The sequence below is a fragment of the Geodermatophilus sabuli genome (genome assembly GCF_900215145.1).
GTDB classification, from domain to species: domain Bacteria; phylum Actinomycetota; class Actinomycetes; order Mycobacteriales; family Geodermatophilaceae; genus Geodermatophilus; species Geodermatophilus sabuli.
Map to the genome: position 1 here is coordinate 57,023 of NZ_OBDO01000005.1, position 111,768 is coordinate 168,790.

The 111,768-nt window shown below is 75.6% G+C and carries 110 protein-coding genes, 1 tRNA gene and 2 riboswitches (1 of these 113 running past the window's edge); of the genes, 51 read left to right on the forward strand and 60 right to left on the reverse strand.

The window, feature by feature from the left end:
- Window positions 1–2,195, forward strand: the 3' portion of a protein-coding gene (locus CRP39_RS12540; protein ID WP_097206732.1) for a DNA polymerase III subunit gamma and tau. Its footprint begins 184 nt before the window's first position; 2,195 of the gene's 2,379 nt are visible here — the last part of the coding sequence; its start codon lies beyond the left edge, outside the window; it ends in the stop codon at window positions 2,193–2,195.
- 80 nt (window positions 2,196–2,275) lie between these two features.
- Here CRP39_RS12540 and CRP39_RS12545 read toward each other — a convergent pair whose 3' ends face one another.
- Window positions 2,276–2,761 carry an SRPBCC family protein gene (locus CRP39_RS12545; protein WP_097206733.1) on the reverse strand — a complete coding sequence of 162 codons (486 nt, stop codon included), beginning with the start codon at window positions 2,759–2,761 and terminating at the stop codon, window positions 2,276–2,278.
- The gene (locus tag CRP39_RS12550) at window positions 2,758–3,126 is read right to left on the reverse strand and encodes an ArsR/SmtB family transcription factor (RefSeq protein ID WP_097206734.1); all 369 of its coding nucleotides are present in this window, start codon (window positions 3,124–3,126) and stop codon (window positions 2,758–2,760) included. Before CRP39_RS12550 ends, CRP39_RS12545 begins: the two co-directional genes overlap by 4 nt.
- Window positions 3,127–3,265: 139 nt before the next feature.
- Between CRP39_RS12550 and CRP39_RS12555 the strand changes: the two genes are divergently transcribed.
- From CRP39_RS12555 to CRP39_RS12580, 6 genes are all read left to right on the forward strand, one after another.
- Window positions 3,266–3,604, forward strand: coding sequence for a YbaB/EbfC family nucleoid-associated protein (locus CRP39_RS12555; RefSeq protein ID WP_097206735.1), 339 nt, complete (start codon window positions 3,266–3,268; stop codon window positions 3,602–3,604).
- 34 nt (window positions 3,605–3,638) lie between these two features.
- Entirely contained in the window at window positions 3,639–4,238 is a 600-nt protein-coding gene (recR, locus tag CRP39_RS12560) for a recombination mediator RecR (RefSeq protein ID WP_097206736.1), read from the forward strand.
- 519 nt (window positions 4,239–4,757) lie between these two features.
- On the forward strand, window positions 4,758–6,398 hold the full coding sequence (locus CRP39_RS12565; protein ID WP_097206737.1) for an ABC transporter substrate-binding protein: 1,641 nt from the start codon (window positions 4,758–4,760) through the stop codon (window positions 6,396–6,398).
- 105 nt (window positions 6,399–6,503) lie between these two features.
- Complete coding sequence (locus CRP39_RS12570; protein ID WP_097206738.1) at window positions 6,504–7,601, forward strand: ABC transporter permease; 1,098 nt, start codon at window positions 6,504–6,506, stop codon at window positions 7,599–7,601.
- Window positions 7,601–8,665: an ABC transporter permease gene (locus CRP39_RS12575; protein WP_097206739.1), complete on the forward strand. Its 1,065-nt coding sequence runs from the start codon at window positions 7,601–7,603 to the stop codon at window positions 8,663–8,665. Before CRP39_RS12570 ends, CRP39_RS12575 begins: the two co-directional genes overlap by 1 nt.
- A complete protein-coding gene (locus CRP39_RS12580; RefSeq protein ID WP_097206740.1) occupies window positions 8,662–10,362 on the forward strand; it encodes a dipeptide ABC transporter ATP-binding protein in 1,701 nt (566 codons plus the stop codon). Before CRP39_RS12575 ends, CRP39_RS12580 begins: the two co-directional genes overlap by 4 nt.
- A 55-nt stretch (window positions 10,363–10,417) precedes the next feature.
- Here CRP39_RS12580 and CRP39_RS12585 read toward each other — a convergent pair whose 3' ends face one another.
- Window positions 10,418–10,774 carry a Rieske (2Fe-2S) protein gene (locus CRP39_RS12585; RefSeq protein WP_097206741.1) on the reverse strand — a complete coding sequence of 119 codons (357 nt, stop codon included), beginning with the start codon at window positions 10,772–10,774 and terminating at the stop codon, window positions 10,418–10,420.
- A gap of 114 nt (window positions 10,775–10,888) precedes the next feature.
- Between CRP39_RS12585 and CRP39_RS12590 the strand changes: the two genes are divergently transcribed.
- The 3 genes from CRP39_RS12590 to CRP39_RS12600 all read left to right on the forward strand — a co-directional run bounded on the left by CRP39_RS12590 (window position 10,889) and on the right by CRP39_RS12600 (window position 15,933).
- Entirely contained in the window at window positions 10,889–12,916 is a 2,028-nt protein-coding gene (locus CRP39_RS12590; RefSeq protein ID WP_216359718.1) for a TPM domain-containing protein, read from the forward strand.
- A gap of 126 nt (window positions 12,917–13,042) precedes the next feature.
- Window positions 13,043–15,091, forward strand: a complete 2,049-nt coding sequence (locus CRP39_RS12595) for a TPM domain-containing protein (RefSeq protein WP_097206742.1) — start codon at window positions 13,043–13,045, stop codon at window positions 15,089–15,091.
- Between the two features lie 74 nt (window positions 15,092–15,165).
- A complete protein-coding gene (locus tag CRP39_RS12600) occupies window positions 15,166–15,933 on the forward strand; it encodes a VOC family protein (protein WP_097206743.1) in 768 nt (255 codons plus the stop codon).
- 112 nt (window positions 15,934–16,045) lie between these two features.
- Here CRP39_RS12600 and CRP39_RS12605 read toward each other — a convergent pair whose 3' ends face one another.
- The 4 genes from CRP39_RS12605 to CRP39_RS12620 all read right to left on the reverse strand — a co-directional run bounded on the left by CRP39_RS12605 (window position 16,046) and on the right by CRP39_RS12620 (window position 19,546).
- The gene (locus tag CRP39_RS12605) at window positions 16,046–16,480 is read right to left on the reverse strand and encodes a PPOX class F420-dependent oxidoreductase (protein ID WP_097206744.1); all 435 of its coding nucleotides are present in this window, start codon (window positions 16,478–16,480) and stop codon (window positions 16,046–16,048) included.
- 80 nt (window positions 16,481–16,560) lie between these two features.
- Window positions 16,561–17,529, reverse strand: coding sequence for a pirin family protein (locus tag CRP39_RS12610; RefSeq protein WP_097206745.1), 969 nt, complete (start codon window positions 17,527–17,529; stop codon window positions 16,561–16,563).
- A 34-nt stretch (window positions 17,530–17,563) separates the two neighbouring features.
- On the reverse strand, window positions 17,564–18,475 hold the full coding sequence (locus CRP39_RS12615; RefSeq protein ID WP_097206746.1) for a DUF5996 family protein: 912 nt from the start codon (window positions 18,473–18,475) through the stop codon (window positions 17,564–17,566).
- A gap of 81 nt (window positions 18,476–18,556) precedes the next feature.
- Window positions 18,557–19,546: a pirin family protein gene (locus tag CRP39_RS12620; RefSeq protein ID WP_097206747.1), complete on the reverse strand. Its 990-nt coding sequence runs from the start codon at window positions 19,544–19,546 to the stop codon at window positions 18,557–18,559.
- Window positions 19,547–19,743: 197 nt separating this feature from the next.
- On the opposite strand from CRP39_RS12620, the gene CRP39_RS12625 reads away from it, so the two are divergent.
- The 4 genes from CRP39_RS12625 to CRP39_RS12640 are packed head-to-tail and all read left to right on the forward strand — an operon-like array spanning window position 19,744 to window position 23,749.
- Window positions 19,744–20,763 (forward strand): methylenetetrahydrofolate reductase C-terminal domain-containing protein, encoded by a 1,020-nt coding sequence (locus CRP39_RS12625; RefSeq protein WP_245853816.1) that lies wholly within the window; start codon window positions 19,744–19,746, stop codon window positions 20,761–20,763.
- The gene (locus CRP39_RS12630; protein WP_245853817.1) at window positions 20,760–21,560 is read left to right on the forward strand and encodes a class I SAM-dependent methyltransferase; all 801 of its coding nucleotides are present in this window, start codon (window positions 20,760–20,762) and stop codon (window positions 21,558–21,560) included. The genes CRP39_RS12625 and CRP39_RS12630 overlap by 4 nt, the downstream gene beginning before the upstream one ends.
- A gap of 16 nt (window positions 21,561–21,576) precedes the next feature.
- Complete coding sequence (locus tag CRP39_RS27555) at window positions 21,577–22,020, forward strand: transglutaminase-like domain-containing protein (protein WP_260180032.1); 444 nt, start codon at window positions 21,577–21,579, stop codon at window positions 22,018–22,020.
- Window positions 21,920–23,749: an ABC-F family ATP-binding cassette domain-containing protein gene (locus tag CRP39_RS12640; RefSeq protein WP_097206748.1), complete on the forward strand. Its 1,830-nt coding sequence runs from the start codon at window positions 21,920–21,922 to the stop codon at window positions 23,747–23,749. Before CRP39_RS27555 ends, CRP39_RS12640 begins: the two co-directional genes overlap by 101 nt.
- Before the next feature lie 85 nt (window positions 23,750–23,834).
- On the opposite strand, the gene CRP39_RS12645 is transcribed toward CRP39_RS12640, so the two are convergent.
- A complete protein-coding gene (locus CRP39_RS12645; protein WP_097206749.1) occupies window positions 23,835–24,464 on the reverse strand; it encodes a hypothetical protein in 630 nt (209 codons plus the stop codon).
- Window positions 24,465–24,520: 56 nt separating this feature from the next.
- Here CRP39_RS12645 and CRP39_RS12650 point away from each other — a divergent pair, with 56 nt between their 5' ends.
- From CRP39_RS12650 to mnhG, 7 genes are all read left to right on the forward strand, one after another.
- Window positions 24,521–25,030, forward strand: coding sequence for a LuxR C-terminal-related transcriptional regulator (locus CRP39_RS12650; RefSeq protein ID WP_260180031.1), 510 nt, complete (start codon window positions 24,521–24,523; stop codon window positions 25,028–25,030).
- A gap of 157 nt (window positions 25,031–25,187) precedes the next feature.
- Complete coding sequence (locus tag CRP39_RS12655) at window positions 25,188–28,064, forward strand: Na+/H+ antiporter subunit A (RefSeq protein ID WP_097206751.1); 2,877 nt, start codon at window positions 25,188–25,190, stop codon at window positions 28,062–28,064.
- On the forward strand, window positions 28,061–28,558 hold the full coding sequence (locus tag CRP39_RS12660; RefSeq protein ID WP_097206752.1) for a Na(+)/H(+) antiporter subunit C: 498 nt from the start codon (window positions 28,061–28,063) through the stop codon (window positions 28,556–28,558). Before CRP39_RS12655 ends, CRP39_RS12660 begins: the two co-directional genes overlap by 4 nt.
- On the forward strand, window positions 28,555–30,261 hold the full coding sequence (locus CRP39_RS12665) for a Na+/H+ antiporter subunit D (RefSeq protein ID WP_097206753.1): 1,707 nt from the start codon (window positions 28,555–28,557) through the stop codon (window positions 30,259–30,261). Before CRP39_RS12660 ends, CRP39_RS12665 begins: the two co-directional genes overlap by 4 nt.
- Window positions 30,258–30,803, forward strand: a complete 546-nt coding sequence (locus CRP39_RS12670; protein WP_097206754.1) for a Na+/H+ antiporter subunit E — start codon at window positions 30,258–30,260, stop codon at window positions 30,801–30,803. The genes CRP39_RS12665 and CRP39_RS12670 overlap by 4 nt, the downstream gene beginning before the upstream one ends.
- The gene (locus tag CRP39_RS12675) at window positions 30,800–31,129 is read left to right on the forward strand and encodes a monovalent cation/H+ antiporter complex subunit F (RefSeq protein WP_097206755.1); all 330 of its coding nucleotides are present in this window, start codon (window positions 30,800–30,802) and stop codon (window positions 31,127–31,129) included. The genes CRP39_RS12670 and CRP39_RS12675 overlap by 4 nt, the downstream gene beginning before the upstream one ends.
- Complete coding sequence (gene mnhG / locus CRP39_RS12680) at window positions 31,126–31,536, forward strand: monovalent cation/H(+) antiporter subunit G (RefSeq protein ID WP_097206756.1); 411 nt, start codon at window positions 31,126–31,128, stop codon at window positions 31,534–31,536. Before CRP39_RS12675 ends, mnhG begins: the two co-directional genes overlap by 4 nt.
- A gap of 45 nt (window positions 31,537–31,581) precedes the next feature.
- Here the strand turns inward: mnhG and CRP39_RS12685 are convergent, their stop codons facing one another.
- From CRP39_RS12685 to CRP39_RS12700, 4 genes are all read right to left on the reverse strand, one after another.
- Window positions 31,582–32,490 carry a VOC family protein gene (locus CRP39_RS12685; protein WP_097206757.1) on the reverse strand — a complete coding sequence of 303 codons (909 nt, stop codon included), beginning with the start codon at window positions 32,488–32,490 and terminating at the stop codon, window positions 31,582–31,584.
- Window positions 32,487–33,014 carry an RNA polymerase sigma factor gene (locus tag CRP39_RS12690; RefSeq protein WP_216359719.1) on the reverse strand — a complete coding sequence of 176 codons (528 nt, stop codon included), beginning with the start codon at window positions 33,012–33,014 and terminating at the stop codon, window positions 32,487–32,489. Before CRP39_RS12690 ends, CRP39_RS12685 begins: the two co-directional genes overlap by 4 nt.
- A 54-nt stretch (window positions 33,015–33,068) precedes the next feature.
- Complete coding sequence (gene leuA, locus CRP39_RS12695) at window positions 33,069–34,814, reverse strand: 2-isopropylmalate synthase (protein WP_245853820.1); 1,746 nt, start codon at window positions 34,812–34,814, stop codon at window positions 33,069–33,071.
- Between the two features lie 459 nt (window positions 34,815–35,273).
- The gene (locus CRP39_RS12700) at window positions 35,274–36,866 is read right to left on the reverse strand and encodes a phospholipase D family protein (protein ID WP_097206759.1); all 1,593 of its coding nucleotides are present in this window, start codon (window positions 36,864–36,866) and stop codon (window positions 35,274–35,276) included.
- 71 nt (window positions 36,867–36,937) lie between these two features.
- Here CRP39_RS12700 and CRP39_RS12705 point away from each other — a divergent pair, with 71 nt between their 5' ends.
- On the forward strand, window positions 36,938–38,206 hold the full coding sequence (locus tag CRP39_RS12705) for an aspartate kinase (protein WP_097206760.1): 1,269 nt from the start codon (window positions 36,938–36,940) through the stop codon (window positions 38,204–38,206).
- Complete coding sequence (locus CRP39_RS12710) at window positions 38,203–39,267, forward strand: aspartate-semialdehyde dehydrogenase (protein ID WP_097206761.1); 1,065 nt, start codon at window positions 38,203–38,205, stop codon at window positions 39,265–39,267. The genes CRP39_RS12705 and CRP39_RS12710 overlap by 4 nt, the downstream gene beginning before the upstream one ends.
- A 42-nt stretch (window positions 39,268–39,309) precedes the next feature.
- Here CRP39_RS12710 and CRP39_RS12715 read toward each other — a convergent pair whose 3' ends face one another.
- The 5 genes from CRP39_RS12715 to CRP39_RS12735 all read right to left on the reverse strand — a co-directional run bounded on the left by CRP39_RS12715 (window position 39,310) and on the right by CRP39_RS12735 (window position 44,735).
- The gene (locus CRP39_RS12715) at window positions 39,310–41,145 is read right to left on the reverse strand and encodes a S9 family peptidase (protein WP_245853821.1); all 1,836 of its coding nucleotides are present in this window, start codon (window positions 41,143–41,145) and stop codon (window positions 39,310–39,312) included.
- A gap of 79 nt (window positions 41,146–41,224) precedes the next feature.
- Window positions 41,225–42,304 (reverse strand): hemolysin family protein, encoded by a 1,080-nt coding sequence (locus CRP39_RS12720; RefSeq protein WP_097206762.1) that lies wholly within the window; start codon window positions 42,302–42,304, stop codon window positions 41,225–41,227.
- Complete coding sequence (locus tag CRP39_RS12725; protein ID WP_097206763.1) at window positions 42,301–43,614, reverse strand: hemolysin family protein; 1,314 nt, start codon at window positions 43,612–43,614, stop codon at window positions 42,301–42,303. Before CRP39_RS12725 ends, CRP39_RS12720 begins: the two co-directional genes overlap by 4 nt.
- A 101-nt stretch (window positions 43,615–43,715) precedes the next feature.
- Window positions 43,716–43,792, reverse strand: a tRNA-Pro gene (locus tag CRP39_RS12730).
- Between the two features lie 31 nt (window positions 43,793–43,823).
- Window positions 43,824–44,735, reverse strand: coding sequence for a metallophosphoesterase (locus CRP39_RS12735; RefSeq protein ID WP_097206764.1), 912 nt, complete (start codon window positions 44,733–44,735; stop codon window positions 43,824–43,826).
- Window positions 44,736–44,868: 133 nt separating this feature from the next.
- Here CRP39_RS12735 and CRP39_RS12740 point away from each other — a divergent pair, with 133 nt between their 5' ends.
- Window positions 44,869–45,321 (forward strand): GatB/YqeY domain-containing protein, encoded by a 453-nt coding sequence (locus CRP39_RS12740; RefSeq protein WP_097206765.1) that lies wholly within the window; start codon window positions 44,869–44,871, stop codon window positions 45,319–45,321.
- A 129-nt stretch (window positions 45,322–45,450) separates the two neighbouring features.
- On the opposite strand, the gene CRP39_RS12745 is transcribed toward CRP39_RS12740, so the two are convergent.
- From CRP39_RS12745 to bagA, 3 genes are read right to left on the reverse strand one after another with little or no spacing between them, the layout of a single operon-like run.
- Complete coding sequence (locus tag CRP39_RS12745) at window positions 45,451–47,814, reverse strand: penicillin-binding protein (RefSeq protein WP_097206766.1); 2,364 nt, start codon at window positions 47,812–47,814, stop codon at window positions 45,451–45,453.
- 41 nt (window positions 47,815–47,855) lie between these two features.
- Window positions 47,856–49,115, reverse strand: coding sequence for an ATPase BagB (gene bagB / locus CRP39_RS12750; protein WP_097206767.1), 1,260 nt, complete (start codon window positions 49,113–49,115; stop codon window positions 47,856–47,858).
- Entirely contained in the window at window positions 49,112–50,104 is a 993-nt protein-coding gene (gene bagA / locus CRP39_RS12755) for an ATPase BagA (protein WP_097206768.1), read from the reverse strand. Before bagA ends, bagB begins: the two co-directional genes overlap by 4 nt.
- 128 nt (window positions 50,105–50,232) lie before the next feature.
- On the opposite strand from bagA, the gene sp36 reads away from it, so the two are divergent.
- The 3 genes from sp36 (at window position 50,233) to CRP39_RS12770 (ending at window position 51,758) form a co-directional block, all read left to right on the forward strand.
- On the forward strand, window positions 50,233–50,406 hold the full coding sequence (gene sp36, locus CRP39_RS12760; protein ID WP_097206769.1) for a Sp36 family protein: 174 nt from the start codon (window positions 50,233–50,235) through the stop codon (window positions 50,404–50,406).
- A gap of 7 nt (window positions 50,407–50,413) precedes the next feature.
- Window positions 50,414–50,887, forward strand: a complete 474-nt coding sequence (locus CRP39_RS12765; protein ID WP_097206770.1) for a RidA family protein — start codon at window positions 50,414–50,416, stop codon at window positions 50,885–50,887.
- 79 nt (window positions 50,888–50,966) lie between these two features.
- Window positions 50,967–51,758 carry an NUDIX hydrolase gene (locus tag CRP39_RS12770; RefSeq protein ID WP_245853822.1) on the forward strand — a complete coding sequence of 264 codons (792 nt, stop codon included), beginning with the start codon at window positions 50,967–50,969 and terminating at the stop codon, window positions 51,756–51,758.
- A gap of 59 nt (window positions 51,759–51,817) precedes the next feature.
- Here CRP39_RS12770 and CRP39_RS12775 read toward each other — a convergent pair whose 3' ends face one another.
- Together CRP39_RS12775 and CRP39_RS12780 are read right to left on the reverse strand one after the other, a co-directional pair.
- Entirely contained in the window at window positions 51,818–52,492 is a 675-nt protein-coding gene (locus tag CRP39_RS12775) for a Crp/Fnr family transcriptional regulator (protein ID WP_097206772.1), read from the reverse strand.
- Window positions 52,493–52,990: 498 nt separating this feature from the next.
- A complete protein-coding gene (locus CRP39_RS12780; RefSeq protein WP_097207006.1) occupies window positions 52,991–53,233 on the reverse strand; it encodes a hypothetical protein in 243 nt (80 codons plus the stop codon).
- A gap of 159 nt (window positions 53,234–53,392) precedes the next feature.
- On the opposite strand from CRP39_RS12780, the gene nth reads away from it, so the two are divergent.
- The 5 genes from nth to CRP39_RS12805 all read left to right on the forward strand — a co-directional run bounded on the left by nth (window position 53,393) and on the right by CRP39_RS12805 (window position 57,192).
- The gene (gene nth / locus CRP39_RS12785; protein ID WP_216359720.1) at window positions 53,393–54,178 is read left to right on the forward strand and encodes an endonuclease III; all 786 of its coding nucleotides are present in this window, start codon (window positions 53,393–53,395) and stop codon (window positions 54,176–54,178) included.
- Window positions 54,175–54,756: a TlpA family protein disulfide reductase gene (locus CRP39_RS12790; protein ID WP_097206773.1), complete on the forward strand. Its 582-nt coding sequence runs from the start codon at window positions 54,175–54,177 to the stop codon at window positions 54,754–54,756. Before nth ends, CRP39_RS12790 begins: the two co-directional genes overlap by 4 nt.
- Window positions 54,753–55,526 (forward strand): NUDIX hydrolase, encoded by a 774-nt coding sequence (locus CRP39_RS12795; protein ID WP_097206774.1) that lies wholly within the window; start codon window positions 54,753–54,755, stop codon window positions 55,524–55,526. Before CRP39_RS12790 ends, CRP39_RS12795 begins: the two co-directional genes overlap by 4 nt.
- A 68-nt stretch (window positions 55,527–55,594) precedes the next feature.
- Entirely contained in the window at window positions 55,595–56,005 is a 411-nt protein-coding gene (locus CRP39_RS12800; RefSeq protein ID WP_245853823.1) for a plastocyanin/azurin family copper-binding protein, read from the forward strand.
- Between the two features lie 14 nt (window positions 56,006–56,019).
- Window positions 56,020–57,192: a MarP family serine protease gene (locus tag CRP39_RS12805; protein WP_245853824.1), complete on the forward strand. Its 1,173-nt coding sequence runs from the start codon at window positions 56,020–56,022 to the stop codon at window positions 57,190–57,192.
- A gap of 24 nt (window positions 57,193–57,216) precedes the next feature.
- Here CRP39_RS12805 and CRP39_RS12810 read toward each other — a convergent pair whose 3' ends face one another.
- The 3 genes from CRP39_RS12810 to acs form a co-directional block, all read right to left on the reverse strand.
- Window positions 57,217–58,146 (reverse strand): alpha/beta fold hydrolase, encoded by a 930-nt coding sequence (locus tag CRP39_RS12810; protein ID WP_097206777.1) that lies wholly within the window; start codon window positions 58,144–58,146, stop codon window positions 57,217–57,219.
- A 26-nt stretch (window positions 58,147–58,172) separates the two neighbouring features.
- Entirely contained in the window at window positions 58,173–58,676 is a 504-nt protein-coding gene (locus tag CRP39_RS12815) for a phage holin family protein (RefSeq protein WP_097206778.1), read from the reverse strand.
- Window positions 58,677–58,821: 145 nt separating this feature from the next.
- Window positions 58,822–60,774 carry an acetate--CoA ligase gene (gene acs / locus CRP39_RS12820; RefSeq protein ID WP_097206779.1) on the reverse strand — a complete coding sequence of 651 codons (1,953 nt, stop codon included), beginning with the start codon at window positions 60,772–60,774 and terminating at the stop codon, window positions 58,822–58,824.
- 122 nt (window positions 60,775–60,896) lie between these two features.
- Here acs and CRP39_RS28040 point away from each other — a divergent pair, with 122 nt between their 5' ends.
- Entirely contained in the window at window positions 60,897–61,604 is a 708-nt protein-coding gene (locus tag CRP39_RS28040) for a (2Fe-2S)-binding protein (protein ID WP_281253771.1), read from the forward strand.
- A 22-nt stretch (window positions 61,605–61,626) separates the two neighbouring features.
- Here the strand turns inward: CRP39_RS28040 and CRP39_RS12830 are convergent, their stop codons facing one another.
- Both CRP39_RS12830 and CRP39_RS12835 read right to left on the reverse strand, forming a co-directional pair.
- Complete coding sequence (locus tag CRP39_RS12830; protein ID WP_216359721.1) at window positions 61,627–62,646, reverse strand: S-adenosylmethionine:tRNA ribosyltransferase-isomerase; 1,020 nt, start codon at window positions 62,644–62,646, stop codon at window positions 61,627–61,629.
- On the reverse strand, window positions 62,643–63,365 hold the full coding sequence (locus CRP39_RS12835) for an SDR family NAD(P)-dependent oxidoreductase (protein ID WP_097206781.1): 723 nt from the start codon (window positions 63,363–63,365) through the stop codon (window positions 62,643–62,645). The genes CRP39_RS12830 and CRP39_RS12835 overlap by 4 nt, the downstream gene beginning before the upstream one ends.
- Before the next feature lie 82 nt (window positions 63,366–63,447).
- Here CRP39_RS12835 and soxR point away from each other — a divergent pair, with 82 nt between their 5' ends.
- Entirely contained in the window at window positions 63,448–63,918 is a 471-nt protein-coding gene (soxR, locus tag CRP39_RS12840) for a redox-sensitive transcriptional activator SoxR (RefSeq protein WP_097206782.1), read from the forward strand.
- A gap of 66 nt (window positions 63,919–63,984) precedes the next feature.
- Window positions 63,985–64,836: a 4,5-DOPA-extradiol-dioxygenase gene (gene ygiD / locus CRP39_RS12845; protein WP_216359722.1), complete on the forward strand. Its 852-nt coding sequence runs from the start codon at window positions 63,985–63,987 to the stop codon at window positions 64,834–64,836.
- Between the two features lie 13 nt (window positions 64,837–64,849).
- Here ygiD and CRP39_RS12850 read toward each other — a convergent pair whose 3' ends face one another.
- Complete coding sequence (locus CRP39_RS12850; protein WP_245853825.1) at window positions 64,850–65,143, reverse strand: helix-turn-helix transcriptional regulator; 294 nt, start codon at window positions 65,141–65,143, stop codon at window positions 64,850–64,852.
- 147 nt (window positions 65,144–65,290) lie between these two features.
- Between CRP39_RS12850 and CRP39_RS12855 the strand changes: the two genes are divergently transcribed.
- Window positions 65,291–66,826: an HNH endonuclease signature motif containing protein gene (locus CRP39_RS12855; RefSeq protein ID WP_097206783.1), complete on the forward strand. Its 1,536-nt coding sequence runs from the start codon at window positions 65,291–65,293 to the stop codon at window positions 66,824–66,826.
- Between the two features lie 37 nt (window positions 66,827–66,863).
- Here CRP39_RS12855 and cobA read toward each other — a convergent pair whose 3' ends face one another.
- The 11 genes from cobA to CRP39_RS12910 form a co-directional block, all read right to left on the reverse strand.
- Window positions 66,864–68,147, reverse strand: coding sequence for a uroporphyrinogen-III C-methyltransferase (gene cobA / locus CRP39_RS12860; RefSeq protein ID WP_097206784.1), 1,284 nt, complete (start codon window positions 68,145–68,147; stop codon window positions 66,864–66,866).
- A complete protein-coding gene (cobT, locus tag CRP39_RS12865; RefSeq protein WP_245853865.1) occupies window positions 68,144–69,244 on the reverse strand; it encodes a nicotinate-nucleotide--dimethylbenzimidazole phosphoribosyltransferase in 1,101 nt (366 codons plus the stop codon). Before cobT ends, cobA begins: the two co-directional genes overlap by 4 nt.
- Window positions 69,241–70,320, reverse strand: a complete 1,080-nt coding sequence (cobC, locus tag CRP39_RS12870) for an Rv2231c family histidinol phosphate aminotransferase CobC (RefSeq protein WP_097206785.1) — start codon at window positions 70,318–70,320, stop codon at window positions 69,241–69,243. The genes cobT and cobC overlap by 4 nt, the downstream gene beginning before the upstream one ends.
- Window positions 70,317–70,670, reverse strand: a complete 354-nt coding sequence (locus CRP39_RS12875; protein WP_097206786.1) for a cobalamin biosynthesis protein — start codon at window positions 70,668–70,670, stop codon at window positions 70,317–70,319. The genes cobC and CRP39_RS12875 overlap by 4 nt, the downstream gene beginning before the upstream one ends.
- Window positions 70,667–71,506, reverse strand: coding sequence for an energy-coupling factor ABC transporter ATP-binding protein (locus CRP39_RS12880; RefSeq protein ID WP_097206787.1), 840 nt, complete (start codon window positions 71,504–71,506; stop codon window positions 70,667–70,669). Before CRP39_RS12880 ends, CRP39_RS12875 begins: the two co-directional genes overlap by 4 nt.
- Window positions 71,503–72,237, reverse strand: a complete 735-nt coding sequence (gene cbiQ, locus CRP39_RS12885; protein WP_097206788.1) for a cobalt ECF transporter T component CbiQ — start codon at window positions 72,235–72,237, stop codon at window positions 71,503–71,505. Before cbiQ ends, CRP39_RS12880 begins: the two co-directional genes overlap by 4 nt.
- Window positions 72,234–72,542, reverse strand: a complete 309-nt coding sequence (locus tag CRP39_RS12890; RefSeq protein WP_097206789.1) for an energy-coupling factor ABC transporter substrate-binding protein — start codon at window positions 72,540–72,542, stop codon at window positions 72,234–72,236. Before CRP39_RS12890 ends, cbiQ begins: the two co-directional genes overlap by 4 nt.
- Window positions 72,539–73,225, reverse strand: a complete 687-nt coding sequence (locus tag CRP39_RS12895; protein ID WP_097206790.1) for an energy-coupling factor ABC transporter permease — start codon at window positions 73,223–73,225, stop codon at window positions 72,539–72,541. Before CRP39_RS12895 ends, CRP39_RS12890 begins: the two co-directional genes overlap by 4 nt.
- On the reverse strand, window positions 73,212–74,606 hold the full coding sequence (locus CRP39_RS12900) for a cobyrinic acid a,c-diamide synthase CobB (RefSeq protein ID WP_097206791.1): 1,395 nt from the start codon (window positions 74,604–74,606) through the stop codon (window positions 73,212–73,214). Before CRP39_RS12900 ends, CRP39_RS12895 begins: the two co-directional genes overlap by 14 nt.
- 94 nt (window positions 74,607–74,700) lie before the next feature.
- The gene (cobO, locus tag CRP39_RS12905; protein WP_097206792.1) at window positions 74,701–75,315 is read right to left on the reverse strand and encodes a cob(I)yrinic acid a,c-diamide adenosyltransferase; all 615 of its coding nucleotides are present in this window, start codon (window positions 75,313–75,315) and stop codon (window positions 74,701–74,703) included.
- Complete coding sequence (locus tag CRP39_RS12910; protein ID WP_097206793.1) at window positions 75,315–77,342, reverse strand: putative cobaltochelatase; 2,028 nt, start codon at window positions 77,340–77,342, stop codon at window positions 75,315–75,317. The genes cobO and CRP39_RS12910 overlap by 1 nt, the downstream gene beginning before the upstream one ends.
- Window positions 77,343–77,415: 73 nt before the next feature.
- A riboswitch (cobalamin riboswitch) is annotated at window positions 77,416–77,542 on the reverse strand.
- A 181-nt stretch (window positions 77,543–77,723) separates the two neighbouring features.
- Here CRP39_RS12910 and CRP39_RS12915 point away from each other — a divergent pair.
- The 3 genes from CRP39_RS12915 (at window position 77,724) to CRP39_RS12925 (ending at window position 80,226) form a co-directional block, all read left to right on the forward strand.
- Entirely contained in the window at window positions 77,724–78,800 is a 1,077-nt protein-coding gene (locus tag CRP39_RS12915) for an AbrB family transcriptional regulator (RefSeq protein ID WP_097206794.1), read from the forward strand.
- A 57-nt stretch (window positions 78,801–78,857) separates the two neighbouring features.
- On the forward strand, window positions 78,858–79,910 hold the full coding sequence (locus CRP39_RS12920) for an LLM class flavin-dependent oxidoreductase (RefSeq protein ID WP_245853826.1): 1,053 nt from the start codon (window positions 78,858–78,860) through the stop codon (window positions 79,908–79,910).
- Window positions 79,911–79,974: 64 nt separating this feature from the next.
- Window positions 79,975–80,226, forward strand: coding sequence for a hypothetical protein (locus tag CRP39_RS12925; RefSeq protein WP_216359723.1), 252 nt, complete (start codon window positions 79,975–79,977; stop codon window positions 80,224–80,226).
- A gap of 1 nt (window position 80,227) precedes the next feature.
- Here CRP39_RS12925 and CRP39_RS12930 read toward each other — a convergent pair whose 3' ends face one another.
- Together CRP39_RS12930 and CRP39_RS12935 are read right to left on the reverse strand one after the other, a co-directional pair.
- A complete protein-coding gene (locus tag CRP39_RS12930) occupies window positions 80,228–80,959 on the reverse strand; it encodes a class I SAM-dependent methyltransferase (protein WP_097206796.1) in 732 nt (243 codons plus the stop codon).
- Between the two features lie 49 nt (window positions 80,960–81,008).
- On the reverse strand, window positions 81,009–81,596 hold the full coding sequence (locus tag CRP39_RS12935; protein ID WP_216359724.1) for a type II toxin-antitoxin system PemK/MazF family toxin: 588 nt from the start codon (window positions 81,594–81,596) through the stop codon (window positions 81,009–81,011).
- Between the two features lie 188 nt (window positions 81,597–81,784).
- On the opposite strand from CRP39_RS12935, the gene CRP39_RS12940 reads away from it, so the two are divergent.
- Window positions 81,785–81,982: a hypothetical protein gene (locus CRP39_RS12940; RefSeq protein ID WP_097206797.1), complete on the forward strand. Its 198-nt coding sequence runs from the start codon at window positions 81,785–81,787 to the stop codon at window positions 81,980–81,982.
- On the opposite strand, the gene CRP39_RS12945 is transcribed toward CRP39_RS12940, so the two are convergent.
- Together CRP39_RS12945 and CRP39_RS12950 are read right to left on the reverse strand one after the other, a co-directional pair.
- Window positions 81,979–82,404, reverse strand: coding sequence for a VOC family protein (locus CRP39_RS12945; protein WP_097206798.1), 426 nt, complete (start codon window positions 82,402–82,404; stop codon window positions 81,979–81,981). The two genes, CRP39_RS12940 and CRP39_RS12945, sit on opposite strands and share 4 nt — an antisense overlap.
- Window positions 82,405–82,434: 30 nt before the next feature.
- Window positions 82,435–83,025 carry an MSMEG_1061 family FMN-dependent PPOX-type flavoprotein gene (locus CRP39_RS12950; RefSeq protein ID WP_097206799.1) on the reverse strand — a complete coding sequence of 197 codons (591 nt, stop codon included), beginning with the start codon at window positions 83,023–83,025 and terminating at the stop codon, window positions 82,435–82,437.
- A 33-nt stretch (window positions 83,026–83,058) separates the two neighbouring features.
- On the opposite strand from CRP39_RS12950, the gene CRP39_RS12955 reads away from it, so the two are divergent.
- A complete protein-coding gene (locus tag CRP39_RS12955; protein WP_097206800.1) occupies window positions 83,059–83,460 on the forward strand; it encodes an acyl-CoA thioesterase in 402 nt (133 codons plus the stop codon).
- 8 nt (window positions 83,461–83,468) lie between these two features.
- Here CRP39_RS12955 and CRP39_RS12960 read toward each other — a convergent pair whose 3' ends face one another.
- From CRP39_RS12960 to CRP39_RS12980, 5 genes are all read right to left on the reverse strand, one after another.
- Window positions 83,469–84,965, reverse strand: a complete 1,497-nt coding sequence (locus CRP39_RS12960) for a cobyric acid synthase (RefSeq protein WP_097206801.1) — start codon at window positions 84,963–84,965, stop codon at window positions 83,469–83,471.
- Window positions 84,962–85,627, reverse strand: coding sequence for a lysophospholipid acyltransferase family protein (locus CRP39_RS12965; RefSeq protein WP_097207013.1), 666 nt, complete (start codon window positions 85,625–85,627; stop codon window positions 84,962–84,964). Before CRP39_RS12965 ends, CRP39_RS12960 begins: the two co-directional genes overlap by 4 nt.
- A 98-nt stretch (window positions 85,628–85,725) precedes the next feature.
- Window positions 85,726–86,490: a PAS and ANTAR domain-containing protein gene (locus CRP39_RS12970; protein ID WP_097206802.1), complete on the reverse strand. Its 765-nt coding sequence runs from the start codon at window positions 86,488–86,490 to the stop codon at window positions 85,726–85,728.
- Window positions 86,491–86,702: 212 nt separating this feature from the next.
- A complete protein-coding gene (gene yczR / locus CRP39_RS12975; protein ID WP_097207014.1) occupies window positions 86,703–88,151 on the reverse strand; it encodes a MocR-like transcription factor YczR in 1,449 nt (482 codons plus the stop codon).
- A 249-nt stretch (window positions 88,152–88,400) separates the two neighbouring features.
- Complete coding sequence (locus CRP39_RS12980) at window positions 88,401–89,381, reverse strand: cobalamin biosynthesis protein (RefSeq protein ID WP_216359725.1); 981 nt, start codon at window positions 89,379–89,381, stop codon at window positions 88,401–88,403.
- 45 nt (window positions 89,382–89,426) lie between these two features.
- On the opposite strand from CRP39_RS12980, the gene def reads away from it, so the two are divergent.
- From def to cobM, 3 genes are read left to right on the forward strand one after another with little or no spacing between them, the layout of a single operon-like run.
- A complete protein-coding gene (def, locus tag CRP39_RS12985) occupies window positions 89,427–89,984 on the forward strand; it encodes a peptide deformylase (protein ID WP_097206803.1) in 558 nt (185 codons plus the stop codon).
- Complete coding sequence (gene cbiE / locus CRP39_RS12990) at window positions 89,981–91,207, forward strand: precorrin-6y C5,15-methyltransferase (decarboxylating) subunit CbiE (RefSeq protein WP_097206804.1); 1,227 nt, start codon at window positions 89,981–89,983, stop codon at window positions 91,205–91,207. The genes def and cbiE overlap by 4 nt, the downstream gene beginning before the upstream one ends.
- Window positions 91,204–91,944 carry a precorrin-4 C(11)-methyltransferase gene (cobM, locus tag CRP39_RS12995; protein ID WP_097206805.1) on the forward strand — a complete coding sequence of 247 codons (741 nt, stop codon included), beginning with the start codon at window positions 91,204–91,206 and terminating at the stop codon, window positions 91,942–91,944. The genes cbiE and cobM overlap by 4 nt, the downstream gene beginning before the upstream one ends.
- Window positions 91,945–91,987: 43 nt before the next feature.
- Here cobM and CRP39_RS13000 read toward each other — a convergent pair whose 3' ends face one another.
- Window positions 91,988–93,079, reverse strand: a complete 1,092-nt coding sequence (locus CRP39_RS13000) for a cobalt-precorrin-5B (C(1))-methyltransferase (RefSeq protein WP_097206806.1) — start codon at window positions 93,077–93,079, stop codon at window positions 91,988–91,990.
- A gap of 103 nt (window positions 93,080–93,182) precedes the next feature.
- Here CRP39_RS13000 and CRP39_RS13005 point away from each other — a divergent pair, with 103 nt between their 5' ends.
- Window positions 93,183–93,908 (forward strand): cobalt-precorrin-6A reductase, encoded by a 726-nt coding sequence (locus CRP39_RS13005; RefSeq protein WP_172442428.1) that lies wholly within the window; start codon window positions 93,183–93,185, stop codon window positions 93,906–93,908.
- A 3-nt stretch (window positions 93,909–93,911) separates the two neighbouring features.
- Here CRP39_RS13005 and CRP39_RS13010 read toward each other — a convergent pair whose 3' ends face one another.
- Window positions 93,912–94,304, reverse strand: coding sequence for a hypothetical protein (locus CRP39_RS13010; RefSeq protein ID WP_097206807.1), 393 nt, complete (start codon window positions 94,302–94,304; stop codon window positions 93,912–93,914).
- A 96-nt stretch (window positions 94,305–94,400) separates the two neighbouring features.
- On the opposite strand from CRP39_RS13010, the gene CRP39_RS13015 reads away from it, so the two are divergent.
- A complete protein-coding gene (locus tag CRP39_RS13015; RefSeq protein ID WP_097206808.1) occupies window positions 94,401–95,051 on the forward strand; it encodes an HAD hydrolase-like protein in 651 nt (216 codons plus the stop codon).
- 61 nt (window positions 95,052–95,112) lie between these two features.
- Window positions 95,113–95,604, forward strand: coding sequence for an FBP domain-containing protein (locus tag CRP39_RS13020; RefSeq protein WP_097206809.1), 492 nt, complete (start codon window positions 95,113–95,115; stop codon window positions 95,602–95,604).
- Between the two features lie 27 nt (window positions 95,605–95,631).
- Here the strand turns inward: CRP39_RS13020 and CRP39_RS13025 are convergent, their stop codons facing one another.
- The 6 genes from CRP39_RS13025 to CRP39_RS13050 form a co-directional block, all read right to left on the reverse strand.
- Window positions 95,632–96,858: an MFS transporter gene (locus CRP39_RS13025; RefSeq protein WP_245853827.1), complete on the reverse strand. Its 1,227-nt coding sequence runs from the start codon at window positions 96,856–96,858 to the stop codon at window positions 95,632–95,634.
- A gap of 59 nt (window positions 96,859–96,917) precedes the next feature.
- Window positions 96,918–98,087, reverse strand: coding sequence for a pre-mycofactocin synthase MftD (gene mftD, locus CRP39_RS13030; protein ID WP_097206811.1), 1,170 nt, complete (start codon window positions 98,085–98,087; stop codon window positions 96,918–96,920).
- Window positions 98,088–98,216: 129 nt separating this feature from the next.
- Window positions 98,217–99,737, reverse strand: coding sequence for a precorrin-2 C(20)-methyltransferase (locus CRP39_RS13035; protein ID WP_097206812.1), 1,521 nt, complete (start codon window positions 99,735–99,737; stop codon window positions 98,217–98,219).
- On the reverse strand, window positions 99,734–100,354 hold the full coding sequence (locus CRP39_RS13040; protein WP_097206813.1) for a precorrin-8X methylmutase: 621 nt from the start codon (window positions 100,352–100,354) through the stop codon (window positions 99,734–99,736). Before CRP39_RS13040 ends, CRP39_RS13035 begins: the two co-directional genes overlap by 4 nt.
- The gene (cobG, locus tag CRP39_RS13045) at window positions 100,354–101,535 is read right to left on the reverse strand and encodes a precorrin-3B synthase (RefSeq protein WP_097206814.1); all 1,182 of its coding nucleotides are present in this window, start codon (window positions 101,533–101,535) and stop codon (window positions 100,354–100,356) included. Before cobG ends, CRP39_RS13040 begins: the two co-directional genes overlap by 1 nt.
- Before the next feature lie 38 nt (window positions 101,536–101,573).
- Entirely contained in the window at window positions 101,574–102,284 is a 711-nt protein-coding gene (locus CRP39_RS13050; protein WP_097206815.1) for a DUF4383 domain-containing protein, read from the reverse strand.
- Window positions 102,285–102,440: 156 nt separating this feature from the next.
- Here CRP39_RS13050 and CRP39_RS13055 point away from each other — a divergent pair, with 156 nt between their 5' ends.
- Together CRP39_RS13055 and cobN are read left to right on the forward strand one after the other, a co-directional pair.
- The gene (locus tag CRP39_RS13055) at window positions 102,441–102,770 is read left to right on the forward strand and encodes a tetratricopeptide repeat protein (protein WP_097206816.1); all 330 of its coding nucleotides are present in this window, start codon (window positions 102,441–102,443) and stop codon (window positions 102,768–102,770) included.
- Between the two features lie 127 nt (window positions 102,771–102,897).
- Window positions 102,898–103,026, forward strand: a riboswitch (cobalamin riboswitch).
- A 36-nt stretch (window positions 103,027–103,062) separates the two neighbouring features.
- The gene (cobN, locus tag CRP39_RS13060) at window positions 103,063–106,668 is read left to right on the forward strand and encodes a cobaltochelatase subunit CobN (RefSeq protein ID WP_097206817.1); all 3,606 of its coding nucleotides are present in this window, start codon (window positions 103,063–103,065) and stop codon (window positions 106,666–106,668) included.
- Window positions 106,669–106,962: 294 nt separating this feature from the next.
- Here cobN and CRP39_RS13070 read toward each other — a convergent pair whose 3' ends face one another.
- Genes CRP39_RS13070 through CRP39_RS13080 form a run of 3 tightly spaced genes read right to left on the reverse strand, consistent with a single transcriptional unit; the run spans window position 106,963 to window position 108,861 of the window.
- On the reverse strand, window positions 106,963–107,703 hold the full coding sequence (locus CRP39_RS13070) for an adenosylcobinamide-GDP ribazoletransferase (RefSeq protein ID WP_245853829.1): 741 nt from the start codon (window positions 107,701–107,703) through the stop codon (window positions 106,963–106,965).
- A 53-nt stretch (window positions 107,704–107,756) separates the two neighbouring features.
- Entirely contained in the window at window positions 107,757–108,278 is a 522-nt protein-coding gene (gene cobU, locus CRP39_RS13075) for a bifunctional adenosylcobinamide kinase/adenosylcobinamide-phosphate guanylyltransferase (RefSeq protein WP_097206818.1), read from the reverse strand.
- Between the two features lie 31 nt (window positions 108,279–108,309).
- Window positions 108,310–108,861 carry a histidine phosphatase family protein gene (locus tag CRP39_RS13080; protein ID WP_097206819.1) on the reverse strand — a complete coding sequence of 184 codons (552 nt, stop codon included), beginning with the start codon at window positions 108,859–108,861 and terminating at the stop codon, window positions 108,310–108,312.
- 141 nt (window positions 108,862–109,002) lie between these two features.
- Here CRP39_RS13080 and CRP39_RS13085 point away from each other — a divergent pair, with 141 nt between their 5' ends.
- Together CRP39_RS13085 and CRP39_RS13090 are read left to right on the forward strand one after the other, a co-directional pair.
- Entirely contained in the window at window positions 109,003–109,791 is a 789-nt protein-coding gene (locus CRP39_RS13085) for a Fic family protein (protein ID WP_097206820.1), read from the forward strand.
- Between the two features lie 90 nt (window positions 109,792–109,881).
- Complete coding sequence (locus CRP39_RS13090) at window positions 109,882–110,850, forward strand: aldo/keto reductase (RefSeq protein WP_097207019.1); 969 nt, start codon at window positions 109,882–109,884, stop codon at window positions 110,848–110,850.
- Between the two features lie 15 nt (window positions 110,851–110,865).
- On the opposite strand, the gene CRP39_RS13095 is transcribed toward CRP39_RS13090, so the two are convergent.
- A complete protein-coding gene (locus CRP39_RS13095; protein ID WP_097206821.1) occupies window positions 110,866–111,714 on the reverse strand; it encodes an HAD family hydrolase in 849 nt (282 codons plus the stop codon).
- Window positions 111,715–111,768 lie beyond the last annotated feature (54 nt).

Below are 111,768 nucleotides of genomic sequence, written 5' to 3' on the forward strand. Positions count from 1 at the left end.
ACTGCGAGCAGGGGCCGACGTCGACCCCGTGCGGCGTCTGCGGCTCGTGCGTGGCCCTGGCGCCCGACGGCCCCGGCTCGCTCGACGTCATCGAGATCGACGCGGCCAGCCACGGCGGTGTCGACGACGCCCGCGACCTGCGCGAGCGGGCCTTCTTCGCACCGGTGAACAGCCGCTACAAGGTCTACATCGTCGACGAGGCGCACATGGTGACCACGCAGGGCTTCAACGCCCTGCTCAAGGTCGTCGAGGAGCCGCCGGAGTTCCTCGTCTTCGTGTTCGCCACCACCGAGCCGGACAAGGTGCTGCCCACCATCCGCTCGCGGACCCACCACTACCCGTTCCGGCTGGTGCCGCCGACGACGCTGCGCGGCCTGCTGGAGAAGACCTGCGCGGCCGAGGGCGTGACCGTCGAGCCGACCGTCTTCCCGCTGGTGGTCCGGGCCGGCGGCGGCTCGGTGCGCGACTCGCTGTCGATCCTCGACCAGCTGCTGGCCGGGGCCGGGCCCGAGGGTGTCACCTACAAGAGCGCCGTCGGGCTGCTCGGCGTCACCGACGACGCCCTCCTCGACGAGGCGATCGACGCCCTCGCCGCGCACGACGCGCCGGGGGTCTTCCGCGCCGTCGACCGGGTGGTCGAGGCCGGGCACGACCCCCGCCGCTTCGCCACCGACCTGCTCGACCGGCTGCGTGACCTCATCGTGCTCGACGCCGTCCCCGACGCCGGCGGCAACGGGCTGCTCGACTGCCCGCCCGACCGGCTGGACCTCATGAGCTCCCAGGCCCGGGCGCTCGGCTCGGCCACGCTGTCGCGGATGGCCGACACCGTCCACGAGGGCCTGACCGAGATGCGCGGGACGACGGCGCCGCGGCTGCTGCTCGAGCTGGTGTGCGCCCGGATGCTGCTGCCCGGCACCGACGACTCCGCGGCGGCCACCCTGCAGCGGCTGGAGCGCCTCGAGCGGCGGATGTCGATCGCCGGTGAGCACGCCGGCCGGGCGGGTGGGGGAGCGATCGCCGAGGCCCCCGCCGCCCCGGAGGCGGAGGTCCGCCGCCCGCCGGTGGACGACACCCCGCCCGCGCCGCCGGCCGGCCCGCGGCGGGAGTTCGTGCGCAGGTCGCAGGCCGGGGAGACCGCTGCCCCGGCCGCGCCCGCCCAGCGCCCGGCGACCCCGCCGGCTGCCGAGCGCCCCGTGACCCCGCCGGCTGCCGAGCGCCCGGCGGCCGCGCCGCCCACCGAGCGCCCGGCGGCCGCGCCGCCCACAGGGCGCCCCGCGGTCCCGGTAGCCGAGTCGCCGGCAGCGGCGCCCGCGGCGGCCGCCGACGACTGGCCCGCGACCACGCCACCCGGTTCCGGCGCGCCGGACGCGCGCCCGGCGCCGGCGACCGACGACGGCTGGCCCGCGACGACCCCGCCCGGCTCCGGCGGGGCGGCGCGCCCCGCCGCCCCCGCGACCCCCGCCGCGCCGGCCACGCCCGATGCGGAACGGCCGCGGCCCCGGGTCGCCGACGCCGAGCCGGACATCCCCCTGCCGCCGGAGCCGACCGACGACGAGGACTGGCCGCACCAGCCGCGTCCCGCCGCCGCTGCCGCGGCGGCCGCCCGCCTCGACCAGCCCCGGCCGGCCGCCGACGACGCGCCCCGGGCCGCGGCGGAGTCCGCGCCGGCGCCGCGCGGCGGGGAGCCGACGCCGGTGGTGTCGGCGCAGCCCGAGCAGCCCGCCGGCGACGGCGAACTCACCACCGCCGACGTCCGGCGCACGTGGCCGGAGCTGCTCAAGGTCGTCCGCGGTCACAAGCGCACGACCGAGGCGCTGCTGAAGAGCGCCCAGGTGCACGACCTGGGCAACGGCACGCTCACCCTGGCGGCCACCTCGCCGGCGCTGGCCAAGATGCTCGGGGACGACCTGAACAAGGACGTCGTCCGGCAGTCGCTGCAGGAGCTGCTCGGCGTGCGCTGGAAGGTGCAGGTCGTCGTCGAGGGCGCCGCCGCCCGCAGCGGTGGGCCGGCAGTGGCCCCGGAGGCCGCCCGCGAGGCGGCGCGGGCGGCGGAGGTCGCCGAGGCCCGCGAGCTCATGGCCGAGCGGGCCGCGGAGGGGTCCGGTGGCCGGGAACCCGCGCCGGTCGTCGACCCGGAGCAGGCGGCGCTGTCCCTGCTGCGCGCCCAGCTCGGCGCCCGCCCCATCGAGGACTGAGGAAGGACCCCCTGCCCCCCACCGTTCGCAAGCTCGCGGCGGGACCCTGCAGGGGGGCCATGAGGCAGGCGCGCCTGCTCTCAGCCCTGCGCGAGGACCTCGTCGAGGCGCTCGTAGCCCTCGCGGACCCCGACCTCCATGCCGCTGGCGACGAAGGCGTCGCGGTCGGCGAACGAGTCGACCAGGGACGTCGCGGTCAGCCGGGTGCGGCCGTCGCCGAGGTCCTCGAGCACGAGCTTCTCCAGCGCGACGCCGTCGGGCATGCCCTCGAAGGTGAACGTCTGCACGATGAGCTCGTCCGGCCGGACCTCGTGAAAGCAGCCGTGGAAGCCGTACTCCTCCCCGCCCTGGCGGTGCACGTACCGGTAGGAGCCACCGGTGCGGCAGTCGAAGTGGTCGATCGACATCTCCAGGCCGCGTGGCCCCATCCACCGGACGACCAGCTCGGGGTCGGTGTGCGCGCGGAACACCTTGGCCGGCGGGGCGTCGAACTCCCGGGTGATCCGGATCAGCGGGACCTCGGGGTCGGCGGCGATCTGCGTCTCGTGGTGCTCGGTGGTGGTCATGACGGTGTTCCTCCCTCGGGTGGTGCAGCGGTGGGTGGGCTGTCGTCCGGCATCGACCGGAGGACGTCGTCCAGGCGGCGGTAACGCTCCTCGGCCTGGCGGCGGTAGCGCTCGATCCACTTCGTCATGAGGTCGAAGACCTCCGCTTCCAGGTGCACCGGGCGGCGCTGGGCGTCACGGCTGCGGCTGACCAGGCCGGCGTCCTCCAGCACCCGCAGGTGCTTGGAGACGGCCTGGACGCTCACGTCGTAGGGCTCGGCGAGCTCGCCGACGGTGGCGTCGGCCACCGTCAGCCGGGCGACCATGTCGCGCCGGGTGGGATCGGCCAGGGCCGCGAAGACCCGGGACAGCGGATCGGCGGCCATCAGGGGGACCTCCTCTCGTCAACCAACCGGTTGAAAAAGAGGGTGCGCCTGAGGGTGGCGTGTTGTCAACCTCCTGGTTGAAGAAGGTGGTCGGCCCGTCGTCCCGCCGCGCGTCGTACCCGCGGCCTACGCTCGGGTCATGTTCCCCGGTGGTCAGCCCGACATGGCACAGCTGCTCAAGCAGGCGCAGCAGATGCAGCAGCAGCTGGCTGCCGCGCAGGAGCAGCTGGCGCAGGAGACCGTCACCGGCTCGGCCGGAGGTGGCCTGGTGACGGCGACGATGACCGGTCAGGGCGAGCTGTCCGCGGTGACCATCGCCCCCGAGGCGGTCGACCCGGCCGACGTCGAGACCCTGCAGGACCTCGTCGTCGCCGCCGTCCGTGACGCCTCGCGCCAGGTCAACGAACTCACCGCCAGTCGGATGGGGCCGCTCGCCGGCGGCCTCGGCGGCGGCGGCCTGGGGTTGCCGGGCCTCTGAGTCCCGGCGTCCCCTCCACGACGAGAGGAACACCGTGTACGAGGGGGCCGTCCAGGACCTCATCGACGAGCTCGGCCGCCTGCCCGGGGTCGGGCCGAAGAGCGCCCAGCGCATCGCGTTCCACCTGCTGGCGTCGGAGTCCGCCGACGTCGGCAGGCTGGTGGCGGCGTTGCAGCGCGTCCAGGCCGAGGTCCGCTTCTGCGTGACCTGCTACAACGTCGCCGAGGCCGAGCAGTGCCGCATCTGCCGGGACCCGCGGCGCACCGACGACGTCATCTGCGTCGTCGAGGAACCCAAGGACGTCGTCGCCATCGAGCGCACCCGCGAGTTCCGCGGCCGCTACCACGTGCTCGGCGGCGCCATCAGCCCGATCGAGGGCGTCGGCCCCGACGACCTGCGGGTCAAGGAGCTGATGACCCGGCTGATGAACGGCACGGTCACCGAACTGATCATCGCCACCGACCCCAACCTCGAGGGCGAGGCGACGGCCGCCTACCTGGCGCGGCTGGTCGGGCCGATGGGGGTGGCCGTGTCGCGGCTGGCCAGCGGACTGCCGGTGGGCGGTGACCTGGAGTACGCCGACGAGGTGACGCTGGGCCGGGCGTTCGAGGGCCGCCGCCGGATCGACGCCTGACGCCGTCGGGAGCATCGCAGGGAGCGCCAGCGACCGAGGAGCGGACCGGGGGCGGAAGGCGTCCATGGGCATCGACGCCTGAGGAAGGACCCCGTCCTCCCCACCCCTCGCCGGCTCGGGGCGGTGCCCTGGACGGGGCCGGGGCGGAAGGCGTCCATGGGCATCGACGCCTGAGGAAGGACCCCGTCCTCCCCACTCCTCGCCGGCTCGGGGCGGTGCCCTGGACGGGGCCGGGGCGGAAGGCGTCCATGGGCACCGCCTGACGCGGTCGGGAGCATCGGAGGGAGCGCCGGCGACCGAGGAGCGGACCGGGGGCGGAAGGCGTCCATGGGCACCGCCTGACGCCGGGTCCCACCCGCTCGGGGGGAGCCCAGTCACGAGGCGATAACAGTCATCCAGCGGATCCCGGCGACGGAACCGCCCTGTGCTACGCATGGGTAACCAACACCCACACCCCGCCGCGGCGCGGACGATGTCCGGCGCCCGCGGGGGATCTCAGGAAGAAACGAAGGTAGGCGGATGAGTTCCGTTCTGACCGGCCGGCGCATGCGCGCGGCCACGGCGGGTCTCGCGGTGACCGCGCTCGCGCTCACGGCGTGCGGTGGGAGCGACGGCGACGAGGGTGGTTCGGGCGGCGGCAGCGGCGACGCGCTGACGATCGGCACCACCGACAAGATCACGACGCTGGACCCCGCGGGTTCGTACGACAACGGCTCCTTCGCCGTCATGAACCAGGTGTTCCCGTTCCTGATGAACACCGGCTTCGGCAGCCCGGACGTCGAGCCGGACATCGCCGAGTCGGCCGAGTTCACCTCGCCCACCGAGTACACGGTCACCCTGAAGCAGGGCCTGAAGTGGGCCAACGGCAACGACCTGACCGCCTCGGACGTGAAGTTCTCCTTCGACCGCCAGGTCGCCATCGCCGACCCCAACGGGCCGTCGTCGCTGCTGGCCAACCTGGAGAGCGTCGAGGCCGTCGACGACACCACCGTCGTCTTCCGGCTCACGCAGCCCAACGACCAGACCTTCCCGCAGGTGCTGTCCAGCCCGGTCGGGCCGATCGTCGACGAGGACGTCTTCTCGGCGACCGAGCTGACCACCGACCAGGAGATCGTCGACGGCGAGGCCTTCCACGGGCCGTACACGATCACCAACTACGACCAGAACAACCTCATCTCCTACGAGGCCTACCCCGACTACGAGGGCCTCCTGGGCGCGCCCAAGACCGACCGGGTCAACGTCCGCTACTACGCCGACGCCTCGAACCTCAAGCTGGACATCGAGGAGGGCAACATCGACGTCGCCTTCCGCAGCCTGAGCGCGACCGACATCGACGACCTGCGCGGCAACGACGAGGTCGAGGTCGTGGACGGCCCCGGCGGGGAGATCCGCTACATCGTCTTCAACTTCAACACCCAGCCCTTCGGCGCCACCCAGCCCGACGCCGACCCGGCCAAGGCGCTCGCCGTCCGCCAGGCGGTGGCCAACCTGATCGACCGTCAGGAGATCGCCGAGCAGGTCTACCGGGGCACCTACACGCCGCTGTACTCCTACGTCGCCGACGGCCTGACCGGCGCGACGGAGTCCCTGAGCGAGCTCTACGGCGACGGCAACGGTGGCCCGGACGCCGACAAGGCGGCGCAGGTGCTCCAGGCGGCCGGCGTGCAGACCCCGGTGCAGCTGAGCCTGCAGTACTCCAACGACCACTACGGGCCGTCCTCGGGTGACGAGTACGCCCTGATCAAGGACCAGCTGGAGTCCACCGGCCTGTTCCAGGTCGACCTGCAGACCACCGAGTGGGTGCAGTACTCCGAGGACCGCGTCGCGGACGTCTACCCGGCGTACCAGCTCGGCTGGTTCCCGGACTACTCCGACGCCGACAACTACCTGTCGCCGTTCTTCAAGCTGGACAACTTCCTCTCGAACCACTACGAGAACCAGCTGGTCAACGACCTGATCCTGCAGCAGCTGGCCACGCCGGACCCGGCGCAGCGCCAGGCCCTGATCGAGCAGATCCAGGACCTCGTCGCCGCGGACCTGTCCACCGTGCCCTACCTGCAGGGTTCGCAGGTCGCCGTCGTCCGGACGGGCGTGGAGGGCGCGGCCGACACGCTCGACGCGTCCTTCAAGTTCCGCTACGGCGCCCTGAGCCGGGGCTGACGACCGGCCTGAGAGGGTAGCGACACCGGCCCCGGGTGACCCCGCCGCACGGCGGAGTCACCCGGGGCCACCCATGTGCGGACCACGCACGCACGGAGGAAGGCCATGACCACAGCAGCGACCGAGCTCGCGGCCGGCGAGCCGGCCCAGGAGGACGCGCCGGCGCGCAGTCGTCGCGGCGGCGGAGGCCTGGGCGCCTACATCCTGATCCGCTTCCTGCTGATCTTCCCGACCGTCTTCATCCTGGTGACGACGGTCTTCTTCCTGATGCGCTCGACCGGTGACCCGATCACCGCCGCGCTCGGGGGCCGGCTGACCGGCGCGGAGCTGGCGCAGCGGGTGCAGGAGGCCGGGTACGACCGGCCGATCATCGTGCAGTACCTCGAGTACCTGGGCAACGTCTTCACCGGCGACTTCGGGACGACGCTGTCCGACCGCCGCCCGGTCACCGAGGTGCTCGCCACCTTCGGGACGGCGACCCTCGAGCTGGCCTGCTACGCGCTGCTCGTCGCCTTCGTCCTGGGCATCCCGTTCGGCCGGCTGGCCGCCTACGCCCGCGACAGGTGGCCCGACGCGGTGCTGCGGGTCTTCGCGATCCTCTGCTACGCGACCCCGGTCTTCTTCACGGGCCTGGTGCTCAAGCTGGTGTTCGCCAGCGGGCTGGGCTGGCTGCCGGTGGCCGGCCGGGCCTCGACCCGGGCCGAGATCGAGTTGCAGTTCCTCGAGGACCCGACCGGCATCTACCTGATCGACGCGATCCGGCTGGGCGATCCCGAGGTGATCGCCGACGTCCTGGAGCACGCGGTGCTCCCGGCGATCGCGCTCGGCCTGCTCACCGCCGGGGTGTTCCTGCGGCTGGTGCGCACCAACGTCATCGGCACCCTGGGCATGGGGTACGTCGAGGCCGCCCGCTCCCGCGGCGTCGCCGAGCGGCGGCTGCTGCGCAAGCACGCCTACCGGCCCGCGCTCATCCCCATCATCACCGTCATCGGCCTGCAGGTCGCGCTGCTCATGGGCGGCGCGGTGCTGACCGAGACGACCTTCGAGTGGAAGGGCCTCGGCTTCCAGCTCGCCGAGTACCTGCAGGCGCGTGACTTCGTCGCCGTCCAGGGCATCGTCGCCATGCTCGCCGTCATCGTCGCGGTGACCAACTTCGTCGTCGACATCATCGCCGCGCTCATCGACCCCCGGGTGAGGTACTGATGGCCACCGTCGCTCCCGCCGCCGAGGAGACCCCCCGCACCGCCCCCGCCCGCCGCGGGTGGCGCCGGCTCCCCGTCGTCCACCAGCTGCGGCAGAGCGTCGGCCTGCAGCGCGGCATGCTCGTCGCCGGCCTGGTCCTGACCGCGGTCTTCCTGCTCACCGCGCTGCTGGCCCCGGTGCTCGCGCCCTACGGCTACGACCAGCTCCGGGATGCCGACGGCGCCTTCGGCGCCCAGCAGCCACCGTCGGCCGAGCACTGGCTGGGCACCACGGTCGGCGGCTACGACGTCCTCAGCCGCGTCATCTACGGATCGCGCACCGCGCTCATGGTGATCGTGGTCGCCATCGTGCTGTCGCTGTTCGCCGGCGTGCTGCTCGGACTGGTCTCCGGCTACTTCGGCGGCTGGCTGGACCGCGTGCTCGTCGTCGTCTGCGACGCGGTGTACGCCTTCCCGTCGCTGCTGCTGGCGATCGTCATGGCGATCGTGATCAGCGGCGGGCAGTCGAGCATGTGGGGCGGCATCCTGGCCGCGGCCATCTCGATCACCGTCGTGTTCATCCCGCAGTACTTCCGGGTGATCCGCGCCGAGACGGTGCGGATCAAGGGCGAGGCCTACGTCGAGTCCGCCCGGGTCGTCGGCGCCGGGCACTGGCGGATCATGACCCGGCACGTGCTGCGCAACGCCACCCGCACGCTGCCGCTGATCCTCACCCTCAACGCCTCCGAGGCGATCCTCACCCTCGCCGGGCTGGGTTTCCTCGGATTCGGCATCGAGCCGACCGCGGCCGCCGAGTGGGGCTTCGACCTCAACAAGTCGCTGTCCGACGTCACCAGCGGCATCTGGTGGACGTCGATCTTCCCCGGCTCGGCGATCGTGCTCGTCGTCCTCGGGCTGACCCTGGTCGGCGAGAGCCTCAACGACCTCGCCGACCCGCGGCTGCGCAGCCGCCGGTCGGCCGACACCGGTGACGTCGGCGAGACCTCGGTCGTGCCGGGCGGTTCGCTGGGCGCCGGTCCGGCGGGGCTGGCCGGTATCGAGGGCACGGGAGGGAACGCACTGTGACCACCGCACGCGACGGCGTCGTCGACATCGAGAACCTGTCGGTCTCCTTCGCCACCGACGCCGGGACCATCGCCGCCGTCCGGGACGTGAGCCTGTCCGTGGCCGCCGGCGAGGTCCTGGCCGTGGTGGGCGAGAGCGGCAGCGGCAAGACGGTGACCGCGCGCAGCATCCTCGGGCTGCTGCCGGAGACCGCGGTCACCCGCGGCGCGGTGGTGCTGCGCAGCAAGGACGGGACGGCGCAGCACGACGTCGTCACGCTGTCCCGGCGGCAGCTCGGCGACGTGCGGGGCCGGGACGCCGCGATGGTCTTCCAGGAGCCGTCGACCGCGCTCAACCCGGTCTACCCGGTCGGCTGGCAGATCGCCGAGGGGCTGCGCGCGCACGGGCAGTACAGCCGCAAGGAGGCCCGCGCCAAGGCGATCGACGTCCTGCGGCGGGTCGGCATCCCCGACCCCGAGGAGCGGGTCGACCACTACCCGCACCAGTTCTCCGGCGGGCAGAAGCAGCGGATCGTCATCGCCCAGGCCCTGGTGCTCGACCCCGGCGTGATCATCGCCGACGAGCCGACCACCGCCCTCGACGTGACCGTGCAGGCCGAGATCCTCGACCTGCTGCGCCGGTGCCGCGACGAGTTCGGCGCCGCGATCGTGCTGATCACCCACAACATGGGTGTCGTCGCCGACCTCGCCGACCGGGTGGCGGTCATGTACCAGGGGCGCATCGTCGAGCAGGCCGACGTCCGGACGCTGTTCTCCGCCCCGCGGGACGAGTACACCCGCCAGCTGCTCGGTTCGGTGCCACGACTGGGCGAGGGCCGGGCCCGCGCCCGGGAGCGGGCGTCGATCCGGCGCCCGGACTGGGCGGCGTCGGCGCCGGTGGTCGAGGCCCGCGACCTGCGGATCGTCTACCCGGGGCGGTTGCGCAAGCCGGACTTCGTCGCCGTGGACGGCGTCAGCTTCGCCATCCGGCCCGGCGAGGTGCTCGGGCTGGTCGGGGAGAGCGGCAGCGGCAAGACGACGATCGGGCGCGCCATCGCCGGGCTGACCCGGGTCACCGACGGCTCCCTGTCGGTGCTCGGCACCGAGATGCGCGGGGTCAAGGAGAAGGCGTTCCGGCCGGTGCGCAGCCGCATCGGGTTCGTCTTCCAGGACCCGGCGTCCAGCTTCAACCCGCTGCTGACCATCGCCGAGGCGGTCGCCGAGCCGCTGGTCGTCAACGGCCGGGCCGACGACCCCCGAGCCGCCCGCGGCCGGGTCGACGAGCTCCTGGAGGCGGTGCAACTGCCGAAGGCCTTCGGTGACCGCTTCCCGCACGAGCTCTCCGGCGGGCAGCGGCAGCGGGCCAGCCTGGCGCGGGCCCTGGCGCTGGACCCGGAGCTGCTCATCGCCGACGAGCCGACCTCGGCCCTCGACGTCTCGGTGCAGGCCCGGGTGCTGGAGCTGTTCGCCGAGCTGCAGCGGGAACTGGGCTTCGCGTGCCTGTTCATCAGCCACGACCTCGCCGTCGTCGACCTGCTCGCCGACCGGATCGCGGTGCTCTACCGCGGCCGGCTGGTCGAGGAGGGCACCGGCGCGGAGGTCCTGGGCGCTCCACAGCACGCGTACACCCAGCGGCTGCTGGCCTCGCTGCCGGTGCCCGACCCGGACGAGCAGGCCCGCCGCCGGGCGCTCTGGCAGCAGCTCCGCGACGAGGCATAGGAAGCTCTTCCCACGTCCCGGCCACGGAGACGTGGGAAGAGCTCCCGTGCCGCAGTCACTCCACGACGACGTCCTCGCCGCGGCGGACCGCCCGGCGCACGCGCAGCCGCAGCACGCGGGCGTAGGTGCGGACGAACTGCGTGTAGCCGGGCGTCGGGCCGTGGTAGCCGAGGAAGCCGCGCGGCCCCGCCACCATCTCCCCGGTCCGGACGTCGTAGCGGCTCTGGTGCCACGGGCAGACCAGGCACCCGTCGGCGTCGATGCTGCCCTCGGCGAGATCGGCCAACTGGTGCCGGCAGCGGCGGGAGACGGCGAAGTGCTCCCCGTCGCGGTTGCCGACCGCCCAGTCCCCGACGCGGCGGACCGCTCCGGGCGGCAGGTCGGCGGCGGGGATGCGGTCGGGCTCGGACACGGGGCCTCCTCGGGGACGACGTCGTGGGCCCGTACCCCGTGCGGCGCCCGCGGACCCCTCCGGCGTCGGTAGGGTCGCGGACGCTGCGATCGTCGTCCCACCTCGGAGGTGCCCGTGCGGCGGCTGGTCGTCGTCCTGGGGATGTTGACCGTGCTGCTGGTCGCGGGTGGGCCGGCGCTGGCCGAGTCACCCGCCCGGCTCGACGAGCAGCTGGAGGACCGGGTCGGTGCGCTGTCCGGCGAGGGGCCCCGCGTCGAGGAGGCGCTGGACGCGCTGCGCGTCGAGGACGGCACCCAGCTGTGGGTCACCTTCGTCTCGAGTTTCGACGGCGCCACGGGTCAGCAGTGGGCCGACCAGGCCGCCGCGGCGTCGCAGCTGGGCCGCACCGACGTGCTCTTCGCCGTCGCCGTCGACGACCGTGCCTACGGCATCTCGGTCGACGAGGGCTTCCGGCTCTCCGACGACGAGCTCGACACGCTGCTGGCCGAGGACGTCGAGCCGGCGCTGTCCGACGGGGACTGGGCCGGGGCCGTCGTCGCGCTGGCCGACGGCCTGCGCGGCGGCTCACGGGGCGGGGACGGAGGCGGGTCCATCGCGCTGCTCGTCATCGGCGGGGTGGCCGTCGTCGGTGGCGGCGCGTGGCTGGTCGCCCGCTCCCGCCGGCGCAGCCGTCCGGCGGCGCGGCCGGGTGCCGGTCCGGCGGATCCGCACGCCGGGGTCCCCACCCAGGAGCTGCAGAACCACGCGAGCTCGGCGCTCCTGGAGCTCGACGAGCAGGTGCAGACCTCGCAGATCGACCTCGACTTCGCCCGCGCCCAGTACGGCCCCGAGGCGGTGACCGGGTTCGACGCCGCCCTCGCGCAGTCCGAGGCCGAGCTCGGGCGGGCCTTCGCGCTGCGTCAGCAGCTCGACGACGAGGTGCCCGAGGACGACGCGGCGACGCGGCGGCTGCTGACCGAGCTCCTGACGCTTGTCGAGACCGCCGACGCCCGGCTCGACGACCAGGCCGAGGCGTTCGCGCAGCTCCGGGACCTCGAGCGCACCGCGCCGCAGGTCCTCGACGCCCTCGAACCGCGGATCGCCGAGCTGCGCGCCCGCGTCCCGGCGGAGGAGCAGCGGCTGCAGGAGCTGCGCGCCCGCTTCGCCGAGGCGGCCCTCGCGCCGGTCGCGGACAACGTGGCCGAGGCGCGCGCCCGTCTTGCCGCCGCAAACCAGGAGGTCGTCGAGGCCCGGGGCGACCTCGCCGCCGGGCAGCCGGGTGCTGCGGTGAGCGACGTCCGGGCCGCGGAGGACGCCGTCGCCCAGACCGGCACCCTGCTCGACGCCGTCGGCCGGCTGGCCGCGGACCTCGCCGCGGCCGCCGAGCGGGTGGCCGCGGTCCGGACCGAGACCGAGGCGGACCTGGCCGAGGCGCGGGCCCTCGTCGCCGCCGGGGACCGCACCGGCCTGGCGCCGCAGATCGCCCGGGCGGAGTCCGCACTGGCCGCTGCCGACGCGGCGCTCGCTCCCGCGGACGGCCGGCCGGACCCGCTGGCGGCGCTGCGCCGGCTGGAGGAGGCCGACGCCGCCCTCGAGCAGGCCCTCGGCGGCGCCCGCGACGCCCAGGCGCAGGTGCAGCGGGCCGCGGCCGGCCTGGATCCCGCGCTGCTCGCAGCGCGGTCGGCGATCACGGCGGCGAGTGACTTCATCGGCACCCGCCGGGGCGCCGTCGGCGCCGAGGCCCGCACCCGGCTCGCCGAGGCGCAGCGCCACCTGGACACGGCCGTGGGGCTGGGGCAGCGCGACCCGGTGAGCGCGGTGCGCGAGGCCCAGCAGGCCGACGCCCTGGCGCGGCGGGCGCTCGACGCCGCCCGGTCCGACGTCGGGTCGTGGTCCGGCGGCTACGGGCCGGGCGGGTACGGGCCCGGCGGCTTCGCCGGCGGGTCCCCGGGTCGCGGCGGCGTGGACCTCGGCAGCCTGGTGCTCGGTGGCATCCTCTTCGGCGACGGCGGGGGCTCGCGCGGTGGCTACCGCAGCAGCGGCTTCGGTGGCGGGGGTCGCCGGTCCGGCGGGGGGCGGCGGCCGTCGGGGGGCGTCCGCCGGTCCAGCGGCGGGCGGCGCTCCTCCGGCGGGGGACGGCGCGGCGGCGGCGGCCGCTTCTGATCGGAGCACGGGTCCTGACGGAGCACCGGCGAGAGGCTGCCCACGGCCGGGAACTGCACGGGACCGCCGCGCGTGCCTACAGTCCGGGCGACTCAGCGATCGCCCTCGTTCGACGGAGGTCCCCCCGTGCGCCGGCTGACCATCGTGGCGCCCCTCGCGGCCGCCCTGCTCCTGGGCGCTGCCGCCCCGGCTCTCGCCGTGCCGCCCTCGGGCGTGACCGAGCAGGTCAGCGACCAGGCAGACGTCATGGACGCCGGTGAGGAGGTCGAGGTCCAGGCGGCGCTGGACGACCTGAGCTCCGAGACCGGCACCGAGTTGTACGTCGTCTACGTGGACAGCTTCGACGGCACCGACCGGACCGAGTGGGCGCGGTCCAGCGCCCAGCAGACCGGGCTGGACGCCGACGACGTGCTCATGGCCGTCGCCGTCGAGGACCGCGTCTACGGCGTCCACTACGGCGATGAGGTCGACCCCTCGGACCTGCAGGACGTGCTGGCCGGCGACGTCGAGGCGCAGCTGTCCCAGGGCGACTGGGCCGGGGCCTCGGTGGCGCTGGCCGAGGGCCTCTCCGCCGGTGGTGGCGAGTCCGCCGCGGCGGGGGGCTCGTCGGCGGGCGGTGGCGGAGGAGCGGTGCTGGCCGTCGTCGTCCTGCTCTTCCTGCTCGCCGGCGGCGGGTACCTGTTCAGCCGCCGCCGCAAGCGGGCCGCGCAGCGTGAGCTGGCCGCCGCCCCCGCCCAGCGCCGCGAGGCCGACCCGCACGCCGGCACCCCCACCGAGCAGCTCAACTACCGGGGCAGCACCGCGCTGCTGGAGCTGGACGAGCAGGTCCGCGGCGCCCAGCTGAACCTCGACTACGCCCGCTCGTACTTCGGCGACGAGGCGGTCCCGGGGCTGCCCGAGGCGCTGGACCGGTCGCGGGCCGAGCTCGCCCGCGCCTTCACCATCCGGCAGGAGCTCGACGACGAGATCCCCGAGGACGAGCCGACCCGGCGCCGGATGCTCACCGAGCTGCTGGCGCTGACCGACGCCGCGGGGAAGCGGCTGGAGGCGCAGGCCGCCGCGCTCGAGGAGCTGCGCGAGCGGGAGCGCACCGCCGGCCAGGCCGCCGAGGAGCTGGAGCGGCGGATCGGGCAGCTGCAGCGGCGGCTGCCCGACGAGGAGCGCCGGCTCGCCGACCTGCAGGCCCGGTACGCCGCGACGGTCGTGACGCCGGTCGCCGAGAACGTCGCCGAGGCGGGTCTGCGGCTGGCGGCGGCCACGCGGGAGATGGAGCTGGCCCGCGAGGACCAGGCCGCCGGCCGGGGTGGCCGCTCGGTGGGCCGGTTGCGCGGCGCGGAGAACGCGGTGGGGCAGAGCGCCACGCTGCTCGACGCGATCGCCCGCCTGGGCGCGGACCTCGCGGCCGCCGAGCAGCGGGTGCCGACGGCGCGGGCCGACATCCAGGAGGACCTCGCCGAGGCCCGCGCGGTCATGGCAGCGGGCAGCCACAGCGACCTGCGCCCGCAGATCGCCCGGGCGGAGTCCGCCCTGGCCTCAGCCGACGCCGCGCTCGCCGGCGGGGACGCCGGGCGCCCCGACCCGCTGGCGGCGCTGCGCCGGTTGGAGGAGGCCGACGCCGCGCTGGAGCAGGCGCTGCAGACCGAGCGTGACGAGCAGACCCGGACCCGCCGCGCCGCGGAGGCGCTGGACCAGGCACTGCTGACCGCCCGTGCGGCGGTCGCCGCGGGCGGCGACTTCATCAGCACCCGCCGCGGTGCGGTGGGCAGCACGGCGCGCACCCGGCTGGCCGAGGCCGAGCGGCACCTGGCGGCGGCCGAGCGGCAGGGCGGGTCCGACCCCGCGGCCGCGCTGCGGGCGGCGCAGACCGCCGACCGGCTCGCGCAGCAGGCGCTCGCGGAGGCCGAGGCCGACGTCCAGCGGTGGTCACAGCAGAACGGGTACGGCGGCTATGGGGGGTACGGCGGTGGCTACGGCGGTGGGTTCGGCGGTGGCTACGGCTACGGCGCCCCACGGCGCGGCGGCATCGGGCCACTCGGTGCCGGCCTCGGGGGCCTGCTGCTCGGCGGGCTGATCTTCGGCGACCACGACGGCGGGGACCTCGGGGGCGGCGACTGGGGCGCCTCGGACTTCGGCGGCGGCGACTTCGGCGGGGACTTCGGCGGCGGCGAGTTCTGACCCCGCTCACCGACCCCTGGGAACTGTCGGAGGCGGCTGGCACGGTGACCCTCCCCACATCCTGAGGAGGAGCAATGCCCACTCGGAACACCCCATGGCCGGCCGGCAGCCCGTGCTGGATCGACTACGGCGCCTCGGACCTCGACGCCGCGAAGGAGTTCTACGCCCGGCTGTTCGGCTGGGAGTACACCGGCGGCGACGCGGAGTACGGCGGCTACCTGAACGCGACGAGGAACGGTGAGCCGGCCGCCGGGCTCGGCCCGCTGATGAACCCGGGGGACTCCCCGGGCTGGACGACGTACTTCGCCACCGACGACTCCCGGGCGACGGTCGACCGGATCCGGGAGGCCGGTGGCACCGTCGTCGTCGAACCGATGGAGGTCGGGCCGATGGGCACGATGACCATCGCGGTCGACCCGCAGGGCAACGCCTTCGGGCTGTGGCAGTCCGGCACGCACACCGGGGCCCGCATCTTCAACGAGCCCGGCGCCCTGGTGTGGAACGAGGCCGCCGTCACCGACCCCGCGGCCGCGCGGGAGTTCTACGCGGCGGTCTTCGGCTTCGCCTTCGAGGCCATCCCCATGGACGGCGGGATGGAGTACTCGACCTTCGCCACGGGCGGCAACCCGCTCGGCGGGCTCGGCGGCCACGAGCCCGGGTCGCCGAAGGGTTGGTCGGTCTGCTTCGCCGTGCTCTCGGCCGACGACGCCGTCGCCACCGTGGAGGCCGGCGGCGGCAAGGTGACCATGGCCCCCACGGACACCGAGTACGGCCGGTTCGCCGTGGTCACCGACCCGTGGGGCGCCCCGTTCTCCGTCATGCAGGTGCCGGCCGGGAGCTGAAGAAGGACCCCGGAAGAACCCCGTCCTCCCCACCGCTCGCACGCTCGCGGCGGTGCCCTGGACGGGGCCGGTGGCGGGCCCGTAGGGCGCCCGCCACCGGGACGCGGGGCCGTCAGCGGCGGAGCTGGCCGTAGGAGTGCTCGGGCCGGAACCGGACGACCAGCCGGCGGTCGGCGACCATCGCCGCGCGGTAGTCGTCCCAGTTCTCGTGCTCGCCGGAGATGCCGCGGTAGTAGGTGATGAGCTCCTCGACCGTGGCGTCGTGCGGATCGGCCGCGACCGGCGTCAGCTCCGCGGTGCCCTCGACGGCGACCCAGGTCCAGAAGTCCGCCGAGGAGACGTGCAGGGTCACCCGGGGGTCCCCCTGCAGGTTGCGGGTCTTGGCCCGGTCGGCGGTCACCGAGACCCGGATCAGCTGTGACTCCGGGTCGAAGGCATAGCCGACGTTGGACAGCTGGGGGCGGCCGTCGCGCTTGACGGTCGCGAGCACCCCCCAGCGGTTCTCGGCGACGAAGGCGAGCATGCGGGGGTCGAGGGGAGCAGCCATGTCGGCGGGAACGCCGTCCCGCCGCCGGTTGTGCCCGTTGGTCCGCAGCCGGCGCGGCCGGACGGCAGCGTTCCCGCCGTTCAGCGGACCCGACCGCGGGCCTTCAGGGAGACCGGCGGCAGCGGCGGTGCCGGGAGCCGTTCGCCGTCGTAGCCGACGACCGCGCCGAAGCGCTCGTCCTCGGCGTTCCAGCGCTCGGCGAACTCGGCGATCTCCTCGCCGGTGCGGCCGACGAAGTTCCACCACATTACGATCCGCTCCTCGAACGGTGCACCGCCGAGCAGGAGCAGCCGGACGGCCTCGGTGGCCCGCAGCCGCACCGTCCGCCGTCCGGTGCCGAGGTAGAGCATCGCACCCCGGTCGAGCGGCGCGTCCTCGACCGAGGCCTCGCCCGACGAGGCCAGCAGGGCGTACTCGAAGTCCGGCTCCAGGGGCAGCACGACGTCCGCGCCGGCGGCGAGGTCGAGGTCGGCGCCGACGAGCGGGGTGTGCGCGGTGCCGGGGGACGTCGCCCCGCCGAGCGACCCCATGAGCACGGTCGCCGTCAGGCCGTCGGAGGAGAACCCGGGCAGGTCGCGGTGGTGGGCGAACGCCGGGGTGGCCTCGCGGGCGGCGTCGGGCAGGGCCACCCACAGCTGGGCGCCGTGCAGGAACCGTGGGTGCACCGCCGGGGACTGCTCGGAGTGCGCGATGCCGTGGCCGGCGGTCATGAGCGCCAGCTCCCCGGGCCTGATGACGGCGTCGCTGCCGAGGGAGTCCAGGTGGTGGATCTCGCCCTCGAGCAGCCAGGAGACGGTCTGCAGGCCGGTGTGCGGGTGCGGCGCCACCTGCATGCCGGAGGTGGCGGCGATGTCGTCGGGGCCGTAGTGGTCGACGAACGCCCACGCGCCGACCAGCCGGCGGCCCAGCGTCGGCAGCAGCCGGCGGACGCGGGTGCTCTCGCCGAGCAGCACCTCCTTGCCGGGCAGCAGGTCGAGCACCGGGCCGGCCGCGGTGCCCTCGAGACCGCCCAGCTCCCGGGCGGACGGGCGACGGTCGAGGTTGCTCATGGCACGGGCCTCCGGAGGTCGGGTCGGGTCGGGGTCATCGGGCCTCGGGCGCGGACGGGCAGCGCAGCGCCGCGAGGTCCCAGCCGGCCCGGCGGGCACCGGCCACGTAGGCGCTCTCCAGGAAGTCCAGGACCACGGCTCGCGGGTCCGCCGCGGTCCGCACCTCCTCGTAGGGCAGCAGAGCCAGGTGGGCGCCGCGGCTGTCGATCCACCGGGCAGCGGCGGGCCGCAGCGGCTCCTCGGTCAGCCCCGGCGGCTCGGGGGCCGTGTAGGAGTAGAACGCCGGCTCGGGCACCTGCGCGTCGCCGAACCAGAAGCCGGCGCTGATGACCTCGTGGGAGTAGGCCTCACGGGTGACCGGGTCGACCTGCGCCGGCTGGTCCACCCGCCGGTCGGAGAAGCGGGTCACGGCCAGGTCGAGGGTGTGCCAGAAGTGGTGCACCGGGCTGGTCTTCGCGTAGCTGCGGCCGGCGAACTCCTCGAGGACCTGCGCCACCTGGCCCAGGACCAGCCAGTAGCGGGTCACCTGGTGGCGGTCGTAGGACGTGTGCTGCTCGTCCTCGGCGAACGGGGTGCGGTCGGCGAGGTCGAACGGGACGGGGACGTCGACGGTGGCCGGCAGGCCGAGCGCCGCGAGGGTGTCGAGCAGTTGCCGGTAGAAGGCCGCCACGCTCAGCCCGGGCAGCGGGAACGACGCCCGCCGTCCGTCCGAGACGGAGATCTCCAGGCGGTGGTCGACCAGGTCGAGGTCGACGGCGAACACCGGGTCGAAGCCCATCGGCCGGGTGGTCAGGCCACGGCCGGTCAGGTGGAACGGGATGTGCCACCAGTGGTTGCGTCGTGGGGCGTTGGCCAGCCGGAGCTTGCCGACGATCTGCAGGAACCGGTGCACGGTCTCCTTGGTGTCGGCCCACTCGGCGAGCGGCATGGGGGGGAAGACGGGCACGGGGATCCCTCCGTCGGGTACCGGTCGTGGCCAGCATGCAGCTCCCGGTGGCGGCGCGGTAGCCGCCACCGGGAGCCACGGTCACTGGCCGCTCTCGCCCCGGACCGCGGCGTGCGGGACGTGCTGCGCCGGGATGCTCCCGAGCCGCCCGGCCTGGAAGTCGGTGAACGCGTCCATGACCTCCTGGCGGGTGTTCATGACGAACGGCCCGTACATCGCGATCGGCTCGCGGATCGGCGCCCCACCCAGGACGACGACGTCCAGCGCCGGGGTCCGGGACTCCTGGGCGACCGCCCCTGAGACCGTGATCGTGTCGCCCGGGCCGAAGACGGCGAGCTGGCCGGTGCGCACCGGGTGCGCGTCGATGCCGACCGACCCCGCGCCGGAGAGCACGTAGACCAGCGCGTTGAAGTCCGACCGCCACGGCAGGTCGAGGGTGGCGCCGGGGGCGATCGTCGCGTGCACCATCGCCATCGGGGTGTAGGTGGAACCCGGGCCGCGGTGGCCCGCCACGTCGCCGGCGATGACCCGGAGGAAGGCGCCGGCGTCCGGGCTGGCCAGCAGCACGGACTCGTCGGCCCGCAGGTCCTGGTAGCGCGGCTCGACCCACTTCTGTGCCTTCGGCAGGTTCACCCAGAGCTGCAGGCCGTGGAACAGCCCGCCGCTGACCACGAGGTGCTCCGGCGGCCGCTCGATGTGCAGGACCCCGCCGCCGGCGGTCATCCACTGGGTGTCCCCGTTGCTGATGGTGCCCCCGCCGCCGTGGGAGTCGGCGTGCTCGAAGGTGCCGTCGAGGATGTAGGTGACGGTCTCGAAGCCGCGGTGCGGGTGCCAGGAGGTGCCCTTGGGCTCACCCGGCGCGTACTCGACCTCACCCATCTGGTCCATGTGGATGAACGGGTCCAGGTCGCGCAGGTCCACCCCGGCGAAGGCGCGACGGACGGGGAAGCCCTCGCCCTCGAACCCGGACGGCGCGGTGGTCACCGAGCGGACCCGGCGGCGCACCGTTCCCGGGGCGGGCACGGGGACGCGGGGGAGAGCGGTGGTGTCCTCGACGGTCACGGCAGGCATGCCGGCCTCCTTGATTGAGGGCTCAACTAGCGGTGACTGTAGCGCCGCCCGGGCCCGATGTCTTCCCTTCGTCCGCCGTACCCGCCGAGATCGCCGATCTCGGCGGCTCCGGCGCCTGCTCCCGCCGAGATCGGCGATCTCGGCGGGAGCACGGGCGGGCGGGTTTGGCGGACGGTCGGCGCGGTCAGGCTGCCCGGGTGGACGACGTCGCCCGCCGGCCGGGCTGCCCCAAGCACATGGTCTTCGGGCCCTGCGGCGGGGTGCGGGCCGACGAGCGCTGCGAGGTGGCCGAGCACCGCTGCGTGTTCCTCGACGAGCCCGCGCCGCCCTGGCCCGGCTCCCGGCCGGCACCCGGACCACCGCCGCCCGGCCCGTTCGACCGGGCCGGCACCCGCCCCTTCGTCCTCGCCGACCTGAGCGTGCCGCCGTTCGACCGGGCCGCGCTGCGCCGTGTCGTCCGGGTGCTCGGGCCGGTGTCCGACGGTCTGCTGGCCGGTGAGCACGCCAACCGCCCCGACCTCCCGCCGAGCCTGCTGGCCGCCGAGGTGCTCGCGGCCGGCGGCCGGCCCTGGACGACGCTGGCCTGCCGCGACCGCAACCGCGTGGTGCTCGAGCAGGAGATCGCCGGGCTGTCCACCGTCGGGGTCGACGCGGTCCTCTGCGTGACCGGGGACGCCCGCGGCCCCGACGTCCGGCCTGGGGCCACCCAGGTCTTCGACCTCGACGGCCCGCGGCTGACCGCCCTCGCCACGGAGGCCGGACTGCCGGTCGCGGTCCCGGAGGCGCCGGCCGCGCCGCCGGTGCACCTGCGCCCGGCGCGGGTCGCCGGCAAGCAGCGGGCCGGCGCGCAGGTGTGCGTGCTCAACCACGTCCGGACGCCGGCGCAGGTCGCGGAGTTCGTCGCCGCCGCCCGGGCCGCCGGTGCGACGCTGCCGTTCGTCGCCGCGGTCGCGGTCTACACCGACGAGCGCTCCGCGCGGGTGCTGCAGCGCTTTCCCGGCCTCCAGGTGGACGACGACGCCGTGGAGCGGGTGCTGGCGGCACCCGACCCGCGGTCGGCCGGGATCGCCGCGGCCGTCGAGGAGGCGCGGGCGCTGCTCGCCGTCCCCGGGGTGGTGGGGGTCAACCTCTCGGGGGCGGCGTCGTCGGCCGGGGCGGACGCCGGCGCGCAGGTCAAGGCCGAGGTCGCCGCCACGATCAGGGAGAGGGCCGCATGAGCGAACTGGAGAGCGAGGCGATGGAGGCCGAGTTCGGCACCGTCGCCCGGTGGACCGAGGAGGCGGTCCGCGCGCTCGGGCCCGGGTACGCCGTCCCGGCCGGGTGCCGGGGCAGCGGTAGCGAGGGCGCGTTGCGCTGGCTGGCCGACCGCCTGGCCCTGGGGCCCGGCAGCCGGGTGCTCGACGACGGCGCCGGTGTCGGCGGGCCGGCCGGTTGGCTGGCCGCCGAGCGCGGGATCCGCGCGGTCTGCGCCGAGCCGATGCACGCCGCCGCGGGCGCCGCCGCCCGGCTCTTCGGCCTGCCGTCGGTGACCGCCCTCGCCCAGCAGCTGCCGTTCGCCGACGACACCTTCGACGCCGCCTGGTGCCTCGGGGTGCTGTGCACGACCACGCAGAAGGCGGAGGCGCTGGCCGAGCTGCGGCGGGTGCTGCGCGACGGCGGCCGGCTGGGCCTGCTGGTGTTCGTGGCCGACCGCCCGCTGCCCCCGCCACTGCCCGAGGGCAACGAGTTCCCCACCGAGCCCGAGCTGCGCGGCCTCCTCGCCGCGGCCGGCCTGCGGCTGGCCGAGACCGCGGCCGCCGACCTCGGCGACAGCCCGGCCGAGTGGTCGCAGCGCGCCGACGTGGTGGACGACGAGGTGGCTCGCCGGCACGGGGCGGACCCGCGCTGGGCCGAGGCGCAGGAGCAGTCGCGCCGGGTCGGCCGGCTGCTGTCCGACGGCGCGCTGCGGGCCTGGCTCGGCGTGGCCACCGCGGAACCCCGCGCCGACCTGCGTCGAGACGCGCGCGACACGTAGCGGAACCGTCGGCCTGCTGCGTGCGCTGGGGCTGCCCGCGCGGTACGTCTCCGGGTACCTGCACCCCGAGCGGGAAGCCGGCGTCGGGCCGACCGTCACCGGTGAGAGCCACGCCTGGGTGGAGTGGTGGGACGGCGGCTGGTGCAGCGTCGACCAGACCAAGTCCGTCGAGGTCGCCCACCCTCACCGCCCGCAGGCGCAGGGCGGCCACCTGGCGCGGACCGAGCGAGCAGCGTGGTCCGGGCTTGCGACGTCCTCGCGGGCCACGTGTGACGACGCCCGCCGCCGGGGGGCGCGGCCGGGCCCCTGCGCCGAGCACCGGGTCCGGCTGCCCGGGCCGCTGCGGGATACTGGCGGTGATGAGCGCACCCCTCAACCTGGTCAACCTCGAGCGGGTGCAGAAGGCGCACGGCACGACCGTGCTGCTCGACGACGTCTCGCTCGGGATCGCCGCCGGTGAGCGGATCGGCGTGGTGGGCCGCAACGGCAGCGGCAAGTCCACGCTGCTCGGCGTCCTGACCGGCCGCGAGGAGCCCGACACCGGCCGCGTCACCCGCCGGAGCGACCTGGCCATGGGCGTGCTCGACCAGTCCGGCACCCTCCCGCCGGGTGCCACGGTCCGCGACGTCGTCCTGCCGCCCAGTCTGTTCGCCGCCGAGCACGAGTGGGCGGCCGACCCCGCGGTGCGCAGCGTGCTGACCGGCCTGGAGCTGGACCGGCTGGGCCTGGACTCGCCGGTGGCCCCGATGTCCGGCGGTGAGCGTCGCCGGGTGGCGCTGGCCGCCCAGCTGATCCGGCCGCTGGACCTGCTCGTGCTCGACGAGCCGACCAACCACCTCGACGTCGAGGGCGTCGCCTGGCTCGCCGACTACGTCAAGCGCCGGGTGGGTGCGCTGGTCGTCGTCACCCACGACCGGTGGTTCCTCGACGAGGTGTGCACCACGACGTGGGAGGTGGCCGACGGCGCGGTGCACGCCTACGAGGGCGGGTACGCGGCCTACACGCTGGCCCGCGCCGAGCGGGCGCGGATCGCCGCGGTCACCGAGGAGCGCCGGCTCAACCTGGTCCGCAAGGAGCTGGCCTGGCTGCGCCGCGGGCCGCCCGCGCGCACCAGCAAGCCGCGGTTCCGCATCGAGGCCGCCCAGGCGCTGATCGCCGACGAGCCGCCGGCGCGCGACTCCATGGCGCTGGCCGGCTTCGCCGCCCGCCGCCTGGGCAAGACGGTCTACGACGTCGAGGACGTCGACTACGCGGTGCGGACCGATGAGGGCCCGCGCACCCTGTTCGCCGACCTCACCTGGCACGTCGGCCCCGGGGACCGGATCGGCATCGTCGGGGTCAACGGCGCGGGCAAGACGTCGCTGCTGCGGCTGCTGGTCGGCGAGACCGAACCCGACCGCGGCCGGGTGGTGCGCGGCCAGACCGTGGCGCCGGCCTACCTCTCCCAGCACGTCACCGAGCTGCCACCGGGGTCCCGGGTGCTCGAGGCCGTGCAGGAGGTCGCCCGCATCGCGCGGATCGGCAACCAGGAGATCTCGGCGTCCTCGCTGGCCGAGCGGTTCGGCTTCCCGGCGTCCCGGCAGTGGACGCCGGTCGGCGACCTCTCCGGCGGTGAGCGCCGGCGGCTGCAGCTGCTGCGGCTGCTCATGGCCGAGCCCAACGTGCTGCTGCTCGACGAGCCGACCAACGACCTGGACATCGACACGCTCACCGCGCTCGAGGACCTGCTGGACAGCTTCCCGGGCACGGTGCTGGTGGTCAGCCACGACCGGTACTTCGTCGACCGGGTGTGCGACTCGGTGGTCGCGCTCATGGGCGACGGCTCGCTGGCCGCCCTGCCCGGTGGCGTGGAGGAGTACCTGGTGCGGCGGGCGGCGGGGGAGGCCCAGCTGTCGACGTCCGCCGGGACGGCCGGCTCCGCCGGGACGGCGGGGTCCGCCCCGGCCGCGGGGGCCGCTCCGGCCCGCTCGTCCGGTGACGTGCGGGCCGCCCGCAAGGAGGCGGCCCGCCTGGAGCGGCGGCTGGAGAAACTCACCGCCGAGGAGGAGCGGCTGCACGGCCAGCTCGCCGCCGCGGCCACCGACCACGCCAGGGTGCTGGAGCTCGACGAGCGACTGCGGGCGGTCCTCGCGGAGAAGGACCAGGTGGAGAGCGACTGGCTGGAGGCCGCGGAACTCGCCGAGGGCTGAACGGGTACCGGGGGTCCCATCCGGGGGCTCGTGCTCTGCCCACGGTGCTGGGCAGAGCACGAGCCCCGGAGCGAGGGTGTGCGGGTCAGGCGGCGGGGCGCTCGGCGCGGCGGCGGGCGATCATCCGCAGGCCGACGACGACCGTCGGGACGGCCCCGACGAGGGCGAACCCGGCGTGGGGCAGCGGCGAGAAGGCCACCGCCATCGAGGCGGCGATGCCGGCGACAGCCGGGGCCAGCAGCCACCACCCGGTCACGCCGGCGCGGGCCAGGCCGACGTACACGACCAGCGGCCCGACGATGCCGAACAGCGTCAGGATGCCGACCACGCCGACCGCCGCGTTGCCGCCCACGCTGTCGTAGAGGGCCAGGGCCAGGGCCGCGGCCGGGTCCAGCGTCCGACCGATCGCGGCGGTCCAGTAGTCATAGAGCACGAACCCGGTCACCGTGACCAGGCCGACGGCGGACATCAGGGCCCCGACGATCGTCGCGACGCGTCCGCGGCGGCCCCGCACCAGCGCCGGGGCGGCCAGCCAGGCCAGGGCCATGTTCCCGTAGTGCAGCAGCATCGCCGACAGCGTCGTCCGGCCCTCGTCGCGGGCCAGGGCCTCGATGTAGTCGGCAGCGGCCATGGAGTCCTGCGGCGGCGAGGTCGCCATGCCGGCCACGTAGAGCAGCGATCCGGCGATGAGGGCGCCACCGGCGATCGGCAGCATCAGCGAACCGGCCGAGCGAGCGGTCGTCGCGGCGGTCGTCGGGGTGGGTCGTCGTCCTGCTCGACGTCCGCATGCCGGGCGTGGACGGCCTCGAGGCCGCCCGCCGGCTGGCCGCCACCGACCTGCCGACCCGCATCATCGTGCTGACCACGTTCGACGAGGACGAGGACGAGTACGTGGCCGCGGCGCTGCGGGCCGGGGTCAGTGGGTTCCTGCTCAAGGTGGCCCCGCCGGAGGACCTCGTCGCCGCGGTGCACACCGTCGCCGCCGGGCAGGGGCTGCTCGACCCGGCGGTCACCCTGCGGGTGATCGAGCACTTCGCCGCGGCGCCCGCGCCCGACCCCGAGCGGACCGGCGCGCTGGCCCAGCTCACCGAGCGGGAGACCGACGTCCTCGCGCTCGTCGCCACCGGTCTCACCAACGCCGAGATCGCCGCCCGGCTGTACCTGGGCGAGGCGACGGTCAAGACGCACGTGAGCCGGTTGCTGCTCGAGCTGGGCCTGCGCGACCGGGTCCAGGCGGTCGCCTTCGCCTACGAGAGCGGCCTGGTCACGCCCGGCAGGTGATCGAAGGACCCGCTGCCCCGCCGCTCGCCGGCTCGCGGCGGGCCCCTGCAGCGCGGCCGAGCCGGGATGCCCTCCCGGGTAGACTCCCCAGTACCGCCGGCCGTCGACGACCGACGTCAGTGGTCCCCGAGCCGCCCCTCCGACTCCCGGGAGACCCGTGCTAGTTCTGCTGCTCCTCCACCTGCTCGCCGGCGTGCTCGCGCCCGTGTTCGTGCGGTGGTGGGGGCGGCAGGCGTTCCTGGTCCTCGCCCTGGTGCCGGCCGCCGGCTTCGTCTGGACCCTCGCCCAGCTGGGCGCCGTCCTCGGCGGGGAGGACGTCTCCGAGACGGTGCCGTGGATCCCGGCCCTCGACCTCGACGTCGCCCTGCGGCTGGACGCGCTCGCGCTGGTCTTCGCCGCGCTGGTCACCGGGGTCGGCGCCCTGGTGTTCGTCTACTGCGCCCGCTACTTCGCCCCCGACGACGAGGGTCTCGGCCGGTTCGCCGGGTCGCTCACCGCCTTCGCCGGCTCCATGCTCGGCCTCGTCCTCGCCGACGACCTGCTGCTCCTGTACGTCTTCTGGGAGCTCACCACCGTCTTCTCCTTCCTGCTCATCGGCGGCTCCGGACGGCGGCTGGCCGCGCGCCGGGCCGCGTCGCAGGCCCTCATCCTCACCACCGCCGGCGGGCTCGCCATGCTCGTCGGGCTGATCCTGATCGGGCAGGCCAGCGGCTCCTACCTCCTGTCGGAGGTCGTCGCCGACCCCGGCACCGGCTCGGGCATGGTCGCCGGGACGGCGCTGGTGCTGGCCGGGGCGGTGACCAAGTCGGCGATGGTCCCGTTCCACTTCTGGCTGCCCGCCGCGATGGAGGCGCCGACGCCGGTCAGCGCCTACCTGCACGCCGCGGCGATGGTGAAGGCCGGCATCTACCTCGTCGCCCGGCTGGCCCCCGGCTTCGCCGACGTCCCCGGGTGGCGGCCGGTCGTGCTCGGCCTCGGGCTGGCCACGATGCTGGTCGGCGGCTACCGCTCGCTGCGGCAGAACGACCTCAAGCTGCTGCTGGCCTTCGGCACCGTCAGCCAGCTGGGCTTCCTCCTGGTGCTCGTGGGCGCCGGCAGCCAGGAGCTGGCCGCCGCCGGGCTGGCGATGACCATCGCGCACGCCCTGTTCAAGTCCACGCTCTTCCTCACCGTCGGCGTCATCGACCACGCCACCGGCACCCGCGACCTGCGGAGGATCTCCGGGCTGGGCCGGCGGCTCCCGGTGCTCGCCGGCATCGGGTTGCTCGCCGGCGCCTCGATGGCCGGGGTCCCCCCGCTGTTCGGGTTCGTCGGCAAGGAGGCGGCCTTCACCGCGCTGTGGGAGGGCGGGCTGGCCTCCCGCGCGGCGGCGGCGTTCGAGCTCACCGGGTTGGTCGTGGGCTCGGTGCTCACCGCCGCCTACACCTTCCGCTTCCTCTGGGGCGCCTTCGCCGGCAAGCGCGGCGTCCCCGACACCGTGCCGGAGCACCCGCCGGGACCGCTGTTCCTCGCCGCGCCTGCGGTGCTGGCCCTCGCCGGGCTGGTCGCCGGGCCGGCCAGCCCGCTGCTCGAACCGGTGGTCGGGGCCTATGCCGAGACACTGCCCCTGCTCGCCCCCGAGTACGAGGAGCTGGCGCTGTGGCACGGCCTGCAGCCGGCGCTCGCACTGACCGCGGTCAGCCTGCTGGGCGGCGCCGCGCTGTTCGCCGTCCGTGTCCCGCTGAACCGGCTGCAGCGCCGGATCGCGGTCGGGGCCTCGGCCGACGAGGGCTACTGGAACGTCGTCCAGGGCATCGACCGGCTCTCCGTGCTCGTCACCGGCACCACGCAGCGCGGCTCGCTGCCCGCCTACCTGGGCACGATCCTCGTCGTCGTCCTGGCGCTGCCGGGCACGCTCCTGCTGACCCGGGCGCCGTGGCCGGTGGAGTGGCGGGCCTGGGACACCCCGGTGCAGGCGATGGTCGGCGTCGTCGTGATCACCGCGGCGCTGCTGGCGCTGCGCATCCGGCAGCGGCTCTCGGCGGTCCTCGTCGTCGGCGTCACCGGGTACGGGTGCGCGGTCCTGTTCGTGCTGCACGGGGCGCCGGACCTCGCGCTCACCCAGTTCCTCGTCGAGACGCTCACGCTCGTCGTCTTCGTCCTCGTGCTGCGCAAGCTGCCCAAGGACATCACCGAGCGGCACCGGCCCCGCGAGCGCGCGGTCCGCGGGGTCATCGCGGTCGCCGTCGGGGCGTTCATGGCCGCCGTGGGGGCGGTCGCGCTGTCCGCGCGCACCGCGACGCCGGTCTCGGTGGCCTACCCCGAGGCGGCGTACGACTTCGGCGGGGGCAAGAACATCGTCAACGTGACCCTGGTCGACATCCGCGCCTGGGACACCCTCGGCGAGATCTCCCTGCTCGTCGTCGCCGCGACCGGCGTGGCCAGCCTGGTGTTCCTCCGCGGGCGCACCGGCGGGGTCGAGCGCATCACCAGCTCCGCGCTGGCGGCCCGGCGCCGGCGCAGCGGCCGGGCACCGCGGGACCGCTGGCTGGCCGCCACCGCGATCCTCGACCCGGCCCGGCGCTCCGTGGTGCTCGAGGTGATCACCCGGATCCTGTTCCACACGATCATGGTGTTCTCGCTCTACCTGCTCTTCTCCGGGCACAACGAGCCCGGCGGCGGCTTCGCCGGCGGCCTGGTCGCGGGGCTCGCCCTCGTGCTGCGCTACCTCGCCGGTGGCCGCTACGAGCTGGGTGAGGCCGCCCCGGTCGCCCCCGGCCTGCTGCTCGGCGCCGGCCTGCTGTTCGCCGGTGGCACCGGGGTGGGCGGTCTGCTGCTGGGCGCCGAGGTGCTGCAGACGGCGATCCTCGAGGTCGACCTGCCCGTGCTCGGCCACGTCAAGCTCGTGACCTCGCTGTTCTTCGACATCGGCGTCTACCTCATCGTCGTGGGCCTCGCCCTCGACGTGCTGCGCAGTCTGGGCGCCGAGCTGGACCGGCAGGAGGACGAGGAGGACCCGATCGAACTGACCCCCGGAGAAGTGGTGGTCCGATGACCCCGACCGTCGTGCTGCCGGTGATCATCGGCGGCCTGTACGCGGCGGGGGTGTACCTGCTCCTCGACCGCAGCCTGACCCGCGTGCTGCTGGGCTTCCTGCTGATGGGCAACGCCACCAACCTGCTGGTGCTGTCGGCCGGCGGTCCCGCGGGACTCGCGCCGATCCTCGGCTACTCCGAGCCGGAGGAGATGTCCGACCCGCTGCCCCAGGCACTGATCCTCACCGCGATCGTCATCACCTTCGGCGTCTCGGCGTTCGTGCTCGCGATGATCCACCGCTCCTGGCGGCTGGTGCACCAGGAGGTCGTCGGCACCGACGAGGAGGACCGCCGCGTCGCCGCCCGCTCGGCCACCGACGCCGACGAGCTCGACCCCGACGAGCTGGACCCCGCGGACCGTGCGGCCGGCCACGCCGACAGCCTGCACACGCCCGAGGCCGACGACCTGGGCGCGGACGACGTCGACCTGCCCGCGGTGACGGGCGCCCGGTGACCAGCGTCCTCGCGCCGCTGCCGGTCCTGCTGCCGCTCCTCGGCGCGGCCGCGGCGCTGCTGACCTCGGGTCACCCGCGGTCCCAGCGCATCCTCAGCATCGCCGTCCTCACCGCGGTGCTCGCGGTCTCGGTGACCCTGCTGCTCATCGCCGACGCCGACGGCGCCACCTCGGTCGCCGTCGGCGGCTGGCCCGTCCCGCTCGGCATCGTGCTGGTCGTCGACCGGCTGTCGGCGCTGATGCTGGTGGTCGCCTCCACCGTGGCCCTCGGCGTCCTCGTCTTCGCCGTCGGCCAGGGCGCCGCCGACGGGCAGGAGGACACCCCGCTGTCGATCTTCCACCCGACGTTCCTCGTCCTGGTGGCCGGCGTGAGCAACGCCTTCCTCGCCGGCGACCTGTTCAACCTCTACGTCGGGTTCGAGATCCTGCTCATGGCCTCCTACGTGCTGCTGACCCTCGGCGGCACGGCCCCGCGCATCCGGGGCGGCATCACCTACGTCATCGTCAGCCTGACCAGCTCACTGGTCTTCCTCGCCGCGATCGGCCTCGTCTACGCCGCGACCGGCACGGTCAACATGGCCGACCTCGCGGTGCGCCTGGGCGAGCTGCCCGAGGGCACCCAGGTGCTGCTGCAGTCGATGCTGCTCATCGCCTTCGGCATCAAGGCCGCGGTGTTCCCGCTCTCGGCCTGGCTGCCCGACAGCTACCCGACGGCGCCGGCGCCGGTCACCGCGGTGTTCGCCGGTCTGCTCACGAAGGTCGGCGTCTACGCGATCATCCGCACCCAGACCCTGCTGTTCCCCGACGGGGCCCTCGACGACCTGCTGATGTGGGCGGCGCTGGCGACGATGCTGGTCGGCATCCTCGGCGCGGTGGCGCAGACCGACCTGCGGCGGCTGCTGTCGTTCACCCTGGTCAGCCACATCGGGTACATGGTGTTCGGCATCGCCCTGGGGACGACGGCCGGGCTGGCCGGTGCCGTCTTCTACGTCGCCCACCACATCGCCATCCAGACCACGCTGTTCCTCGTGGCCGGGCTGGTCGAACGCCAGGGCGGGACCACCTCGGTGGACAAGCTCGGCGGGCTGGCCCGGCGCTCGCCGCTGCTGGCGGTGCTGTTCTTCGTGCCGGCGATGAACCTGGCCGGCATCCCGCCGCTGTCGGGCTTCATCGGCAAGCTCGGACTGCTGCACGCCGGCGTCGCCGAGGGCAGCTCGATGGCCATGGCGCTGGTCGTCGGCGGGGTGGTCACCAGCCTGCTCACCCTGCTGGCCATCGCCCGCGTCTGGACCCGCGCCTTCTGGCGGCCCCCGACGCAGGCGCCGGCCGACGACACCGCCGCCGCGGCCGCCGCCGACGCCGGGTCCGGCGGCGGCAGCACCCCGGACGGCGGCCCGTCCGGGAACGGTGGCCCGTCCCCGGACGGCGACGGGACGGGCAGTCCCTTCCAGGCGGCGTGGCGCCGGCACACGCGGGTGGCGACCGCCGCCGAGCCGGACCTGCCACCGGCCGCCGCCAGCACCCGCGCCCTGCGCCCGCTACCCGCGACGATGGTGGCGGCCACCGCGGGGCTCGCCGCGGTGACCGTCGCGCTCACCGGCCTGGCCGGCCCCCTCTACGGCATCGCCGACCGCGCCGCCGAGGACCTCCTGGACCGCACCCCGTACATCTCCACGGTCCTCGGCCCGGAGGAGACCCCGTGAGCGTGGAGCCGGCCGCCACCCGGCTGCGGCACCAGGTCCCGCTGGTCATCTGGCTGGTCCTGGTCTGGATCCTGCTGTGGGGCACCTGGTCCTGGGCCAACGTCATCAGCGGGCTGCTCGTGGCGCTGGCCGTGCTGGTGTTCCTGCCGCTGCCCCACGTCGTCGGCGGGGTGCGGGTGCGTCCGGTGCCGCTGCTGGTCTTCTTCGGCCACTTCGCCGCCGACCTGCTCGTCTCCGCCGCGCAGGTGGCCTGGATCGCGGTGCGGCCGGGCGGCGTCCGGCAGGCGGCGATCGTGCGGGTGCAGCTGCGCACCGACTCCGACCTGATCCTGACGATGGTGGCCGAGGCGACCTCGCTGGTCCCCGGCTCGCTGGTGCTCGACCTGGACCGGGAGGAGCGGCTGATCACCGTGCACCTGCTGCACGTGGACGACGAGGCGGCCGTGGCCCGTGAGAAGGAGGACGTCCTGCGCACCGAGACCCGGCTGGTGCGGGCGATCGGCTCGGCCGCCGACCTGGCGGCGCTGGAGGCGGCCGCATGATCGTCGTGGGGTACGTGCTGTACACGCTGATCGGCGGGGGCGCGCTGCTGGCGCTGGCCCGGCTCGCGCTGGGCCCGTCGCTGCTGGACCGGGTGGTCGCCACCGACACGCTGCTGGTGATCATCTCTGCCGGCCTGGCGGTGTACGCCGCGCTCGAGCGGGACCCGACAGTGGTGCCGGTGCTGGTCGTCGTCTCGTTGCTGGCCTTCGTCGGGACGGTGTCGATCGCCCGCTACGTCGGCGGGATGCTCGTGCGCGCCCGCACCCCCGACGGCCGGGACCTCGGCCTGCCGGTGGCCGCCGAGGAGAGGGAGGGGGGCTCGTGAGCGGGCCGGCCGACGTCCTCGCGATCGCCTGCCTGCTGGCCGGCGCGCTGCTCTGCCTGACCGCCGGGCTGGGGCTGGTGCGCTTCCCCGACGTCCTCACCCGGATGCACGCCGGCACCAAGCCGCAGGTGCTCGGCGTGCTGCTGGTCATGGTCGGCGGGGCGATCCGGCTCAACGGCTGGTCGGCCACCTGGATGCTGCTGCTCGTCGCGGTCTTCCAGCTGCTCACCGCCCCGGTGTCCGCGCACATGATCAGCCGGGTGGCCTACCGCCGCCGGCACGTCCGCCGCGACCTGCTGCTCGTCGACGAGCTCGGCGACGGCAGCCACCAGGACACCGTCTACCGGGGGGACGAACCGGGTGACGCGCCACCGGAGCACCCACCGAGGTCGGTCCCCGGCGGGTGATCCCCCGCCGGGCGTGATCCCCCGCGGGGGCGACGAGCGGCCGGCTCAGCCGAGCTGGCCCAGCCAGAACGGCAGGCCCTGGTCGTCCCGGCAGTACGCCGACAGGCCGTAGGACTGCCGCTCGATCTCGCCGGCCTGCCCGCCGGCGGTGCGGACCGCGGCGACGGCGACCTCGATGTCGTCCACGGCGTACATCGGCACGGCCCCGAGGTCGACCACCTGGCCGCCGTGCAGGCCGACCATCGGCGTCTGGCCCGGCGCCTCCCAGCCGTCCTCCACCCGCCCGGGGCCCATCGACCAGCCGAGCACCGCCTCGTAGAAGTCGCGGGCGCGGGCGCCGTCGGGCACGCGGAGGGTCAGGTAGACGGTGTCCCCGGGGTGGACCGGCGGGCGTGCCGCGACCGGCGACGGGGCCGGCGTCTGCAGCATCCAGCGGTGCCCGAACGGGTCGAGCACGACGCCGATGCGCCCGTACGGCGCGTCGGACGGCTCGCGCTCGACGGTCGCCCCGGCCGCGACGGCGCGCGCCACGGCGTTGTCGACGTCGGGCACCGACAGGTGCAGGGAGACGCTGACCCGGCCGTGGTCCGGCCCGCTCAGCCCGAGCTCCGGGTACTCGTCGGCGAGGTAGAGCACCGCGCCGCCCACGTCGAGCTCGGCGTGCCCGATGCGGTCGTCGTCGGAGACGTACGGGTCACCCACCACCCGGGCGCCGAGCGCGTCGGCGTACCAGGACATCGCCGCGCGGGCGTCACGGACGGCGAGGTAGGGGATCAGCTGGGACATCGGGGCACCTCCGGCTGGATCGGTGGTCGGGGTGGGGACGGCGACCGACTGTCGGGCGAGCAGGGCACGGCGCAGCCGGTCGCGGAGCTCGGCGGCGAAGCGGGGATCGGGGTCGACCGGCGTCGGGGGCCGGCGCAGGGCCCGGAAGGGCCGCTCAGGATCGGTCACCGGGCACCTCCCGTGGACTCGTAGGCGCGACGGAAGGCGGTGCGGGCGCGGACCAGCAGCGCCTCGGTGGCGTGCACGGTGCGGCCCAGGAGTGCGGCGACCCGCGGCACGGGCAGGTCGTCGACGTAGCGGAGGGTGAGCGCGGCCCGGTGCTGTGGGCTGAGCTGCTCGAGCACCTGCTCGGTGCGCAGGGCGTCGAGCTCGACGTCCCACGGGTCCTCGGCCCGGTCCGCCTCCTGGAGCAGGTGCAGGCTGCGCTGCTCGCGCTCCCGCCGCCGCCAGTGGTCGACCAGCTTGTGCCGGGCGGTGCCGATCAGCCACGGCACCGTGACCGGGGTGCCGCCACCGGCCTGCGCCTGGACGGCAGCGAGGAAGGTCTCGGCGGTGAGGTCCTCGGCGAGCGCCCGGTGGCCGCAGCGGGCGAGCAGGTAGCCGTACACCTCGGGCAGCGCCCGGTCGTAGAGGGACAGCAGCCCGGGGTCGGGCGGTGGTGCCACCGCGCGCGACCCCGGGCTGCTGCTCACACCCCTCCGTCGTCCGGGCTCGGGGTTCTCCGACGCCCTCACCCGGACTTCCTACTACCGCTGGGCCCGGTTCACCGCCGAGACGACCGCGCGCAGCGATGCGCTGACGATGTTCGGGTCGATCCCCACGCCCCACAGCACCCGGTCGCCCACGGCGCACTCGACGTAGGCCGCCGCCCGGGCGTCGCCGCCGGCGGACATGGCGTGCTCGGCGTAGTCGAGCACCCGGACGTCGACGTCGACGGACCTCAGGGCGTCGACGAACGCGGCGATCGGCCCGTTGCCACGGCCCTCGACCGTGACCGGGACGCCGTTGTCGGTGAGCTCGACGACCATCTCGTCCAGCTGGTCGCCGTGCGCGGTGTGCCGGTGACCGGCCAGGGCGAAGCGGCCCCACGGCGCGTCGGGGTCCGGCAGGTACTCGCTGGAGAAGGCCGCCCACATCTGCCGGGCGGTCACCTCGCCGCCCTCGTCGTCGGTGTGCCGCTGGACGACGGCGCTGAACTCGATCTGCAGCCGGCGAGGCAGGTCCAGGTGGTTCTCGGTCTTCATGATGTAGGCGACGCCGCCCTTGCCGGACTGGCTGTTCACCCGGATCACGGCCTCGTAGCTGCGGCCGACGTCCTTGGGGTCGATGGGCAGGTAGGGCACCGCCCAGGGCATGTCATCGACCGGCTTCTCCGCCGCCCGGGCGTCGGCGGCCAGGGCCTTGAATCCCTTGTTGATCGCGTCCTGGTGGGAGCCGGAGAAGGCCGTGTAGACCAGGTCGCCGCCGTAGGGGTGCCGCTCGTGCACGCCCAGCTGGTTGCAGTACTCGACGGTGCGGCGCACCTCGTCGATGTCGGAGAAGTCGATCTGCGGGTCGATGCCCTGGCTGAACAGGTTCAGGCCCAGGGTGACCAGGTCGACGTTGCCGGTGCGCTCGCCGTTGCCGAACAGACAACCCTCGATGCGGTCGGCGCCGGCGCGGTGACCCAGCTCGGCGGCGGCGACGGCGGTGCCGCGGTCGTTGTGCGGGTGCAGGCTGAGCACGACGGCGTCGCGGCGGCCCAGGTTGCGGTGCATCCACTCGATCTGGTCGGCGTAGACGCTGGGCTCGGCCATCTCCACGGTGGCCGGCAGGTTGATGATCGTCGGCCGGTCCGGGGTGGGCTCCCAGACGTCGGTGACGGCGTTGCAGACCTCGACGGCGAAGTCCAGCTCGGTCCCGGTGAAGGACTCCGGCGAGTACTCGAAGTGGATATCGGTGCCGGTCATCTGCTCGGCCAGCTTGCGCACGACCTGCGCGCCGTGGACGGCGATGTCGACGATGCCGGCGCGGTCGGAGTCGAACACCACCCGCCGCTGCAGGGTGGACGTCGAGTTGTACAGGTGGACGATGGCCTGCTTGGCGCCGCGCAGCGACTCGTAGGTGCGCTCGATCAGCTCGTCGCGGGCCTGCGTCAGCACCTGGATGGTGACGTCGTCGGGTACCAGGTCGTCCTCGATGAGCTGGCGGACGAAGTCGAAGTCGGTCTGGCTGGCCGCGGGGAACCCGACCTCGATCTCCTTGTAGCCCATGCGGACCAGCAGCTCGAACATCCGCCGCTTGCGGTCGGGCGTCATGGGGTCGATCAGCGCCTGGTTGCCGTCCCGCAGGTCGACGGCGCACCAGCGGGGGGCTGCGGTGGTGACCGTGTCGGGCCAGGTGCGGTCGGGCAGCACGACCGGGGTGAAGGGCGCGTAGCGGTGGATCGGCATGCCCGAGGGCTGCTGGGGGTGCCGGACGTGCGGGTGGTTCTCGCTCATGTTCCTGCTCACGGGGGTTCGCTCCTCTGGCGCGGGCTGGACTCAGCTCCGGTGGGGCGGTCAGCGAGCGCCGGGGACGCGCGGACTCCGCGGCGAGGGAGCCGACCTAGGAGAGGGCCTCGCCGCGGCGGGTAAGCAGGAGGCAGCCGCGCACGTGCCCACGGTAGCAGCGGATCTGGCCAGGTCGCAGCCACCGGGGCAGTCGGGCACGTGCACCGGCGGGTCGGAGCGGTCGTCGAGTCCGTCGCAGTCCGGCGCGCCGTCGCAGCGGAACAGCAGGTCGACGCCGTTCCTCGACGCCGGCGAGGAACCGCCGCTGCCGCTCCTCCGCCGCCGCGCGCGACTGCTCGGCCCGGCGTGCCGCGGGCGCTGCCCGGGCGAGTGCCACCACCGCAGCGGACGGCGACCGCGCGGCGACGGCCGACAGCGGCCGGCACCGCGCCTGACCGCGACGCGCGGCCGGCCGGAGGCTCAGAACCGGCCGGCCCGCCGCATCCGCCACGGGCGGCCGTCGGGGTCGTCGACGAGCCGGTAGACCGGCGTGGCCCACAGGCGGGTGAGCCGCGACAGCGTCTCGGCGGAGTGCACCCGCAGCCGCCCGGGCGGGCGCGGGCCGCGGCGGCCGCCGGCGTGCCAGGCGTCGAGGGCCTCGGCCCGCGACGTCAGCGTCGCGACGAACCGCTCGGGGTCCAGCAGCGCCTCGTCCTCGGCGCCGTCCGGGTCCAGGTCGCAGTGCTCCCGGCCCAGACGCAGGCGCAGGTCGCGGGCGAACACGCGGGCCCCCTCACCGTCACCGCGCGGGTCCCGGGGCTCCCGGGGATCGCGGGTCGTGTCCAGCACCGCTGAGGACAGCTCGCTGTCGTGCGTCCACGAGCGGCGGTTGAAGTTGTCGCTGCCCACGCTGGCCCACACGTCGTCGACGACGCAGACCTTCGCGTGCACGTAGACCGGCGTGCCCTCCTGGTTCTCCACGTCGAACACGTGCACCCGGTCACGCCCGGCCCGCCGGCACATCTCGATCGCCTGCCACCGCCCCACGTACTGCGGCCGCTCGGCGAACGCGCCGTCCTGGTCGGGCACCCGTGGCACCACCACGACCAGGTGCAGCCGGGGGTTGTCGCGCAGTGCCTCGGCGAACAGCCGGGCCACCTCTCCGGACCACATGTACTGGTCCTCCAGGTAGACCAGCCGGGTCGCCCGGCGAACCGCCTTCGAGTAGCCCCGCGCCACCGACCGCTCGCCGCGCGGCGCGAAGTCGTACGGCGGCCGGATCGCCGGGTAGGTCCGCAGCGTCTGCACCACGTGCGGGCCGGCCTCCGGGGGCGGGGGCAGCTGCGGGGGCAGTGGTGGCGGGTCCAGCCGGGCGTGCCGCAGCCGGTCGTGCACCCAGGCCAGCGGGTTGCCCGAGTCGGCGTTGGTCGGGTCCTCCCACCGCTCCCGGAACACCGTGTCCAGCACCGCCACCGCCGGGCCGCGCAGCATCAGCTGCACGTCGTGCCAGGGCGGCCGCTCCCCGTAGGCCCTCGCCATCGCCAGCGGCTGGGGGTCGCCGGCGTGCGTGGCGTCGTCCCGGCGGCTGTGGCACAGGTCGATCCCGCCGGCGAACGCGACGTCCCGCGACGGGTCGTCCCGGTGCCGCAGCACGACGAGCTTCTGGTGGTGGCTCCCGCCGCGGCGGACCCGCTGGTCGAGCACCACCTGCCCGCCGTCGTGCTCCACCTCGTCGTCCAGGGCGCGGTTCTCGGCGCCGCTGAAGGACATCGCGTCGATGTGCGAACGCCACACCAGCCCGCGCACGGCCACCCCGCGGCGCAGCGCCTCCTCGAACAGCTCGGCCACCGTCGGGCCGTTCTCGCGCAGCCGCTCGTCGGGGTCGCCGCGCCAGTCGGTGAACCAGAGCTGGTCGCCCTCGCCGAGTGTCTCGACCTCGGTGACCAGTCGGTCGAAGTACTCGACCCCGTGGACCAGCGGTTCGGCGAGGTTGCCCGCCGTCCAGGCGGGCAGGGCCGTGGCCGGGTTGCCCCGCTCCTCGGCCGTCAGCAGCCACCGCTCCGGATCCTCCACATGGTGATCACATCGCCCCGACCCGGGGCGCGCAAGCACGCCGGGCGCGGACGTCGGTAGCCTGTGGACCCGTGGCCCTCGTCGTCCAGAAGTACGGCGGATCATCCGTCGCCTCCGCCGCGCACATCAAGCGCGTCGCCGAGCGCATCGTGGCGGCCAAGAAGGACGGCAACGACGTCGTCGTCGTGGTCTCCGCCATGGGCGACACGACCGACGAGCTGCTGGACCAGGCAGCCCAGATCACCGACGACCCGCCCGGTCGCGAGCTCGACATGCTCCTCACCGCCGGCGAGCGCATCTCCATGGCGCTGCTGGCGATCGCGATCAACACCCACGGGTACGAGGCCCGGTCGTTCACCGGTTCGCAGGCCGGGGTGCTCACCACCTCCAGCCACGGCAAGGCGCGGATCATCGACGTCACGCCCGGCCGGCTGCGCGACGCCCTCGACGAGGGCGCGATCGTCATCGTCGCCGGGTTCCAGGGCGTCAGCCAGGACACCAAGGACGTGACGACGCTCGGCCGCGGCGGATCGGACACCACCGCGGTGGCCGTCGCCGCCGCACTGCGGGCAGACGTCTGCGAGATCTACACCGACGTCGACGGCGTCTTCACCGCCGACCCGCGGATCGTCCCGAACGCCCAGCGGCTGGACACCGTGACGTACGAGGAGATGCTCGAGCTCGCCGCCTCCGGCGCGAAGGTGCTCATGCTCCGCTGCGTCGAGTACGCCCGCCGCTACGGCATCCCGGTGCACGTCCGCAGCTCCTACTCCCAGCTCCCCGGCACGATCGTGACCGGCTCGATGGAGGACCCCACGGTGGAACAGGCCATCATCACCGGCGTCGCGCACGACCGCTCCGAGGGCAAGATCACCGTCTACGGGGTGCCCGACCGGCCCGGTGAGGCCGCGCAGCTGTTCCGCGTGCTCGCCGACGCCGAGATCAACATCGACATGATCGTGCAGAACGTGTCGACCGAGGCGAGCAAGCTCGCCGACATCTCCTTCACGCTGCCCAAGAGCGACGGCCCGGCCGCGCTGGCCGCGCTGGAGCACGTCAAGCACACCGTCGGCTACACCGACATCCGCTTCGACCAACACATCGGCAAGGTGTCGCTGGTCGGCGCCGGGATGCGCTCGCACCCCGGCGTCTCGGCGCGGTTCTTCGGCGCGCTCGCCGACGCCGGGGTCAACCTGGAGCTGATCAGCACCTCGGAGATCCGCATCTCCGTGGTGTGCCGCGACACCGAGGTGGACCTCGCCGTCCGCGCGGTGCACGACGCCTTCGACCTCGGCACGGACGAGGCCGAGGCCGTCGTCTACGGAGGGACCGGACGATGACCTCCCACGGAGCGACTCCTCGTAGCCACGGCCTGCGCGTCGGCGTCGTCGGCGCCACCGGCCAGGTCGGCGGGGTCATGCGCCAGATCCTCGCCGAGCGCGACTTCCCGATCAGCGAGCTGCGCTTCTTCGCCTCCGCCCGCTCCGCCGGCAGCACCCTGCCGTGGGGCGACGGCGAGATCACCGTCGAGGACGCCGCCACCGCCGACCCCACCGGGCTGGACGTCGCGCTGTTCTCCGCCGGCGCCACCACCTCCCGGGTGCAGGCGCCGCGGTTCGCCGAGGCCGGCGTGACCGTGATCGACAACAGCTCCGCGTGGCGGCGCGACCCCGACGTGCCGCTGATCGTCGCCGAGGTCAACCCGCACGCCCTCGGCGAGGTGCGCAAGGGCATCATCGCCAACCCGAACTGCACGACCATGGCCGCCATGCCGGTGCTCGCCCCGCTGCACGCCGAGGCCCAGCTGGTCCGGATCGTCGCCAGCACCTACCAGGCGGTCTCCGGCAGCGGGCTGGCCGGCGTCGAGGAGCTCGACACCCAGGTCAAGGCCGTCGTCGACAAGGCCGCCGAGCTGACCCACGACGGCTCGGCGGTGACCTTCCCCGAGCCGGTCAAGTACGTCCGGCCGATCGCGTTCAACGTGCTCCCGATGGCCGGCTCGCTGGTCGACGACGGCACGTTCGAGACCGACGAGGAGCAGAAGCTCCGCAACGAGAGCCGCAAGATCCTCGGCATCCCCGACCTGCGCGTGTCCGGCACCTGCGTGCGGGTGCCGGTGTTCACCGGGCACTCGCTGTCGCTGAACCTGGAGTTCGCCCGGCCGCTCTCGGTCGAACGCGCCACCGAGCTGCTGTCGGGGGCGCCGGGCGTGGAGCTCACCGGTGTCCCGACGCCGCAGCAGGCCGCGGGGCAGGACCCGAGCTACGTCGGCCGCATCCGGCAGGACCCGGGTGTCGACGACGGCCGCGGCCTGGCGCTGTTCGTCAGCAACGACAACCTGCGCAAGGGCGCCGCGCTCAACACCGTCCAGATCGCCGAGCTCATCGCCTCGTCCCGCTGACGGGTCGAGGGGCAGAAATGGCCATTTCTGCCCCTCGACCCGTCAGGGCCGGACGTTCCGCAGCGCGAAGCTGAGCGCGACCTCGACCTGGCGGATGGTCTCCTCGATGACCAGCGAGCCGTGGCCCGCGTCGAACCGGTACACCTCGTGCGGCTTCCCCAGCCGCTGCAGCTCGCCCAGGTAGTTGTCGATCTGCCGGATGGGGCAGCGGGGGTCGTTGGCCCCCGCGACCACCAGCACCGGCGCGCGGACGGCGTCGACGTAGGTGATCGGGGAGGAGCGGACGTAGACGTCACGCACCTCCTCCGGAGAGCCGCCGAACAGCGCGCGGTCGTAGGCCCGCAGGCCCTCCATCTCGTCCTCGTAGGCGGCCAGGTAGTCCGCGACCGGCACCTCGGCGATCCCCGCGGCCCAGCGCTCCGGCTGCGTGCCCAGCCCCAGGAGCGTGAGGAAGCCACCCCACGACCCCCCGGACAGCAGCGCCCGCGACGGGTCCACGAACCCCTCGGCCACCAGGGCGTCGTACACGGCGGCGACGTCCTCCAGTTCCGTGAGCCCGGGACGGCCGGTGAGGGCGTCCCGCCAGACGCTGCCGTAGCCGGTCGAGCCCCGGTAGTTGACGTGCACGACCGCGTACCCGGCGTCGACGTAGGCGGCGCGGCGGGCGCGGTAGGAGTCGTCGTCGGCGGCCTCCGGACCGCCGTGCACCAGGAACGCGGTGGCGTACGGCGCGGGCCCCGCCGGCCGGACGACGAGGGCGTGGACGTCCCCGCCCGGGCCGGGCACCCAGCGGTCCTCCACCGGGTAGGCGGCCGGCGGCTCCTCGCCCGGCGCGGCCAGCACGACCGGCCCGTCGGCCCGCCGGATCACCGGCGGGCGCTCGGCGTTGGACCAGGCCAGCTCCACCGTGCCGTCGGGGCGCGCGGTGGCCCCGCGGACGACGCCGTGGGGGGTGTCCAGCTGCTGCAGCGCCCCGGTGGCCAGGTCGTAGCGGTACAGCTCACTGCGCGCGGCGTGGTCGTGGCCCACCAGCAGCGCCGAGCCGTCGGGGTACCAGCCGGCGGTCACGTCCCCGGGCAGGTCGAGGACGATCTCGGTCTCGGTGTCGGTGCCGACGTCCCAGACCAGCAGCTCCTCCCGCCCGCGCCGCTCGTGGCCGACCAGCAGCCGCCGGTCGCCGGGCAGGGGGACGAACTCCAGCGCGTGCAGTCCGCGCCCCTCGCCGTCCCACTTCTCGGCGACCACGGCCTCGTCGGAGGCCTGCAGCACCCGCAGCGCCGGGTAGCGGGGGTCACCGTGCTCGGAGTGCGAGATGACCAGCAGGTCCTCGTCGTGGGTCAGCGCGTCGACCGAGGCGGGGTCCTCGTGCCGGTAGACCACCCGCGGCGTCCCGCCCGCCGGGGCCAGCCACAGCTCCGAGCCGTCGTCGGTGGAGCGGCCGACGGCGACCACCCGCGTGCCGATCTCCAGGCCCGCCGGGTAGGCCGGTCCGACCTCGGGGACGGCGACCCGGTCGTCGCCACCGGCGAAGGGCTGCACCATCCAGACGCCGAACTCGTCGCCGTCGGTGTCGGCGAACCACCAGATGGTCTCGCCGTCGGGGCTCAGGGTGCCGATGAGCGTGCCGTTGGCGCGGTCGGTGGCCTGCCGGTGGGCGTCGGTGGTCCGGTCCCAGGCGTACTGCTCGATGACGCCGCTGACGTCGGAGGAGTACAGGCAGCGGTGCGGGGCGTCGCGGGCCCACTCGGGCAGGCTGACCCGTGGCGCGCGGAACCGGGCCTGCCACCGGGCGGTGACCTCGGGCGGGAGGATGGCGGCGGAGGGCGTCGGCGTCTCGGGGATGATCACGCCGGACTCGGCGGCGGGCTCGGCACTCACGCGGTCTCCTCGCTGGCGCTCGTCGCCGCGTTCGTGCGGCACTGCTGTGTCATGGGGAGCTCGCGAGCTCGCTCCCTGCTCATCTTCCCCCGGCGCCGGCACCCGCCTGCGCGGCGACCCCGGGGTGCTCCACCGCGGCGTCGCGCACGTCACCGATCAGCCGCTCGAGGACGTCCTCCAGGGCCACGACGCCGACGGTGGCGCCGTCCCGGACGACGTGGCCGAGGTGGGCGCCCTGGGTGCGCATCTCGGAGAGCACGTCAGGCAGCCCGGCGTGGGGGGCCAGCGGCACCAGCGGGGTGATGAGGTCGTCGCCGATCGGCCGGTCGCGGTCGGCGTCCCCCACGCCGAGCACGTCCTTCACGTGCACGAACCCCAGCAGCGCGCCGTCCTCGCCGCGCACCGGGTAGCGGCTGAAGCCGTGCTCGGCGACGACGCCCTCCAGCCGGCGCGGCGTCGTCGCCCGGGGCACGGTCACCACGTGGTCCAGCGGCAGCAGCACCGACTCGACCTCGTGCTGCTCGAACGTCAGCGCCCCTGCGGCGAGCTCGCTGACCTCGGTACCCAGCAGCCCCTGTTTCCGGGACTGGGTGATCATCGAGCGGATCTCGGCCTCGTCGAAGCTGGCGGTCACCTCGTCGGTGGGCTGGACGCCGAAGAGCCGGACGAACGCGTTGGCCACGGTGTTGAAGAACCAGATGAACGGCTTGAGCAGCCGCACCAGCGCCGCCAGCGGTGGCCCCAGCGCGAGCGCGGCGCGGTCCGGGCCGGCGATGGTGACGTTCTTGGGCACCATCTCCCCGAGCACCATGTGCAGCACCGTCACGATCGACAGGGCGATCACCAGCGCGATCGGGTGCAGCAGCCCTTCGGGGACGCCGAGAGCCGCCATCGGCGCCTCGATGAGGTGGGCGACCGCCGGCTCGCCGACCGCGCCCAGACCCAGCGAGCACAGCGTGATGCCCAACTGCGCGCCGGCCATCATCTGGGAGACGTTGCGCATCGCGGCGAGGGTCTTGACCGCGCGCGAGGAGCCGGCGTCGGCGCGCGGCTCGATCTGGTCGACGCGGGCGGACACCAGGGCGAACTCCGCAGCCACGAAGAACGCGTTGCCCAGCAGCAGCGCGACCAGGACCAGCAGGCTGACGGCGTCGCTCATGCCGCCACCTCGACGGGCACGTCGACCCGCTCGGCGCGCACCCGCGCCACCCGCCGGCCGTCGAGGCTCTCCACGACGAGCCGGGCGCCCTCGAGGTCCACGGTGTCACCCACCTCGGGCAGCCGCTGCAGCCGCTCGGCGAGGAACCCGGCCAGCGTCTCGTAGCGGCCCTCGGGGACCGGCACCCCGGTGCGGTCGCGCACCTCGTCGGGGCGCAGCAGCCCGGACAGCAACCAGGTCTCGTCGTCGGCCCTGCGCAGCATGCGCAGCGGCCGGTCGGTCTCGTCGGAGATCTCGCCGACGAGTTCCTCCACGATGTCCTCCAGCGTCACCACGCCGTGGGTGGCGCCCCACTCGTCGACGACCACGGCGATCTGCAGGCCCTGTTCGCGGAGCAGGTCCATCAGCCGCTCCAGCTGCAGGGACGACGGGACCGCGAGCACCGGCGCGGCCAGCTCGCCGGCGGTGCGGGTGGACCGCTCCGCCTCGGGGACGGCCACGGCGTGCTTGACGTGCACCACGCCGGTGACCTCGTCGAGGTCGGCGCCGTAGACGGGGAAGCGGGACTTCCCCGACTCGACGGACACGGCGATCACGTCGGCCGCGGTGGCGCCGGCCCGCAGGGCCCACAACCGCGTGCGCGGCGTCATGACGTCGGTGGCGAACTTCTGCCGCAACGCCAGTGAGCGCTGCAGCAGCCGCGCGGCGACCGGGGAGAGGTCGCCCTCCTCGGCGGAGCGACGGGCCACGGCCGCCAGCTCGTCGGCGCCGCGAGCGGCGTCCAGCTCCTCCCGGGGCTCGATGCCCAGCCTGCGGACGATCGCGTTGGCCACCCTCTGCAGCCCGTTCACCACGGGGCCGGACACCCGGGTGAAGGCCCGCATGCCCGGGGCGACGACGGCGGCCACGGCCAGCGGGTTGGCGATCGCCAGGTTCTTGGGACCGAGCTCGCCGAGCAGCATCTGCAGCACGGTCGCCAGGGCCAGGGCCAGACCGTAGGAGACGCCGGTGACCGCGCCGTCGGACAGACCGAGGGCCTCCAGCGGGCCGTGCAGCAGGTGCCCCAGGGCGGGCTCGGCGAGGTACCCGACGACCAGCGTGGTGAGGGTGATCCCCAGCTGGGCGGCCGACAGCTGGGTGGACAGCGAGCGCAGCGCCTTCACCACCCCGTGAGCGCGCCGGTCCCCGCCGGCCGCGGCCTCCTCGACCCGGCCGCGGTCCACGGTGGTCAGGGAGAACTCGGCGGCCACGAAGAAGCCGGTCAGCGCGGTCAGCGCCACGGCGGCGAGGAGGAGCAGCCACTCGGTCATCGCTCTCCCCGGTGCCCCGGCGGCGAGCCGCCGAACCCCGGACACCCGGCACCCGACCCGGGAGACGACTCAGGGGCCGCCTCGCGGCGGCCCCTGAGCACTGGTCGGGGTGACAGGATTTGAACCTGCGACCTCGTCGTCCCGAACGACGCGCGCTACCAAGCTGCGCCACACCCCGAGGTACGCGTCGAGTCTAGCCGACGCCGATCTCAGGCCTGACGGGCGGTCAGGGTGAGGAGCGTCGCCTCCGGGGGGCAGGCGAAGCGGGCCGGTGCGTAGGGGCTCGTGCCCAGGCCCGCGGACACGTGCAGCCAGGTGCCGGAGGGCTGCTCCGGCGTCGCCTCGGCCCAGCGGTGCAGCCAGCGGACCCGGTCGCGGTCGATGCCGCAGTTGGTCACCAGCGCGCCGTAGAGCGGGATGCGCAGCTGCCCGCCGTGGGTGTGGCCGCAGAGCAGCAGGTCGTAGCCGTCGGCGGCGAACCGGTCGAGCACGCGGGGCTCGGGGGAGTGGGCCAGCCCGATCCGCAGGTCGGCGGCGGCGTCGGCGGGCCCGGCGATCTCGTCGTAGCGATCCCGGCGGATGTGCGAGTCGTCCACGCCGCCGAACAGGATCCGCCGGCCGCGCACGACCAGCTCACCGGTGGCGTTGGTGAGGTCCAGCCAGCCGCGGCGGGTCAGGCCGTCGCGCAGGTCCCGCCACGGCAGCGGGTCGCCGTGCACCCGCTTGTGGTGGCGCTTGAAGTACTTGAGCGGGTTCTTAGGCTTCGGCGCGAAGTAGTCGTTGCTGCCCAGGACGAAGGCGCCGGGCAGCTCCAGCAGCGGCTCCAGCGCCCGCAGGGTGCCCGGGACGGCGTCGTTCCCGGCCAGGTTGTCGCCGGTGTCGACGACCAGGTCCGGCTCGAGGGCGGCCAGCGAGGCCACCCACGCCTGCTTCGACCGCTGGCCCGCGGTCATGTGCAGGTCCGACAGGTGCAGCACCCGCAGCGGCTCTGCGCCCGGTGGGAGCACCGGGACGTCGAAGCGGCGCAACGTCCAGCGGTTGCGCTCGTAGAGGGAGGCGTAGGCGATCCCGGCGGTCGCCGACGCGAGGACGGCGGAGGGGACGGCGGTGGTCGCGCGCACGGGAGCCCAGGGTACGGGGGCACCGGTCGGGCCCGCCGTGCCAGGCTGGGACCCGACCGAGTGTGCGGGGTCACCAGTGGAGACAGCGCTGTCGGGCACGACACCGACGAGCGCCAGCGAGGAGGATCTCGTCGTGCCCGACCTCAAGGACCAGCTGCGCGCCGACCTGACCACCGCGATGAAGTCCCGCGACGAGCTCCGCACCGCGACGCTGCGGATGGTGCTGACCGCCGTCACCGCGGAGGAGGTGGCCGGCAAGGAGGCCCGCGAGCTCACCGACGACGAGGTCCAGGCGGTGCTGCGCCGTGAGGCCAAGAAGCGTCGGGAGGCCGCGGAGGCCTTCGCCGCCGCGGGCCGCTCGGAGCAGGCCGAGCGGGAGCGCGCCGAGGGCGAGGTCGTCGGCGGCTACCTGCCCGCCCAGCTGGAGGACGCCGACCTCGCGGCTCTCGTCGCCGACGTGATCACCCGCACCGGAGCCGCCGGCATGAAGGACATGGGTCGGGTCATGGGGGCGGTGCAGGGCGAGGTCGCGGGGCGGGCCGAGGGCGGCCGGGTCGCCGCCGAGGTCCGCCGCCAGCTCGGCTGAACCCGGTGCCGCCCGGCCGCGCGCGGGTGCGGCGAGCCGCGGCGTGGCGGCAGCTGAGCGACCCCGGACGTGCGACGTCCCCGGGACCGGAGCCGGTCGCCGGGGACGTCGTGGGGCCGGGCGTGGGGGTCAGTTCCCACCGCCCCCACCCACGGGGCCGATCCCGCCTCGGGAGAGGGTGCCACCGGGACCGTTGCCGGCTCCCGGGGTGGTGGCGCCGTCCGGGACCGTCCCGCCGTCCGGCGGCACCTGCCCGGTGCCGGCGTCCGGCGCCGAGGCGACGGAGCCCGAGCCGTTGCTCACCTGGATGGCGACGACCTGCTCGGGCGTGGCGCGGGAGCCGGCGACCGGGTCGGTGCCCAGCAGGGTGCCGGCCGGCTGGTCGCTGTCCACGGCGACGGTGGTGGACTCCAGGCCGGCGGCCTCCAGCGCGCTGCGGCAGTCGTCCTCCGACGAGCAGGAGGGCACCTCGCGGGTGTCGCCGTTGGCCACCACGGCGTCCTCCGCGGGGAACTCCACCATGGGGCGGCCGCTGAGGACGGGCGCCATCGCGTCGTGCCAGATGGTGGCGCCCTTACCGCCACCGAAGCCCCCGACGCTGCGGTCGGCCACCGAGTTGAACACCATCACGCTGGCGGTGAACTCGGGGGTGTAGCCGACGAAGGTGACCGAGGCGTTGTTGTTGATCGTCCCGGTCTTGCCGGCGATCTGGTGGCCCGGGATGTAGGCGCGCTCGGCCGTCTGGCCGGGGTGGCCGGGCTCGACGTCGCCGCGCAGCATCTGGTTCAGGGTGTTGGCGACCCCGGCGGGGACCGCCTCGGGGGTGCAGTTGTCGTCCTCCACCACCGGCTCGCCGTCGCGGGTCAGCGGCTCGCCGTGCCGGTCGAGGATCGCGGTGACCGGCGTCGGGTCGCAGCGGGTGCCGCTGGCGGCGAGGGTGGAGTAGGCGCTGGCCAGGTCCAGCGGGCTGACCGCGTCGGCGCCGAAGGTGAACGAGCCGCGGTTCTCGGCGATGATCGTCTCGGCCGGGAACTGGTTGGGCGCGTCGAAGTGCATGCCCATGCGCTCGGCCATCCGCACCGGCCCCTCGACCGACCCGAGCCGGTCCTCCAGCGCCAGGAAGTAGGTGTTGGACGACATGTACAGCGCCCGGGTCATGTCCAGGGTCGCGGGGTAGCGGCCGGCGTTGGGCACCGAGTACGGCCTGCGGCCGTCCTTGTAGACGCGCGAGGTGTACCGGTCGCCGGTGGTGATCGTGTAGTGCTTGGAGTAGCCCTCCTCCAGCGCGGCGGCGGCGGTGAACACCTTGAACGTCGAGCCCGCGCCCTTGCTCGGGACGACGTTGAAGTTCACCGACTCGCAGTCGGCCTCGTCGCACCCGTACCGCCGGTTGACCGACATGGCCAGGACGTGGCCGGTGCCCGGCTCCACCGCGGTGTAGGTGCCGACCAGCTCGTCGCCCATGGCGAGGGTGTTGAGCACCGCCTGGTCGCCGGCGGCCTGCATGTCCGGGCGCAGCGTCGTCTGGACCGTCCAGCCGCCGTTGCGGATCTCGGTGTCGCTGAGGTCCAGCGTCTCGGTCAGGTAGCCGTACAGGTAGTCGCAGAAGAACCCGCCGAGGGCGGCGTTGACGCAGCCGTTGGGCGGCGCCACGCCCTCCTGGACGACGACCGGCGAGGCGGAGATCTCGTCGAGCTCCTGCTGGCTGATGTGCTCCAGGTCGAACATCCGCTGCAGCACCTGGTTGCGGCGGACCTGCGCGTTCTCCGGGTTGGCGATCGGGTCGTCGTTGGCCGGGCTCTGCACCAGCCCGGCGAGCATCGCCGCCTGGGGGAGGGTGAGGTCGGCGGCGTCGACGCTGAAGTACTTCTGCGCCGCGGCCTGGATGCCGTAGGCGCCCTGCCCGAAGTAGGCGATGTTCAGGTACCGGGTGAGGATCTCGTCCTTGGAGTACTGCTCCTCCAGGGCGAGGGCCAGCCGGGCCTCCTTGAGCTTGCGGCCCAGGCTCTCCTCGGTGGCGGCCTGCCGCTCCTCGGGCGTCGCGGCCGTCTCGGCCAGGGTCTGCTTGACCAGTTGCTGGGTCAGCGTCGAGCCACCCTCGCGGACCGACCCGGCCGCCACGTTCGTCACCAGCGCCCGCAGCGTGCCCTGCACGTCCAGGCCGTTGTGCTGGTAGAAGCGCGAGTCCTCGATGTCGACCAGCGCCCGCTTCATGACGTCGGCGATCTGGTCGGGCTCCACCGGCGTCCGGTTGTGCGTGTAGAAGGTCGTGATCAGCGACCCGTCGGCGGCGAGCACCCGGGTGTTGCCGGCCGGGGCCGCGTCGGTGAGCTCGACCGGGAGGGCGTCGAGCAGCGACGCGGAGTTCCGCGCCACCACGCCTCCGCCGCCCACGAAGGGCAGCAGCATGCCGGCGAGCAGGGCTCCGGCGAGGATGATCGTCGCGGCGAGCTTCGCGAGGACCCGGGCGCGGGCAGGGGCGGCGGCAGACATCGCGGGCAAATGTACGTGCCGACGTGTCCATGACGTCGCCGTCAGCGACGGCGCGCTGGGAGCACGCGGGTGCGTGGGACTCCTGTCGGCGTGTCGTCATCGGGACCGGTCAGCGCGTCGGCCATGACCCGCAGCCCGTCGAGGTCGTGCACGTCCCCCGCGGCGGCCGGCACCGCGCGGACGGCGACCTGCGGGTGGGCGCTGGTGAACCGGTCGGCCAGCCGCTGCTCGCGGGCGGCGGTGCCCATCCGGTCGGCGTGCACGCGCAGCGCTCCGGCAGCCAGCTCGGCGCCCTCGCCACCCGCCTCGAGCACCTCCTCGGCTGCGGCGTCGGCGCGGGTGGCGGTCAGCCCGGTGGTGGCGGGCGGGTGGGTGCGGTTGAGCACCAGCCCGGCCAGCGGCATCTGCTCGACCGACAGCCGGTCGACGAAGTAGGAGGCCTCCCGCAGCGCGTCGGGCTCCGGGGTGGCGACGACGACGAACCAGGTGCCGGGCCGGCGCAGCAGCTCGTAGGTCGCGGTGGCCCGCTCCCGGAACCCGCCGAACATCGTGTCGAGCGCGGAGACGAACGCCGAGATGTCGCGCAGCAGCTGCCCGCCGAGGACCTTGCTGATGATCCGGCTGAACACCAGGAACCCGGCGCCCACCAGCCGCATGCCGGCCCGGCCGCCGGCCCGGGCGGGAGCGGTGAGCAGCCGGATCATCGTGCCGTCGAGGAACCGGCTCATCCGGTTGGGCGCGTCGAGGAAGTCCAGCGCCGACCGCGACGGCGGGGTGTCGACGACGATGAGGTCCCACTGCTCGGTGGCCCGCAGCTGCCCCAGCTTCTCCATCGCCATGTACTCCTGCGTGCCGGCGAAGGAGGACGACAGCGCCTGGTAGAAGGGGTTGGCCAGGATCTGCTCGGCCCGCTCGGGCGTCGAGTGCGCGCACACGATGTCGTCGAACGTGCGCTTCATGTCCAGCATCATCGCGTGCAGCTCGCCCTTGGCCCCGGGGACGTCGACCCGCCGGGGCTCGTTGTCCAGCTCCACCAGCCCCAGGGACTGCGCCAGCCGCCGGGCCGGGTCGATGGTCAGGACGACGACGGTGCGGCCGGCCTCCGCCGCGGCCAGGGCCAGCGCGGCCGACGTCGTCGTCTTGCCCACGCCGCCGGCGCCGCAGCAGACCACGATCCGGGTGTCCGGGTCCGCGATCAGCTCGGCGAGGTCGAGGGGGAGCGCCTCGGGCGGCGGGGGTGCGGCCGGCCGGGGGTGGCGGTGGTGCCGTTCGACCGCCGGCTGCTCCGCTGCCTCGCTCATGCCGCCACCTCGGTCCGCAGGTGCTCCTCCAGCCGTCCGGCCAGCTCGAACAGTGCCCCGACGTCGATGGGGCCGGGCAGCAGGGGCAGCTCGACGGTGGGCAGGTCGAGGGCGGCCACCTCGTCGCGCAGCTCGTCCTGCGCGGCCCAGCCCTGCGCGTGCTCGACGGCCTGGGCGGCGAGCGCGTCGGCGATGGCCGTGCCGTCGTGCACGTGCGCGGCGGCGAGGGCCGGCGCGAGGTCGGCCCCGGTGAGCCGCGCCGCGGCCGCGCGCTCCAGCTGCTCCTCGGGCAGCAGCGGTTCGGTGGCCATGTTCACGATCACGGAGCCGACCGGCAGGCCGGCCCCGGTCAGCTCCGCGATGGCGTCGGCGGTCTCCTGCACGGGCATGTCCTCCAGCAGCGTCACCAGGTGCACGGCGGTCTGCGGCGACTTGAGCACCGCCATCACGCCGTCGCTCTGGGTCTTGATGGGGCCGGAGCGGGTCAGCCCGGCCACCTCCGCGGTGACGCCGAGGAAGCGGGTGATCCGGCCCGTCGGCGGGGCGTCGACGACGACGGCGTCGTAGACGCGGTGGCCGTCGCGGCGGCGGGTGACCGCCTCCTTGATCTTGCCGGTGAGCAGCACGTCGCGCAGACCCGGCGCGATCGTGGTCGCGAAGTCGATGGCGCCCATCTTGCGCAGCGCCCGGCCGGCCCGCTTCAGGTTGTAGAACATCTCGAGGTACTCGAGCAGCGCCTCCTCGACGTCGATGGCCAGGGCCTTGACCTCCCCGCCGCCGCGGGTCACCGCCACCCGCCGCTCCTCGTAGGGCAGCGGAGGCGTGTCGAAGAGCTGGGCGATGCCCTGCCGGCCCTCGGTCTCGACGAGCAGGACGTGCCGACCGTCAGCGGCCAGCGCGAGGGCGAGGGCGGCGGCCACCGTCGTCTTGCCGGTCCCGCCCTTGCCGGTCACGACGTGACAGCGGACGGGGAGGGGTTCGGGGGCCACGGTGATCAGCGTAGAAGGACCCCGCCCTCCCCACCCCTCGTGGACGGACCCCCTGCCCCCGGCCGCGGCGGGACCTGCAGGGAGCCGGGCCCCGGACGGGGCCGGGGGACTGCGCTAGCGTCGCGGCCATGAGCGAACCGGCCCGTGTCCGGTGGGAGTACGCCACCATCCCGCTGTTGATCCACAACACCAAGGCGATCCTCGACTCGTGGGGCGTCGACGGCTGGGAGCTGGTCACCGTGCTCCCCGGCCCCGCCGGCGCCGAGCAGCCGGTGGCGTACCTCAAGCGCCCCGCGAGCTGACCCGGCCATGACGACGCCGCAGACCCAGAGCTGGCACGCGAGGCTGGCCGAGCTGGGCATCCGGCTGCCCTCGGTGGCCGCGCCCGTCGCCGCCTACGTGCCGGCGGTGCGCACCGGGCAGCTGGTCATGACCTCCGGCCAGCTGCCGTTCGTCGACGGCGGGCTGCGCCGCACCGGCAAGGTCGGCGGCTCGGTGGACCCGGAGGACGCCGCGCACGACGCCAAGCTGTGCGCCCTCAACGCGCTCGCCGCCATCGACGACCTGGTCGGCCTGGACTCGGTGGCCCGCATCGTCAAGGTGGTCGGCTACGTGGCCAGCGCCGAGGGCTTCACCGGGCAGCCGCGGGTGGTCAACGGCGCCAGCGAGCTGCTCGGGCGCGTGTTCGGCGACGCCGGCCGGCACGCCCGCAGCGCCGTCGGCGTGGCCGAGCTCCCGTTGGGCGCGCCCGTCGAGGTCGAGCTCACCGTCGAACTGCGATGACGACGGGCGAGCGAGCATCGCCGGGAGCGCCAGCGACCGGGGAGCGGAACGAGCCCGGGGTCGAGCCGGGGGCGTGGCGGTGAGCGAGCCGCGTCAGGCGGCGACCGTCCTGCTGCTGCGGGACGGCACGCCGGGCCTGGAGGTCTACCTCCTGCGGCGCACCCGCGGGATGCCGTTCGCCGGCGGCATGACCGCCTATCCCGGCGGCGGCGTCGACCCGCGGGACGCCGACGTCGAGACCGCCTGGACGGGGCCGACGCCGGCGCAGTGGGCGGAGGCGTTCGGCTGCGACGAGCGCACCGCCCGGGAGCTGGTCTGCGCCGCCGTCCGGGAGACGTTCGAGGAGGCCGGCGTCCTGCTCGCCGGCTCGGCGGACGGCACCGACGTCGTCCCGGACGTCTCCGGCGACGACTGGGAGGCGCAGCGGCAGGCCCTGCTGGCCCGGGATCTGTCCCTCGCCGAGCTGCTCGCCGACCGCGGCCTGGCGCTGCGTTCTGACCTGCTGCGGCCGTTCGCGCACTGGGTGACCCCGCCGGTGGAGCCGCGGCGCTACGACACCAAGTTCTTCGCCGCCGCGCTGCCCGTGGGGCAGGAGGCCCGGCACGTCACGGGCGAGGCCGACGAGGCGAGCTGGCTGACCCCGTCCGCCGCGCTCGCGGAGCTGCGCGGGGGGACCCGGCCGATGCTGCCGCCGACCATCCACACCCTCGGTCAGCTCGAGCCGTTCGCCGACGTGGCGGCCGTGCTGGCCGGGTCGCCGCCGGAGTCGCTGCAGCCGATCAGCCCGACCTTCGAGGACCAGCCCGACGGCCGCTGGGCGGTCCTGCCCGACGGCACGCGGATCCGGCTGGTCGTGCCGCTCCCCGCCTGACCCGCAACGCCGGGAGGCCCCGCTCGCACACGCGAGCGGGGCCTCCCGGCGTCAGTGGGTCAGCGCGCGCGGCGGCGCAGGCGCTCCTCGTCGAGGACGACGACCGACTTGCCCTGCAGCTGGATCCAGCCGCGGTGCACGAAGTCGGCCAGCGCCTTGTTCACGGTCTCGCGGGAGGCACCGACCAGCTGGGCCAGCTCCTCCTGGGTGAGGTCGTGCTTGACCCGCAGCCCCTCGCCCTCCCGGCTGCCGAACCGGTCGGCCATCTGCAGCAGCGCCTTGGCCACCCGCCCCGGGACGTCGGTGAAGATCAGGTCGGCCACGGAGTCGTTGGTCCGCCGCAGCCGGCGGGCCAGCACCCGCAGGAGCTGCTCGCCGATCTCCGGGTGGGCCTCGATCCACGGACGGATGACCGACTGCGGCATGCGGGCCAGCTTGACGTCGGTGACCGCCGTCGCCGTCGCGGTGCGCGGCCCCGGGTCGAACACCGACAGCTCACCGAACTGGTCCGACGGACCCATGACGGCGAGCACGTTCTCGCGGCCGTCGGGGGACCGGCGGGACAGCTTGATCTTGCCGGACATGACGATGTACAGGCTGTCGCCCGGCTCGCCCTCGTTGAACACGACCCGGCCTCGCGGCAGCGTGATCGTCTCGAGGCGACTGAGGACCGTTTCCACCGCCTCTTCCGACTGCCCCTGGAAGAGCCCGGACTGGGCCAGCACCTCGTCCACTACGCGTCCTCTCGCACGACCACGGGACGCCGACAACCGGCGACTCCCGGAGAGCGCGCGCCTGCGGCGCGGCGCTGTCCGCAGTGAGTCTAGGGGGCTGTGCGCGTGGTCACCCGATCGGTGGGAGGTGAGGCCACCCCGACGAGGGAGTGGCGGCCTCACACGGCGTCCTCGGGTGTGACTCCGCGCCCCGGTCCGCTCCTCGCTCGCTGGCGCTCGCTGCGATGCTCCCGGGGCTGTCGTCACACGACGTCCTCGGGTGTGACTCCGCGCCGGCCCGTCCCGGGTCCCGCCCTGAGCTCGCGAAGGGTGGGGAGGACGGGGTGTTTCTCACACGGCGTCCTCGGGTGTGACTCCGCGCCCCGGTCCGCTCCTCGCTCGCTGGCGCTCGCTGCGATGCTCCCGGGGCTGTCGTCACACGACGTCCTCGGGTGTGACTCCGCGCCCCGGTCCGCTCCTCGCTCGCTGGCGCTCGCTGCGATGCTCCCGGGGCTGTCGTCACACGACGGGCGGCTCGGCCTCCTGCCGCACGCGGGAGGAGCGCCGTCGGCGCCAGCGCGCCATGGCCCGGCGGATGCCGGAGGTGGCCAGCGTGTCGACCTCGCCCGGGCTGGCCGTGGAGAGGAACTCGGCGACCTCTCGGGGCCCGGTGGGTCGGCGCAGCGGCTCCTCGACCCGCTCCATGACCAGCAGGAAGGCGATGAGCAGCGGCGGGAACAGGATGACGATGAGGGCGACCACCGGTTCCTCCTCCATCCTCGTCGGGGACGTCCCCCGGCCGGGCCGGTGCACGTGACCACTCCTGTGTACCCCGTGCCGCGGGCGCCGATGCCCCGCTCGCAGCGGCTGCATGATGGCACGGCCCCGAGATCGTCAGCTCGCCCGCATACCCTCGACCGCGTGTCCTCGCCCGCCTACGCACGCCCGGTCCCCCCGCACGCGCGGCGCGCCGCCGCCCGAGGCGGCGTGCCGTACGACCCCGAGGAGACGCCGCTGGCGCGCACCCGACGGGCCCGGCGGATGGCCCGGGAGCTGGCGCTGATCCACCCCGACGCGCACTGCGAGCTGGACTTCACCAACCCCTTCGAGCTGCTGGTCGCCACGGTGCTGTCGGCGCAGACGACCGACAAGACGGTCAACCGGGTCACCCCGACGCTGTTCGCCAAGTACCCCGACGCCGTCGCCCTGGCCGGCGCGGACCGGGCGGAGCTCGAGGAGATCCTCAAGCCCACCGGCTTCTTCCGGGCCAAGGCCAACTCGGCCCTCGGCCTGGCGCAGGCGCTGGTCGAGCGGTTCGACGGCGAGGTGCCCGGCCGCATGGCCGACCTCGTGACCCTTCCCGGCGTGGGCCGCAAGACGGCCAACGTCGTCCTCGGCAACGCCTTCGGCGTCCCCGGCCTCACCGTCGACACCCACTTCGGCCGGTTGGTGCGGCGCTTCGGCTGGACGGCGGAGGAGGACCCGGTCAAGGTCGAGGCCGAGGTCGCCGAGCTGGTGCCCAAGAAGGAGTGGACCGACTTCAGCCACCGGGTGATCTTCCACGGCCGGCGGGTCTGCCACGCCAAGAAGGCGGCCTGCGGGGCGTGCGGCCTGGCCCGCTGGTGCCCGTCCTACGGCATCGGCCCCACGGATCCGGAGGTCGCGCTGACGCTGGTCAAGACGCCGGCCGCCTCCGACACCGAATGAGCGCCCGCGGGAGGGCCGCCGCCGGGGCGCTGCTGCTGCTCACCCTGGCCGGGTGCGGCTCCGACGGCACCGACGACGGCGCCGCGCCGTCGTCGGCACCGTCCGTGCAGAACACCACCGCGGCCTGTCCCGACCAGCCCGACGCGCCGGCGTCGGGCGGCGAGGTGCTCGCCGACGTGACCGTCGACTGCCTCGGCGGCGGCTGGCTGGCCTTCGGCCGGGCGCAGGGGGCGCCCACCGTGGTGAACCTGTGGGCCAGCTGGTGCGGGCCGTGCCGGGAGGAGCTGCCGCTGGTGCAGCAGCTGGCCGACGAGGCCGGCGACCGGCTGCGGGTCCTCGGCCTGGTCAGCCAGGACCCGGCGAGCAACGGCCTGGCCTTCGCCGCCGACGCGGGGGTCACCATGCCCACCGGCGTCGACGAGGAGGGGGAGCTCGCCATCGAGCAGGGGCTGCGCGGGCTGCCCTACACCTACTTCCTGCACGCGGACGGCTCGATCGCCCACCTGCAGCTGCGCCCGGTGACCTCGCTGGAGGAGCTGCGGGGCCTGGTCACCGAGCACCTCGGGGTGCGGCTGTGAGCGCGGCCGCCGGCGACCGGGAGCGGCCCGACGACCTGCCGGCGTACCTGCACCGGTTGCTGGACCACGGCGCCGACCTGCCGCTGCGCCACCGCATGCCCCGGCCCACCGCGACGGCCCGCCGCTCGGCGGTGCTCATCCTGTTCGGCGAGGGCCCGCGCGGCGCCGACGTCCTGCTCATCGAGAAGTCCGCGCACCTGCGCACGCACGCCGGCCAGCCGGCGTTCCCGGGCGGCGGTGTCGACCCCGGCGACGACTACCCCGTGGGCACCGCGCTGCGGGAGGCGGAGGAGGAGGCCGGCATCGACCCCGACGGGGTGCGGGTGCTCGCGACCCTGCCGGAGCTGTTCCTCGGGCCGTCGGACAACCTCGTCGTCCCGGTGGTCGGCTGGTGGGACGACCCGCGTGAGGTCAGCGTCGGTGACCCGCGGGAGGTGGCCAGGGTGGCGCGGGTGCCGCTGGCCGACCTCACCGACCCGGCCAACCGGTTCCGGGCCCGCCACCCCTCCGGCTACATCGGTCCGGCGTTCGGGGTGGCCGGCATGGTCGTGTGGGGGTTCACCGCCGGGCTGCTCGACGCGATCCTCGAGGCCGCCGGCCTGTCCCGGCCGTGGGACCACACCGACGTCCGCCCGCTGCCGGCGCTCGGGGCGCGGCGACCGCAGCTGCCCGGCACCCTCGACGCCGTCGAGGAGGAGGACGCCGCCGCGCCGACGGTGGCCGACCCCGCACCGGACGGGCCTCCGACGCGTACGGTTCCCCCGCGATGAACGGCAGAAGGACCTCCTTGCCCCCTACCGCTCGCGGGCTCGCGGCGGGCCCCTGCAAGAAGGCCGCTGTGGTCGCGACGGCCGTGGTCCTGCTCGCCGGGTGCGGCGGCGGCGAGGCGGGGGCCCCCGCCGCGTCGTCGTCGGCCGGAGCGGACCCCGGCACGGTGACCACCGCGCCCGACGGGGTCCAGGAGGTCACCCTGCAGACGCAGGACGACTACGTCTTCACCCCGGCGACCTTCACCGTCGCCCCGGGACAGGTGCGGCTGACCGTGGTCAACGTCGCCGAGCAGCTGACCCACAACTTCCGGTTCACCCCGGACGCCGGTCCCGAGCCGATCGCGCCGGAGATCCCGCTCCTGGCGCCGGGGGAGAGCCGCACCATCGAGTTCACCGTCTCCGTGCCCGGTGAGCACCCCTTCGAGTGCAGCTTCCACACGCAGCTCGGTCAGGTGGGCACGATGACGGTGCAGGGCTGACGGGGGTGTCCATCGTGGACCTCGTCCTCATCGTCCTGGCCCTGTCCTTCGGTTTCACCGGCTTCCGGCAGGGCGTCATCGTGTCCGCGGCGTCCTTCTTCGGCTTCTTCGGCGGCGCGGTGCTCGGCGCCCAGCTGTCGGGGCCGGTCACCGACCGGGTCGACGGCTCGCCGGTCACCCGGGTGTTCGCCGCGCTGGTCGTCGTCCTGGCTGGGGCGCTGCTGGGCCAGGTGCTGGCCGGCGCGGTCGGCCGGGCGGTGCGCCGCCGGGTCACCTGGGAGCCGGCCAAGATGGTCGACGCGGTCGCCGGGGCCGTGCTGTCGGCCGTCGCCGTGCTGCTCGTGGCCTGGATGGTGGCCACCCCGCTGGCCACCGCGCCGTTCCCCCAGGTCGCCGGGCAGGTGCGGCAGTCGGCGTTGGTGCAGGCGGTCGACCGCACCGTCCCCGACGGCGTCCGGGCGGTGTACGACGAGCTGCGGGAGGCGATCGTCCGGCGCGGGCTGCCCGACGTGCTGGACCCGCTCACCCCCACCGACGTCCCCGAGGTGCCGGAGCCGGACCAGGCGCTGCGGGCCAGCCCCGTGGTGGACTCCGTCGAGGGCTCGGTCGTGCAGATCAGCGGTGTCGCGCCGTCCTGCGCGCGGCAGATCGACGGCTCCGGGTTCGTCTACGCCGACGAGCGGGTGATGACCAACGCGCACGTGCTGGCCGGGGTCACCGACCCGGTGGTCAGCGCCGAGGGCGAGGAGTACGAGGCGACGCCGGTGTACGTCGACGAGGAGACCGACATCGCCGTCCTCGCCGTCCCCGGGCTGCCGCAGGTGCCGCTGACCTTCGCACCGGCGCCGGTCGAGTCCGGCGCGGACGCGATCATCATGGGCTACCCCGGTGGTGGCGACCTGTTCGTCGGCCCGGCCCGGGTGCGCGACCGCGGCGAGATCAGCGGTCCGGACTTCCGCAACACCCAGACGGTGGTCCGCGACGTCTACGCCCTGCGCGGCGAGGTGCGTGCGGGCAACTCCGGCGGCCCGCTGTTCGACAGCCAGGGGCACGTCCTCGGCGTCGTGTTCGCCTCGGCCATCGACGACCCGCTCACCGGGTACGCCCTGACCAACGCGCAGGTCGACGACGCCCGCGCGGCCGGGTTGACGGCGACCGCCGAGGCGTTCACCGGCGCTTGCGAATAGGGGGACCCAGCCCACCCCGTCGCGTCACCCGGAGGCCCACTCGACGAGGGCGTCGTTCACCGCCTCCGGGACCTCCTCCTGCGGGAAGTGGCCCACGTCGGGCAGCTCCCGCCAGTCGTAGGCGCCGGCGACGTACCGGCCGGAGCCGAGCGCGGACGACGGCAACACGCAGGCGTCCAGGCCGCCGTGCAGCTGCAGCGTCGGCGCGGTGACCGGGGCGGCCATGCGGCGGGCGTAGCGCAGGCCGTCCGGACGCACCTGGGAGCGGCCGGCCCAGCGGAAGTACTCCATCGAGCCGTAGGCGGCCTGCGGGATGCGGGCCGCCGAGCGGTAGCGCCCCACGGCCTGCGCGAAGTCGGCGGTGGAGGTCCAGGCCGGGCCGGCCCAGCGGCGCATCAGCTCGGCCACCGGGTCGTCGTCGGCGCGGGTCAGCCGGCGCTCGGGCAGTCGCGGCAGCTGGAAGCCGAGGATGTGCCGCAGCGCCCGCCGCTGCGCGGAGTCGGTCAGCGAGGCCCGCAGGCGCCGGGGATGGGCCATGGAGAGCACCACCAGCCGGCGGACGCTGCGCGGGTGCAGCGCGGCCACCGACCAGGCCACCAGCCCACCCCAGTCGTGCCCGACGACGACGGCGTCCCGCTCACCCAGTGCCCGCACGAGCGCGGCGACGTCGGAGGCGGCCGTCGGCAGGTCGTAGCCGCGCGGCGGCTTGTCGCTGCCGCCGTACCCCCGCAGGTCGGGGGCGACGGCGTGGAACCCCGCGGCGGCGAGCGTGGGGAGTTGGGCACGCCAGGTCCACCAGAACTGCGGGAAGCCGTGCAGCAGGAGCACCAGCGGGCCCTCGCCGGCCTCGGCCACGTGCAGCCGGACGCCGTTGGCGGAGACGTCGCGGTGGGTCCAGGGACCGGGCAGCAGGACGCTGGTGGCGTCGGGCGGCTCCTCCTCGGGGGTGGCCACCGGGCCGGGCGCGGGGCGCGCCCCGGTCAGACGGAGTACTGGTCGCTGCCGCGCAGCTGCACCCGGCCGTTGGACACGGTCGGCACCTCGCGGCGACGCTCGCCCGGGGCCTCCCGGTGCACCACCTCAGGCAGCTCGCGGAGCGTCTCCAGCGTCCGCTCGGGCTTCTCGATCTTCTTCAGCGTCCGGCGGCCCACGAGGGCGGCGATGCCGGCGAGCAGGAGGAAGAGCGCCCAGACGATGAGGTAGGAGATCCAGCGCTGGAGGCCCAGCCAGGTGAGGAACTCGGCGATCGTGATGAAGAGGAAGACCGTCGAGACGCCCAGCAGGACGCCGGCGGCGCCGAACGCGCCGACGCCGATCCCGGCCTTCTTCGCCGACTTCCCGACCTCGGCCTTGGCCAGCTCGATCTCGCTGCGGATCAGCGTCGAGACGTCGGCCATGGCGCTCTGCACGAGTGCGCCGACCGAGGGCTCCTCCGCGCCGGTGGGCCGGCCCTGGGACGGGGTCGACGATGCGCTGTGGGCCACGGGGGGCACCTCCTGGACTGGGCGGTCGGACGTCCCGCACGCACGCGGGGCTGGGGGAATCGTGCCCCATGATCGCCGAGCGCGCGTCCCGGTGTCCCCCGACCGGAGTGCGGGAGCGCAGGAAACCTGCGCTCCCGCACTCCGCTCAGTCCTCCGAACCGGCCGACGCGGGCAGCTTGTCCTTGATCAGGTTCATCACCGAGGAGTCGGTGAGCGTCGTGACGTCACCCATCTCGCGGTTCTCGGCGACGTCCCGCAGCAGCCGCCGCATGATCTTGCCGGAGCGGGTCTTGGGCAGCTCCTGCACGACCATGATCTGGCGGGGCTTGGCGATCGGGCCGATGTCGCGGGCCACGTGCTGGCGCAGGGTCTGCACCAGGTCCTCGCCGGAGTCCTCGGCACTGCCGCGCAGGATGACGAAGGCGACGATGCCCTGCCCGGTGGTCGGGTCGCTGGCGCCGACCACCGCCGCCTCGGCGACCGCCGGGTGCGCGACCAGCGAGGACTCGACCTCGGTGGTGGAGATGCGGTGCCCGGAGACGTTCATGACGTCGTCCACCCGGCCGAGCAGCCAGATGTCGCCGTCGGCGTCCTTCTTGGCGCCGTCCCCGGCGAAGTAGACCTGCTTGCCGAAGCGGGACCAGTAGGTGTCGACGTAACGGTCGTCGTCGCCCCAGATGGTGCGCAGCATCGACGGCCACGGTTCGGTGAGCACCAGCAGGCCGGTGGTGTCGTCGCCGAGCTCGTTGCCCTCGTCGTCGACGACCTTGGCGGAGATGCCGGGGAACGGCGTCTGGGCGGAGCCGGGCTTGAGGTCCGTGACGCCGGGCAGCGGGTTGATCATGTGCGCGCCGGTCTCCGTCTGCCACCAGGTGTCCACGATCGGGCAGCGCCCGCCGCCGATGTTCTGGTGGTACCAGAGCCAGGCCTCGGGGTTGATCGGCTCACCGACCGACCCCAGGACGCGCAGGCTGGACAGGTCGAAGCCGGCCGGGATGTCCTCGCCCCACTTCATGAACGTGCGGATCACCGTCGGCGCGGTGTACAGGATGGTCACGCCGTACTTCTGGATGAGCTCGAACCAGCGGCCGCGGTGCGGCGTCTCCGGCGTCCCCTCGTACATCACCGAGGTGGCCCGGTTGGCCAGCGGTCCGTAGACGATGTAGCTGTGGCCGGTGACCCAGCCGACGTCCGCGGCGGTCCAGAAGACGTCGCTGTCGGCCTTGAGGTCGAAGCTGGCCCAGTGGGTGAAGGCGACCTGGGTCAGGTAGCCGCCGCTGGTGTGCAGGATCCCCTTCGGCTTCGCCGTGGTCCCCGACGTGTACATGATGTAGAGCGGGTGCTCGGCGTCGAAGGCCTCGGGCTCGTGCTCGGTCGACTGCCGGCCGACGACGTCGTGCCACCACAGGTCGCGGCCCTCGGTCCACGCGACGTCCTGCTCGGTGCGCTTGACGACCAGCACGTTCCGCACGCCCTCGACGCGGCTGACCGCGTCGTCGACGGCGGGCTTGAGCGCGCTGGGGGCGCCGCGCCGGTAGCCGCCGTCAGCGGTGATGACCACCTGCGCGCCGGCGTCGGTGAGCCGGCTGGCCAGGGCGTCGGCGGAGAAGCCGCCGAACACCACCATGTGGACGGCGCCGATGCGCGCACAGGCCAGCATCGAGACGACCGCCTCGGGGATCATCGGCAGGTAGATCGCCACGCGGTCGCCGGCCCGGACCCCGAGCTCGGTGAGGGCGTTGGCCGCGCGGCACACCTCGTCCTTGAGCTGCGCGTAGGTGATGGTGCGGGTGTCGCCGGGCTCGCCCTCCCAGTGGTAGGCGACCCGCTCGCCGTGGCCGGCCTCGACGTGCCGGTCGACGCAGTTGTAGGCGACGTTGAGCTTGCCCCCGACGAACCACTTGGCGAAGGGCGGGTTGGTCCAGTCCAGGACCTCGTCCCACTTCTGCGCCCAGGTCAGGCGCTCGGCCTGCTTCGCCCAGAAGCCGAGCCGGTCCCGCGACGCCTCCTCGTAGACCTCCGGCCCCACGTTGGCCTGCGCGGCCAGCGCCTCCGGCGCCGGGAACCGGCGGCCCTCCACCTCGGTCGACTCGCTCATGCGGCTCCTCCCGGTCTCAGCCGTCGCCCCAGGACGACGGAACGTGCTCCCCGCCACACCGTATGGTCCCGGGCCGCCCCGCGTCTGCCCCGTGTGGCGTGTGCACCGGCGACACTGCCCTGGTGAGTGGGGACGCGCAGGTGGAGGTGGCCGCCCGGGTGCCGGGGGCGGCGGGGCTCGGGCTGCTCGTGCCCCCCGCGGCGCGCCCGCTGCCCGCCGTCCGGCTGGCCGACCCGGCGTGGACGGCGGGGCGCCTGGCGGAGCTGGCCGAGCGGTACCGCAGCGACGACCGGCGGGTGCTGGCGACCGTCTGGTGGTACTCCGCCTCGTCGGTGCTGCTCACCCCGCCGCCGGCCGGGCTGCTGACCGGGCACCCGCTGTCGGCACGGCTGGCCGACACCACGCTGTTCGAGCTGCCCGGCGGTGTCCTCGTGGCGGCGACCACGACGGCCGGGAGCGGTGACGTCGCCGGCGAGCTGCGCACCTCCCTGGCGGCCGTGGTGGCCGCGGTCGCCGAGGCGGGCGGGATGCGGCCGCGCCCGCTGTGGGCGATCGCCACCGACTCGCTGGCCGGCCGGCTGCTGGCGCTGGGCCGCGCCGTGGGGGACGTGCCGAGGGCGACGGCGCTGGCCGCCGAGCTGGCGGCGGCGGTGGGGCCGCCGCTGCCGGCGCCGGGCCACGTCGACGTCGAGGGGGTCCGGTTCGTGCGGCGGGTGTCGTGCTGCCTGCTCTACCGGCTGCCCGGCCAGCCGCTGTGCGCCTCCTGCCCGCGCCGCCCGGCCGCCCACCGGGAGGCGCTCCTGGCCGACACCGCCGCCCGCATGCGGTGACGGTGCCTGCCGGGTCCGCGCCTCACGGTAGGAACAGCATCGTGTCCCCGTACTCGTGCCACAGGTAGGCGCCGGTGGCGGCGCGGGCGTAGGCCCGGTCGACCAGGTCCCGCCCGGCGACCGCCTCCAGCAGCAGGAGGTGACTGGCGTCGGGGGCGTGCAGCCCGGTGACCAGGCCGGTCACCGCGCGGGCCGGGCGGTCGGGGCCGAGGACGAGATCCGTCCAGCCGGCCGCGGGGGACGTGACGCCGTCCTCGCCGGTGGCGGACTCCAGCGCCCGCGTGACCGTGGTGCCGACGGCGACCACCCGCCGCCCGGCGCGCCGGGTGCTCGCGACCAGCCGGGCGGTGACCTCCGGTACCCGGAACCGCTCGGGCGCCGGGGGTTCGTGCAGCTCGGGGCTGGAGACGCCGGCGTGCAGCACGACCGGGGCGACGACGACGCCGCGGGCCATGAGCCGGACGAGCAGGCGCTCGGTGAACGGCCGTCCCGCGCTGGCGTTCTCCGCGCTGCCCGGTTCGGTGGCGTAGACGTTCTGCGCGTCGGCCAGGGTCGGGACCGCGGTGAGGTACCCGTAGCGGATCGGCTGCCCGTACCGCCGCAGGTGCTCGGCCATCGGCACCGGCGGCTCGGGGCGGGCCCGCCAGAGCCGCGAGGGCCGCGCCGGGTCGGGGAAGCCCGCGAGCAGCCGCAGCGTGACGCCGCCGGGCAGGTCGAGCACCGTGCCGGGCTCCACACCACGGTCGGGGCCGTCGTTGCCCGGGCGGCGTACCTCGACCACCCAGTCGCCGTCGTCCAGCGCCGTCGAGACGTGCAGCGGGGTGCTCGTGCCGTCGGCCCGCCGCGCCTCCAGCCGGGCGGGCAGCGTCGCGGAGGTGTTGACGACGAGCAGGTCGCCGGGCTCCAGGTGCCCGGGCAGGTCGCGGAAGGTGGTGTCGAGCAGGCCGTCGGGGCGGACCACCATCATCCGGACGCCGTCCCGCGGCAGGCCCCGGTGCTCCGGCGGGGCGGTCGCCTCCCGGCCCATGGTCAGCGAGCTCACCGGGTCACCTCCAGGCGGACCGGCGCGCCGGCGGCCGGGTCCGTGGTGAGGTCGGCGGCGCGGTACCGGCCGCTGGGCAGGTCGCCGTCGACGAGCCACAGCAGCGCCGGGACGACGGTCTCCGGGGCGGGCAGGCCGGTCGTGTCGGGGTCGGCCGCGCGGTGCATGTCGGTGGCCATGTCGCCCGGGTCGACGGCGTACAGCCGCAGGCCGGGGTGCTCGGCGGCGAGGACGGCGGTCAGGTGGTCGAGCGCGGCCTTGCTCGCGCCGTACCCACCCCAGCCCGGGTAGGCCTCGACTGCGGCGTCGCTGCTGATGTCCACGACGCGACCGCCCGCCCGTTCCAGGGCCGGCAGCACCGCCTGCAGCAGGGCCAGCGGGGCGACGGTGTTGACCGCCAGCACCCGCTCGAGGGCCGCCACGGGCAGGTCGGCCAGCCGGGGCAGCGGGGTGGGGCCGAGGTCGCTGGCGTTGTTGACCAGCAGGTGGAGCCGGTCGGGGACGGCGGCGGCGAGCGCGGCGCGGTGGGCGGCGTCGGCGACGTCGCCCGGGACCGCGGTGACGAGGTCGGGGCGGGGGAGGGCGGCGACGGTCGCGGCGAGCCGGTCGGGGTCCCGGCCGTCGACCACCAGCCGCCAGCCGCGGCGGTTCAACGCCTCGGTCAGGGCGGCGCCCAGGCCGCGGGAGGCTCCGGTGACGAGTGCGGTTGGAGTGCTCATGGGGTTACCGTGGGATCTCAAGTCGACTTGAGGTCAAGGGGTTCGCGCCGAGTCATGGGGTCGGCGCGGGGCGGGAGGTGTCGTGGCCGAGGAACTGACCATCGGGCAGGTCGCGCAGCGGTCGGGGGTCGCCGCGTCGGCGCTGCGCTACTACGAGGCGCAGGGCCTCGTCGCGGCGTCCCGGACCGCCGGGGGCGCCCGCCGCTTCCCGCGCAGCGTGCTGCGCCGGCTGGCGTTCATCCGCGCCGCGCAGAACGTGGGGCTGACGCTGCCGGAGATCCGGGAGGCGCTGGCGACCCTGCCCGAGGGGCGCACCCCCTCGGCGCGCGACTGGGCGCGGCTGTCCCAGGGCTGGCGGGACCGGCTGGACGAGCAGATCGCGGCGCTGGTCCAGCTGCGCGACGGACTGTCGTCGTGCATCGGCTGCGGCTGCCTGTCGCTGACCCGGTGCGCGCTGTCCAACCCCGGCGACGTCGCCGGCGGGTACGGGCCAGGAGCGCGGTGGCTGTCCCCGGCGTTGCGCCGCGTGCCGCCCACCTCGAACGCGGGCTGACGCGCTCGCTTCCGGCGCGGGGGCGGGAGATGATCGGCGGGTCAGCGTCGACGAGGGGAGCGCCGGATGCCGGTCATGCCCGCCGCGTTCATCGGCCACGGCAACCCGATGAACGCCCTCGAGCAGAACCGCTACACCCAGGCGTGGCGGGCGTTCGGGCAGTCGGTGCCCCGGCCGCGGGCCATCCTGGTGGTGTCGGCCCACTGGTACGTGCACGCCACCGCGGTGACGGCCATGCCCCGGCCGCGGACCATCCACGACTTCTTCGGCTTCCCCCGCGAGCTGTTCGACGTGAGCTACGAGCCCCCCGGCCTGCCCGAGCTGCACGAGGAGATCGCCGACGTCGTCCACCCGACCTGGGTGGGCGCCGACCGGGACAGCTGGGGCATCGACCACGGGACCTGGTCGGTGCTGCGGCACGCCTTCCCCGACGCCGACATCCCCGTCGTCCAGCTGTCGATCAACGCGCTCAAGCCGTTCGACTACCACCTGCAGCTGGGGGCGTCCCTGGCGCCGCTGCGGGAGGACGGCGTGCTGGTGATCGGCAGCGGCAACGTCGTCCACAACCTCGGCGGGGTCAGCCGCGCGCTGCCCGACGCCGGGTTCGACTGGGCGCGCCGGTTCGACGAGGAGGCCCGCGAGCTCATGCAGCTCGAGCCCACCGAGGTGGCCAAGCTCGACGGGCACCGCGACTACGACCTCGCCGTCCCGACGCCGGACCACTTCCTGCCGTTGCTGTACGTCGCCGGGCTGGCCGGCGCGACGGGCCTGACCGCCGACGTGCTGGTGGACGGCTACGCCTACGGCTCGCTGTCGATGACCGCCTACACCGTCGGCATGACCCCGCCGGTGTCCGACGGGGTCGGGTTCGCCGCCCCGCTGCCCGAGGAACCGCCCCCGGACGGCGCGAACATCTGAGAGCGCCCAGGACTCAGCCGGCCTCCGAGACGGCCGGGCGACGTCGCTGATCCGCGAAGGCCCGGGTGGAGAAGACCACCTCGACCGGCAGGCCGAAGAACTCGGCGAGGCGCAGCGCCAGGTGCAGGCTCGGGTCGTACCCGCCGCGCTCCAGGTGGCCGACGGTCCGGTAGTGGACGCCGAGGGCGTCGGCGAGCTCGCGCCGGGTGACGACGCCGTCGTCGGACGTTCCCGCGGGAACGTCGACGGCTGTCTGGCCAGTACTCCTGCCACCCCTCGCGGCCGGCTCGATCCTCCGGTTGCGCATTCCCCCGGTTCGCCCGAACCCGGGTCAGCGAGTGCTTGTGAGACCGCGCGCCGTCGGCGTTCCTGCGGGAACGCGGACGGACGTCTCACCAGCTGTTCTGTCGGTACCTCGCCCTACTGTTCGAACACAGGTTCGAGGAGGTGGGCGGTGTCCGAGCAGTCCGAGGTGGCCGAGTTGCCGCTGGAGGAGGTGGCGCGGCGGATCACCAGTGGTGCCGTGCGGCTGGCCGCGGCCACGGCGGCGTGGCTGGCGTTGGTCGCGGAGTTCGACCGCCGGGAGGGGTGGGGGGCGGCCGGCATCCGCTCGTGTGCGCACTGGCTGGCCTGGCAGTGCGGCCTGTCTCCCGGTGCCGCGCGCGAGCACGTCCGGGTGGCCCGGGCGCTGACCGCCCTGCCGTCGACGGCGGCGGCGTTCACCGCCGGGCGGCTGTCGTACGCCAAGGTCCGGGCGCTGACCCGGGTCGCCGAGCCGGCCACCGAGGCGATGCTGCTGGACCTGGCCTCCGAGCTCACGGCGTCGCAGGTGGAGCGGGTCGTCCGCCAGTGGCGCCGCGCGGACGCCGTGGACCGCGGCACCGTCGTCGCCCGGCGGCGGTTCGACTCCTGGTGGGATGACGACGGGATGCTGCACGTCCGGATGTGCCTGGACGCCGAGGCCGGCGCGGCCTTCCTGGCCGGGGTCGACTCGCTGGCCGAACGGGCCGCCCGCCGCGAGCGGGCCGCCACCGAGCGGGACGCCGGCGTGCGGGGCGGTGCCGGCGGCGCCGACGACGAGGGGGTGCCGGGCCGGGGGCGGATCACCGAGCGGCGCTGCGCGGCGGTCGCGCAGCTCGCGTCGGCCGCGGCCGATGCCGACCGGCGGGCCGGGGACCCGCCGCGCCGGGAGGTGGTGGTCCACGTCGACGCCGCGGTGGTCGCCGACGACGCCGCCGCCGGCCGCGCGCATCTGCAGGGCGGCCCGGCGCTGCACCCCGCTCAGGTGCGCCGGATGCTGTGCGAGGCCACCGTGGTGACGATGCTGACGCGCGGCCGCGAGCCCCTGGCCGTCGGCCGCGCGCGGCGCTTCGCCACTCGGGCCCAGCGCCGGGCGCTGCACCGCCGCGACGGCGGCTGCGCCCGCCCCGGCTGCGCGGAGATCCGCATCGAGCGGCTGCACGCCCACCACCTGCGGCACTGGCTGTTCGGCGGAGCGACCGACGTGTCGAACATGGTGCTGCTGTGCGACACCGACCACGGCCAGGCCCACGACCTGGAACTGGTCATCTCCCGCCGCGACGGCCGGCTCGTCGCCACCGCCCCCGACGGCCGCCGGGTCTGGGGCGCGGTCGACGCCGGCTTCCGCGACGGGGTGGCCGGCCTGGGCGGTGGAGCGGACGACGACCGGTTCGCCGGTGTCCAGCCGCTGGACCGGACCATCGGCCGCCGCCCGGCACCGGCACCCGCCCCGGGTGCGGCGCTGGGTCCGGAGGAGGCATCGGAACCGGTCCAGGAGGCGCCGACCGCGTCGATCACCCGGCTGCTCTTCCCCGACCGCGCCCCCGACCTGCCCGACGCCGTGCACGTCAACGGCGAGCCGATGGACCTCGCCTACGTCGTCGGCGTCCTGCTCGGCAACCGCGACCTGGAACGCCGTCTGGCCGCCGAGAACGCCGGGGGCCACGGAGGGCTGGTCGCCGCGGCCTGACCACCGGCGTCCCCGCGGGAACGCCGGCGCCCGGACGTCAGCGCGAGGAGCCCAGCTCCGCGGCCAGCCGCACGACCTCCCCGACCACCCAGACCGCGGGCGGGCGGATGCCCTCGTCGGCCAGCGTCTGCGCCAGCCCGGCCAGCGTGGTGCGCACGGTGTGCTGCGTGGGCGTCGAACCGTCGGCGACCACGGCAACGGGGGTGTCTGCGGGTCGGCCGTGCTCGACGAGGGCCGCGGCGATCGCCGGGGCGGTGTCCACGCCCATGAGCACGACCAGGGTGCCGCGGAGCCGGGCCAGCGCCGTCCAGTCGACCAGCGAGGAGGGGTGCCCCGGGGGCAGGTGACCGGAGACGACGACGAACTCGTGGGTCAGCCCGCGGTGGGTCACCGGGATGCCGGCCAGCGCCGGGACCCCGATCGCCGACGTCACCCCGGGTACCACCTCGACCGGGACGCCGGCGGCCACGCAGGCCGCCAGCTCCTCCATGCCGCGGCCGAAGACGAACGGGTCGCCGCCCTTGAGCCGCACCACCCGCCGCCCGGCCCGCGCGTGCTCCACGAGCAGCGCGTTGATCTGCTCCTGGGCCATGTAGCGACCCCGGGGCAGCTTGGAGGCGTCGATCACCTCGACGTCGGCCGGCAGCGAGGCGAGCAGCGACTGCGGCGCGAGGTGGTCGGCGACGACGACGTCGGCCTGCGACACCGCCTGCTGCCCCCGCACGGTGATCAGGCCCGGGTCCCCGGGGCCGCCGCCGACGAGGACGACCGTGCCCGGGTGGCCCTCCGGCGCGGCGCGGGCGGCGCGGTCGCGGATGCTGCCGTCGGTGAGCCCGGCGACCACCGCGTCTCGGACGCCGACCGCTCGCTGCGGGTCACCGCCGCCGTGGACGCCGACGACGAGGTCCCCCTGCCGGCCGACGGCCGGGGTCCAGACGCTCGACGCGGCGCGGTCGTCGGCCCGGGCGCAGAAGACCCGGGCGGCCTCGGCCTCCGCGGCGACCGCGGCGTTGACCGCGGGGTCGTCGGTGGCGGCCACCGCGTACCAGGCGCCGGCGAGGTCGCCGGGCTCGTAGCGGCGGCGCACCCAGGTGACCGCACCCGGCCCGACCAGCGCCTCGAGCGCCGGGGTGACGTCGGGGCTGACCACGGTGACCCGGGCCCGCGCCTCCAGCAGTCCGGCCACGCGACGGTGCGCGACCTGGCCGCCGCCGACGACGACGACCCGCCGGTCCATCAGCCGCAGCCCGACCGGGTAGACGGCAGCCGCCGGGGCGGCGGGCGGGTCGGGTCGTCGCGGGTCGACCGGGGTGGCGGTCATTCGTCCTTCCCGGTGACGCCGGCGGAGTCGAAGGTGGCCACGTCGCGCAGGGCCCGGGCCGCGCTGGCCACCAGCGGCAGCGCCAGCAGCGCCCCGGTGCCCTCGCCCAGGCGCAGGTCCAGGCCGAGGAGCGGGCGCAGGCCCAGGGCGCGCAGCGCGAGGCCGTGGCCCGGCTCGGCGGAGGTGTGCCCGGCCAGCGCGTGCTCCAGCGCGGTGGGGCACAGCGCCGCCGCGACCAGCGCGGCCGAGCCGGCGATCACGCCGTCCAGCAACACCGGGACGCGGGCGGCCGCGGCACCGAGCACGAACCCGGCCAGCGCCGCGTGCTCCAGTCCGCCCAGCTCGGCCACGGCCGCGAGCGCCGCCTCCGGGGTGGTGGGCCGCTCGGGGACGCGCGCCACCGCCCGCGTCACCACCTCGACCTTGCGGGCCAGCGTCCGGTCGTCGACGCCGGTGCCGCGACCGGTGGCCTCGGCGGGGGAGGCCCCGGTGAACGCGCAGACCAGCGCCGCAGACGCGGTGGTGTTCGTGATGCCCATGTCCCCGGTGACGAGGCAGCCGTGGTCGGCGGCGAGCGTCGTCGCCACCTCGATGCCGGCCTCGACGGCCAGCCGCGCCTCGTCGAGGGTCATCGCCGGGCCGACGGCCAGGTCGGCGGTGCCGTATCGGACCTTGCGACGCAGCAGTGCGGGCGTGGCCTCGACCGCGTACGAGGTGGCCACGCCGACGTCCACCACGACCACGTCGGCGCCCAACTGTGCCGCGAACGCGTTGACGACCGCGCCGCCGCGGACGAGGTTGGCCACCATCTGCGCCGTGACCTCCTGCGGCCACGGCGTGACGCCCTGGGTGTGCACCCCGTGGTCGGCGGCGAACACCGCGACGGCGGTGGGTGCCGGCAGCGGCGGCGGGCAGGTCCCCGCGGTGCCGCACAGCTGGGCGGCGACGTCCTCCAGGACGCCGAGTGAGCCCGGCGGCTTGGTCATCCGGTCCAGCCGGTCGCGGGCGGCGCGCTCGGCCTGGGCGTCCCGGGGGGCGACCGCGGCGATCGTGTCGCCCAGCAGGGTGCCGGCGAACGGGGGCGGGTCGGTGCTCAGCGGATCTCCTCGGGCTGGCGGGGCTGGCCCCGCGGCGTCGGTGGCGCGGGAGGGATCCCCTCCAGGATCGCAGCGAGGTCGGCGGCGAACGCACGCGAGGTCGCCGGTTCGCGGACGGCGACCCGCAGGTGGTCGCCGTCGAGGCCCGGGAACGTGTCGCCCCGGCGCACCGCCCAGCCGCGCTCCCGCAGCTGCGCCCGCACCCGTTCGCCGTCCGGCACCCGGAGCAGGACGAAGGACGACCGCGGCTCGCCGAGCACCTGGACCTGCGGCGGCAGGGCGTGCAGCAGCACGCCGCGGTGGTCGATCAGGTGGTGAGCGGCCACGGTGGCCTCCGCACGGGCGGCGGTCGTGGTGCACGCGGTGAGCGCGGCGAGCGCGAGGGTCGAGACCGGCCAGTGCGGCTGGTGGGCGGCGAGCTCGGCGACCAGGTCCGGCGGGCCGAGCGCGTAGCCGACGCGCAGCCCGGCGAGCCCCCACGTCTTGGTCAGGCTGCGCACCACGACCAGCCCCGGCAGGTCCCGCCGGCCGGCCAGCGACTCCGGCTCCCCGGGCGCGGTGTCGGCGAACGCCTCGTCCACCAGGAGCACGCGGCCGGGCCGGGCCAGCGCGGCGACGTCGGCCGCGGGGTGCAGCACCGAGGTGGGGTTGGTCGGGTTGCCGAGCACGACCAGGTCGGCGTCCGCCGGCACGGCAGCGGGGTCCAGCCGGTACGCCGGTGCGGCCAGCAGCACCCGCTCGACCAGGTGGCCGGCGGCCCGCAGCGCCGCCTCCGGCTCGGTGAACGACGGGTGGACGACGACCGCGCGCCGCGGCCGCAGCGCCCGCGCGGCCAGGGTGAACGCCTCGGCGGCGCCGGCGGTGAGCAGCACCTCCCCCGGTGGACGGCCGTGCGCGGCCGCGACCGCGGCCCGCGCGGGACCGGCGTCGGGGTAGCCGGCGGCGTCGTCGAGCGCGGCGTGCAGGACGGTGCGCAGCCACGCCGGCGGGGTGCCCGCCCGGACGTTGACGGCGAGGTCGATGAGGCCCGGGGCCAGCTCGGCGTCCCCGTGGTGCCGGAGGTCGGGCGCTGTCATGAAGCGACCGCCACGGTGACCGGGCCGACCACCGTCCGGGCCACCAGCAGGGTGCCGCCGCCCAGCAGCGCCGCGGCCTCCGCGACCGATGCCGTCCCGACCGCGTCGGCCACCCGCGCCGACGGGGAGGGGACCGGGACGGCGGCCAGGGTGGCCGCCGGGTGCCCGGTGAGCGGCCAGCCCCTGGCGGCCGCGGCGGCCTGCAGGCCCGGCTCCGCGGCGCGGACGTCGAGCGTGGCCAGCCGCACGCCGTCCTGGGGAGCTGCGCAGGCCGGCAGGACGGCGTCCACCGCGGCGAGCACCTCCGCGGCGCTCACCCCCGGCCGCGCACCGACGCCGACGACGGTCACGGGGTCACCGCCTGCGGCAGCGCGGCCAGCAGCGCGTCGGCGTCGCGGGGCAGTGGGCCCTCGGGGAGCAGGCCGAGCGCGCGCAGCCGGGCGCCGACGGACAGCGCCCAGGGACGGTCCAGCCGGGCGCGGCCGAGCAGGGCGTCGTCGGCGAGCAGCTTCGTGGGTGCCCCCTGCACCACGGCGCGGTCGACGACGACGGCCACCTCGTCGGCCCAGCGCAGCGCCAGGTCGACGTCGTGGGTGCTCATGACCACCGTCGAGCCCGCGCCCCGCAGCCGTTCCAGCGCGGCCAGGGCCTCCACCACCGCCGACGGGTCCAGCCCGGCGGTGGGCTCGTCGAGCAGCAGCACGCAGGGCCGCATCGCGACCGCGCCGGCGATCGCGACCCGCTTGCGCTCGCCGTAGGACAGCTGGTGGGTGGGCCGCCCGGCCAGGTCCGTGACGCCCAGCAGGTCGAGGGCCTCGGCGACGCGGGCCCGCACGGCCTCCTCGTCCAGCCCGAGGTTGAGCGGGCCGAAGGAGACGTCCTGGGCGACCGAGGCGCTGAACAGCTGGTCGTCGGGGTCCTGCAGGACCAGTTGCACCTCCTGGCGGTGCACCCGCAGCCCGCGCCGGGTGTGCCGCAGCCGCTCGCCGTCCAGCGCGACCGTGCCGGCGGCCGGCTCCAGGGCCCCGGACAGGCAGCGCAGCAGCGTGGTCTTGCCCGACCCGTTGGCGCCCAGCAGCGCCAGCCGCCGTCCGGCCGGGACGGTGAGGCCGGCGCCGTCGAGCACCCACCGGCCGCGCTCGTAGCCGGCGACCAGGCCCTCGGCGGTCAGTGTCCGGTGGCTCACGCGGCGAGCACCCCGAGCGACACCAGCGCCGCCAGCCCGGCGGCGGACGCGGCGAGGAACGCCCGGGACGACGGCAGGGCCTCCGGCAGCACCCGCAGGCCGGTCTCCATCCCGCGGCCGGCGAGCCCCTCCTGCAGCCGGCGGGCACGGTCCCAGGAGCGGGTCAGGACGGCCGCGGCGAGCGCTCCCGAGGAGCGGTAGGAGCGGCGGACCGACGAGTGGCCCATCCGCGCCGCCTGCGCCTCGCGGATGGTGGACAGGCTCTCCAGCAGCACGAACAGCAGCCGGTAGGTGACCGCGGCGACCTCGACGACGGCCGCCGGCACCCGCAGGCGGCGCAGCACCGGGAGCAGGTCCGACACCGGCGTGGTGGTGGCCAGCAGGAGGACCGCGGCGGTGCCCGCCACGGCGTGCCCGACCAGCGAGCCGGCCCGCGCCGCGGCGTCGGGCGCCCAGCCCAGGCCGCCGTCGCCGACGGAGACCACCGCGGTCAGGGCGCCGGTGGCCACGAAGGCCAGCGGCCAGCGGACGGCCCGGCCGAACGTGCGGGCCGGCACGCGGGCGGGGCCGAGCGCCAGGGCGACGGCGGTGAGGGCGACGAGCACGCTGCCGGGCCAGGCGGGCAACGCCAGGGCGCAGCCGACCAGCCCGGCGCAGAGCAGCAGCTTGTCGCCCGGCGCACGCCGACGCCAGGCGCTGCGCCAGGCAGCGTCGTCGACGGCCAGGCTCACGGGTGTCCGCGCTCCGGTGGGGGCGCCGGCTCGGCCCGGCGGCGCCCGCGCAGGAGGCCGAGGACGTAGCCGAGCACGCCCGCGCCGACGGCGGCCTGGAGGGCGAACAGCCCCGACTCGACCTCGCCGGCCGGGCTGGAGAGCGACTCGAACCAGGGGGTGTAACCCCCGGCCTCGAGCTCCTCGGCGACCGCGGCGTCGGTGCCGCCGTACTCGGAGGCGCCGCCGTCGAGCAGCAGCGGGACGGCGAACAGCGCCACCACCGCCAGCACGAGCAGGACGTCGACCACGGAACGGCGGGTCACGCGGCACCTCCGGGAGCGACCGTCGGCTGCAGGACGCCGAGCCGTTCGAGCTCCGGGCGGGCGTTGGCGGTGAGGACCCGGAACAGCAGCACGCCGAGCAGGCCCTCCCCGATGGCCAGCGGGACCTGGGTGACCGCGAAGACGCCGAGGAACTTGCCCAGCGCCCCGACCAGGCCGGTGCTCGCGTCGGGGAACGCCAGCGCCAGCTGCACCGACGTCGTCACGTAGGTGGCCAGGTCGGCCAGCGCGACGGCTACGAACACGGCGGGCAGCAGCCCCGCCCCGGCCGCACGGGCCAGCCGGTAGGCCCCGTACCCGGCCCACGGCCCGACCACGGCGAAGGCGACGGCGTTGGCGCCCAGCGTGGTCAGCCCGCCGTGGGCCAGCAGCAACGCCTGGAACAGCAGGACCACCGTGCCCAGCAGCGCCATCACCGGCGGCCGGAACAGGACGGCGCCGACGCCGGTGCCGGTCGGGTGGCTGGAGCTGCCGGTGACCGAGGGCAGCTTGATGGCGCTCAGCACGAAGGTGAACGCGCCGGCCGCGCCGAGCAGGAGCGTGGACTCCGGGTGTTCGCGCACCTCCTTCACGACCGCCCGGGCGCCGTGGACGACGAACGGTGCCGCGACGACGGTCCAGCCGATGGCGTGGGCCGGCGGCAGGAAGCCCTCAGCGATGTGCATGCTGCTGCTCCGATCGGTCGGTGCGGGCCGTGGTGCAGGCCGCGACGAAGCGGGTGGCCATGGCCGGCGACCCGGCCCAGTTCAGGTGCAGGTAGCTGGCGTGGACGCGGCCGGTGACGAACCCCTCCGGAGCGGCGCCGGCCCACTGCCAGGCCGGCGCGGACCCCGCGGGGGGAGTCGCGACGGTGCGGTGGAACTCGTGGCCGCGCACCCGCGTCCCGGCCGGGGCCAGCACCGAGTCGGTGAGCGCGGCGGCGGCGCGGTAGCCGAGGGTCAGCGCCGGGGACATCGCCGCCTCGGTGTCGAGGACGCCGCACATCGGCAGGCCGTCGAGGCTGCGGGCCAGGTACAGCAGCCCGGCGCACTCGGCCGCGACCGGACCGCCCCGGGCGGCGAGCGCGGCGACGTCGGCCCGCAGGCCGGTGTTGGCCGACAGGTCCGCGGCGTGCACCTCGGGGAAGCCGCCGCCGACGACGAGGCCGGCGGTGTCCTCGGGCAGGCGCTCGTCGCGCAGCGGGTCGACGGTCACCACCTCGGCGCCGGCGGCCGCGAGCAGCTCGGCGTTCTCCGCGTAGCCGAAGGTGAACGCCGCACCACCGGCGACGGCGATCCGCGGCCGCCCGGGTACGGGCGCGACCTCCGCGGCGGGGTCCCACGGGACGGCGTCCAGCGCAGGGGCCGACCGCGCCAGCCGCAGGACGGCGTCCAGGTCGAGGGCGGCGGCGATCGTCTCCCCGAGCCCACGGACCGTCGTCAGGGCCTCCGCCGACCGCTCGGCGGCCGGCACCAGCCCGAGGTGCCGGGACGGCGTGGTCAGGGACTCCAGCCGCCGGACCGCCCCGAGCACCGGCACCCCGGAGGCGCCCAGGGCGTCACGCAGGATCTCCTCGTGCCGGTCGCTGCCGACCCGGTTGAGCACCACCCCGCCGAGGCGCACCCTCGGGTCGAAGGTGGCGAAGCCGTGCACCAGCGCCGCGACGGACTGCGCCTGGGCCGAGGCGTCGACGACGAGCACGACCGGCGCCCGCAATAGCCGGGCGACGTGCGCGGTGGACGCGAAGCCGGGCTCCACCGACGGGTGCGTGGCGCCGTCGAACAGGCCCATGACCCCCTCGACCACCGCGACGTCGGCACCGCGGGCCCCGTGCAGGAACAGCGGTACGACCCGCTCCTCGCCGACCAGCACCGGGTCGAGGTTGCGGCCGGGCCGGCCGGCGGCGAGCGCGTGGTAGCCGGGGTCGATGTAGTCGGGGCCCACCTTGTGCGGGGAGACGGACAGGCCGCGGGCGGTGAGGGCGGCGGCCAGCCCGGTGGCGACCGACGTCTTGCCGGAGTTGCTCGCCGGCGCGGCGACGACGACGCGGGGAACCGCGCTGGTCACGGGAGTCCCCCGTCGATCATCGGCAGGTGGCTGTCGACACGCCGTACGCGTGCAGCCACACGCCGATGATCACGGCGGCGGGTCCGGGCGGCGCTCACCACTCGATCCCCCGCTGGCCCTTCTGACCGGCGTCCATCGGGTGCTTGACCTTGGTCATCTCCACGACCAGGTCCGCGGCCTCGACCAGCGCCGGGTGCGCATTGCGCCCGGTGACCACGACGTGCTGGGTGCCCGGGCGGGCGAGCAGCGTCGCCACGACGTCGTCGACGTCCACCCAGCCCCAGTGGATCGGGTAGGTGAACTCGTCGAGGACGTAGAACCGGTGCGCCTCGGCGGCGAGGTCCCGCTTGATCTGCGCCCAGCCCTCGGCGGCGTCGGCGGCGTGGTCCACCTCGGTGCCCTGCCGGCGCGACCAGCTCCACCCCGAGCCCATCTTGTGCCAGACGACCGGGCCGCCCTCACCGGTCTGCTCGTGCAGCCGGCCCAGCGCGGTGAGCGCGTTCTCCTCGCCCACCTTCCACTTCGCGCTCTTGACGAACTGGTAGACCGCGACCGGCCAGCCCTGGTTCCACGCCCGCATCGCCATGCCGAACGCGGCGGTGGACTTGCCCTTCATCTCGCCGGTGTGGACGACGAGCAGCGGTCGGTTGCGCCGCGCCTTCGTGGTCAGCCCGTCGTCCGGGGTGACGGGAACCTGTCCCCGGGGCATCAGGCGGCCCTCGCCGTCCGCACGGAGGCGGCCAGCGACTCGGCGGCCAGCTCCTCCAGCCGCAGCGTCGTCGCGCCGAGGTGCGCGCCGAGGGCCCCGGCCAGGCCCAGCCGCACCGGCCCGGACTCGCAGTCGACGACGACAGCGGCCGTCCGCGCGGCGGCCAGCAGCCCGGCGGCGGCGTGCGCGTCGGCGACGTGCGCGCCGCCGCGCGCCCCGGTGGCCCGGCCGTCGGTGACGACGACCAGCAGCGGACGGCGCCGAGGATCACGCACCCGCTCCACCCGCAGCGTCTCGTGCGCCCGTAGCAGGCCCGCGGCCAGCGGCGTGCGGCCGCCCGTGGGGAGTTCGCGCAGCCGCGTCGCGGCCGCCTCGACCGACCACGTGGGCGGCAGCGCCAGCTCGGCGCCGGAGCCGCGGAAGGTGACCAGGCCCACCTTGTCCCGCCGCTGGTAGGCGTCCAGGAGCAGGGACAGGACCGCACCCTTGACCGCGGCCATCCGCGACCGGGAGCCCATCGAGCCGCTGGCGTCGACGCAGAACAGCACGAGGTTGCCCTCGCGGCCCTCGACGGTCGCCTGGCGGAGGTCGCCGCGCTGGATGCGCAGCCCGGACCCCGTGCGCCCGCGGGCGACCTGGTGTGGCGCGGCGGCGAGCACGGTGCCGGTCAGGTGCAGCCGGGTGACGGTGCCGGTGGGGCGGGTGGAGCCGACCACCCGGCCGCGCTCGGCGCGGGCCCGGGACCGCCGCCCGGCCGCGCCCGCGCCGATGCCGGGCACCTCCAGCCGGCGGGTGCGGAACGGGTCGGCCGGTGCGACGGCGGCCCGCTCGGGTGCCGCGCCCCCCGTCGACGCGGAGTCGCTGCCGCCGACGTCAGGCGTAGGAGGCTCTCCTCGCGTCTCGGCGTCGGATGCGTGTGTATCGCTTCCTGTGCCTGGTCCGGCCGGACCAGGCACAGGAGGCGGGGCGCCGTCGTCGGGATCGGGGCTGCCGGGGCCGGGGTCGTCGTCGGGCGGTTCCGGGCGGGCGTCGTCGAGTGCCTGCTCCAGGGTCTCCTCGTCCAGGCCCGGCGCGTCGAAGGGGTTGCGGCGCCGGCGGTGGGGCAGCGCGAGGCGGGCGGCGACGCGGACGTCGTCCTCGATGACCTCGTCGCGGCCGCACCAGGCGGCGTGGGCGATGGCGGCGCGGGCGGTGACCAGGTCCGCGCGCAGCCCGTCGACGTCGAACGCGGCGCACACGGCGGTCACCTGGCGCAGCGCGCCGTCGGAGAGGACGACGTGCGGCAGGCGGGCGCGGGCGTCGGCGATCCGGGCGGCCAGGCCGGACTCCTCCGCGGCCCACCGTGCGGTGAAGCCGGCGGGGTCGGCGTCGTGGGCGAACCGGCGGCGGACCACCTCGGCGCGCTCGGCGGGGTCGCGTGGCGCGGCGACCTCCACGGTGAGGCCGAAGCGGTCGAGCAGCTGCGGGCGCAGCTCGCCCTCCTCGGGGTTCATCGTGCCGACCAGCAGGAATCGGGAGGCGTGCCGCACCGAGACGCCCTCACGCTCGACGTAGGCGGTGCCCAGGGCGGCGGCGTCGAGCAGCAGGTCGACCAGGTGGTCGTGCAGCAGGTTGACCTCGTCCACGTAGAGCACGCCGCGGTGCGCGGCGGCCAGCAGCCCGGGCTCGAAGGCCTTCACGCCCTCGGTGAGGGCCCGCTCGAGGTCGAGGGAGCCGACGACGCGGTCCTCCGACGCGCCGACCGGCAGCTCCACCAGCCGCGCCGGCCGGGTGTGCCCGGCGGCGCCCACCTCGTGCGGACCGTCGGGGCAGCCCGGGTCGGGCGCGGCGGGGGCGCAGGCGAACCGGCAGCCGGGGACGACGTCCACCGGCGGCAGGACGGCGGCCAGCGCGCGCACCGCCGTCGACTTCGCCGTCCCCTTCTCGCCCCGGACCAGCACACCCCCCACGGCCGGGGAGACGGCGTTGAGCAGCAGGGCCAGCCGCATGTCGGTCATGCCGACGACAGCGCTGAGGGGATAGGTCATGCGGGTCGACCGTGCATCGCACGCGTCCTCTCCCCGGGTGTCCACGCCCGGAGGTGGCAGGGACGACGGCGGGAGTCTCCTGGCTGCCGGATCGTCGTCCGCCCCCGACCTTCCCGTCCCCGGGGGGACAGTGGCCGAGCGTGGGGGCGGACTCCCCGGTCACAGTGGCGGGACCGCGCCGGAATCTCACCGGGCTTCCTCCACTGCCGTCGCGTGTGGCGGCGTCATCAGACCACGACCGGTCGGCGCGCCGACAGCCCCGTGTCTCGTGACGGACCGGGAGGTGACGGCTGTGCAGCGCGGTCGTCCACCCGCCCCCCCGGCTGGGTGCCCCGGCACCCCCTCCCCGGCCCGGGAGCGCCGCCCGGCAGAGTGACGCGCGTGGGTGGGACCGGGCGGGTCGCGTGGCTGGTGGACGCGGCCCTCGTCCTCGCCGGCGCGCTCGCGGCCACCGTCGTCTTCGACGCCCTGGACCTGCCGTCGGCCTCGCTGTTCGGGGGCCTGCTCGCCGGCCTGGTCCGCGGCCTGACGGTCCCCCGCCGGCTCGTCGTCCCCCGGCCGGCCACGACGGCCGCGCAGGCCCTGATCGGGGTCTCCGTCGGCGCGCTCGTCGACGTGGACACCCTCGCGGCGATCGGGGAGGACTGGCTGCCGGTCCTGGTCGTCGTCCTCGGCACCCTGGCGCTCACCGTGCTGGCCGGCCTCCTGATGCGGTTGCAGCCGGGGATAAGCCCCGTGACCGGCGCCTTCGCGATGATCGCCGGGGGCGCGTCGGGGATCACCGCGATGTCCCGGGAGCTGGGGGCCGACGACCGGATGGTGGCGGTCCTGCAGTACCTGCGGGTGCTGATCATCGTCGTGCTCATGCCGGTGGCCGCCACGGTGGTGTTCGGTGCCGCGCCCGGGTCGGGCGGGACCCTCGCCGAGGGCGGCGGCCCCGGCTGGCCGGCCGGGTTGCTGTTCTCGGTGGTCTGCGTGGTCGTGGGCCTGCCGCTGGCCAGGCTGCTGCGGATCCCGGTGCCGGCGCTGCTCGGCCCGATGCTGGTCGCCGCCGGGCTGGACCTCAGCGGGCTGTCCGGCGGCGCGCAGGTGCCCGCGGCGCTGGAGCTCGGGGCGTTCCTGGTCATCGGCCTGATGGTCGGCCTGAACTTCACCCGCGCCAGCCTGCGCACCATCGGGCGGGCGCTGCCGCTGGCGCTGGTGATCATCCTCGGCCTCATCGCCGCCTGCGCCGGCCTCGGCGCGGTGCTCACCGTCACGACCGGCGCCAGCGCGCTCGATGCCTACCTCGCCACGACCCCCGGCGGGCTGTACGCGGTGCTGGCCACCGCCCGCGACGGCGGCGCGGACGCCACCTTCGTGCTCGCCGTCCAGGTGCTGCGGCTGTTCGTGATGCTGCTGTCGGCGCCGCTGCTGGCCCGGTGGCTGCGCCGGGCCGGCCCCGGCGAGGCCGCCTGAGGGAATGCCCGCCCCGCGGCAGCTGGTTGTGCGTTCAACTGACGGCGGTGAACGGGAGTGGCAGTGGAGCTCGGGGTCTACACGTTCGGCGACGTCCTCCGGGACCCGCGCACCGGGACGACGATCAGCCCCGAACAGCGGCTGGCCCACCTGCTGGAGGAGGTCGAGCTCGCCGACCAGGTCGGGCTCGACGTGTTCGGCATCGGCGAGCACCACCGGCCCGACTACGCGGTCAGCTCCCCGGCGACCGTGCTCGCCGCGGCCGCCGTCCGGACGTCGCGCATCCGGCTGAGCAGCGCGGTCACCGTCCTGTCCTCGGAGGACCCGGTGCGGGTGTTCCAGCAGTACGCCACGGTCGACCTGCTCTCGCACGGCCGGGCGGAGGTCATGGCGGGGCGCGGCTCGTTCATCGAGTCCTTCCCGCTGTTCGGGTACGGCCTCGACGACTACGACGAGCTGTTCGCCGAGAAGCTCGACCTGCTGCTGCGGCTGCGTGACTCCCCGCGGGTGACCTGGTCCGGCCGGCACCGCCCCGCGCTGGCCGACCAGCCGGTCTTCCCCCGACCGGTGCAGGACCCGCTCCCGGTGTGGGTGGCCGTCGGCGGCAACCCGCAGTCCGTCGTCCGCGCCGGGGCGCTGGGGCTGCCGCTGGCGCTGGCGATCATCGGCGGCGAGCCGGCCCGCTTCGCGCCGCTGGCCCAGCTGCACCGCCGGGCGGCCGCGCAGTACGGGCACGGCCCGCTGCCGGTCTCGATCAACTCGCACGGGTTCGTCGCCGACACCTCGCAGGCCGCGGCGGACAGCTTCTACGGCACCTACGCCGAGGTCATGACCCAGCTGGGCCGCGAGCGCGGCTGGGGTCCGATGACCCGCCCGGACTTCGACGCGCTCGCCGGCCTGCACGGCGCGGTCGTCGTCGGCAGTCCGGAGCAGGTGGCCGAGAAGATCCTGTTCCAGCACGAGCTGTTCGGGCACGACCGCTTCCTCATGCAGTCCTCGCTCGGCGCCGCGCCGCACCGGGAGGTGCTGCGCTCCATCGAGCTGCTGGGCACCGAGGTCGCCCCGATCGTGCGGGCGGAGCTCACCTCCCGCGCACGGACGTCGGCCTGATCACCCGTCCAGGGAGCGGCCTCCCCGCCGCGACGCGCCTACCCTGGCCCGGGGCGTCAGGGAGGTGAGGGAGCTGTCCGAGGAGACGACGAGCGCGGAGGACGCCGTGCTGCTGTTCGTGGGTGGCCCGCTGGACGGGCGGGTCGAGGTCCGTGAGGCGCGGCACGGTGAGCCGCTGCCGACCATCACCCACGTGCACCTCCACGGCGGTCCCAAGGTGGTGCACCGCTACGACCTGACGACGCTGCGCGGCTCGGCCGGCGTCTACACCGTGCGGCCGCGACAGTCGGTCCGCGACGAGTCCGTCGCCGACTGACTCACCGGCGCCGCAGCACGAACCCCGCGTAGCCGTACTCGTCGGCGTGCGCGCGGCGCAGGTCGACCTCGCGGCGGGCTCCGGCCAGCACCGCCGCCGTCTCCGTGTCGGGGTCGGGCCAGGCGTCGATGGCCGCCTCCAGCGGGCCGTGGTACTCGTCTGCCCAGTCGGAGTCGGGCAGCAGGTGCGTGGCGAGGACGTCGTAGCCGGCGGCCCGGGCCGCGGCGACGGTGGCCGGGACGTCGCGCATCGCCGGGTACGCCGCCCAGAACTCCGCGACCCCGGGTGACGGCGTGCCCGTCGTCCACACCGCGTCGGTGAGCACCAGGACCCCGCCGGGGCGGAGCAGCCGCCGCCAGGCGCCCATCGCCGCGTCGACGCCCATCAGGTAGGCGGCGCCCTCGCACCAGAGCAGGTCGAAGACCCCGTCGGGGTGGGGGAGCGCGCTCATCGACGCCCGCTCGACGGCGACGCGCCCGCTCAGGCCGGCGTCGGCGGCCGCGCGCCGGGCCCGTCGCAGGAACGGCTCGTGCAGGTCGACGGCGGTCACCCGCGCGCCGGCCGCGGCCAGGACCAGGGACGCCCGCCCCGGACCGCAGCCGACGTCGAGGACCCGCGGCTCCTCGGGCAGCCGGCCGGCGAGGCCGAGCAGGGTACGGGTGGTCAGGTCGGACCCCACGCCCTCACGCGGCAGGTCACGGTGCAGCGCCCAGAAGACCTCGACGGCGTCCATCCCGGCGAGCGTGCCCGGCGACCGGGGGCGCGGTCGACCGATTTCCGGCTCAGCCGCGGTGCAGTGCGCGGACCGCGGCGACGGCCTCGTCGAACGGGCGCCGGCCGAGCGCGGCGCCGATCCGGCGGGCGGCGCCGGAGGGGACCAGTAGCAGCCGGTCCAGCCGCGCCTCGCTGGGGCGGCTCTGGGGGTCCCAGGCCCCGGAGCCGACGTCGATCCACCGCCGGCCGAACCGGGCCTCGTCCGCAGCGTCCCGGTCGTGGTCCTGGCTGGAGAGCATCAGGCCGACGAGGTCGGGCCCCCGGCGGCCGATGACCAGCACCGGGCGGTCCTTGCCGCGGCCGTCGCCCTCGTCGAAGGGCACCCACGCCCACACCACCTCGCCGGGGTCGGGCAGCGCGTCGTCCCGCGGGGCGTAGCCGAGCTCGACGTCGGCGAGGGTCCCCGGGAGGTCGCGCACGCCGGTCTGCGCTGGTGCGGCGTCGACGGTGCGGTGGGCCTGCCGGACCGTGGACCGGCCGTCGCCGCCGGCCGGACGGGGTGTCCGCGCAGCCGGCCGCAAGGCCGCCCGGACGGCCGGTCCCAGCACCGACCGCAGCCCCGCGGACAGCCGCCGGCCGAACCCCGATCCCGTCATGCCCGGCACGGTACGGAACCCCGCACCGGGGCCGGCGGGTGACCGCAGGAGCGGCGTTCGTGCACCTCACCTGTCACGTGTGACACATCGACACCAATCGGTCACGAGGAGGGTTCGGCCTGCCGACACGGGGGCACCATGGCGTCACGGGGCGGGTCAGGGGGCTCCTCCGATGAGAGGAGGCCGCGATGACCTCGGCCGAACCTGTTCCGCCGGCCGCGCCACGGGCACGGGAGGTGAAGGCGAGCGTGCTGGCCGCCTTCCAGCTGGTGGAGGACGCCCGCTACCTCGGCACCGACCGGCGCTCCCGGCGCGGTCACCGGCGCTACCTCGTCGAGCGCACCGTGGCCTACCGCAAGCTCGCCCGGGACCTGCGCGCCAGTTAGGCGACGCAGAACTCGTTGCCCTCCGGGTCAGCGAGCGTCGCCCACGTGAACGGCCCCTGGGACTCCCGGTAGAGCTCGGTGGCGCCCATGCCCACCAGCCGCGCCACCTCGGCCTCCCGCCGCTCGTCGCCCACGTGCAGGTCCAGGTGCACCCGGTTCTTGACCGTCTTGCCCTCCGGTACCCGCTGGAACAGCACTCGTGGCCGCCCGGGGTCCGGCGAGTTCAGCGCGGCCCCGACGCGCCAGACCAGCGCGCCCCGGTGGGTGGTGGTGTCCGCCTCGCTCGCCGCCCCGGACTCCACCAGGCCGCGGATGAACGCCTCGTCCTGCGCCTCCACCTGCCAGCCGAGGGCCTCTGCCCACCAGTCGGCCAGCCCGTGCGGGTCGGCGCTGTCGATCACGATCTGGACGTCGGTCGCCATGGGCGCACCGTAGGGCCCCCACCGACGGACTCAGAGCTCCTGGGCCAGCCCCTCCCGCATGACCGCGTCGTCCGGCAACGGCGTGGTGAGCCGGCAGTGGTCACCGAAGACCACGCGCATGGGGGCGAACGCCGAGCGCTCCACCTGGCGGGCCGGGTCCCAGAGGCCCGAGCGCATGATCGACTTGGCGCACTGGAAGTAGGCCCGCGTCACCGAGACCACGAGCACCGAGCGCGGGGCGCGGCCGAACTCCGTGAGGTCCACCTCGAGCTCCTCCGACGCGGCGATCTCCGCGGTGCCGTAGACGCGCAGCACCTCCTCGATGCCCGGCACCAGGAACATCAGCGCCGCCCGCGGGTTGGCCGCCACGTTGTGCAGGCTGTCCACCCGGTTGTTGCCCGGCCGGTCGGGCAGCGCCAGCCGGTGCTCGTCGAGCACCTTCACGAAGCCCGCGTCACCGCCGCGCGGCGACACGTCCGGCCAGCCGTCGGCGGAGGCGGTGGACAGCGTCGCGAACGGGGAGAGCTCGATGAAGGCCCGGCAGTGGCGGTCGAGGTGGTCGATCACCTTGTCCTGCACCAACTGGGAGGGATCGCGGTAGCGGTCCAGCACGCCGTCCATGGCCGAACGGTAACCCGGCTACCGTTCCGGCCCGTGACGGCACGGTGGAGCGCCCCGGTCCGGTACGTCGAGTGCGACCAGCAGGGCGTGGTCTTCAACGCCCACTACCTGACCTGGGCCGACGAGGCGTCCAACGCCTGGTGGGCGGCGGCCGGCCTGTCGTGGGAGGAGCTGACCGAGCGCTCCGTCGACCCGCTGGTCAAGGCCAGCACGCTGGAGTGGTCGTCGTCGGCCCGCTGGGGCGACACCGTCACCGTGGACGCCGAGACCGAGACGGTCGGCCGCACCAGCGCGACCGCGCGGTTCACCGTGCGGGTGGGCGAGCGGGTCTGCTGCGTCGTCCGCACCACGTACGTGTGCGTGACCGACGGCGCGCCGGCGCCCTGGCCGGACGACGTCCGGGAGCGGCTCGTCGGGCAGCAGCCGCCCGGCTGACCGCCCGCTCAGACCCCCGCGCCGGGCGGCAGCACCGGCAGGCCCTCGGACGGGCCGTCCTCGACCAGCCGCCACAGCGCCGCGGTGTCGGCGTGCTCGGCGACCAGGTCGCCCAGGGCGTCCAGGCGCCGCTCGCGGACGGCGGCGAAGTCGGTGTCCGGGGCCGCGACGAACCGGCGGCCGGCGACCCGGGCGACCTCGGTCAGGAACGCCCGGCGGAACCCGTCGTTCTCCAGGGCGCCGTGCCAGGTGGTGCCCCACACCGATCCGCGCCGGGCGCCGTCCAGGAACGGCTCGGCGTCGTCGTCGACGGTGACCACGCCGTGGTGGATCTCGTAGGCGTGCACCGGCTGCCCGAACGCCGTCCCGGCCGGGCGGGCGAGGGTCTTCTCGCGGGCGAACCGGACGTCGGCCGGCAGCAGCCCCAGCCCGGGCACGGTGCCGGCCCGCGACTCGACGTCGTCGGTGATCGTGCGGGCCAGCATCTGGTGCCCGCCGCAGATGCCCAGGACGGGCCGGCCGCCGGCGGCCCGGCGGGAGACCTCGTCGGCCAGCCCCGTCTCCCGCAGCCACCGCAGGTCGGCCACGGTGGACCGGGTGCCCGGCAGCACGACCAGGTCGGCGTCGGCCAGCTCGCCCGGGGTGGTGGCGTACCGGACCAGCACGCCGGGCTCGGCGGCCAGGGCGTCGAGGTCGGTGGAGTTGGACAGCCGCGGCAGCCGGACGGCGGCCACGCGCAGCACCTCCTCGCCGTGCGGCGGGCCCGCGGACGGGCGTGCCGTCCCCAGCCCCAGGGAGTCCTCCACGTCCAGGTCCAGCCCCGGCAGCCAGGGCAGCACGCCCAGCGTCGGGCGTCCGGTCAGCGTGGTGAGGGCCTCCAGGCCGGGGCGCAGCAGTCGGACGTCGCCCCGGAACTTGTTCACCAGGAACCCGGCGACCAGCCGCTGGTCGGCCGGCGGCATGAGCGCCACCGTCCCGTAGAGGGCGGGGAAGACCCCGCCGCGGTCGATGTCGCCGACGACCACCACCGGCAGCCGCGCGGCGGTGGCCAGCCCCATGTTGGCGATGTCGTCGGCCCGGAGGTTGATCTCGGTGGGGGAGCCGGCGCCCTCGCAGACGACGACGTCGAAGCGGGCGCGCAGGTCGGCCAGGCTGCTGAGCACCTGCTCCAGCAGCGCCGCCTTCATCGGCCGGTAGGACAGCGCGCTGACCTCTGCCACCGGCCGGCCGAGGACGACGACCTGGCTGGAGTCCTCCCCGCCGGGCTTGAGCAGCACCGGGTTCATCGCCGCCTCCGGTGGCACGCGGGCGGCGGCGGCCTGCACCACCTGGGCCCGGCCGATCTCCGCGCCGTCGGGGGTGACCACGGAGTTGTTGCTCATGTTCTGCGCCTTGAACGGGGCCACCGAGACCCCCTGGCGCACCAGCCAGCGGCAGATCCCCGCGGTGACGACCGACTTGCCGGCGTCCGACGTCGTCCCGGCGACCAGCAGCGCGCCGTTCACACCGTCTCGCGGGGGGCGCCCCAGCCGGCCTTCTCCTGGCCCGACAGCTCGGCGATCGCCTCCATGATCTGGTCGGTGACGGTCCGCCGCGCCCGGCCGTTGCCGGCCATCCCCCGGTACTCGGGGAAGCTGAGCGGCTTCCCGAAGGTGACCGACACCTTGTGCGGCCGGGGCCAGCGGGAGCCGACCGGCTGCACCCGGTCCGTGCCGGCCACCGCGACCGGGACGACGGGGCAGTCGGCGGTCAGCGCCAGCCAGGCCACCCCGGTCTTGCCCCGCGCCAGCCGGCCGTCGCGGGAGCGGGTGCCCTCGGGGTAGATGCCGAAGCCGCCGCCCTGACGGAGGACGCCGAGGGCGGTGTCCAGCGCCTCCTGCGCGGCCCGGTGCGTCTGCCGCTGCACGGGCAGGGCCCCGAGCGCGGTGAACAGCGTCTTCGTCAGCCAGCCGCCCACGCCGGACCCGGTGAAGTACTCGGCCTTCGCCAGGTAGCCGACGCGGCGCGGGGCGGAGAGGGGGATGACCATGCTGTCGATGAACGACAGGTGGTTGCTGGCCAGGATGAAGGCGCCGGTGGGCGGGACGTTTCCACGGCCGGTCACGTGCGTGCGCAGCACGATCCGGAACAGCGGGCGCAGCAGGAACCGGACGACGAGGTAGAGCACGCCGCGCTTCCCCTCTCGGCTCGGGGGGCCGCCGGCGGCCGCCGGCGACAGCGGCATTCTCCCGCGCGCCCCGGGGCCGACTGCCCCAGGGCCCGGGGTCAGTGCATGCGGGGGTTCGGGGGGCAGACGTCGCGGATCAGACTGCGGATGTCGTCGGGCAGCGAGGACCGGCCGGCCGCCGACTCGGTGATGGCCACGGCGACCTCGCGCACCTTCCGGTGGGAGTTGCTCGAGATGTGCGCCAGCACGTCGAAGGCCACCTGGTCGCCGCAGCCGGTGAGCAGCATGACGATCCCCTTGGCCTGCTCGATCGCCGCCCGGCTGGCCATCGCGGTGCGCAGCTGGGCCACCTCGGTCGCCAGCTCGTGCACGCGGTCGCCGTCCCCCGCCGCGCCGGACGGCGGCTGCGCGGGGTCGGCGGGCAGTTCCACGAGCAGGCCCTCCAGGGCCTGCACGGTGCCGCAGGGGTCGAGCACCGGCTCGCCGACGAGGACGCCGGGACGTTCGGTGCCGCCCCGGCCGCGCAGCCGGACCGGGACGGAGAACGGTGCGCCGCCGGTGCAGGCGGCGGCGATCGCCGCGAGCACGCGCGGGCGGTCGCCGGGGTGCATCGAACGCGCCAGCAGCTCGGTGCAGGGGTGCGCGCCGCCGGGCGGGCAGCCGAGCAGGTGGGTCATCTCCGCGGACCAGGTCCAGGTCCCGCTGCACCGGTCGTAGCGGAACCGCCCGGCCAGCCGCCGGGCGGTCGCGACCGGCCGCGACGCCGGGGGGTGGGGGCGAGGCGCCATCGACGGTCCGGACCGGGCGGGTGCCGGGCGGACGGGGGAGACCGGGGAGACGGTGGGGGACGGCGTCACTGTCATGTCGACTCCGCAGGGGTGTCGCCGGAGGAGAGTCCGGGTGTGCGCCGACGGCCGTTGCTTCGACCACCGCGGTGAACCGGCGACTCCGGTCACCGGGCGCTCCGATGGGGGGACGGTACGGCCCCGTGGCGGGACATGCACGCCGGGCGACGGTCCGTCCGCGTGCCACAGCGCGTCGCCACCGGCTGTCGGTCGTCGGCGCCCCGGAGCGGTCAGACGACGGTCAGCGGGCGCGCCGGGAACCCCCCGGCGGGGGCGGGAGGCAGGTCGGCGTGCACCCGGGCCAGGAGCTGGACGGCCGTCCGCAACCGGTCAGGGGGCAGCGTGAACGGCAGCCGGAGACGGTCGTCGAACGCGTGGCCGGTGCCGAAGGCGCGGCCCTCGGCGAGCACCAGGCCGTGCGGAGCGGCCGCCGCGGTCAGGGCGGCGGAGCTCGTGCCGGGTGGCAGCCGGCACCACGCCGACAGCCCGCCGGCCGGCCGGGGCACCGTCCAGTCGGGGAGGGCGCGGGCGAGCTCGGCGAGCAGCACCTCGCGGCGTCCGCGCAGCACCTCGCGGCGCTGCTCGAGGATGCCGTCCAGGTCCCGGACCAGGACGGCGGCGGCGAGCTGGTCGACCACCCCGACGGACAGCTGACGGCGGCCCAGCGTCGCGCCGAGCTGGGCGGCGAGCGCGGCGTCGGTGCGCAGCCAGCCGATCCGCAGGCCGCCCCAGACGGCCTTCGACAGCCCGCCGACGGTGACCGTGGCGGCGTCCGGCAGCCCGGCGGCGTACGGCGGCAGCGGGCCGTCGTCCAGGTGCAGGTCGGCGGTGACCTCGTCGACGACGGTCAGGACGCCGTGCTGCCAGAGGGTCGCGGCCAGCCGGCGCCGCCCGGCGGCCGACAGCCGCGCCCCCGTGGGGTTGGAGAAGTCGGGCATGAGGAACGCCATCCGCGGGCTGCTCTGCCGGGCCACCAGCGCGGCCGACCCGACCAGGGCGTCGGCGTCGGCCGCGTCGACCGGGGCGGGGACGCAGCGCCCACCGGCGGCGGCCACCATGCCCAGGGCGCCCGGGTAGGTGGGGTGCTCCACGAGCACGCGGTCGCCCGGCTGGAGCAGCGCCTCGAACACGATCGAGGTCGCGTCGCCGGTGCCGGCGGTGACCACCACCTGGTCGGGCTCGGTGGGCAGGCCGCGGGCGGTGAACCGGTCCGCGATCGCCGACCGCAGCTCCGGCAGGCCGCTGGGCACGTACCCGTGCCCGGTCGCGTACGCGGGCAGGGCGGCCAGCGCCTGCTCGTAGGCGGGCAGTACCTGGGGCACCGCCTCGGGTGCGGCGTGCGCGAGGTCGAGGAGCCCGGGATCGGTGCTCGGCGCCTGCCAGGCGCTGCTCGCGGTGGGCAGCTCGGTCACGGTGCCGGAGCCGTGGCGGGTGGCCGCGAACCCCTCCGCCCGCAGCTGCCGGTAGGCCGACGCGACGGTGACCCGGCTGGCCCCGAGCTCGGCGGCCAGCTCGCGTTCGGCGGGCAGCCGGCTGCCGCTGGGCAGCGCCCCGGTGGTGACGAGCTCCCGGACGCGGCGGGCGAGGGCGGCGTAGCGGGGCCCGGGGAGCGCCTCGACCGGTCCGACCAGGGTGGCCAGCTCGCGGGCCGAAGTGGACTGGTCTGAGCGCGGTGGCATGCAGGCCACCATGCCGCAGTGGACCGCTTTGAGCGAGACCTCTTGCTGCCACTCTTCGGACATGACCTCAGGTGGTGTCGTCGTCCTGTTCGTCCTGCTGGGGATCACCGCGCTGTCGGTGACCACCCTCGGCATCGCCGTCCGCGGGGGCCGCGGCCCGGCCGACCCGCCGGCCAGCCACGCCCGGGTGGACCCGGGCGGGTTCCCCGTCCTGTCCGAGCCGCGCGGCCTGTTGCCGCGGCACCCGCCTCAGCCGCGGCATCCGCGCGGCCCGCGGCGCAGCCGGCCGCTCGCGGCGAGGGCCGCGGCCGCGATCCAGACGGCGCGGGAGAGGCGCACCGCGCGGCCGACGTCGCCGGGTGCCGGCGCCCGGCCGCTGCCGAGCACCGACCGGTCCTCGACCCGGCTGCCGTAGACGTTCCGGCCGCCCAGCCGCAGCCCCAGCGCCCCGGCCAGTGCCGCCTCGCACCGGCCGGCGTTGGGGCTCGGGTGGGCGGCCCCGTCACGGCGCCAGGCCGCCCGGGCGCCGCGGGCGGAGCCGCCCACCAGCGGGGCCGCCAGCACGGTGAGCGCGGCGGTGGCCCGGGCCGGCAGCCAGTTGGCGACGTCGTCGGCGCGGGCGGCGGCCCAGCCGAAGTGCAGGTACCGCGGGGAGCGGTGGCCGACCATCGCGTCGAGGGTGTTGACGGCGCGGTACCCGAGCAGCCCGGGCAGGCCGGCGATCGCGCCCCAGACCAGCGGGGCGACGGCGGCGTCGGAGGTGTTCTCCGCGACCGACTCCACGGTGGCCCGGGTCAGGTCGGCGCCGTCCAGGCCGGCGGGGTCGCGGCCGGCCAGCGTGGGCAGCAGTGCGCGGGCCGCCGGCAGGTCCCCGGCGTCGAGGGTCGTGGCCATCGCCGTCGCGGCCCGGCCGAGCGAGGTGCCGCCCAGGACCGTCCACGTGACGACGGCGGTGGTGAGCGCGCGGGCCACCGGGCGGCCGCGGGTGGCCCGGTCCAGGCCCACGCCGAGGAGGGTGGCCGCACCGGTCAGGGCCGCCGCGTACCCGGCGCCGGCCGGGCGGGAGTCCCGCCAGACCCACTGCTCCAGGGCGGTCGCGGTGCCACCGAAGCCGGCGACCGGATGCCACCGCCGCGGATCGGCCAGCAGCAGGTCGGCCGCGGCGCCCAGCACCAGCCCCACGGCGGTGGGCACGTCGGGCGTGGGCGGCCGGGGCCGGGGTGGGGGCACGGAGGCATCGTGCCAACCGGGACGGCGTCCCTAGGATCGGCGGTCATGCGCCTGCCCGGCCGGTACTCCGGCACAGCCCGGCCGATCGTCACCTACGGCACCGACCCGGTGCTGCACCGCTCGTGCGCGCCGGTGACCGAGTTCGGCAAGGGGCTGCGCCACCTCGTCCTCGACATGTTCGCCTCGATGGAGGCCGCCGACGGGGTGGGCCTGGCGGCCAACCAGATCGGGGTCGACGCGCGGGTGTTCGTCATCGACTGCCCCGACGCCGACGGGGAGGACGTCGTCGGCTATGTGGTCAACCCGGAGCTGACCGTCCTCGAGCCGCGGGAGGGCGAGCCGGCCCAGGAGGTCACTGACGAGGGCTGCCTGTCGGTGCCGGGGCCCTACGCCGAGCTGCCGCGCGCCTTCCGGGCCCGGGTGGACGGCGTGGACGCGGCCGGGCAGCCGGTGTCGATCGAGGCCACCGGCATGGCCGCCCGCTGCCTGCAGCACGAGGTGGACCACCTCGACGGGACCGTCTACGTCGACCTGCTCCCGGAGGAGCACCGCGAGCGGCTGCTGGCGGAGGCGGCGGGCCCCGGCGGCGAGCTGCCGGCGTGAGTGGTCGCGCCCCCGAGGGGTGGAGCGTCACCGTCGTCGGGGTCGGCGCCGACGGCTGGGACGGCCTCCCGCCCCGGTCGCGGCGGGCGGTCGAGGACGCCGACGTGCTCCGGGGCAGTGCCCGGCAGCTGGCGATCGTCCCCGACGACGTCCGGGCCGAGCGGCTCCCGTGGCCCTCGCCGATGGCGCCGGCACTGGCCACCCTGCCGGAGGCGCACCCGGGACGACGGGTGGTGGTCCTGGCCAGCGGGGACCCGATGCTCTCCGGCGTCGGGACCTCCCTGGTCCGGTTGTTCGGCCCGGACGCCGTCGCGGTGCTGCCGCACCCGTCATCGGTGACGCTCGCCTGTGCCCGGCTGGGCTGGGCGGTCGAGGAGACCGCGGTGGTCTCCGTCGTCGGCCGGCCGGTGGAGCTGCTGGCGCCGCACGTCACCCCCGGCCGCCGGCTGCTGGTGCTCGGCTCGGACGCCCGGGCGCCGGCGGCGGTGGCGCAGCGGCTGGCCGGCTGGGGCTACGGCGCCAGCCGGCTGACCGCGCTGGCGTGCCTGGGCGGACCGGACGAGCGACGGTTCACCGGCACCGCGGCCGGCTGGCCGCACGCCGAGACCGACCCGCTGGTGCTCACCGCCGTCGAGGTGGTCGCCGACGCCGGCACCGAGCCGTGGCCGACCACCCCGGGGTTGCCCGACGCGGCGTACGCGCACGACGGCCAGCTGACCAAGCGCGACGTCCGGGCGGTCACCCTCGCGCGGCTGGTCCCGCTGCCCGGCCAGCTCCTGTGGGACGTCGGGGCCGGCGCCGGCTCCATCGGCATCGAGTGGATGCGGGTGCACCCCACGTGCCGCGCCGTGGCGGTCGAGTCGCACCCCGGGCGGGCCGGGCGGATCGGGCACAACGCCGCCCGGCTCGGCGTCCCGGACCTGCGGGTGGTCCCGGGGCGGGCACCCGAGGCCCTGGCCGGGCTGCCGCGGCCGGACGCCGTCTTCGTGGGGGGCGGGGCCACCGGAGCCGGGGTGCTGGACGCGTGCTGGGCGGCCCTCGGCCCCGGTGGGCGGCTGGTAGTCACCGCCGTCACGGTGGAGAGCGAGGCGCTGCTGGCGCAGTGGCGGGCCCGGGTGGGCGGCTCGCTGACGCGGCTGTCGGTCGCGCACGCCGAGCCGGTGGGGTCGTTCACCGGCTGGCGGCCGGCGATGCCGGTGACGATCTGGTCGGTGACGCGATGACCGTGTTCTTCATCGGGGCCGGCCCGGGCGCGGCCGACCTGGTCACCCTCCGCGCCGCGCGGGTCATCGCCGCCGCGCCGGTCTGCCTCTACGCCGGGGCGCTGGTGCCCCGCGAGCTGCTGGCCACCGCCCCGCCCGGCGCCCGGCTGGTCGACACCGCCGACCTCGACCTCGACCGGATCACCGCCGAGCTGGTCGGCGCGCACGAGGCCGGCCTCGACGTCGCGCGGCTGCACTCCGGCGACCCGTCGGTCTACAGCGCGATGGCCGAGCAGATGCGCCGGCTCGACGCCGCGGGCGTGCCCTACGAGGTGGTCCCGGGGGTGCCGGCGTTCGCGGCGGCGGCCGCGGCGCTCAAGCGGGAACTCACGGTGCCGGGCGTGGGGCAGACCGTGGTGCTCACACGCACCAGCGCGCGGTCGACGCCGATGCCGCCGGGGGAGGAGCTGGCCGCCTATGCCGCGACCGGGGCGACGCTGGTCCTGCACCTGGCCGTGCAGCGGATCGCCGAGCTCGCGCCGCAGCTGGCCGGGCACTACGGCGCGGACGGCCCGGTCGCCGTCGTCGCGCGGGCCAGCCGGGACGACGAGCTGGTGCTGCGCGGCACCCTGGCCGACATCGCCGGCCAGGTCGCGGCGGCCGGGGTGACGCGGACGGCGGTCGTGATCGTGGGCCCGGTGCTGACCGCCGCCCAGTTCCCCGACAGCCACCTCTACTCGACGACGCGCCCCCGATGAGCGGAGTGGGCCCGTGCGGGTGACGCCGACGGATCCACTCCGTTCAGGAACGGCCGACGATCGTCCCCGCCCGGTCGATGACCACCACGTCGACCTCCACCGGGGCGCCGCGCAGCACGCCGAGCGCGGTCTGCCGGGCCCCGGCCGCGACGAGGTCGCCCAGCGGGAGCCCGACGGCGGTGCACTGCTGCAGGGCGTCGAGGGCGGTGTTCGCCGTCCGCACGCCCTCGACCAGCTCGGGGGGACCGCCGGCGTCCCGCACCCGCGCGGCGAGCGACTCCGTCGACACCTGGGACCGGCCGGAGTGCAGGTCCAGGTGGCCGTCGGCGAGCTTGGCGAGCTTGCCGATGCCGCCGGCGACGGTCAGCCGTGGCACCGGGTGGCGGCGCAGGTACTTGAGGACGGCGCCGGCGAAGTCGCCCATGTCGAGCAGCGCGTCCTCGGGCAGCCCGTACAGCTCGGTGACCACCCGCTCGCTGGTGGAGCCGGTGCACCCCGCGACGTGCCGGTGCCCGGCGGCCCGGGCGACGTCGATGCCGCGGCGGATCGAGTCGATCCACGACGAGCACGAGTACGGGACGACGACGCCGGTGGTGCCGAGGACGGACAGCCCGCCGAGGATGCCCAGCCGCGGGTTCCAGGTCCTCCGGGCCAGCTCCTCGCCGTGCTCGACGGCCACCTCCACCACGACGTCCCCCGTGCCCCCGTGCCGGGCGGCGACCGCGGCCACGTGCTCCCGGATGAACAGCCGCGGCATCGGGTTGATCGCGGGTTCGCCGACCGGCAGCGGCAGGCCCGGCTTGGTCACCGTGCCGACGCCGGGGCCCGCCCGGAACACCACCCCGCTGCCCGGCTCGCCGGCCGTGACCCGCGCGGAGACCAGCGCGCCGTGGGTGACGTCGGGGTCGTCGCCGGCGTCCTTGACGATGCCGACGGTCGCGGCGCCGTCCTCCAGCAGCTCGCGGGCCAGCGCGAACGAGGGGTGCCGGTCGTTCGGGAGGTCGATCGCCACCGGGTCGGGGAACTCGCCGGTGAGCAGCGCGGTGTACGCGGCCGTGGCGGCGGCGGTGGCGCAGGCGCCGGTGGTCCAGCCGTAGCGCAGCCCCGAGCTGGGCTCCCGTCCGGCCTGCGTCACCGGATCAGCATGCACGGGGCGGCACCGTGACCGAGCAGGCGAGGTCACGCAGAGGCAGAGCACCCACGGGCACGTGTCCGACGAGCGTCAGCGAGGAGGGCACGTGAACGGCCGGGTGCTGGTGCTGGGTGGGACGGGCGAGGCCCGGCGGCTGGCCGAGCGGCTGGTCGCCGAGGGCGTCGACGTGCTCAGCTCGCTGGCCGGGCGGCTGGCCGACCCGCGGCTGCCGGCGGGGGAGGTGCGGATCGGCGGCTTCGGCGGTCCGGAGGGGCTGGCCGCGGCCCTGGACGGCGTCGCCGCGCTGGTCGACGCGACCCACCCGTTCGCCGCCACGATGACCGCGCACGCCGTGGCGGCCGCCGCCGCGACCGGCACCCCGCTCCTGCGCCTGCAGCGCCCCGGCTGGACCGCGCAGCCCGGTGACGACTGGCGGTGGGTGGACTCCCTGGAGGCGGCCGCGGCGGCCGGAGCCGGTTACCGGTCGGTCTTCCTCACCACGGGCCGGCAGGGGCTGGCCGCCTTCGCGGAGCTCACCGGCCGCTGCCTGGTCCGCGCGGTCGAGCCGCCGTCCCCGCCCCTGCCGCAGCGGGTGACCGTGGTGCTCGCGCGTGGCCCCTTTCCCGTGGAGGCGGAACTCGCCCTGATGCGCGAGCACGAGGTGGAGGTCGTCGTCACCAAGGACAGCGGCGGCGGGATGACCGCGGCCAAGCTGACCGCGGCCCGCGAGCTGGGCCTGCCGGTGGTCGTCGTCCGCCGGCCGCCGGTGCCGCCGGGCGTGCCCGTGGTGGCGACGGTGGAGGCGGCGCTGGCCTGGCTGCGCGCGCGGTGACGCTCAGACGTCGGCGGGCCAGAACGACCAGGCGGTGACCCAGATGATGCCGATGGTCACGACCAGGGCGACCGGGACGTGCGCGGCGATCTCGCCGTGGCTGCCCAGCCACGCCTGCAGGAAGGCGAGCAGGAAGGTGACGCCGCTCAGCGCTGCCGGCCACCGCACGCGGGTGCGGCGACCGTGCAGCACGGTCGCCAGGAGGAGGAGGCCGGTGGCCACGTGCAGGGCGATCGCCCCCGCCCCGTGCCCGCCCGTGCCGGCTCCGCCGGTCATCACCTGGCCGGCGGAGAAGAACTGCCAGAGCAGCACGAGCACCGACAGCGCGGCCGCGGCCTGCACCGGCCGGAGCGTCGACGTGGGCGTGGCGACGGCGGGCTCACGGGTCCGGGTCATCAGGTCCTCCGGTGGTCGGGCACGGACGGGGCGGGTGCTTGAAGATTGCAGCACTCGCTCCCGGGGGGCACCACCCCCCGGACCTGGGGGTTCTCTGTGAGTCGCCTGGTCCTGTTCGACCTCGACGGCACGCTGGTCGGCTCCTCGCCGGGCATCCACGCCTCGGTGCGGGCCGCGGCGGCCGCGCTCGGGCTGCCCGAGCCGACGCCCGCTCAGCTGCGGGGGATGGTCGGGCCGCCGCTCCAGGACGGCTTCGCCCTCGTGCTGGGCGTGCCGCCGGCCGACGTCCCCCGGGCGGTGGCCGCCTACCGGGCGCACTACGCCGCCGGTGCGCTGCTGGACGTGACCGTCCACGCCGGCATCCCGGAACTGCTGGCGGAGCTGACCGCCCGCGGCGCGACGCTGGCCGTGGCGACCAGCAAACCGGAACCGTTCGCCGTCCGGGTGCTGGAGCACACCGGGTTGCTGCCGGCGTTCGCGGGCGTGCACGGAGCCACCCTCGACGGCGCCGTCCGGCACAAGGACCAGGTGGTCGCCGCCGCGCTGGCCGCCCACCCCGGTGGCCGGGACCCGGTGCTGGTCGGCGACCGGGCGCACGACGTGCTCGGCGCCGCGGCGCACGGGCTGCCCTGCATCGGGGCCGGCTGGGGGGCGGCCGAGGCCGGTGAGCTCGAGGACGCCGGCGCGGCCGTCGTGGTGGCCACCCCGGCGGAGGTGCTCCCGGTGCTGGACCGGAAGATGGGCTGACCGGCCGGCGGACTCCACACACGGTGTCCGCCGGCAGTGCGACGGGGGAGGAGCAACAGAGGTGCAGGCGCTGACGGAGCGGCAGGTACGGCGCTCTCTCGTCAACTGTTCCCGCGGGGAGGCCGATGGCCTGGCCCTGCCGGTGGGTTTCGCCGACCTGGACTGGGCGGAGCTGGACCTGCTGGGCTGGCGGGACCCGAAGGCGCCGCTGCGCGGGTACCTGGTCCTCGAGGTCGACGGCGAGCCGCTGGGCATCGCGGTCCGTGCCGCCGACACCCGCATGTCCAGCCGGACGACGGCCATGTGCCTGCTGTGCCAGACGGCGCAGAGCGGGGACGCCGTCTCGCTGTTCACCGCGAGGCGGGTCGGCGAGGCCGGGCGCAACGGCAACACCGTCGGCACCTACATCTGCGCGGACCTCGCCTGCTCGCAGCGGGTCCGGACGGAGATCCCGCCGTGGCTGCAGGACCGGGACCCGGCCGAGGTGGTCGCGGAACGGGCGGAGGAGCTGCGCGAGCGCGTGCTCGGCTTCGTCGCCGCCGTCCGCCGCTGACCCGGGCGCGGGCCGATGGCCGGCGTCCTACGCAGCGACGGGCTCCGGCTGCTCGACGGCGGGGACCCGGCGCTCGGCGCGGCGCCGGCGCAGCAGGCCGGCCACCGCCGTGAGAGCCAGGACGATCAGCACCGCGCCGTAGGCCTCGGCGGTCGGGCGCAGCCCCACCTCGCCGGCCGCCAGCCCGGCGACGATCGCCGGCACGCTGAACGCGAGGTACCCGACGACGTAGACGCTGGAGAGCAGCCCCGCCCGGTCGCCGGGCGCGACGCCGGCGGTGATCGTGCCCATCGCGCCGAGGAAGGCCGAGCCGAAGCCGAAGCCGGAGAGCACCGAGGCGACGAAGAACAGCGCCAGGGAGCCGGTGACCAGCGCGGCGATCGCCGTGCTCACCCCGACGACGAACAGCAGGGTGCCGATGAGCATCGACCGCTGGGGGCGGACCTGCCACATCGTGATCGACCCGATCGCGCCGGTGCCCTGCATGGCGAGGATGAGCAGGCTGCCGACGAGGTGGTCGTCGACCCCGAACACCCCGACCGCCAGCGACGGGCCGAGGGAGAGGTAGAGCCCGCCGAGCGCCCACATCGCGACCAGACAGGGCAGGGCCACGAGGAAGGGTGACCGGTGCGCGCGCGGCACCCGCACCTGCGGGCGCAGCGAGGCCAGTGCCCCCGCCGTCCGCGGCGAGGTCTCCGGCAGCAGCGCGACCACCGCGGTGGCGACGAGGAAGGCGACGGCGAGCGGGGCGAACACCCAGCGGGTCGGCTCGGGGGCGAACTCGACGAGCACACCGGCGCTGACCGCGCCCAGGGACAGGCCGATCGTCGGCGACGCGGCGTTGAGCATCGCGGCCAGGGGCCGGTCGCTGCGCTGGAGGTCCAGCAGCACCGCGCCGAGCGTGCCGGTCAGCGCGCCGACGGACAGCCCCTGCACCACGCGGGCGGCCAGCAGCCACCCCACGCCGTCCGCGGCGAGGAACAGCACGCTGGCCAGCACCTGGAGCAGCAGCCCGACGACGATCACCGGACGGCGGCCGACGTGGTCCGACAGCCGGCCCACGACGAGGAGGGTGGCCAGCAGGGCGATCGCGTAGATGCCGAAGACCGTCGTCAGCACGCCGGCGGAGAACCCGAACCGCTCCTGGTAGACCCGGTAGAGCGGCGAGGGCACCCCCGAGGCCGCGAGGACCAGGACCAGCAGGGTCGCGGCGGTCCAGAAGGCGGCGGGCCGGGGCAGTCGGCGGGAGGGCACGCAACTGCGCAAGCCCTCCCGCCGGAGCCGCATTCCCGGCGCCCGGTGGGTCGTGGGTCTCAGCTGCGGGTGAAGCCGGCCGGCAGGACGACGTCGTCGCGGGTCAGGTCGTGCACCGACGACCTGCCCAGGCCGAGCAGCGCCTCGTCGATGCCCTGCCGGATGATCGACAGCACGTTCTGCACGCCGCGCTCGCCGTTCGCGGCCATCCCCCACAGGTAGGCCCGGCCGATCATGACGGCCTTGGCGCCGAGGGCCATCGCCTTGACCACGTCGCCGCCGCGACGGATCCCGCCGTCCATGACGACCTCGACCTGGTCGCCGACGGCGTCCACGATCGCGGGCAGCGACCGGATCGCGCCCGGCGTGCTGTCGAGGTTGTTGCCGCCGTGGGTGGAGACGGAGAGGGCGCTGACACCGGCGTCGACCGCGCGGCGGGCGTCGTCGACGCGGGTGACGCCCTTGAGCATGAACGGCCCGCCCCACTGCTCGCGCAGCCAGGCGACGTCCTCCCAGGACGGCAGCGTGGTGCCCATCCACTCGCCGTAGGCGCCGAAGAAGTTCGGCGGCTCCTGGCCGTCGAGGGCCAGGTTGGGCACGCTGAGCTCGGGGATCGAACCGGTGCGCAGGTATGTGGCCAGCCAGCGCGGCCTGCGCAGCACCTCGGGGGCGAACTTCAGGGCGTTCTTGACGTCGATCTTCTCGGGGATGGGCGGGCTGCCCCAGTCGCGGCGCGAGGCGAACGACCAGTCCAGGGTCATGATCAGGCCCGTGGCGCCGGCGGCGCGGGCCCGCTCGGCCCGGGCGAGGATCGTCTCGCGGGAGCCGACCCAGTACATCTGGAAGAACAGCTTGGAGTGCGCGGCACCGACCTCCTCGACCGACTTGCTGGCGAAGGAGGACAGCCCCATCGCGACGTCCTCCGACGCGGCGGCCCGGGCCACGGCGACCTCGCCGTCGGGGTGCACCGCCTGCACGCCGGTGGGGGAGATGAGCACGGGCATGGACACCTGCTGGCCCATGACCGTCGTCGCCAGGTCCCGCTTGGGCGAGAGGCCGGCGACGTGCGGGCGCCAGGTGATCTCGTCGAAGGCGGCGACGTTGTCGCCCGCCGTCAGCCCCTTCTCCGTGCCGGCGACCAACGCCATGTAGACCGACCGCGGCAGCCGCTTCCGCGCGCGGTGCTGGGCCTCCTCGACGGTCTCGAACCAGTCCTTCGTGCTCGCCATGGGGTTCCTCCCGCGCTCGGTCTCCCGTGGCCGGCGCGTCCCGGGATCCGGTGACGCGCGCCACGTCCGGCGACATGCTGCCAGCGCGTGGCACTGAGTGTCACGCGCGCCTTCTCGCTCGCGGAAGGGTCAGCTCCCGGACGCCGGGTGGGTGCGCGGGCTGTAGACGACGCCGCCGGGCCCGACCCGGGTCTGCGACGAGCCGACGAGCACCAGGCAGCGCATGTCGACGGTCTCCGGATCCAGCTCGTCGAGGGTGGTGACCGTGACGCGCTCCTCCGGCCCGCCGACGTCGCGGCCCACGACGACGACGGTCTCCGGTGCGCGGCTCTCCAGCAGCACCGCGCGGGCCTCGCCCAGCTGGTGCGGGCGGGCCGTCGAGCGCGGGTTGTAGAGCGCGATCACCAGGTCGGCGGCCGCGGCGTGGCGCAGCCGGTCGACGACGACGTCCCACGGCTTGCGGACGTCGGAGAGGCTCAGCACGCAGAAGTCCGCCCCCAGCGGCGCGCCAACCCGGGCGGCCACGGCCTGGGCGGCGGTCAGGCCGGGGAGCACCCGGACCGGCACGCCCGCGAACTCCGGGCGGCCGGCGACCTCCAGCACCGCGGCGGCCATCGCGAACACGCCCGGGTCGCCGCTGGACACGACGGCCACCCGCCGTCCCTGCTGGGCGAGCGTGAGGGCGTGCGCGGCCCGCTCGGCCTCTACCCGGTTGTCGCTGGGGTACCGGGTCTGGCGCGGGTTGACCGGCACCCGGTCGAGGTAGGGGCCGTAGCCCACGAGGTCGTCGGCGGCGGCCAGCGCCTCGGCGGCCTCCGGCGTGGTCCACGAGCGCCGGCCGGGGCCGAGCCCCACCACGACCACCTCGCCGGTGCTGTGGCACTTCTCCAGCGCATCCGTCTCGTCGCGCTGCTCCGCTCCCGGCAGGGGGCCGGTCGGCGGGCTGGGGAGCAGGGCGAGGGAGAAGTAGGGGACGGTCGCGGGGTCGACGTCGGCCAGGGGCAGGGTGCGCTCGCGGGCGGTGCTGGCCCGCTCGACGTAGAGGGCCCGGTCGAGCACGCCGGCCCGGTCGAAGGCCTCCCGCACCTGCGGGAACGTGCGGCCCAGCTTGAGCACCGCGGCCGAGTCGGTGGTGGCCAGCCACTCGGCGAGCTCGTCGGCGGGCAGCGTGCCGGGCAGCACGGTGAGCACCTCGTCGCGCTCCACCAGCGGCCGTCCGACCGCGGCGGCGGCCCCGCTCACGCTGGTCACGCCCGGCACGACCTCGGTCGGGTACCGGTGCGCCAGCCGCTTGTGCATGTGCATGTAGGAGCCGTAGAAGAACGGGTCCCCCTCGGCCAGGACGACGACGTCACGCCCGGCGTCCAGGTGCGCGGCCAGCCGCGCCGCGGCCGCCTCGTAGAACTCGTCGATGGCGCCCTGGTAACCGCCGGGGTGGTCGGTGGTCTCGGTGGTCACCGGGTAGACCAGCAGCTCCTCCACCTGGCCCGCGCGCAGGTAGGGCGCGGCCAGCGCGCGGGCCACCGAGCGGCCGTGCTGCGCGGCGTGGAAGGCGACGACGTCGGCGGCACCGATCAGCCGGGCGGCCTTGACGGTGACCAGCTCCGGGTCGCCGGGCCCCAGCCCGACCCCGTACAGCGTCCCCGTCACTCGGCCGCACTCGCGATCGCGTTCACGGCCGCCGCGGTGATCGCGCTGCCCCCGCGCCGGCCACGGACGACGAGGAAGGGGAGGTCCGTCGCCGCCAGGGCCTCCTTGGACTCCGCCGCGCCGATGAAGCCGACCGGGATCCCGACCACCGCCGCCGGGCGGGGCGCCCCGGCAGCCACCATCTCCAGCAGGTGGAACAGCGCGGTCGGGGCGTTGCCGATCGCCACGACGGCGCCGTCGAGCCGGTCGCGCCACAGCTCCAGGGCGGCGGCGGTGCGGGTCGTGCCGAGCTCGGCCGCGAGCTCCGGCGTGCGCGGGTCGCCGAGCGTGCAGACGACGTCGTTGTCGGCCGGCAACCGGCGGCGGGTGATGCCGGAGGCCACCATCCGCGCGTCGCAGAGCACCGGGGCCCCGGCGTCCAGCGCCGCCCGCGCCCGGGCCACGACGCCGGGGGACCAGGCCAGGTCGGCGACGAGGTCCACCTGGCCGCAGGCGTGGATCATCCGCACCGCCACGCGTGCGACGTCCTCGGGCAGCCCGGAGAGGTCGGCCTCGGCGCGGATCGTGGCGAACGAGCGTCGGTAGATCGTCGCGCCGTCCTTCTCGTACTCGTACATCAGGCCTTCCCGATCCGGTACCCGGTCCCTGTCGCCACCACGTCGACCACCTCGCCCCGGGGCCGGCCGCAGCGGCGCGCGCAGCCGGCCCAGTGCTGCCGCTCGCCGCCGGCGGGCAGCGTCCCGCCGGCCACCGCGGCCGCGGCGTCGGCCCGGACGTCGGCGAGGCTCTTCGCGCACCCCGGCCGCCCGGCGCACGCGGTGACCCGGGTCCAGGGGCTGTCCGCGTCGAAGACCATGCCACTGCGGTACAGGTCGACCGCCGCGTCGTCGACGCGGTCCTCGGCCAGGTCCGGCACGACGACGCTGCGCCACGGGGTGAGCTGCACCTCGCCCGCGAGCCCGGCCAGGAGGTCGGCCTGCTCGGCGCGCAACCGCCCCAGCGGCACGACGGCGACCAGGGCGGTGCAGCCGTCGGCCTGTGCCTCCGCACCCACCGGCCCGGTCGCGCGCGCCGGGGGGACCGGGACGCGCCCGTCGGCGGGGACGACGTCCTCGCGGGCCGCCCGCAGGCGCGCGACCACGCGCTCCGGGCCGTCGTCGAGCTCGGCCAGCCGCCAGGCGGTGCCGCCCTGCGCGGCGCGCTCGTCGAGGAAGGCGAGGGTGGCGGCGAGCGCGAGCACCACGGCGTCGGCGGTCCGGGCGCGCAGACCGCTGTCGGCGCCGGCGAGGGTGAGGGCGACGTCGTCGGGGCCGAGGGCCAGCAGCCCGACGTCCCCACCGAGGCCGGCGACGTCGCCGCGGCCGTCGTCCAGGGTGGCGAGGTACCGGCCGGGCAGCGCGGCGGCCGCCGGGTCGGCGCACAACCCGGCGTCCAGCGCCGCGACCCACGGGCGGATGTCGACGTGCCCGCCGGCGCGCCCGGTCAGCGTGCTGGCCAGCACGTTGCGTACCCGCTCGTGCGTCGGGCTGGGGAGCAGCCCGGCCGCGGCCAGCCGGGTGCCGAGGTCGCGCTCGGCGCCTCCGGCCAGCCCGCGCAGCTGCACGTTCCCGCGGCTGGTCAGCTCGAGGGCGCTGTCGCCGAGGTCGCGGGCGGCGTCGGCCAGGACCCGCAGCTGGGCGGCGGTGAGCAGGCCGCCGGGGACCCGGACCCGGGCCAGCGCGCCGTCGGCGGCGGCGTGGGTCTGGAGCGCACCCGGGCAGGCGTCCTCGCGGAGGCGGACGGCGGGGCTGACGGTCATGGCGCTGGCGAGGGTACGGCGCGCCGTGCCAGAGCTCCTCAGCGCAGTTGGCGCCCGCCCACGTCGAAGGACATCCACACCCGGCGACGCTCGGACCGGGTGTGCGCCCCGCTCATCGCCTCGACCCGGCGTCGCTGCTCGGGGGTGGCGGTGTGCTGGACGACGGCGACCTCGGCGTCGCGCATCGCCCGTTCGGCGGCGAACTCCTCCGGGGTGGAGGGGTTCTCGTCGACGATCTCCTCGGTCGGCCGCGGGTGGGCGTAGGGGCTGTCGTCCGGCAGGTGGCCACCGATCCGACCGTAGGCCCCGAGGACCAGCAGGAGCAGGCCGACGCCGACGGAGAAGGCGACGTTCCTGAACTCGAACGCCAGGACGTTGAACGACGTCCGCAGGACCGCCAGGTTCAGCAGGCCGGAGAGCAGGAACAGGACACCGATGACGATCATCACCGTGGAGGCGGTGCGCGGGCTGCGCGCGGCGGCGATGAGGAGGACGACCGCGACGACCACCGAGATGGTCGACAGCAGGCCGTTGGACGACAGGCCGAGGATGCGCTCGCCGTCGGTGGCGAAGAACGCCAGGTTGTCGGCGAAGCCGAGCAGGCCGAAGACCAGGAGGAACAGCGCCACGAGGACGGCGCCGGTGCGCTGGACGGCGAACACGCGGGCGCCGGGGCCCGGGTGGTCCTCAGCGGGATGGTCTCCGGCGGGGTGGGCCGTGCGGTGCGGGAGGTGCAGTCGCAGTGCCATGAGGGGCTCCTGGGAGAAGTGGAAGCGTGTCCATTGTTCGCCCCGGGAGCGCCGCTGGATGCGGTCGGCGCACGGCTTTCCGGGGCGAGCACCTGCGCCGCGAGGGGGCTGGTCCCGCCCGGGAAGCGCGGCGGGGTCCGCGCCGTTGTCCTCTGCATGAGCCACCCGTTCGAGATCGACCTGCACTCCGAGTTCCTCCGCGCCGACCTGTTCCTCGCCATGGGGCAGCCGATCGAGGCCGCGAAGGTGCTGGTGCCCGTCGTCGAGGCGGAGCCGGGCAACCAGGCGGCGCTGGAGCTGCTGGCGCGGGCCTACTTCGGCTCGGCGCAGCTCGGCCGCGCCGAGGAGGCGCTCACCCGGCTGGTCGACGTGGCGCCCGCCAACGGCTGGGCCAGGCGGGCGCTGGCCCGCACGCTGGAGCGGCAGAGCCGGGGCGACGAGGCGGTGCCACACCACCGGCTGGCCGACGCCCTCGGCGCGGAGTGATCGCCCTCGGCGCGGAGAGACCGCGCTCGGCGCCGGGTGACCGCGCTCGGCGCCGGGTGACCGCGCTCGGCGCCGGGTGACCGCGCTCGGCGCCGGGTGACCGCCCTCGGTCTCGCCCCGGAGGGGCTGCCACCCACCCGGTAGCGTCACCGCCACCACGGCAGCGCAGTGAGGAAGCCGGTGCGATCCCGGCGCGGTCCCGCCACTGTGATCCCCTCGGGGAGAGCCAGACACTCGGCGCTGCCCGTGCCCGACGACCCGGGGCGCGGACCCCGAGTGAGGAACGCGCCCCGTGTTCACCCTGCTCTCGACCAGCGACACCGATCTGCTCTCGGCCCGCGCGAGCGACGCCGGCTGGCGGCTGGGCAACCCCGCCCGCCTCGACGCCGAGGCGGTCGCGGCCCTGGTCGAGGGCGCGCAGCTCGTCGTCGTCCGGCTGCTCGGCGTGCGCCGCCAGTTCGAGGACCTGCTCGCACCGCTGCTGGCCGGTCCGGCGCCGGTCGTCGTCCTCGGCGGGGAGCAGCTGCCCGACGCCGAGCTGATGGAGCTGTCGACGGTCCCGATGGGCGTGGCCACCGAGGCACACGGCTACCTGGCGCACGGAGGGCCGGACAACCTCACCCAGCTGCACCGGTTCCTCTCCGACACCGTCCTGCTCACCGGCGAGGGGTTCGAGCCGCCGTCGGTGGCGCCGGACTGGGGGGTGCTGGAGCGGCAGAGCCGGGGGAGCGGTCCCACGGTCGCTGTCCTCTACTACCGGGCCCACCACCTGGCCGGGAACACCGCGTTCGTCGAGGCGCTGTGCGCCGCGATCGAGGACGCGGGTGGCCGCGCGCTGCCGGTGTTCACCTCCACGCTCCGCTCGGTGGACCCCGAGCTGCTGGACACCCTGCGCGGCGCGGACGCGCTCGTGGTCACCGTGCTCGCCGCCGGGGGCTCGCGGCCGGCCACCGCCCAGGCCGGCGGGGACGACGGCGCCTGGGACGTCGGCGCGCTCGCCGCCCTCGACGTGCCCGTGCTCCAGGGGCTGTGCCTGACCTCCAGCCGCGCCGACTGGCTGGCCAACGACGACGGCCTGTCCCCGCTCGACGTCGGCAACCAGGTCGCCATCCCGGAGTTCGACGGCCGGCTGGTCAGCGTGCCGTTCTCCTTCAAGGAGACCGACGACGACGGGCTGACCACCTACGTCGCCGACCCCGAGCGGGCGGCCCGGGTGGCCGGGACGGCGGTCTCGCACGCGCGGCTGCGGCACACGCCCCCGGCGCAGCGGCGGCTGGTCGTGATGCTGTCGGCCTACCCGACCAAGCACGCGCGGATCGGCAACGCCGTCGGGCTGGACACCCCGGCCTCCGTCGTCCGGCTGCTGGCCGCGCTGTCCGGCGCCGGCTACGACATCGGGCCGTTCGACGGACCCGGCGCACTGCCCGGGGTGGCCGACCTCGACGGCGACGCGCTGGTGCACGCCCTGATCGCCGCCGGCGGCCAGGACGCCGACTGGCTGACTGCCGAGCAGCTGTCGGGGAACCCGGTGCGCATCCCGGCCGCGGACTACCGGACCTACTTCGAGACGCTGCCGGCCGACCTGCGCGAGGCCATGGTGCGGCACTGGGGCGAGCCACCTGGTTCCCTCTTCGTGGACGGTGGCGACATCGTCTTCGCCGCGCTGCGGGCGGGCAACGTCGTGGTGATGGTCCAGCCGCCGCGCGGCTTCGGGGAGAACCCGATCGCGATCTACCACGACCCCGACCTGCCGCCGTCCCACCACTACCTGGCCGCCTACTGGTGGCTGCGCTCGGTCTTCGGGGCGCACGCGCTGGTGCACGTCGGCAAGCACGGCAACCTGGAGTGGCTGCCCGGCAAGACGGTCGGCCTGTCGGCCTCGTGCGCGCCGGACGCCGCGATCGGCGACCTGCCGCTGGTCTACCCGTTCCTCGTCAACGACCCCGGCGAGGGCTCGCAGGCCAAGCGGCGCGCCCACGCCACGCTGGTGGACCACCTCGTGCCCCCGATGGCCCGCGCCGAGACCTACGGCGACATCGCGCGGCTGGAGCAGTTGCTCGACGAGCACGCCAACGTCGCCGCGATGGACCCGGCCAAGCTGCCCGCCGTCCGCGCGCAGATCTGGACGCTGATCCAGGCCGCCCGGCTCGACCACGACCTGGGGCTGGCCGACCGCCCGCACGACGCCGAGTTCGACGAGCTGGTCCTGCACGTCGACGGCTGGCTCTGTGAGATCAAGGACTCGCAGATCCGCGACGGCCTGCACGTCCTGGGCAGCCCGCCCGCCGGTCAGGACCGGGTCGACCTCGTGCTGGCGGTGCTGCGGGCCCGGCAGATCTGGGGTGGTGCGGTGGCGCTGCCCGGGCTGCGGGAGGCGCTGGGTCTGGCCGAGGGCGCCTCGCGCACCGACACCGACGCGGTCGAGGCGCAGGCCGCCGCGCTGGTGTCGGGCATGGAGGCGGCCGGCTGGGCGCCGTCTGCCGTGCCGGCGGTGATCGCCGCGGTGCTCGGCGCGCCGTCCCCCGGTGTCGAGGCCGTGCTCCGGTTCGCCGTCGAGGAGGTGGTGCCCCGGCTGGCGCGCACCACCGACGAGCTCGACGCCGTCCTGCACGCCCTGGACGGTGGCTACGTCCCCGCCGGCCCGTCGGGGTCGCCGCTGCGCGGGCTGGTCAACGTGCTGCCGACCGGCCGGAACTTCTACTCCGTCGACCCGCGGGCGATCCCCTCTCGGCTGGCCTGGGAGACCGGGCAGGCGATGGCCGAGTCGCTGGCCGAGCGGTACCGCGCCGACACCGGCTCGTGGCCGCGATCGGTGGGGCTGTCGGTCTGGGGCACCTCGGCGATGCGCACCTCGGGGGACGACGTCGGGGAGGTGCTCGCCCTGCTCGGCGTCCGCCCGGTGTGGGACGACGCGTCCCGGCGGGTGACCGGTCTGGAGCCGGTGCCCCTGGCCGAGCTCGGCCGGCCGCGGATCGACGTCACGGTGCGGATCTCGGGATTCTTCCGGGACGCCTTCCCGCACGTGGTGACCATGCTGGACGACGCCGTGACGCTCGTGGCCGGCCTGGACGAGTCGCCGGACGACAACTTCGTGCGTGCCCACGTGGACGCCGATGTCGCCGCCCACGGCGACCGGCGGCGGGCCACCACCCGGGTGTTCGGCTCCAAGCCCGGCGCCTACGGGGCGGGGCTGCTGCCGCTGATCGACTCGCGCAACTGGCGCGGGGACGCGGACCTGGCCGAGGTCTACGCGGTGTGGGGCGGCTACGCCTACGGGCGCGGGCTGGACGGCGTCGCCGCCCGGCCGGACATGGAGTCGGCCTACCGGCGGATCGCGGTCGCGGCGAAGAACGTGGACACCCGCGAGCACGACATCGCCGACTCCGACGACTACTTCCAGTACCACGGCGGGATGGTGGCGACCGTCCGCGCGCTGACCGGGCGGGCCCCGGCGGCCTACATCGGCGACTCCACGCGGCCGGAGTCGGTGCGCACCCGGTCGCTGACCGAGGAGACCGCGCGGGTCTTCCGGGCCCGGGTGGTGAACCCCCGCTGGCTGGCCGCGATGCGCCGCCACGGCTACAAGGGCGCGTTCGAGCTGGCCGCGACCGTGGACTACCTGTTCGGCTACGACGCCACGACCGGGGTGGTCGCGGACTGGATGTACGAGCAGCTGACGCAGGCCTACGTGCTCGACCCGGAGAACCGCCAGTTCCTCGAGCAGGCCAACCCGTGGGCGCTGCACGGCATCGCCGAGCGGCTGCTGGAGGCCGCCGACCGGCGGATGTGGGCCGAACCGGACCCCGCGCTGCTGGCCGCGCTGCAGCAGGCCTACCTGGACACCGAGGGCGACCTGGAGGGCGGCGAGACGCCGGCCCAGCAGGGCGCCGCGGGCTGAGCCGTGCATCACCTCCGCTGCGCGGGGTACCCCCTGTCCATGAGCATCCTCGGACGACTGATGGGCACGGCAGAGAACACTGCCCGCACCGCGACCCGCGGGGGTCGGGCCACCGGCCGCGGTGCGGTCGCACGCGGCACGGGCCGGGGCACGGGACGGGCGACGACCGGCCGCGCGACGACCGGCCGCGGCATGGGGCGGACCACCCGGGCGACCGGCCGGGGCCGGCCGACAACCGCCGCCTCGGGTGGGCTCAGGGGGCTGGTGGGCGGTCTGCTGGGCCGTCACTGACGGTCAGGGGACGACGGCCGCGGCCACCAGCAGGGTGACCGCGGCCGTCACCTCCGCCATCGCGCCCATGACGTCGCCGGTGACGCCGCCCAGTCGGGCCCGCGCCCGGCGCAGGAGCAGTTCGGCCGCGCCCAGGCCGGCCAGCGCACTGCCGGCCAGGGCGCCGGCGAGCACCCGGTCTCCGGCGGCCAGCGCGCCGACCGCCGCCGCCGACGCCAGCAGGAGCGCGATCCACCACCGCGACGACACGGTGCCGGTGACCGACCGCCCCAGCGCGGAGCCCTCCGCTGCCGGTAGGCCTGGCAGACCGGTGCGCGTCATCGCCAGCCTCGCGGCCAGCACCGCCGTCCACAGCGCCGCCCACCCGGAGTCGGTGGCCAGCAGCGCGGCCGCCGCGGCGACCTGCAGCAGCACGGTCAGCACCAGCGTGACGACGCCGAACGGCCCGACGTCCCCCTGGTGCATGACGGCCAGCGCCCGCTCCCGCCCCCGCAGGGGACCCAGGCCGTCGGCGGTGTCGGCCAGCCCGTCCAGGTGCAGGCCGCGGGTCAGTGCGGCCAGGACCGCGACGGCCAGCACCGCCCCGGTCAGCGGCGAGACCAGCCGGGTGCCGGCGACGGCGATCCCGGTGGCCACCCCGCCCAGCAGCAGGCCGACCAGCGGTGCCCAGGGCAGCACGCCACGGGTGCCCGCCGCCGCACGCGCCGGGACCGGCATGACGGTGAGCAGCGCGAGGGACTCCAACGGCCCCGCCCACCGGGGCCGGGCCGACCCCCGGGCGTCGCCGGGAGGCCGGCTCACCGCAGCCGCTGGGGCAGGCCCGCCACGACGAACCAGACCTCGTCGGCGGTGCCGGCCAGCCGCTGGTTGACCGAGCCGAGGGTGTCGCGGAACAGCCGGCCCGACGGGGTCTCCGGCACCACCCCGAGGCCCACCTCGTCGGAGACGGCGACCACGTGCGCCGGCGTCATCGTCCAAGCGTTGACCAGCGCGTCGCAGCGGCCGGCGAGCCGCTCGGCGGCACCGGGCCTGTCGGCCCACACCCCGGTCTCGTCCATCAGCGCGGCCACCCACGTGGTGACGCTGTCCACGAGGACCGTCCCCCGCCGCAGGAGGTCACTCGGGGCGGTGGTCTCCACCGTCGTCCACGCGGCCGGGCGCCGGGCCCGGTGCGCGGCCACCCGCCGCGCCCACTCGGCGTCGTCGGCCGCCGGGGGAGAGGTGGCCAGGTAGGTCACGGTGTCCGCGCCGGCCACGAGCGTCTCCGCGTGGGCGGACTTCCCCGACCGGGCTCCGCCGAGCACCAGCACCCTGCTCACGTCCGCCGCTCCCGGGGCGCGCACCGCGCGCTCACAGCAGGAGTTCGAGCCGGGTCACCGTGCCGTTGTGGGGCGTCGTCGACGGCAGGGCGTCGGCACCCAGCCCGGCGGCGACGGCCTGCGCGGCCCGGATGGTGTCGCCGTGGGTGACCAGCGCGATCACCTCCGCGGGCGGCTCCGCCGCGAGGTGCTTGAGGAACGCGCCCACCCGCGCGTGCAGCTCGTCGAGGCTCTCCCCGCCCTCGGCGGCCCAGTGCGGATCGGTCCAGTCGACGACGTCCCACAGCTCGCGGGACGGCCGGCCCTCCAGCACTCCGTAGCCCTGCTCGCGCAGAGCCGGGGTGGTGGTGAACGGCAGGCCGGTGGCGGCGGCGCAGTGCTCGGCGGTCTGGACCGCGCGGAGCAGGTCGCTGGAGACCAGGGCACCGGGCCGCAGGCCGGTCAGCTCACGAGCCGCCGCCGCGGCCTGGGCGTGCCCGAGTTCGGTGAGCGGCACGTGCGCCGTCTGCCCCTGCATCAGTCCGGCGGCGTTCCACTCGCTCTGCCCGTGGCGGACGAGGAGGACGGTCAACGGCTGGGCCATGGTGGGAGGGAGCGTAGCCAGACCGGCGTCGGTGCCCGGACCCTCCCTCGTACCGTCGTCGTGGTGGGCGGGCCGGTGAGCCCGCCTGCGCACCCAGCACCGTTGGTCGCGGGACCGACGAGCGTCACCCAGGAGGATCTCGTGACCATCCCCGTCCGCCCCGGCAGCCCCCGACCCGCCGGCCACCCGGCCGGCCCGGACCCGCTGGCCCCGCTCCTGGAGCTGCCCGGCGTGCGCGAGGCGGCGGACGGCGCCCGCGCCGCCGTCGACCGGCTGCTGCGGCACCGGCTCATGCGCAACCGGTCGGCGGAGGTGAGCACGGAGTCGGCGCTGCGCGGTGCCCGCGCGTCGGCCGTCCTCGAGGGTGTCGACATCCCGCTGGCCGACCTGCGGGCCGGCCAGGTGGACGACCCGGTGGTGCAGGGCGCGCTGCGTGCGTCGGCCGCTCTCGGCTCGATGCAGGACACCTGGGAGCGCGCGCCCGGGCAGGTGCTGGCGCGGCTGCACGTGCTGGCCGCCGCCGACCTCGTCGACCGGGCGGAGCTCGGCCGGCCGGGGGTGCACGCCGGCCCGCGCCTGAGCGGGCTGTTCGGCCTGGTCACGAGCACCTCCACGGTGCCGGCCGTCCTGGTCGCCGCCGTGGTCCACGGCGAGCTGGCCGCACTGGCCCCCTTCGGGACCGCCGACGGCGTCGTGGCGCGCGCCGCCGCCCGGCTGACCGGCATCACCCGTGGCCTGGACCCCAAGGCGGTGTCGGTGCCCGAGGTGGGCTTCGTCGAGCTGGGGCGGGACGCGTACGTCGGCGCGGTGGCCGGGTACGCCTCGGGACGTCCCGAGGGGGTGGCGGCGTGGCTGGCGCACTGCTGCCGCGCCACCGAGCACGGGGCGCTGGAGGGGCTGGCGATCGCCGAGAGCCTGCTGCGCGGCTGACCCCGTCCCGCCGTCGCGGCCGGCCGCCGTCGTGCGCCGGCCGTGCTCGCCGTCCTGCACCGGCCGCGGGCGGCGACGAGACTGGACGCCGTGCGCACCCTCGACGTGGACGGGCTCGGCGCGGTCAGCCGCGTCGGCCTCGGGACCTGGCAGTTCGGCTCGCGGGAGTGGGGGTACGGCGACGCGTACGCCTCCGGTGAGGCCAAGGCCATCGTCCGGCGGGCCCGCGAGCTGGGCATCACGCTGTTCGACACCGCGGAGGTCTACGGGTTCGGCCGTAGCGAGCGGATCCTCGGGGACGCCCTCGGCGCGGAGCGGGCCGGCGTCGTCGTCGCGACGAAGGTCTTCCCCGTCGCCCCGTTCCCCCCGGTGATCCGCAACCGGCTGGCCGGCAGCGCCCGTCGGCTGGGGCTGCACCGGGTGCCGCTGTACCAGGTGCACCAGCCCAACCCGCTGGTCCCGGACTCGGTGACCATGCCGGGCATGCGCGAGCTGCTCGACGCCGGCCGCATCGGCGCCGTCGGTGTCTCCAACTACTCGCTGCAGCGGTGGCAGGCGGCCGATGCCGCGCTGGGCCGGCCGGTGGTCAGCAACCAGGTGCACTTCTCCCTGGCCGCTCCCGGCGCGCTCGAGGACCTCGTCCCGTTCGCCGAGCGGGAGAACCGCATGGTGATGGCCTACAGCCCGCTGGCGCAGGGGCTGCTCGGTGGGCGCTACGGCGTGGACAACCGGCCCGGGGGCGTGCGGGCGGCCAACCCGCTGTTCGGCACGGAGAACCTGCGCCGGGCCGAGCCGCTGCTCGGCGTCCTCCGGGAGGTCGCCGCGGCCCACGACGTCGCGCCGGCGCAGATCGCGCTGGCATGGCTGATCGCCCTGCCCCGGGTGGTGGTGATCCCCGGCGCGTCGAGCGTCGCGCAGGTCGAGGCCAACGCCGCCGCCACGGAGATCGGCCTGCAGCCGGACGAGCAGGCGGCGCTCACCGCGGCCGCGCGGGCGTTCTCCCCCGTGTCGGCCGCGCACACGCTGCTCGAGCGGGTCCGGGAGCGGCTGCCGTTCTGAGCCGGCGGCCCTTCCTCAGGCGCCGCGGCGACGCCGGCGACCCGGCAGGGGAGCGGGCGCCGACGGGCCGACGGTGACGTCGCGCAGGGCCCGCCGCCGGGCGTACCAGGCCAGCCCCACCACCGCGGCGCCGACGCCCATGGCGGCACCGGTCACCACCGGGGTGGTGGGCACGGGGAACCGGGACCGCATGGACACCGGACGGGTGAACTCCAGCACCGGCCACCCGCGCTCGGCCGCCGCCCTGCGCAGCGCCCGGTCGGGGTTGACCGCGGTGGGGTGCCCGACCTCCGACAGCATCGGCAGGTCGGTGATCGAGTCGCTGTAGGCGTAGCAGTCGGCGACGTCGTAGCCGTTCTCCGCGGCCACCTGCCGGACCGCGACGGCCTTGTTCTCGCCGTAGGCGTAGAAGCCGATCTCGCCGGTGTAGTGGCCGTCGACGGTCACCATCCGGGTGGCGACCACGCGGTCGGCCCCCAGCATCTGCCCGATCGGCTCGACCATCTCCGCACCGCTGCTCGACACGATGACGATCTCCCGGCCGGCCGCCCGGTGCTCCTCGATCAGGTCCGCCGCCTCGGCGTAGACCAGCGGGTCGACGATCTCGTGCAGCGTCTCCCGCACGATCTCGTGCACCGTGGCGACGTCCCAGCCGGTGCACATCTGCGTGATCTGGGCCCGCATGCGCTCCATCTGCTGCGCGTCGGCGCCGGAGAGGGAGAAGACGAACTGGGCGTAGGCGCCCTTGAGCACGGCCCGGCGGTTGATCAACCCGCCCTGGAAGAAGGGGCGGCCGAAGGCCAGGGTGCTGGACTTGGCGATGACCGTCTTGTCCAGGTCGAAGAACGCCGCTGCGCGGGTCACGGTTCACGACTGTAGGTGGACCAGCTGACGGTGACAGGGATCGCACGCCGTCCA

What these genes read in the sequence shown, in the direction of transcription:
- CRP39_RS12545 (WP_097206733.1), bottom strand. Translation starts at nt 2,761, where the DNA reads ATGACCACCACCGAGCACCACGAGACGCAGATCGCCGCCGACCCCGAG.
- CRP39_RS12550 (WP_097206734.1), bottom strand. Translation starts at nt 3,126, where the DNA reads ATGGCCGCCGATCCGCTGTCCCGGGTCTTCGCGGCCCTGGCCGATCCC.
- CRP39_RS12555 (WP_097206735.1), top strand. Translation starts at nt 3,266, where the DNA reads ATGTTCCCCGGTGGTCAGCCCGACATGGCACAGCTGCTCAAGCAGGCG.
- CRP39_RS12565 (WP_097206737.1), top strand. Translation starts at nt 4,758, where the DNA reads ATGAGTTCCGTTCTGACCGGCCGGCGCATGCGCGCGGCCACGGCGGGT.
- CRP39_RS12570 (WP_097206738.1), top strand. Translation starts at nt 6,504, where the DNA reads ATGACCACAGCAGCGACCGAGCTCGCGGCCGGCGAGCCGGCCCAGGAG.
- CRP39_RS12575 (WP_097206739.1), top strand. Translation starts at nt 7,601, where the DNA reads ATGGCCACCGTCGCTCCCGCCGCCGAGGAGACCCCCCGCACCGCCCCC.
- CRP39_RS12600 (WP_097206743.1), top strand. Translation starts at nt 15,166, where the DNA reads ATGCCCACTCGGAACACCCCATGGCCGGCCGGCAGCCCGTGCTGGATC.
- CRP39_RS12605 (WP_097206744.1), bottom strand. Translation starts at nt 16,480, where the DNA reads ATGGCTGCTCCCCTCGACCCCCGCATGCTCGCCTTCGTCGCCGAGAAC.
- CRP39_RS12610 (WP_097206745.1), bottom strand. Translation starts at nt 17,529, where the DNA reads ATGAGCAACCTCGACCGTCGCCCGTCCGCCCGGGAGCTGGGCGGTCTC.
- CRP39_RS12620 (WP_097206747.1), bottom strand. Translation starts at nt 19,546, where the DNA reads ATGCCTGCCGTGACCGTCGAGGACACCACCGCTCTCCCCCGCGTCCCC.
- CRP39_RS12630 (WP_245853817.1), top strand. Translation starts at nt 20,760, where the DNA reads ATGAGCGAACTGGAGAGCGAGGCGATGGAGGCCGAGTTCGGCACCGTC.
- CRP39_RS12640 (WP_097206748.1), top strand. Translation starts at nt 21,920, where the DNA reads ATGAGCGCACCCCTCAACCTGGTCAACCTCGAGCGGGTGCAGAAGGCG.
- CRP39_RS12645 (WP_097206749.1), bottom strand. Translation starts at nt 24,464, where the DNA reads ATGCTGCCGATCGCCGGTGGCGCCCTCATCGCCGGATCGCTGCTCTAC.
- CRP39_RS12660 (WP_097206752.1), top strand. Translation starts at nt 28,061, where the DNA reads ATGACCCCGACCGTCGTGCTGCCGGTGATCATCGGCGGCCTGTACGCG.
- CRP39_RS12675 (WP_097206755.1), top strand. Translation starts at nt 30,800, where the DNA reads ATGATCGTCGTGGGGTACGTGCTGTACACGCTGATCGGCGGGGGCGCG.
- CRP39_RS12710 (WP_097206761.1), top strand. Translation starts at nt 38,203, where the DNA reads ATGACCTCCCACGGAGCGACTCCTCGTAGCCACGGCCTGCGCGTCGGC.
- CRP39_RS12720 (WP_097206762.1), bottom strand. Translation starts at nt 42,304, where the DNA reads ATGAGCGACGCCGTCAGCCTGCTGGTCCTGGTCGCGCTGCTGCTGGGC.
- CRP39_RS12725 (WP_097206763.1), bottom strand. Translation starts at nt 43,614, where the DNA reads ATGACCGAGTGGCTGCTCCTCCTCGCCGCCGTGGCGCTGACCGCGCTG.
- CRP39_RS12745 (WP_097206766.1), bottom strand. Translation starts at nt 47,814, where the DNA reads ATGTCTGCCGCCGCCCCTGCCCGCGCCCGGGTCCTCGCGAAGCTCGCC.
- bagB (WP_097206767.1), bottom strand. Translation starts at nt 49,115, where the DNA reads ATGAGCGAGGCAGCGGAGCAGCCGGCGGTCGAACGGCACCACCGCCAC.
- sp36 (WP_097206769.1), top strand. Translation starts at nt 50,233, where the DNA reads ATGAGCGAACCGGCCCGTGTCCGGTGGGAGTACGCCACCATCCCGCTG.
- CRP39_RS12765 (WP_097206770.1), top strand. Translation starts at nt 50,414, where the DNA reads ATGACGACGCCGCAGACCCAGAGCTGGCACGCGAGGCTGGCCGAGCTG.
- CRP39_RS12790 (WP_097206773.1), top strand. Translation starts at nt 54,175, where the DNA reads ATGAGCGCCCGCGGGAGGGCCGCCGCCGGGGCGCTGCTGCTGCTCACC.
- acs (WP_097206779.1), bottom strand. Translation starts at nt 60,774, where the DNA reads ATGAGCGAGTCGACCGAGGTGGAGGGCCGCCGGTTCCCGGCGCCGGAG.
- CRP39_RS12835 (WP_097206781.1), bottom strand. Translation starts at nt 63,365, where the DNA reads ATGAGCACTCCAACCGCACTCGTCACCGGAGCCTCCCGCGGCCTGGGC.
- ygiD (WP_216359722.1), top strand. Translation starts at nt 63,985, where the DNA reads ATGCCGGTCATGCCCGCCGCGTTCATCGGCCACGGCAACCCGATGAAC.
- CRP39_RS12850 (WP_245853825.1), bottom strand. Translation starts at nt 65,143, where the DNA reads ATGCGCAACCGGAGGATCGAGCCGGCCGCGAGGGGTGGCAGGAGTACT.
- cobA (WP_097206784.1), bottom strand. Translation starts at nt 68,147, where the DNA reads ATGACCGCCACCCCGGTCGACCCGCGACGACCCGACCCGCCCGCCGCC.
- cobC (WP_097206785.1), bottom strand. Translation starts at nt 70,320, where the DNA reads ATGACAGCGCCCGACCTCCGGCACCACGGGGACGCCGAGCTGGCCCCG.
- CRP39_RS12895 (WP_097206790.1), bottom strand. Translation starts at nt 73,225, where the DNA reads ATGCACATCGCTGAGGGCTTCCTGCCGCCGGCCCACGCCATCGGCTGG.
- cobO (WP_097206792.1), bottom strand. Translation starts at nt 75,315, where the DNA reads ATGCCCCGGGGACAGGTTCCCGTCACCCCGGACGACGGGCTGACCACG.
- CRP39_RS12910 (WP_097206793.1), bottom strand. Translation starts at nt 77,342, where the DNA reads ATGACCTATCCCCTCAGCGCTGTCGTCGGCATGACCGACATGCGGCTG.
- CRP39_RS12930 (WP_097206796.1), bottom strand. Translation starts at nt 80,959, where the DNA reads ATGGACGCCGTCGAGGTCTTCTGGGCGCTGCACCGTGACCTGCCGCGT.
- CRP39_RS12935 (WP_216359724.1), bottom strand. Translation starts at nt 81,596, where the DNA reads ATGACGGGATCGGGGTTCGGCCGGCGGCTGTCCGCGGGGCTGCGGTCG.
- CRP39_RS12940 (WP_097206797.1), top strand. Translation starts at nt 81,785, where the DNA reads ATGACCTCGGCCGAACCTGTTCCGCCGGCCGCGCCACGGGCACGGGAG.
- CRP39_RS12945 (WP_097206798.1), bottom strand. Translation starts at nt 82,404, where the DNA reads ATGGCGACCGACGTCCAGATCGTGATCGACAGCGCCGACCCGCACGGG.
- CRP39_RS12950 (WP_097206799.1), bottom strand. Translation starts at nt 83,025, where the DNA reads ATGGACGGCGTGCTGGACCGCTACCGCGATCCCTCCCAGTTGGTGCAG.
- CRP39_RS12970 (WP_097206802.1), bottom strand. Translation starts at nt 86,490, where the DNA reads ATGACAGTGACGCCGTCCCCCACCGTCTCCCCGGTCTCCCCCGTCCGC.
- yczR (WP_097207014.1), bottom strand. Translation starts at nt 88,151, where the DNA reads ATGCCACCGCGCTCAGACCAGTCCACTTCGGCCCGCGAGCTGGCCACC.
- def (WP_097206803.1), top strand. Translation starts at nt 89,427, where the DNA reads ATGCGCCTGCCCGGCCGGTACTCCGGCACAGCCCGGCCGATCGTCACC.
- cobM (WP_097206805.1), top strand. Translation starts at nt 91,204, where the DNA reads ATGACCGTGTTCTTCATCGGGGCCGGCCCGGGCGCGGCCGACCTGGTC.
- CRP39_RS13010 (WP_097206807.1), bottom strand. Translation starts at nt 94,304, where the DNA reads ATGACCCGGACCCGTGAGCCCGCCGTCGCCACGCCCACGTCGACGCTC.
- mftD (WP_097206811.1), bottom strand. Translation starts at nt 98,087, where the DNA reads ATGGCGAGCACGAAGGACTGGTTCGAGACCGTCGAGGAGGCCCAGCAC.
- CRP39_RS13040 (WP_097206813.1), bottom strand. Translation starts at nt 100,354, where the DNA reads ATGTACGAGTACGAGAAGGACGGCGCGACGATCTACCGACGCTCGTTC.
- cobG (WP_097206814.1), bottom strand. Translation starts at nt 101,535, where the DNA reads ATGACCGTCAGCCCCGCCGTCCGCCTCCGCGAGGACGCCTGCCCGGGT.
- CRP39_RS13050 (WP_097206815.1), bottom strand. Translation starts at nt 102,284, where the DNA reads ATGGCACTGCGACTGCACCTCCCGCACCGCACGGCCCACCCCGCCGGA.
- CRP39_RS13055 (WP_097206816.1), top strand. Translation starts at nt 102,441, where the DNA reads ATGAGCCACCCGTTCGAGATCGACCTGCACTCCGAGTTCCTCCGCGCC.
- CRP39_RS13080 (WP_097206819.1), bottom strand. Translation starts at nt 108,861, where the DNA reads ATGGCCCAGCCGTTGACCGTCCTCCTCGTCCGCCACGGGCAGAGCGAG.